The organism is Streptomyces sp. NBC_00209, from assembly GCF_045206345.1.
Taxonomy (GTDB): domain Bacteria; phylum Actinomycetota; class Actinomycetes; order Streptomycetales; family Streptomycetaceae; genus Streptomyces.
Map to the genome: position 1 here is coordinate 2229301 of NZ_CP108121.1, position 115343 is coordinate 2344643.

Here is a 115343-nt window from a genome sequence, read left to right on the forward strand (position 1 = left end):
TACACCGGGACGCTGAACTGGTTCAGCGCGACGTTGCTGACGTTCTCCGAGTAGCCGGCGCTGCCGTTCTGGTACCAGAGCGGGATGACGGGCATCTGCTGGACCATGACCTTCTCGGCGTCCTGGAAGGTGGAGACCGCCTTGGCCTTGTCGGACTCGGCGTTGGCCTTGTCCACGAGGTCGTCGAACTGCTTGTTGCTCCACTTGCCGTCGTTGGACGAGGCGTTGCTGTAGTACACGGGCTGCAGGAAGTTCTGGATGAGCGGGTAGTCCATCTGCCAGCCCGCACGCCAGGCGCCGTGCAGCTTCTGCTGGGAGACCTGGCTGCGGAAGTCGGCGAAGGTGCCGACGGGGGCGCCCACGCACGCCTTGTTGTTGCCCATGACCTTGTTGATGCTGTTGCAGACGGCGTCGACCCATTCCTTGTGCGAGCCGGTGTCACCGTTGTACGAGATCTTGAGCTGACCCCCCGGGATGCCGCCGCCGTCCTCGATCATCTTCTTGGCCTCGGCGGCGTTGTACGTGCACTCCTTGCCGCAGAGGCCCTTCTTGAAGCCGCCGTCGTCACCGAGGACCGGGGAGGTCCAGTCGGACGCGGGGGTACGGGTCTTCTGGAAGATCTGGTCCGTGATCTGCGGGCGGTTGATCGCCATCGACAGGCCCTGGCGGACCTTGACCGCGCCGGCGGTGTTCCAGTTCTTGTCGTAGAACGGGAAGGCGAGGGTCTGGATGATGCCGGCCGGGGTGTTGATGTACCGGTCGCCGAGGTCCGACTTGACGTTCTTGAGCTGCGAGGCGGGCACGTCGTCCACGAGGTCGAGGTTGCCGGCTGTCAGGTCGGTGTAGGCGGTGTTGTTGTCGGTGTAGACCTTGAGGTCGATGCCGCCGTTCTGCGCCTTGTCGTCCCCGGGGTAGTCGTCCCACTTGCGCAGGCTCATCGAGGAGCCCTTGGTGTACTTGTCGATGGTGTACGGGCCGTTGCCGATGGGCTGGTCGAGCCAGGACGCGTGGTCGGTGAAGAAGGTCTTGGGGAGCGGAGCGAAGGCCGGGTAGCCGAGGGTGTCGGGCCACAGCGAGAACTTCTGCGACAGCTTGACCGTGAAGGTCTTGTCGTCCACGACCTTGAGGCCGGACAGCTTGGTGGCACTGGCCTTCCCGGACTCCGGGTGGACCTTGTCGTAGCCGTCGATGTAGCCGAAGAAATAGGCGTTCTTCTGGTTGTTCTTCAGGAGCGCGCCGTAGTTCCAGGCGTTCACGAAGGACGTGGCGGTGATCTTCTCGCCGTTGCTGAAGGTCCAGCCGTCCTTCACCGTGACGGTGAAGTTCTGGTTGTCCTTGGACTCGATCTTCTCGGCCAGCATGTTGGTCGCTTCGCCGGTCTTCGGGTCGTACTTCTTCAGACCCCGGAAGATCATGTCGAGGACCTTGCCGCCCTGCACCTCGTTCGTGTTGGCCGGCTCCAGCGGGTTCTGCGGGTCACCCCAGGACGAGCTGACGATCCCGTCGGCGCCACCGCCACCGCCACCGCTGTCGCCCCCGCCGCAGGCCGTCGCCGCCAGGGCGACGGCCGCCGCGCATGCGGCCCACTTGACGTGTGTGGCTCCGCGCATGGAGTGCCTCCTCATTGTGCTCCGGCATACGTGAGGTCAAATATCACCCCAGAGAGGGGCGTATGCATATCTACTCCCCCCATTCGGGCACGGCGGCACCCGTCCGGACGTCGGCGAACGCGCCCGGACATCAGATTCCGGACGCGTACACGACAGTCCGACGGCCCCTGCCTCAGGTCACCCGACTGCCTGAGCCGACCGCGCGCATGACGAAGGGCGCCCCGGAACCGATCGGTTCCGGGGCGCCCTTCGTTGCGTGCGCGGCGTTACGAGGCCGCGTGCACCACGTCCTTCTCCTCCGCGAAGTGGCAGGCCGACTCGTGGGCGGCCGGCGTCTTCGAGGTCTTGAAGCGCTCGGGGACCGCGAGGAGCGGCACCTCGGTGGCGCACTTGTCCTGGGCCTTCCAGCAGCGGGTGCGGAAGCGGCAGCCCGAGGGCGGGTTGGCCGGGGAGGGGACGTCACCGGTGAGGATGATCCGCTCGCGGCCCTCGCGGGCCTCCGGGTCGGGCACCGGGACGGCCGACAGCAGCGCCTGGGTGTAGGGGTGCGTCGGGTGGTCGTAGATCGCGGTGTCCGTACCGATCTCGGCCATCTTGCCGAGGTACATGACGCCGACCCGGTCCGAGATGTGCCGGACGATCGACAGGTCGTGCGCGATGAAGAGGTAGGACAGGTTGAACTCGTCCTGGAGCTTCTCCATCAGGTTGATGACCTGCGCCTGCACCGACACGTCGAGCGCGGAGACCGGCTCGTCGCAGATGATGATCTCCGGGTTGAGCGCGAGGCCGCGGGCGATGCCGATGCGCTGGCGCTGGCCGCCGGAGAACTGGTGCGGGTACCGGTTGATGTACTCCGGGTTGAGGCCGACGACGTCCAGGAGCTCCTGGACCCTGCGCCGCCGGTCGCCCTTGGGGGCCACCTCGGGGTGGATCTCGTACGTCTCGCCGATGATGTCGCCCACCGTCATACGGGGGTTGAGCGAGGTGTACGGGTCCTGGAACACCATCTGGATGTTGCGGCGGACGGCCTTCAGCGCGCGGCCGGACAGCTTGGTGATGTCCTGGCCCTTGTAGAAGACCTCGCCGGCGGTGGCCCGCTCCAGCGTCATCAGCAGCTTGGCGACGGTGGACTTGCCACAGCCGGACTCGCCGACGATGCCCAGCGTCTCGCCCGCGTACAGGTCGAACGAGATGCCGTCGACGGCCTTGACCGCGCCGACCTGCTTCTTGAAGAGGATGCCCTGCGTCAGCGGGAAGTGCTTGACGAGGTTGCGCACCTGGAGGATCGGCTCCCCCTGCGACACGGGCGCGTCGATGGCGGCTACGGCCTCCGCCTCGGACGCCGCGTCGACGGTCTCCACCTCGGAGACGTTGGGGGTGGCGTCCACGGACTCCTTCGAGATGTCAGCCATGGATCGTCTCCTTCCAGAAGTGACAGGCGCTGCGGCGGCCGGCCAGCTCGGTGCCGTCCTGCTCGGTCACCGGCTGGAGGGCCGGGATGTCCGAACGGCAGATGTCCTGGGCCATGGTGCAGCGCGGGTTGAACGCGCAGCCCGACGGCACGTGCAGCAGGTTGGGCGGCAGGCCCTTGATCGCGAAGAGCTCCTGGCCCTTCTGGTCCAGGCGCGGGATCGAGGCCAGCAGACCCTTGGTGTACGGGTGCGCGGGGCGCTTGTAGATCTCGTGCACCGGGGCGGTCTCGACGATCCGGCCCGCGTACATCACGGCGATCTTGTCGGCGACGTCCGCGACGACACCCAGGTCGTGGGTGATCAGGATCAGGCCCATGTTGTACTCGCGCTGGAGCTCCGCGAGCAGGTCCATCACCTGGGCCTGGACGGTCACGTCGAGCGCGGTGGTCGGCTCGTCCGCGATGATCAGGTCCGGCTCCAGGGCGAGCGCCATCGCGATCATGATGCGCTGGCGCATACCGCCGGAGAACTGGTGCGGGTAGTCCGAGATCCGGGCCGCGGCGGCCGGGATCTTCACCTGGTCCATCAGCTCGATGGCCCTGGCGCGGGCTTCCTTCTTGGACAGGCCCTGGTGGACCCGGAACATCTCGCCGAGCTGGTAGCCGACGGTGAGGACCGGGTTCAGCGAGGACAGCGCGTCCTGGAAGATCATGGCGATCTTCTGGCCGCGGATCCTCCGGCGCTCCTCGTTGGACATCTTGAGCATGTCCTGGCCGCGGAAGAGGATCTCGCCCTGGGGGATCCTGCCGGGCGGCATGTCGAGGATGCCCATGATGGCCTGCGCCGTCACGGACTTGCCGGAACCGGACTCGCCGAGGACGGCGAGGGTCTCGCCTGCGTCCACGCTGTAGTTGACCCCGTTGACCGCCTTGGCCACACCGTCGCGGGTGTGGAACTCCACGTGCAGGTCACGGACTTCGAGCAGGGGACCGACGTGGTCGTCACCCCGGCGTGCGGACGGGACTTCGGCGGTCTTGTTGATGGTGGCCACGTTCGCCCTCCTATCGCGACTTCGGATCGAGGGCGTTGCGGACGGCTTCGCCGAGCATGATGAACGCCAGAACGGTGATGCTGAGCATGATCGACGGGTAGATCAGGATGTGCTGTGCCACCCGGATCTGGTTCGAACCGGTCGAGATGTCGATGCCCCACGAGATGGTCGGGTCGGCGAGACCGAGGCCCAGGTACGACAGCGTCGCCTCGGCCGAGATGTACACACCCAGCGAGATGGTGGCGACGACGATCACCGGCGCCATCACGTTCGGCAGGATGTGCCGGAACATGATCCGGGTGGTGCTCGCGCCGAGCGCCCGGGCCGCCTGGACGTAGTCGGCTTCCTTGACGGTCATCACCGCGCCCCGCATGACTCGGGCGATCTGCGTCCAGCCCAGGAACGCCAGGGCGAGGACGACGACCCACACCTTGCGCTCGCTGAAGGACTGGAGGACGACCATCGCGCCGAGCAGGAACGGCAGGCCCAGGAAGATGTTGGTGAAGCCGGAGAGGATCGCGTCGACCCAGCCGCCGAAGAACCCGGACAGCATCCCGACGAGGCCGCCGAACACGGTCACCAGCACGGTGACGCAGACGCCGACGGTGATCGAGGCGCGGGTGCCGTAGATGACGCGGGCGTAGACGCTGCGGCCCTGCCCGTCGTATCCGAGCCAGCCCTCCGAGCCGATCTTGCTCAGCTCCGGCTTCTTCAGGAAGTGCTTCCCGAGGTCCGCGTGGGTCGCCGAGGCCCCGGTGAACAGGCCGGGGAAGACGGCTATCACCAGGAGGATGACGATGAGGACGGACGACACCAGGAAGTACGGGTTGCGACGCAGGTCGGCCCAGGCGTCGCCCCACAGGCTGCGCGCCTTGGCGGCCTGCACGACGGAGGTCGGGTCCGTGACGGGGCCGTGGACGTCCTCGGGCGCGGGTGCGGTCTTGGTCACGTCAGGCATACCGGATCCTCGGGTCCAGGACCGCGTACAGCAGGTCGACTATCAGGGTCATGAACAGGTAGACGAGCACCAGGATGGTGACGAGGCCCACCAGAGTGGTCCCTTCACGCCGGGTGATCGACTCCACGATGGTGCCGCCGATGCCCTTGACGTTGAAGACGGACTCGGTGACGACCGCACCGCCCATCAGGGCGCCCAGGTCGGTGCCCAGGAAGGTGATGACGGGGATCATCGAGTTGCGCATGAGGTGCACACCGATGATGCGGCGCTTGGGAAGTCCCTTGGCGACGGCCGTACGCATGTAGTCGGACCGCAGGTTCTCGGCCATCGTCGTACGGGTCAGCCGGGCCACGTACGCGAGGGAGAGCGACCCGAGCACGATGGCCGGGGTCAGTAGCTCGCTCCAGGTCGCCTCGTTCGAGACATTGGGCGAGATCAGCCCCAGTTGGTCGGCGAAGACGGACTTCACGATGTGCGCCAGCACGAAGACCGGGATCGAGATGATCAGCAGCGTCAGGATCAGCACCACGTTGTCGGCCAGCCGGCCGGCACGCAGACCCGCGACCATGCCCAGGCCGATGCCGAGGATGATCTCGATGATGAACGCCATGCCCGCCAGTCGCAGGGTGACCGGGAAGGCGTCGCCGAGCACGTCGGTGACGGGGCGTCCGCTGGCTATCTGGTTGCCGAAGTCCCCATGAAAGATCATGCCCTTCATGTAGTCCCAGTACTGCACCAGAATCGGCTGGTCCAGTCCGAGCTTGTGCCGCATCGCTTCCAGAGTGGCCGGGTCGGCACCCTTGTCCCCGAAGAGCCCGCGCACGGGGTCGCCGGGCAGCGTGTAGACCATCAGGAAGATCAGCAGCGTTGTCCCGAGGAAGACCGGGATCATCTGGAGCAGTCGTCGTGCGACATAGCGCCCCATCATGCCTCCATGTAATAGGCGGCGGCAGCCGACGGGCCCTCCCCCGCACCGACTTCCCCTGAGGGTGGGTCGGTTGCGTGGAAGGGCCCCCCGGCCACTGCGTGCGGCAGGCGCGGGACCGTTCTTCAGGCGGTCCCGCGCGTGCGCGCGGACTACGTCGGTGTGATTACTTCTTGACCTCGACCTGCGTCAGGATCGGGTCGCCGTCCTGCGCGTAGTCGACGTTCTGGACCTTCTCCGAGTAGCCGGCGTTGACCTTGTAGTACCAGAGCGGGATGGAGGGCATGTAGTTCACCAGCTCCTTCTCGATCTTCTGGTACGCGGCAACGGAGTCCTCGAGGGAGGCGGCGGAGTCGGCCTTCTTGATCTCCGCGTCCAGGCCCTTGTTCGAGAAGTCGCCCTGGTTGCCCGCGGCGCCCGTACGGAACAGGTCCGAGATGAAGTTGGCGTTCACCGGGTAGTCGAGCACCCAGCCGGAGCGGTACAGGGACTTGACCTGCTTGTCGTCACGCGCGTTGGTGTCGGCCTGGAAGTCGGCCTTCGAGTCACCGGTGCACTTGACGCCGGTCGACTGCGTGATGCTGTTGCAGACCGCCTCGACCCATTCCTTGTGGCCGCCGTCGGCGTTGAACTGGATCGAGATCTTGTTGCCCGGGACGCCGCCGCCGTCCTTGATGAGCTGCTTGGCCTTGGCGGGGTCGTACTTGGTGACGTCGCCGGTGGCGTCCTTCTGGAAGCCGAGGACACCCTGGGCGACCCAGCCGGTGGCGGGCTCACGCGTGCCCTGGAGCACGGTCTTGGTGATCGTGTCGCGGTCGATGCCCATCGACAGGCCCTGGAGGACCTTCGGGTCGATGCCCTTGAACTGCTTGGTGTAGAACGCGACGGCGATCGTCTGGATGGCCGAGTACGGCTTGTCCACGGCGCGGTCACCGAGGTCGGACCGGTAGACCGGGAGGTCCTTCGGGCCGATCTGGCGGAGCACGTCGACGTTGCCGGACTTCAGGTCCTCGTAGGCGGTCTCGAGGGTGGTGTAGTTCTTGAAGACCACACCGCCGTTCTTCGCCTTGTCGAGGCCCTTGTAGTCGTCGTTGCGGACGACCTTGATCTGCTTCTTGTGGTCCCAGCTGACGAACTTGTACGCGCCGTTGCCGACCGGCTTCTCACCGGCGGCCTTCGGGTCCGCGTAGAAGGACTCGGGCAGCGGCGAGAAGACCGTGTAGCCGAGCTTGTACGAGAAGTACGGCAGCGGGGCGTTGAGCTCGATGGTGAACGTGTAGTCGTCCACCTTCTTCAGACCGGACATGGTGTCCGACTTCGGCTTGGCCTTCGCGTCCTCCGGGTGGACGTCCGCGTAGCCCTTGATGTCGCCGAACCAGGACGCGTTGGTCTGGTCGTTCTTGATGTTGGCGGCCCAGTTCCACGCCTTGATGTAGGACTCGGCGGTGACGGGGGTGCCGTCGTGGAACTTCCAGTCCTTCTTGAGCTTGACCGTCCAGAGCTTCGAGTCCTTGGTGTCGACGGACTCGGCGTTGATCATCTCAAGCTTGCCGGACGGGTCGTAGTCCACCAGCTGCGAGAAGATCGCGTCGGTGACGATGCTGCCGTTCGACTCCATCGTGTTGGCCGGCTGCAGCGGGTTCTGCGGCTCACCGACCTCGACGGAGAAGATGCCGTCCGGGTTCACCGCGCCCTTGGCGGTCTTGCCGCCCTTGTCGGCATCGTCGTCGCCGCCACCACAGGCAGTCGCAGCCAGGGCGATGATGGCCGCTCCCGCGACCCACTTGGCGCTCTTGGCACCACGCATGGGTTTCCTCCTCATGAGTCCACTTTTGACTACAAGAAGGGCACTGGGTTGATACACCGACACCCCTGACGGTGATCGTTTCAGTGCCCTTTAGTGTGCTCGTGAGTCGGCGCACTCCCCACAGCGCGTGACCCATTGACCCGAGCTCAATGGAGCCAACTATTAAGTACGACTGGGCCGTAAACCACACTTAAAGGGTCTCGGTTTGACAACATCCGACCCTTGCGCGGACCAAAATCCGGACAAAGCGATCCCAGACAGACACCCCCGAAACGGACTGTTACCGCACGTTTCGGAGAGCAACCTCCGATAGTCGGACGTTTTTGTCTCACATGCTGGTCAGGCAGGCCGAAAACCGGTTGACCACGACCGAGGGCCCCCACAGTGTCTGTGAGGGCCCTGGGCTACGGCAATGCCTTGAGCTGACGGATCGTCGGCCGGAAATCGCCTACCGGCGCCGGCTCAGCCGTGCTTGGCACGCGACGCGGCGCGGCCGCGGTCCTTCTGGTCCAGGACGACCTTGCGGATACGCACGGTCTCCGGGGTCACCTCGATGCACTCGTCGTCGCGGCAGAACTCCAGGGACTGCTCCAGCGACAGCTTGCGGGCCGGGACCACGTTCTCCGTCGTGTCCGCGGAGGCCGCGCGCATGTTGGTGAGCTTCTTCTCCTTGGTGATGTTCACGTCCATGTCGTCGGCGCGCGAGTTCTCGCCGATGATCATGCCCTCGTAGACCTCGGTGCCGGCCTCGGTGAAGATGACACCGCGCTCCTGGAGGTTGACCATCGCGAACGGCGTCACCGTGCCCGAACGGTCCGCGACGAGGGAGCCGTTGTGACGGGTCCGCAGCTCGCCGAACCACGGCTCGTGGCCCTCGAAGATGGAGTGCGCGATGCCCGTACCGCGGGTCTGCGTCAGGAACTCCGTACGGAAGCCGATGAGGCCGCGGGACGGGACGATCCACTCCATGCGGACCCAGCCCGAACCGTGGTTCGTCATCGTCTCCATGCGGCCCTTGCGGGTCGCCATCAGCTGCGTGATGGCGCCGAGGTGCTCCTCCGGCGAGTCGATGGTCATGCGCTCGATCGGCTCGTGCGTCTTGCCGTCGATCTGCTTGGTGACGACCTCGGGCTTGCCGACGGTCAGCTCGAAGCCCTCACGGCGCATCTGCTCGACCAGGATGGCGAGCGCGAGCTCACCACGACCCTGGACCTCCCAGGCGTCGGGACGCTCGGTGTCCAGGACGCGCAGCGAGACGTTACCGACCAGCTCACGGTCCAGGCGGTCCTTGATCTGGCGGGCAGTGACCTTGTGGCCCTTGCCGCCCTTGCCGACGAGCGGCGAGGTGTTCGCACCGATGGTCATCGAGATGGCCGGCTCGTCGACCGTGATCAGCGGCAGCGCGATCGGGTTCTCGGTGTCGGCCAGCGTCTCGCCGATCATGATGTCCGGGATGCCGGCGATGGCGCAGATGTCGCCCGGGCCCGCCTTCTCGGCCGGCTTGCGGGTGAGCGCCTCGGTCATCAGCAGCTCGGTGATCCGGACGTTGGACTGCGTGCCGTCCCGCTTGATCCAGGTGACCGTCTGCCCCTTGCGCAGCTCGCCCTGCTCGACGCGGCAGAGCGCGATCCGGCCGAGGAAGTTGTCGGCGTCGAGGTTGGTGACGTGCGCCTGGAGGGGGGCGCCCTCGTCGTACTCCGGGGCCGGAACCGCGGAGAGGATGGTACTGAAGAACGGCTCCAGGCTGTCGCTGTCCGGCGGGACGGTGCCGTCCTCCGGCTTGGTCAGCGAGGCGACGCCGTCACGGGCACAGGCGTAGACGATCGGGAACTCGATCTGGTCCTCGTCGGCGTCCAGGTCCAGGAAGAGGTCGTACGTCTCGTCGATGACCTCGGCGATCCGGGAGTCCGGCCGGTCCGTCTTGTTGATGCAGAGGATGACCGGCAGCTTGGCCGTCAGCGCCTTGCGGAGCACGAAGCGGGTCTGCGGCAGCGGGCCCTCGGAGGCGTCGACCAGCAGCACGACCGCGTCCACCATCGACAGGCCGCGCTCGACCTCACCGCCGAAGTCGGCGTGGCCGGGGGTGTCGATGATGTTGATGGTGATGACGTCGCCGCCATCCTTCGGGTGGTACTTCACGGCCGTGTTCTTGGCCAGGATCGTGATGCCCTTCTCACGCTCCAGGTCGTTCGAGTCCATCATGCGGTCGTCGAGCGACTCGGCGGCGTGCGCGGCGAAGGAGCCGGCCTGCTTGAGCATGGCGTCGACCAGCGTGGTCTTGCCGTGGTCGACGTGGGCGACGATGGCTACGTTACGGATGTCGTGGCGCGTGGGCATGGTGTGGCTTGCGCTTCTCTCGGATCGGGGATTCAGGCGCCTGGGTCGGTCTTGAGTCCTCGTACGCCCGCCGGGCGGACGCGCCACGGCTAGTCCCATGGTACGGGGCGGCTGCTGCTGCGGCTTCCCGGGCGATTTCCAGTGCCGCGGCAGCCAAGGTTTTGCCCGGGGCAGACCTTGGCTGCCGCGGCACTGGGGCCCGGCAGACGGGAATGGTCAGACAGGCCCTAGCGGGCGCAGGAGAGCTTGACGGCCTCGTGGGCCGCGGCGGACGCGTCCTTGCCCAGGGGCTCGTCGCAATTGACCGCGCCCCCTCCGGAAGGTCCCCAGGTCGACACGTGCCCGATGACCGGCTTCCCGCCCCCGGCGCACGTGTGGCGGAAGTCCGTCTCGATCAGCTTGAAGTAGCTGAAGCTCACCAGCCGCACGGTGCCCTTCACGTCGCTGACCTGGCCCAACGGCTCATCGAGCGGTGCGTACGTGCCCGGCTCGCCGAGGGCGGAACCCCCCTTCGGATCGTCGTCCGCGGATACCAGTCCGAGCTTCGTCCCGAGGGAGTGGAGGACGAGGTCCGGGTCCAGGTCCGCGCCCTCGGTCACCACGGAGGCCGGGTCCGTGCGCAGCCGCCGGACCGGTTTCGTCACGCGGCCGGACCCGGTCACACTCTGTGCCTCGGCGACGCCGTTGATCACCCAGTTCTGGCGCATGTTGAACCAGGTGTACGTGCCTCCCCGGCACGCCTGCGGCTCCCGGGCGATGGTCTTGTCCGCCGCCTTCGCCGGTCCGGACGGCTTAGCGTCGGTGGTCCCGCCGTCCGTCGACGAGCAGCCGCTGACGCATGCGAGGGCCGCCGCGACGATCGCGGCGGCCGCTCCGAGGTGCACTCGTGTCCGCTTCATGGTTCCGCCCCCGTGGTCCGTTCCTCCGGTGGAATTCACCGGTGGCCACGGACCACGGTTGCCGTAACGGATCTCACGGACAAGTGACTTGAGCAGTTCCAGAGGTGCGGATATCCGGCTACTTCTTCCGGTCGGCCGGGGCGCCCGCCGCCTGCGGGGCCTTGTAGCCGATGTCCTGGTAGTGCGGTACCCCGAGGCCGAAGGCGCCGACGTTCACGAGCTGTTTGCCGGTGGCGACGAGCTGGGGGCGCTGGAAGAGGGGAATCGATCCCGCGGCGGCCCAGATGCGGGCGTCCGCCTTGCGCATGAGGTCCTGGGCTGCCTTCTCGTCCAGCTCCGACGCCGCCTGGTCGAAGAGCTGGTCGATGTGGTCCGTGCCGACGCGGGTGTAGTTCTGCTCCACGAGCAGCGAGCCGTCCGATGCGGGCAGCGGCTTGGCGTAGATCGGGCGGTCGTCGGTGGCCGGGTAGGCGGTGGCGGGCCAGGAGTACAGGGCCATGTCGTAGTCGCCGGAGGCCACGTGGTCGCGGAAGTAGCTGTCGTCGGACACCTTGGTGATCTCGGTGCGGATGCCGATCGTGTCGAGCATGGCGGCGATCTTCTCGCCGACGCTGCGCAGACCGGCCGAGCCGGGCCCGGACGGCAGGACGAAGCGCAGGCTCAGCGGCTTGCCGTTCTTGCCGAGCGGACCGCGCGCGGTGTCGGCCGCCTTGGCGGGCGCGGCGGTCCCCGCGGGCGCGTAGGCCCCGGCGGCGCCTCCGGGCTGCCGGTCCTGGGCCCGGATCGCGTCCCGGGCGTCCTCCGAGGTTCCCGTGGAGCCGAGGTACCCGGCCTGGCGCAGCAGGGCGGTGCTCTGCGCGGCGGCGTCGGGGGCCGGGGCGAGGACGTGGGTGCCGGGGCCGCTGGGCTTGTCGTCGCCGACGATGTAGAGGCCGTCGTCGGCGGCGGGCTCGCCCGCGGCACGGTTGCCCTTGCCGTCGTCCGCGTCCTTGCCGGCGCTCCCCTTCTTCTCCTCGTCGGCCTTCGTGCCGGCGTCCTTCTTCTGCTTCTCGCCCTCGCTGCCCGCCTTGGTGCCGTCGGTCCGGCTCAGCGCGCCCTCGCGCGTCCAGCCCGCGTCGGCGAGCAGCGCCTGCGCCTGCTCGGTGTCCTGCTTGCCGAGCGCGTCGCTGCCGTCCCGGTACGCGGGCTGCCCGGCGACGGCGAGGTGGCTGCCGAGCGGCTGCGCGGGCAGCCCGAGTGGCTTCAGCACGGTGTCGGCGAGCTCCTGGCGGTCCAGGGCGCGGGCCACGGCCCGGCGCACCCGGTCGTCGGCGAGCGGTCCGGTCTCACCGTTCAGCGCGAGCTGGGTGTAGGCGGGCTCCAGGGACTTGCGGACCACGAAGGCGCGCAGCCCGCTCTGCTCGGTGGCGTACGCGTCGGCGGCCCTGGCCTTGTCGTCCCGCGCCTCCTGCTCCTCCTCGGCCGCACCCTCGTCGGTGCCGTGCGCCACGGCCCAGGAGCGCAGGGCGTCCGCCGGGCCCTGCGCGGCGCCGGGGCCGTGGGCGGGCGGTGCGCCGGCCGCGCCCTCGCGGACGGCCTGGGCGATGCGGTGGGCGGTGGTGGAGTCGATGTCGGCGATGTCGACGGCGCCCTCGGCCAGCGCGTCGGTGCGGTCCTCGGGCTTGACGGCCTTGAAGACCAGGGAGTCCAGCTTGGCGCGACCGCCCCACCAGCGCGGGTCGCGGGTCAGTGTGACGGAGCCGGTCTTCTTGTCCACCTCGCGCAGCCGGAACGGCCCGGCGGTCGCCTTGAGGGTGGTGCGGGCGCCGTCGTTGAAGGCGTCCGGGGAGCCCGTCATCTGCTTCGGGTAGAGCGGCGAGAACAGCGAGCGCCAGTCCGCGTACGGCTTGGCGAAGGTGACCTTGACCTCCAGGTCGTCGTGGCCGCGCTCGATCTTCTCGATGCGTTCGTAGCCGGCGTTGCGGGCGGTCCAGAACGCGGAGTCCTTGCCGCTGAGCGCCCGCCACTGGGCGACGAAGTCCGGGGCGCCGATGCCGCGGCCGTCGCTCCAGACGGCCTGCTGGTTGAGGCGGTAGACGACGACCTGACGGGGCTCGGTCTCGGTCACCTTCGCGGATTCGAGGTAGTCCGGGTTGAGCTGCGGCCGGCCCTGGGCGTCGAGCGGGAAGAGGGTCGGCAGCAGAGCGCCGGTGATCCGGGTGGTGGCGCTGTCGGCGTCCGCCTGGAAGGCGTTGAAGGTGGCGGGGAGCGCGTCGATCGCCCAGGTGACCTTGCCCCCGTCGGCGACCTGGGCGCGGGCGGCGCGGGCCACGTCCTGCGGTACGGCGGCGACGGCCGCGGTCTCCTCGCCGCCCGAGCTGCATCCGGCCAGCACGGGGAGGGTGAGGACGCCTGCGGTGAGAAGGGCGGGGATGCGCCTCTTTCGGGCCGTCCCGCGCGGGACGCCGACGTGGGACATGGCTGATACCTCCGGGGACGGCCCGGCCCACACCGGGAAAGGGCCTGATTGAGCGTTTTTGGTGGCATTTGCAGTTGATCACACTGGTTCCGCCCCTCCACTGAAAACGCCCTCGCGCGGCAACGCCGTGCCGACACGGCGTGTACGCCCCGAAGCCCACCCGTACGGCGGAGCGCCGCGGCCCGGGGGCGGCGGCGCTCCGTCCTGTGCGGGTCCGGTCAGCCGAGGAGCTTGACGATCTCGTCGGTCGTGCCGGTCTCGCCGAGGCGCGGGAAGATCCGCTGCAGGCTGTTGTCGTGGGCCTCGCCGCTCATGTCGGTCATCGCGTCCGTGGCGAGGGTGACGTGGTAGCCGTGCTCGTGCGCGGAGCGGGCGGTGGACTCGACGCCGATGCTGGTCGCGATGCCGGCCACCACGACCTGGGTGACGCCCCGGCGGCGCAGCTGGAGGTCGAGGTCGGTGCCGTAGAAGGCGCCCCACTGCTGCTTGGTGACGATGATGTCGCCCTCGCGCTGGCCCATCTCGGGCACGATCTCGGCCCAGTCGGCGGCCGGCTTCCCGGACCGGGCCGGGCCCTCGTTGCGGCCCGGCGCGCCGCCGGTGACGCGGACGAGGACCACGGGCAGGCCCTTGGCCCGGAAGGCGTCGGCGAGGGTCGCGGCGTTCGCGATGACGCCGGCGGAGGGGTGGGCCGTGGGCAGGGCGGTGATGCCCTTCTGGAGGTCGACGACGATCAGAGCGGTGTTCGGGTCGAGGACGGTGGCGGTCATGGTGGTGCTCCTTGTGGCGTGGTGCTTGAGGGGGATCAGGTACGCCCGCGCAGGGCGCGGTCGGTGACGGTGAGGACGATGAGCAGGACGCCCAGAACGGCGGCGACGGCGGCCATCAGGTGCAGCCCCCGGTCGCCGGCCGACTGTCCGTAGGCCAGGGCGATGAGGCTGGAGGCGGTGATCGCCCCTATGTACTGGGCGGTGCGCTGGAGGCCGGCGGCCGAGCCGACGGAGGCGGGCGGCGCGTACGCCTGCACGGCCGCCTGGTTGCTGGTGCCGATGAGCCCCTGCGGGATGCCGAAGCAGGCGCCGGCGAGCAGCAGGACGGCGACCGGTGCGTCGCCGGACAGCAGGAAGAGTGTTCCGGCTCCGGCGGTGAGCAGGACGCAGGCCAGGACGAGGGGGCCCCGGATGCCCTTCGTACGGGCGCCGAGCAGCGAGCACACCAGCGCGGCGACGGACATCGGCAGCATGAGGAGTCCGGTGTGCCCGGAGGAGTAGCCCCGGGCCTCCTCCAGCCACTGCGTGTATCCGTACATCACGCAGTAGATCAGCAGGTAGCTGAGGCCGTGCCGGAGGTACGTACGCGAGAGCGCGCCGTTGCCCGCGAGCATCCGCAGATCGATGAAGGGGGCGGGGGCCCGCAGCTGCCACCACACGAGGGCGGCGCCCAGCGCGGCGAACGGCGCGAGCAGCCACCACATCGGGTGCGCGAGGTCGAGCAGGAAGAAGACCAGGACGGTGAGCGCGGTCGCGAAGAGGGCGATGCCGAGCGGATCGAGCCCCAGCCGGGGCGCCTGGCCGCCGGCCGTGCGGGCGCGGGGCGGGTCGGCGGGGATCCAGAGCAGGGCCGCGCCGAGGGCGATCAGCGCCACGGGCACGTTGACGGCGAAGATCCCGCGCCAGCCGGCCGTCATGACGAGCAGCCCGCCGAGCGTGGGCCCGACCGCCGCGCTGCCGAGCGCGGCGAAGGAGAGCCGGGCCAGCACCGGGCGCGGCGTCGCCCGGCCGATCCGGGCCGCCTCGTCGCGCAGCACCGCCATCGCGGCCGGGTAGGCCGCCGACGTACCGATGCCGAGCAGCAGCCGCGACACGATCAGCTGGCCGAAGCCCTGCGCGAAGGTGCCGACCAGACCGGAGGCGACGACCACGACCAGGCCGGCGAGGAAGACCCGGCGCGGCCCGAGGACGTCGGCGAGCCGGCCGAGGACGGGCTGGGCGACGGCGCTGGCGAGGTAGAGGACGGAGATCAGCCAGGCGGTGTCGGCGGCGCCGACGGAGAAGTGGTGCCCGATCGCCACCAGCGCGGTGGAGATCATGGTGGTGTTCAGCGGGTTGAGCAGCGAGCCGAGCAGCAACGGCGCGGTGAGCCGGGCGCTGAAGCCGGGGTCGGACTCCGTCCGGTCCGGGCGGAGATCCGCGCGTACCGCCCCGGGAAGCACCTCGCGAGCCGTCACGAAGCGACCAGGCGTTCGATGAGGGCCACGGCCTCGGCGACCGTCCGCCGCTCGTGCCCGTCCAGCTCGGCGGCGACGGCCTCGGCCAGCCAGTTCCGCTTGGCGGCCCGGACCTGGGCGAGCGTCGTGCGCCCGGCGGCCGTGACCGTCATGACGGACTTCCGCCCGTCGGCCGGGTCCGGCGCCCGCTCGACCAGCCCCTGCGTCTCCAGGGCGCCCAGGGTCAGCCGCATGGACTGCGGGCGTACGAATTCGGCGCGGGCCAGGTCCGCGGTGGTCGCGGCGCCCCCGTCGTCCAGCCGGGCCAGCACCGAGCGCTGGGTCGGCGTCAGCAGCGACTCCGACGAGGAGGAACGCAGCCGCCGCAGGAGCCGGCCGACCACGGAGGCCAGCTGGTTCGCCACCTCTTCGGCCGTGGGGTCGGGGCCCGCCCCGGATGCGTGCGTCATACATTCACCGTACGAGATCAACAGGCCACCTTGCAAGAAAGCCTGTCGATCCTTCCCGCACCCCCGGGCGCCTCCTGTCGCGGCCACCCCGAGGCGGACATAGCCTCACAAACGTGACGCCGCCTGTGAGCCGAACCCGGATCCTCATACCGGGCCGGGCCCTGCTCGCCGTGCTCCTGACGGTGTGCTGGCTGGCCCTGGCCCCCTCGCCGGCCGCCCGCGCCGACGACCCGGTCACGCTGTCCCGCGACGGGCAGATCACCGACAGGACGGGCGCCCTCGGCGAACGCCGCCCCCAGGTGGTCACGGCCCTCGACCGGCTGTACGCCGCGCACCGCCTCCAGCTCTTCGTGGTGTACGTACGCGACTTCTCCGGGCGCTCGGCGCAGGACTGGGCCGACGCCACCGCCGACCGCAACGGCCTCGGCCGCGACGACGTCCTGCTGGCCGTCGCCACCCACGCCCGGCAGTACGCCTACTCCGTCGACCAGGACGCCCCGCTCACCGACGCCCAGCTCCGGGACGTGGCGAGCACCGCGATCGAGCCGGCGCTGAAGGAGAACGACTGGCCGGGCGCAGCGATCGGCGCCGCCGACGGCTACTCCGCCGTCCTGTCCGGCGAGCCCGTGCCCGCCCCGGCGATCACCCCCGGCGCCTCCGACCCGGGCTCCGGCTCGGCCGGCACCAGCACCGGCGACCTCCTGCTCCCGATCGTCCTGCTCTGCGCGGTCGCGGCCGTCGCCGCGTACGCGTTCCTGCGGCGCAAGCGGCGCGCCGCCACCCGTACGACGCCCGGCACGACCGGCTGGGGCGGGGGCGTGCCGGCGCCCGTCCCGCTGCCGGAGCTCGACGCGCGGGCCAAGGAGACGCTCGTCGCGACCGACGACGCGGTCCGCACGAGCGAGGAGGAGCTGGGGTTCGCCACCGCCCAGTTCGGGGAAGAGGCCGCCGCGCCGTTCGCCGAGGCGGTGGCGTACGCCAGGGGCGAGCTGACCACCGCGTTCCGGCTGCGCCAGCAGCTGGACGACGCGTTCCCGGAGGACGACGCGACGCGCCGGCGGATGCTGGACGAGATCATCAGCCGCTGCGCGGACGCCGACGGCCGCCTCGACGCCGTCTCCGAGGACTTCGACCGGTTGCGCGAGCTGGAGCGCGGGGCGCCGCAGGCCGTGGCCGCCGCCGGGACCGCGCTCAACGGACTGACCGGCCGTGTCCCGGCCGCCGAGTCCGCGCTCGCCTCGATGCGCGAGCGGTACGCGGACCAGGCATCGGCCCCCGTCGCGGATGACGCCGACCAGGCCAGGGACCGGCTCGCCTTCGCGACCTCCTCCCTCGACAGCGCCCGGCAGGCGGTGGACGGCGGCGACCACGCGGCGGCGGCCGTCTACGTCCGGGCCGCCGAGGGCGCGCTCGACCAGGCGGGCACCCTGATCGACGGCGTGGAGCGGCGGGGCCGCGAGCTGGACGAGGCGGCGGAGCGGCTGACCGCCGCGCTCACCGAGCTGGACACCGACCTCGCGGACGCGGGCGGGCTGCTCGACGGCACGGCACAGGGGGCGTCCACCGCCGACCTGAGCGGCCGGATCGCCCGTGCCCGGGCGGTGGCCGGCGACGTACGCGAGGAGCAGGCCGGCCGGTACGACCCGATCGACGCGCTGCGCCGGGTGGAGGAGGCGGACCGGGCACTGGACGAGGCGCTGGCCGGGGCCCGCGAGCGGGAACAGGGCGACACCCGGGCGCGCTCGCTGCTCGACGGGGCGCTGCTCACCGCGCGCTCCTCGGTCGCGGCCGCCGCGGACTTCATCACGACGCACCGGGGCGCGGTCGGCAGCACCGCCCGGACCCGGCTCGCGGAGGCGCAGCGCCGGCTGGAGCAGGCCGCAGCGCCGGCGGGCACCGGCGACCCGCAGGCCGCCCTGGCCGAGGCGAACCGCGCGGACGCGCTGGCCGGCGAGGCGCGGAGCCTGGCCGAGCAGGACGTACGCGGGTACGGCTACGGCGGGCGCGGCGGTCCCGGCGGCATGGCGGGCGGAGGCGGTGGGGGCATGGGCGGCGCGATGCTGGGCGGAATCATCCTCGGCGGCCTGATGGGCGGGGGCGGAGGGCGGGGCGGATTCGGAGGCGGATTCGGCGGAGGCGGGGGCTTCGGAGGCGGCGGGCCCGGCAGCTTCGGCGGCGGCGGGACGCGGGGCCGCCGGGGCGGCGGCGGGCGCTTCTGACACGGGGACCTTCCCGTACCCCGTACGCGTAGGCACGGGGACCTTCCCGTACCCCGTACGCGTAACCCCACGAACAGCACAACCCGACAGGAGAGGCCCCCATGAGCAAGCAGACCATCCTCGGCCGTGTCACCCAGCTGGCGAAGGCCAACATCAACGCCCTGCTCGACCAGGCCGAGGACCCGCAGAAGATGCTGGACCAGCTGATCCGCGACTACACCAACAACATCGCGGAGGCCGAGCAGGCGGTGGCCGCGACCATCGGCAATCTGCGCCTGATGGAGCAGGACCACGTGGAGGACGTGGAGGCGGCGCGGGAGTGGGGCGGCAAGGCGCTCGCCGCGAGCCGCAAGGCCGACGAGCTGCGGGCGGGCGGCTCGGGCCCCGAGGCGGACACGTTCGACAACCTGGCCAAGGTCGCGCTGGGCCGGCAGCTGCAGTCGGAGAAGGAGGCCAGGACCGCCGAGCCGACCATCGCGGCGCAGACCGAGGTGGTCGACAAGCTCAGGACGGGCCTGGACCAGATGAAGGCGAAGCTCTCGGAGCTGAAGGCCAAGCGGGACGAGCTGGTGGCGCGCGCCAAGTCGGCGCAGGCGCAGAACCGGATGATGGACGCGGTGAAGAACATCAACGTCCTGGACCCGACCAGCGAGCTGGGCCGGTTCGAGGACAAGGTGCGGCGTGAGGAGGCGCGGGCCCTGGGCAAGCAGGAGCTGGCGGCCTCCTCGCTGGACGCGCAGTTCGAGGACCTGGACGCCCTGGGCGACAGCGCGGAGGTGGAGGCCCGGCTCGCCGCGCTGAAGACCACGAAGTGAGCCGCGCCCCGGCCGCCGCTCAGTACATGCTGAGCAGTTCCTCCACCGAACGCTCGGCGGCCGGCCGGCCGTCGGGCAGCGGCAGTTCGAACCAGACGGTCTTGCCGCGCGGCGTCCGCCGCGCCCCCCAGGCCGCGCTGAGCAGCCCCACCAGCTGGAGGCCCCGGCCGCCCTCGTCCGTGTCCCGGGCGCGCCGGCGCCTCGGCTGGACGAGACCGGCGTCCCACACCTCGCAGACCAGGGTGCGGTCGCGCAGCAGGCGGAGCCGGATCTCGCCCTCGCCGTAGCGCAGGGCGTTGGTGACCAGCTCGCTGACCAGCAGTTCCGTGGTGTCGACCAGGTCCTCAAGGCCCCAGCTGGTCAGCTGGCCCCGGGCCAGCTCGCGGGCGCGGCCGACCGAGCGGGGCTCGCGGGGCAGCCGCCAGTCGCCGACGGCCTCGGTGGGCAGGCCCTGAATACGGGCCATCAGGAGCGCGATGTCGTCCTCGCCGTGCCGGGTGTGCAGCGAGCCGAGGACCCGGTCGCAGACGTCCTCCAGCGGCTGGGCCGGTTCCACCAGGGCCTTGCGGAGGGCGGCCAGGCCCTCGTCCAGCGGGTGGTCGCGCGATTCGACCAGGCCGTCCGTGTAGAGGGCGAGGAGCGCGCCCTCCTTCAGCTCGACCTCGACCTCCTCGAACGGTTCGCCGCCGACACCCAGCGGCATCCCGGGCGGTACGTCGAGGAGCAGCGCGGCCTCGCCCGGCTCGACCACGACGGGCGGCAGATGGCCCGCATTGGCGAAGGTGCAGCGCCGGGTGACCGGGTCGTAGACCGCGTAGACGCAGGTCGCCAGATACACCTCGGAGAGGTCCGCCTCGCGGGACTTGTGCGCGGCGCGGGAGGGCCACTGGGCGCCCCCGCCGCCGGAAGCGGAGGCGGCGCCGGGGGCGCCGAGGCCCCGGGCGACCTCGTCCAGCGCGGACAGCACCTCGGCGGGTTCCAGGTCGAGGAGGGCCAGGGTACGCACGGCGGTGCGCAGTTCGCCCATGGCCACGGCGGCGCGCAGGCCGCGCCCCATCACGTCGCCGATGACGAGCGCGGTGCGGTGTCCGGGCAGCTCGATCACGTCGAACCAGTCGCCGCCGACCTCGTTGGCGGTGTTGCCGGGGAGGTAGCGACACGCGATGTCGAGCCCGGCGGCCTCCGGGTCGCCGGGGGGCAGCAGGCTGCGCTGGAGGATCAGGGCGCGTTCGTGCTCGCGGCGGTAGAGGCGGGCGTTGTCGATACAGACGGCGGCGCGGGCGGCCAGCTCGGTCGCGAGGGCCCGGTCCCGGGCGTCGAACGGCTCGCTGCCCTTCGTACGGGAGAAGCGGACGAGGCCCACCACGGTGTCGTGGGCGACCATCGGCACGGCCAGCGTGGACTGCACGAAGCCCCGCTCGTCGCCCGGCACGTCCTCGACGCGGCCGGTGCGCAGCGCGACGGCGCACGGCGAGCCGAAGGGGTAGCGGTGGACGGAGCCGAGGGCGGGGGGTGCGGAGTCGCCGGGAGCCGGGTGGGGCAGGGCGTCGGACACGGCGCTGGCGAAAGCGACGCGGCGCAGTTCCGCGGAGCCGCCGACCGCCTCCTGGCTGAGCGGGCTCCAGCCGCCGGGCGCCGCCTCGTCCCCGGTGAGCAGGGCCTGGTAGAGGTCGACGGAGGCCAGGTCGCAGAAGACCGGGACGGCGACGTCGAGGAGTTCGCGGGCGGTGGTCTCCAGGTCCAGGGAGTTGCCGATGCGGGCGCCGGCCTCGTTGAGCAGGGCGAGGTTGCGGCGGGCGCTGGCGGCCTCGCGGGCGGCGGTGTGACGCCGGGTCACGTCGGTGGCGAGTCCGGCGATGCCGATGGGGCGGCCCGATCCGCTGTGCACCCGGTAGAGGTTGATCGACCAGTGGCGGCGCTCGGCGCCGCCGGGGGCCGTGCCGACGAGCTGGAGGTCGGTGACGGAGTTGCCCGTCTCCAGGACCCGTACGAGGGTGGCGGTCAGGCGGTCGGCCTCGGCGCCGGCGAGGTAGTCGCCGACGGTGCGGCCCCGGTGGTCGTCGGCGCGGCCGCCGAAGACGGTGGCGAAGCGCTCGTTGGCCCGGACGACGGTGAGGTCGGTGCCGAACAGGACGAAGCCGAAGGGAGATTGGCCGAAAATCGCCTGCGAGGCGGCGAGGTCCGTCTCGATGCGGCGCAGGGCGCGGACGTCCACGACGATGCAGACCGCCGCCCGTTCACCGGTGGCCGTCTCGCTGGGCATCACATAGATCTCGGCCAGCCCGTGCGCCCCGTCCTCGCCGGGCATCCGGAAGGGGACGAGCCCCGTCCACTCCTTGCCGTCGAGCACCTCGCCGACCCGGCGGTGGCCCTCGCGGCGGGCCTCGCCGGGCAGGAACGCCTCGACCGGATCCTTGCCCATCGCCTCGTGGGCGGCCACGCCGAAGAGACCGGCGGCCCGGCGGCTCCACTGCTCGATCAGCCCGTCGGGCCCGATCGAGAAGGAGGCGACTCTGATGTAGTCGTAGATCGAGCCGGGCGGACTGCTCTGCCACACGACGTCGCCCGCTGTCCCAGGTATTTCGCTCACGCGACCGTCCCCTCCAGCTCACACACCGGACCGGTCATGCCCGCAGTATTCAGCACTACGGCCCCGTCCGGCACGGCGTTCACGATCACAGCACGGTCTCAGTCCCTTTCAGCCAGGTTCGGCCCCGACCTCCGGTGATCGCTGTGCGTCCCACCTCACTCCTAACCAGGCAGAGCCAGCTCGAACCACACCGTCTTGCCGCTCTTTCCCCGCCGGGTCCCCCAGCGCCGGGCCGCACAGGCCACGAGCTGCAGTCCCCGGCCGCTCTCGTCGTCGGGTCCCGCCGTACGTTCGGTGGGTGGATCGGGGAGGGGATCGGAGACTTCCACGAGGAGCCCGTCGTGGGCGGCGGAGCGGTCCCCGTCCGGGTGGGGGCGCAGCAGCCGCACCCCGATGGGACCGGGCGTGTAGCGCATGGAGTTGGTGACCAGCTCGCTGACCAGCAGCATCGCCTCGTCACCGACGGCGGCGTCGAGCCCCCAGCCGCGCAGGGTGTCCTGGACGGCGTGCCGGGCGGTGCGCACGGCACCGGGGACAGCCGGAAAGCTCCACTCGGCTCGATCGCCTTCGGTATCGGTCACGCCGATCACTCCCAGAGCCGGCAACGGTGACGCCCTGTCTGCGCGGGGCAAACAGCACATACCCGATAATCATCAGCAAATACCGCCGGTCTCGACACGCGGGGCGTACGGGTGTACGGCGGCGCGCACGTACGAGTGCCCGGGAAGCGGGGGCGCACACACCTCGGCGCCACGCGCCGCACCATGATCCTCGCTCGGGGCCCAGGGATCCTCGCGCGGGGCCCAGGGATCTTCGCGCCGGACTCAGGCCAGGTCGCCCGACGCCCGGAGGTCATCGAAGAGAAGCTGGTCGACGGGCGGCACCCGGTCGCGGTCGGCGTACGAGAACCACGCCACGTCCTCGATCTCGCTGCTGGCCCTCAGCTCACCGCTGAACCCGGCGGTGTAGCAGGCCATCCGGACCACCGCGCCGTCCGGCAGGCCGGGTCCGCCGGCCTCGTACGTCCCCACGTGCGCGACGGACTCCGTGTCGATACGGACCGTCAGCTCCTCCTCGATCTCACGCACCAGCGTGTCGAGATCGCTCTCGGCGCCCTCCCGCTTGCCGCCCGGGATGTAGAAGACGTCCTTGCCGCGCGGGCGGGCGCACAGGATGCGGCCCCCCTCGATCCGCACCCACGCCACCGTGTCGACCAGCACCGGCATCTCCGCGCCCTCCAGTTCGCCGATCGCCTCGGCCGGCCACTTCTCATTCCGGCCTCCTTGGGGCGCCCGAGCCGGGCGTAACCGGCGCACGGCGCACCAGGGCCGTGCGCCGCGCGCGCCTTACGACTGGGCGGCCTGCCCGACGCGCTCCACCCAGTACAGCTGTTTGTGCCCCCGGTCCTGCAACTTGTCGGCCGCTCGCTGGGCCTCGCCCTGCGTGGCGTACCTGCCCACGCGGTAGCGGTTGCCGTTGTCGTCCTGCCGTATCACCAGCCAGGAAAGCACGGCACCGCTGTCACTCATCGTGTTTCTCCCGAGCATCGCGCCCCTCCCCTGAACGATGTGCACGCTTCTAAGGAACTCCAGGAAACCCCGGTACGCATATGCCCGAGCCTACGCCTGACCTTCACTCAACGAATACGTCTTTACACAAAGAGGTACCGATCCGGCCAGGAACGGACCACGCCCTGGGGGCGCACTCTCGCGAGTGCGCCCCCAGGGCGTTGCAGCGGGACCGGGACATGACCATCAAGGGCGGTCCGCCCCGGGATCACCGCACGGGGAGCCGGTACCCCACCCGGTAGCGGTCGGCCGGCACCACCACGTCGGCGGTCTCGACGGGCCGCCCCGAGGCGTAGAAGGTCCGCTCAACCACCATCACCACATGGCCGGGGACCCCGCCCAGCGCCAGGAGCTCCTCCGCAAGCCCCGGGCGCGCGCCCACCTGCTCGGCCACGTTGTCCACGATCACGTCGATGGCGGCCATCCGCTCGACCACCCCGCAGCCGCCCAGCGGGCCCTCCTCCGGCAGCATCACCGGCGTACGCCCCGTGATGGCCAGGGGCTCCCAGGAGGTCGAGAGCATCACCGGCTCACCCGCCTCCCGGAAGACGTAATGCGTGCGCATGACGCGGTCACCCGGTTCGATCCCGAGCCGGGCGGCGATCTCGGGGCTCGCGCCCTCCTGCTCACTGCGCGACTCCCAGGTCCCGCGCGCCCCGTCCGCCGCCTGCTCCTGGCGGAACGGGCCCGCGCCCGCCTCGGGCCGGAAGCCGGAGCGCTCGACCATGCGGGGCACCGGCCGCTCGCGCACATACGTCCCCGAGCCGGAGCGGCCCTCGACCAGGCCCTCCGCCATCAGGACCTTGCGCGCCTCCAGCGCGACGGTGTCCGAGACCCCGTACTCCTCGCGGATACGCGCCTGCGACGGCAGGCGTGTATGCGGCGGCAGCGAACCGTTGACGATCTTCTCTCTCAGATCGCTCGCCACGCGCAGATAGGCGGGCTGCTCACCGAAAGCCACAGGCCACTCCCCAAGAGGTTGACGGACTGCGACAGCGTCGCAACCGTGGGTTCCGGATCGCAAGCGCAGGCCATGGTTTCACTCGAAGTGATGACATTGAGCGGGCCTGCGCATAGTCCGGCACACGTGGACCAGAACCCCTTCAAACCACCTTTGCCAAACCCTTGACCCCGTTTGGTCCAGACCAATAACTTCTGGCCTCATGCGTCGAAGAACCCTGTCTTCACTCGCCATCGCCGCCTGCGCTGTCACGCTCGCGGCCTCCTTCCCCCCCGCCGCCAACGCCTCGTCCGGGCACGGCGGTCACGGCCACCACGGCTCCGCGCCCGACTACAAGCGTGTCGGCTACTTCACCCAATGGGGCGTCTACGGACGCGACTTCCAGGTCAAGGATCTGGAGACGAGCGGCACCGCGGCCAAACTCACCCACGTCAACTACTCGTTCGGCAACGTCAGCGCGGACGGCACGTGCTTCACGGGCGATGTGCCCGGCGAGGCCGACGCCTGGGCGGACTACGTCCGTCCGCTCGACGCGGCCGGCTCGGTGGACGGGGTCGCCGACACCGACGACCAGAAACTGGCGGGCAACTTCAACCAGCTGCGGGAGCTCAAGGCCAAGCACCCCGGCCTCAAGGTGATGATCTCGCTCGGCGGCTGGAGCTGGTCCACGCACTTCTCCGACGCGGCCCGCACCGCCGCGTCGCGCAAGGCGCTCGTCTCCTCCTGCGTCGACCTGTACATCAAGGGCAACCTGCCGGTGGACGGGACGCGCGGCGGCGAGGGCGCGGCGGCCGGGCTCTTCGACGGCATCGACATCGACTGGGAATGGCCGGGATCCGCCGGTGACACCGACACGGTGTACCGCCCGGAGGACAAGCGGAACTTCACCGCCCTGGTCCACGAGTTCCGCACGCAGCTCGACACGTACGCGAAGAAGACCGCCCAGGCGCAGAAGGGCCGGCACCACGGCGCGAAGCCGAAGCACTACGACCTCTCGGCGTTCGTCCCCGCGTCCCCCGAGAAGATCGACGCCGGGTTCGACGTGCCGCGCATCATGCGGGACTTCGACTTCGTGAACCTCCAGGGCTACGACTTCCACGTCTCCGGCGAGGCGAGGACGGCCCAGCAGTCCGCGCTGTACGCGAAGAACGACTACAGCGTCGACCGGACCGTGCGGGACTGGCTGAAGCGGGGCGCCCCGGCGCGCAAGCTGGTGATGGGCATGCCCTTCTACGGCCAGGGCTGGACCGGCGTGACCGGCGGCGGCGACGGCCTCGGTCAACCGGCGGCGGGCCCCGCCCCGGCGACCTGGGCGGCCGGTTACGAGGATTACAAGGCCCTCAGGAAGCTGGCCGAATCCGGTACGTTCACGGTGCACCGCAACACGCGCGACGGCAGCGCCTGGCTGTTCGACGGCACCACGCTGTGGACGTACGACGACCCCCAGGTGCTGCGCACCAAGACCGCGTACATCCGCGACCACCGGCTCGGCGGCGCGATGTTCTGGTCGCTGGACGGGGACACCGAGAACGGCGAGCTGATCACGGCCGTCGACCGCGGGCTCTCCCACCGCTAGGAACACCCCGAGGAGCGGCTGCGCACCGGCGGCCGCCCCTCGGTCGTACGTACGGTCACCAGTCGACGGTCTCCGTCCAGATGGACTGGATGGAGCCGGAGCCCCACGGGTTGGTGGCGACGGACGCCTGGCCGGCCGGGGCCCAGTCGCCGAGGACGATCCGCTGCGGAAGGCGCGGGTCCAGGGCGTTGAGCACCGCGTGGACGCGGTGGTGGCCGGTGCCGCCCGTGCACAGGCTGGAGATCGTGCTGCCGGCACCGCCCCCATAGGAGACCGTGCAGCCGGTCGGCGCCGCCTGGGCGGCGGGGGCCGCCGTCAGCATCGCGCCGACCGCGGTCAGGGCAAGGGCCGCGGTACCTATGACACTGCGCTTCCCGAACATGTGACTCCTTGGGTCCAGTGGGTGGGTCCAGCGCTGAGGAGCTCGCCGACAAGAGCGTTGCCCAGATCTGGTCCAGTCCAATCGCGACGGCCACGGCTCAGGAATCCCGCACAGGCAAACCCTTCGGCGCCGTGGGGTGAAGCGGGTGAGGGGACGACCGGCCCGGGCCATGACGGCTCGTCAAGATCCCTGCGCACAGGCCCTATTGACGAGTACACGCCCCTGAGTATGGTCTAGACCTAAGGTGAGCCGTGGTCGCCCCCGGGCGGCCACCGGCGTGCGCGGGGGCTGCGGGCGGCGCCCCCCTCGCCACCGGCCGTACCCCTGCCCCCACCGCGCCGGCACCCCCCGACAAGGCCGCTGCCCGGTGCGGGCATGTCCGACCGCTGCCGCCACCCCGCGGCAGTCCCCAGCGAAGGAGTTGGCATGAACGCGAAGCGAAAACTGGCCCTCGTGCTCGGTGCGGGAGTCGCCCCCCTGCTCGCGGTGGTCCTGCCCGCCACCACGGCCAGTGCGCACGGTTACGTCTCCTCGCCGCCGAGCCGCCAGGCGCAGTGCGCGTCGGGCGTGGTCGACTGCGGCCAGATCACGTACGAGCCGCAGAGCGTCGAGGGCCCCAAGGGCCTGATGAGCTGTAGCGGAGGCAACGCGCAGTTCGCCGAGCTGAACAACGACAGCAAGGGCTGGAAGGTCACCCCGGTCGGCAGCTCCGCCGACTTCTCCTGGACGCTGACGGCCCGCCACTCCACGAGTACCTGGCAGTACTACATCGGCGGCTCGAAGATCGCGGAGTTCAACGACAACGGCGCCCAGCCCGGCGCCACCAAGACCCACCACGTGAACCTCGCCGGCTACAGCGGCCGCCAGAAGGTGCTGGCCGTCTGGAACATCGCGGACACCGCCAACGCGTTCTACGCCTGCATCGACCTCCAGATCGGCGGGGGCGGCACCCCCGGCGACGGTGACGGCGGCGACCCGGGCGACTGCGCCGCCTCGGCGTGGGAGGCCGGCCGCGTGTACAACGGCGGCGACACGGTCTCGTACAACGGGCACACCTGGCGCGCCAAGTGGTGGGTCCAGGGCGACCAGCCCGGCACGACCGGCGAGTGGGGCGTCTGGGAGGACCTCGGCACCTGCTGACGCGCGTCCCTCCGCGGGGCTCCGGCCCCGCGGAGCGGTACGTGCGGGGCCGGCCTCATGCCGCGTACGAATCGGTCCGCGCGCCGCCCTCGGCGGCGAGGACCTTACGCGTGACGCGCTCGGCGATCGCGGCGACCAGGGCGCGCGGCCGGCGCGGCAGCAGGTGCGCGGACAGGGAGTTGCCGAACCCCGGGGTGACATAGGCGCGGTCGCGGTCGAGGGCGGCCAGCGCGGCGCGCACGACCGGCTCCGGCGTGCTCATCGACCCGTTGACGGCTGCCTCGCGGGTCCCGATGGCCTCGAAGAACGGGGTGTCGACGGGCCCGGGGCACAGGGTGAGCACGCGCACGCCGCGGCCGCGGCACTCCTGGCGCAGCGACAGCCCGAAGTTCAGCACGAACGCCTTGGCCGAGCTGTAGACCGCGAAGTACGGGGCGGGCTGGAAGGCCGCGGTGGAGGCGACGTTGACGACGGCTCCGGCGCCGCGTTCCAGCATGCCGGGGAGCAGGGCGTGGGTGAGGCCGACGAGCGCGACGACATTGACCATGAGCTGGTCGTGGTCGCGCTCCGCGTCGATGTCCTCGAAGCGGCCGCAGGTCCCGAACCCCGCGTTGTTGACCAGCAGCCCGATCCGCAGGCCGAGCGCGTCGAGCCGGGCGGCGACGGCACGGGCGGCGCCGGGCTCGGCGAGGTCCTGGACGAGGACGTGGGCGCGGACGCCGTGCTCGGCCTCCAGCCGCGCGGCGAGGGCGGTGAGCCGGTCCTCCGAACGTGCGACCAGGACGAGGTCGTGGCCACGGGCGGCGAGCTGGGCGGCGAACTCCGCGCCGAGCCCGGAGGAGGCACCGGTGACGAGGGCGGTTGCAGGCATGGGAGGTCTCCTTGGCGAGGCTTCGACGGACTAAGCATCTGCAACATGAGAGTACCCATTACTGACGGATCTGCAACAGTCTTGTCCCACATACTCAAAAGATGGCGCACCGGTGTTACGTTTCAGGGGTTCGGGTGGCGGAGTGACGAGGAGCAGAAGATGTCCGGCGGGACAACGGCACGGCCGCTGCGGGCGGACGCGGAGCGCAGCGTGCGCCTGATCCTGGAGGCGGCGGAACGCCTGCTGTCCAAGGACCCGGGCGCCTCGATGGAGCAGATCGCGGCCGAGGCGGGCGTGTCCCGCACGACGATCCACCGCCGCTTCGCGCACCGCCAGGCGCTGATCGACGCCCTGGCCCTGTCGGCGGCCCGCCAGCTCGCCCAGGCGGTGAACGAGGGCCGCCCCACCACCGCCCCGCCCCTGGTGGCCCTGCACCGCATCACGGCCAACGTCCTGGAGGTCAAGGGCGCGTGGACGTTCGCCCTGAGCCTCCCCGCCACCCCCGGCACGGAGGCGGCCGGCCTCCACGAGGACATGGCCCGCCACTGCGTCACGGTCCTGGAGCGCGCGCGCGAGGACCACCTCATCGACGCCGCGTCCGACCTCCACTGGCTCCAGCGCGTCTACTACGCCCTGCTCGGCGAGACGCTGCACGGCAACCCGGAGGACCCGGTGACGGACCCGGACGCGCTGGCGGCGCGCGTGGTGGAGACGTTCCTGCACGGGGCGCGGGCTCGGGGCTGAAGGGGCCGCCGGCACCCGCCGTGGCCGACGAGACCCGGCAGTCGTGGCCGGGTGGGCGAGGTCAGGCCGCGTAGAGACGAGGGGTGGGCGTCGGGCCGTGACCGAGGGGCGAGTCGAGTGCCGGGTCCGCGCAGAGTACTGACTTGTGCAGACGCTGCATCCGCGCCGACGGCTCCACACCGAGTTCACCGACGAGACGGGCCCGCAGGGCGCGGTAGACCTCGATGGCCTGCGCCTGGCGACCGCACCGGTACAGCGCGACCATCGCCTGCGAGTGCAGCCCTTCGTGCAGCGGATGCCGGGCCGTCAACGCCGTGAGCTCGGTGATCAGTTCGGCTTCCCGGCCCAGCCTCAGGTCGGCGTCGATCCGCAGCTCCAGCGTGCCCAGCCGGCTCTCCGCGAGCCGCATCTCCTCGATTTCGAGCGCCGCCCCACGCGGCACGTCCACCAGGGCGGGGCCGCGCCACATCCCCACCGCACGTCCGAGCAGCTCCGCGGCGCGCGCGTTGTCACCCCGGCCGAAGGCGGCCCTCCCCTGTGCGGCCAGATCCTCGAAGACCTGCACGTCCACGGCGCTGCGCGGCACTTGGAGGAGATAACCGCCCTGCCGGGTCACCAGGACGTCCTTCGGGTCCTGGGCCCCGTCGCCGAGCGCCTCGGCGAGCAGCCTGCGCAGCTGCACGATGTACGTCTGCAGCGTGGTCTGCGAACTCCGGGTGACCCGCGTGCCCCAGAGCTCATCCATCAGTGTGCCCACGGGAACCACCTGGTTCGGGCACATGGCGAGCATGGCCAGGATCTGGCGGGGCTTGCCGGCTGTCGGCGCGAACGATGCCCGTTCGGTCCGGGCACTCAGCTGTCCGAGCATCCTGATCTCCATGGACGACCTCCTACGAGGGGTGAGCTGTCACGCCCGGAAACCGGGCAGTACCGAAGCTCTCACCGGGCGGGCCTTCGGTACCAGTGCAGCCCGCCTCAAGTGCCGCTCAAGTCGCACATGCGTCATGTGAGAAATGCACATCCGCGGCATGCGGCAGACACTGGCCCGGCGGGCCCGTCCGAGGAAGGCTTCCGGACATCGCCGACCGAGGCGGTCCGGCGCCGATGACGGCGTACGCGACGCCACTCCGTATGTGACGACAGACAGGATCCCGCCATGCATCTCCCCGCTGGTTCCACCGCTCTCACCACTCCGGTCGCGGCTGCCGACGATCTGGTCATCGAGAACCTCACCCAGCTGTCCGCGGAGGAGTTCCAGCCCGGTACGTGCATCTGCTGGACGCCGGCGGCGGACGGACAGGCCGCCTGACCTCCGCGTCCCGCCGTTCCCCGGCTCTTCTCGCGCACGACATCGGCTCCGCACCGCACCCGCGTCATCCGCCAGAGATGAACAGAGGAACGAACCCTTGGACAGCTCGCGGAACACTGCTCACGGACTGGCGTTCAAACCGCACCTCAAGCCCGAGGCGGCTCCCGGTCACGGTGCCTACCTGGTGTCCGAGCAGGGAGTGACCGCCTTGCACGGCAGGGGCGTCGCCACGCTCGTACCCCTCCTCGACGGCACACGTGACCTGGAGCAACTGAAGCGGGACGCCTCCCCCGCGGTCCCCGGCGAACAGGCGGGCCGGCTGGTCTCCCTGCTGAGCGACGCGGGCCTGCTGCACACCGGCGGCGCGTCGGCCGGGGAGGAGGCGACCGACCGGGCCTACTGGGAACTCGCGGGCCTGGACGGGGACGTGGCCGCAGGACGGGTCCGTGCGAGCCGGGTCGCCTCCCTGGCGGTCGGCTCGGCCGACGGGCAAGGGCTGCGCGCGGCACTGTCCGAGGCCGGTCTGCGGGTGAGCGACGCGCCCGGCGGCACGGCGGAGGAGACGGCACTCACCGTCGTCCTGTGCGAGGACTACCTCGACCCCGCTCTGCGCGAGGTCGACGCGGAGCACCGGGCCGCGGGACGGCCCTGGCTGCTGGTACGGCTGCACGGCAACCAGCCCTGGATCGGACCGTTCCTGCAGCCGGGCGACGGTCCGTGCTGGCAGTGCCTCGCGGAGCATCTGCGCCGCAACCGCCAGGCCGAGACGTACGTCGGTCACCTGCTCGGCCGTCCGGTGTCCGTCCCGCGCTCCTGCCTCACCGCGGGCCACGGCACGGGACTGCGGCTGGCCGCGCTGGAAGCCGCCAAGTGGCTGGCCGGATACCGGTATCCGGGGCAGAACGCGATCTGGACGCTCGACAGTCTCCAGCTCGCCGGGCAGCACCACGCGGTGCGCCGCCGCCCTCAGTGCCACACCTGCGGCGACCCCGGCCTCGTGGCCAGGCGGGTGAGCGCGCCGCTGGACCTCCGAAGCCGGCCCAAGGCGGCCCAGGGCAGCGACGGCGACCGCTGGCTGACGCCGTCGGAGATGGAGCAGCGGTTGGGGCATCTCGTCGATCCGCTGACGGGAGTGGTCAAGGAGATCCGCCGGGACACCCGGGGGCCGCGCTTCCTCAACTGCTTCCGAGCCGGCCACGATCCGGTGACCAACCCCTCCGGACTGCACTCGGTCCGCCGGGGTCTGCGCAGCCACACCTCCGGCAAGGGCACCACCGAGCAGCACGCCCGGGTCAGTGCCCTGTGCGAGGCGATCGAGCGGCACAGCGGGTACTTCCAGGGCGACGAGCCGACGGTGCGGGCCACCTTCGCGCAGGTCGCCGACACCGCGGTGCACCCTGATCTCGTCCAGTTGTTCCATCCGCGGCAGTACGCGGACAGGGAGCGCTGGAACAGCGAGCACTCCCCCGCGCACCACATCCCCGAGCGCTTCGACGAGAACGCGCCCCTGGACTGGACCCCGGTGTGGTCCCTGAGCGAGCGCAGACAGCGGCTGCTGCCGACCTCCCTGCTCTACTACAACGCGCCCTCGTCGCCCGGCGGTGCCTCCTGTATCGCGCACTCCAACGGTTCGGCCGCGGGCACCTGCGTGGAGGACGCCACGGTGCAGGGCTTCCTCGAACTCGTGGAGCGCGACGCCGTCGGCCTGTGGTGGTACAACCGCACCCGGCAGCCGGCCGTCGATCTCGACGCCTTCGAGGACTCCTGGGTGTCCGGGGTGCAGACGGCGCACCACGGGCTCGGGCGCGAGCTCTGGGTCCTCGACCTCACCAGCGATCTCGGTATCCCGGTGTTCGCCGCGGTGTCCCGGCGCACGGACAAGCCCGCCGAGGACATCACGCTCGGCTTCGGCGCCCATCTCGACCCGCGGACCGCGCTGCGCCGGGCCCTGTCCGAGCTCAACCAGATGCTCCCGCCCGTGGTGAACGCGCGGGCCGACGGCTCGGGCTACGGGTGCGGCGAACCGGCGACGCTGCGCTGGTGGCGGGAGGCCACCACGGAGGAACATCCCTATCTCGTGCCCGCGGGCGGCCGGCGGGCCCGCGTCCCCGCGGACTTCCCGTACGAGCGATGTCCCGATCTGCTCGACGACCTGAAGTACATCGAGGCGCTGGTGCGCCGGCACGGGATGGAGCTCCTGGTGCTCGACCAGACCCGGCCGGACATCGACGTACCGGTCGTGAGGGTGATCGTTCCCGGCCTGCGCACCTTCTGGACGCGCTTCGCACCCGGCCGCCTCTACGACGTGCCCGTACGGCTCGGGCGGCTCGAAAGACCCACACCCTTCGAGGAGTTGAATCCGACTCCGCTGTTCCTGTGACACCGCCCCGATGAAAGGCCCCCCGTGTCCACGCCTCCCCCCGTACCGAATGCACAGCCCGTACCGGACATGGTCGAGCTGTGGTCGTTGCGCGCGGACACGCTCGTGGAGCTCCCCGACACGGACGAAGGCACCCTGGTGCTGGCCACACGATGGGGCGAGGTGCTGTTGCCGGCGGCGACACCGGTGCTGTGCTCCGCCCTGGAGCGCATGTCGTACGGCCCGGTGGCTCTGCGGAACCTGGTGCCCGCCGCCGGCACGGAGGAAGCGCACAGGGAGCACGCCCTGCTCGACAGGACACTGGAGAAGCTGCACAACGTGACGGTGCGCTCGCTCTCCGCCGACGGCAGCGGCCCTCTCCTGTCCGTGGTCCCCCTCGCGTCGGACGCGCACTTCCACCCGACGCGCCCGCAGGCGGACTCGGTGCTGCGGCTGTCCTCCTACGCCGTGGTGCGCAGCGACACCAAGGACCTCTTCGTCGAGTCCCCCCTGTGCAAACAGCGCGTGGTGCTGCACCGTTTCGAGTCCGCCTCGCTGCTGTGCGCGCTGGCCCACCCCGCGACGGCCGCGCAGCTGGCCGCGCGCCTCGGGCTGCCCCGGAACGTGGTGTACGCGGTGCTGGGCCACCTGGAGGGGGCCGGGGTGATCGTGCGGGGTGACGTGTCCCGGGGCGATGTCGCGTTCGCGGAGGATCACGATCCCGCTCTCGCCTCGTGGTCGCCGGTCGATCTGATGATGCACGCGCGCAGCCGGCTCGGCCGCGACGACAGGCTGGTGGGGGCGACGGGCGAGCAGCCGCGGGAGTCCGCCGCGACGGTGCCCGCCGCGTCCGCGCACGAGCCGATCGCCCTTCCGCACCCGGAGCTGGACGAGATCCTCAGGAAGGACCCACCGCTCACCGTGGCCCTGGAGGCCCGCAGGTCGGTGCGCTCGTACGGTGCGCGGCCGGTGACCCTGGCGCAGTTGGCCGAGTTCCTCTACCGGTCGGCCCGGGTGCGCACGATGGCCGCCGTCGGATCGGAGGATCCGCGGAGCAGCCGCCCGTATCCGAGTATCGGCCATTCCTACGCACTTGAGCTCTACCTCCTGGTGAGCAACTGCGAAGATCTCGCGCCGGGCGCCTATCACTACGATCCCGTCGGACACGCGCTCAGGCCCCTCGACACCGAGCCGGCGCTGGCCGGTGAGCTGGTCGGACAGGCCCGGGAAACCGGCGGGCTCTGCGCCGATCCGCCGGTCCTCGTCGTGATGACGGCACGCTTCCATCGGGTCATGGGGCGGTTCGGTGGCCTGGCGTACAGCGGGCTCCTCAAGGATGTCGGAGTCCTGCAGCAGACCCTGTACCTGGTGTGCACGGCGATGGGGCTGGCGCCGTGCGCGCTGGCCATCGGCGACAGTGACCTGGCGGCACGGGCGCTCGGGCTCGACTGGTCCACCGAGTCCAGCATCGGCGAGTTCGTGCTCGGCACGCTGCCGACGGAGGAGAGCGGCATGCCAAGCAACGGGACCGGCTGGCAGGAACGCTGCCGTCGCGTCCTGGAGCTGTGGAGCGCGCATACCCGACAGCATGGCGATCTACGGCCAACTGCCCACTGAACGGCACGTTCTGGCCGTAGAATCCGCACACTTGACCCATTAGCTGGTGAGGTGATGCCCATGTGGCGTATTCGTATGCCCGGCTCCATCCCGCAGCAGTCCCGTCGCGGTCCCGTCCACAAGTCGGATCTCGCACCCCGCGTCGCGGCCGTCATCACCATCGTCGTGATCACCTGCGTCTTCGCGGTCGCCGTCACCTACGTGCTGCGCGCTCCGCACACCACGGGGGAGCTGGTCGGCTCGTTCGTGCTGCTGTTCGCGCTGCTCGGCCTCCAGCTGAACCACTCGTTTCCGGCGCTCGTGTCGTGGGCCACCCCGTATCGGGGCTGGCGGACGCTGGGAGTCCAGGCGGTGCTGACCTACGCGCCGTTCACCGTGTTCGGTGCCGCGTGGATGGGGATACCGGGGTTCCTCGCCGGCTCGGTCCTGCTGCTGTTGCGCGGCCCGGCGAGGGTACTGCTCTGCGGGTCCGTCGTGGCCTCGGTGGTCGCCATCCAGTTCGCCGTCGGCTTCGGGCGGGGCGAGGTGGGCTACAACGCCGTGGCCACCCTGCTCACCGCCCTGGTGGTGTACGGACTCAGCCGGCTCGCGACCCTGATGCACGAGGTGCAGGTCGCACGCGGCGAGCTGATCCGGATGGCGGTCGACCGCGAGCGGATCCGCTTCTCCCGGGATCTGCACGATCTGCTGGGCTACAGCCTCACCACCATCAAGCTGAAGGGTGAACTCGCCTGCCGGCTCGTGGCGTTGCGGCCCGAACAGGCCGAGAGGGAGATGCGGGAGATCCTCGCCCTGAGCAATCAGGCCCTGGTCGACATGCGGTCCGTGGCCAGCAGTTACCGCGAGTTGCGCCTGTCCACCGAGGTCGGCGCGGCCGAGTCGCTGCTCAACGCCATGGGCATCAGCACCATCGAACACACGGACGTGGGACCGCTGTCGGCCGCGGCGGACACCGTGCTCGCCACGGTGCTGCGCGAGGGCATCACCAACCTGCTGCGCCACAGCAAGGCGGAACAGTGCCGGATCGAGGCACGCGACCTCGCGGACGGCACGGCCAGGATCACCGTGGCCAACGACGGGGTGGGCACCGCCTTCTCGCATCTGGGCCCCGAGGGCGGCGACAGCGGCGGCAGCGGCCTGGAGAGCCTCACCGCCCGGGTGGAGGCGCTCGGGGGGCGCCTCAGAGCCGGGGTGCGTACGGACGACGGATGGTTCGAACTGATGGCGGCGCTGCCCCGCGACGCGGCGTGGGGCAGCGAAACGAGGAGCTTTCCGGCGCGTCAGGCCGTCCGCGTTCCACGGCTCCCGAATCGTCGGGACGAGAGCCCCGGACGATCCGCGCCGGTGGCGGCACCGGACGAGTGAGGCCAGGACGTTCCTCGCCGGCAGCGGGCGCCGCGGCTCACATCCAGCCGGACTCCCTGGCGATCCTGACGGCGTCCATGCGGTTGCGCGCACCGAGCTTGGTGACGGCGGTCGCCAGGTAGTTACGTACGGTTCCGGAGGACAGGAACAGCGCTCTGGCGATCTCCGACACCTCCTCGCCGTCGGCGGCCCTGCGCAGCACCTCGGTCTCCCGGGCCGACAGCGGACCCTCGTCGGCCTGCAGCGTGGCCACCGCGAGCTGCGGGTCGATGACGTGGCGTCCCGCCGCCACATCCCGAATGGCGCAGGCGAGCTGGTCGGGGTCGGCGTCCTTCAGGAGGAATCCGGAGGCATGGGCCAGCAGGGCACGGCGCAGATTGCCCGGACGGCCCAGGCTGGTGAGGATCACCGTCCGGCACTGCGGCAACTCCTCGTGCAGCAGTGCCGCCGCACGGATCCCGTCCATTCCCGGCAGGTCGATGTCGAGGACCGCCACATCGGGCCGGACTTCGAGCGCTTTCGGCAGAATCGCGTCGCCCGAGTCGACCTCGGCGACGACCTCGATGTCTTCCTGCAGTTCGAGCAGTGCCACCAACGCCCGGCGCAACATCGGCATGTCCTCAGCCAGCAAAACCCTGACCATTGCTCCCCCGCCATCCCCCACGCCGGCTCGCACCGGCTTGGCGGAACTCTAACCTCCGAGCCCCGTCGTCCCGCTCAAGTGTGAGCGGACAACGACTGGAGCCGTTCGGATGATGAGCGCACATCAGACAGGAGCAGATCAGACGCGCAAGAGAGGAAACACCGGACATGACCAGGTATGGAACAGCGTGGCCGGAACTCCATCCCGTCTTCGTGAAGCAGCTGGACGCCCTGGCGCGGCACGACCTCGACGCGCTGATGGAGGTCTACCACCCCGATGCGGAATGGGTCCGCTTCCAGGGCGTGGCCAAGGGCCACGAGGCGATCCGCGCACTCATCGCCCGTGACTGGGAACGCGGTCTGGATTTCGTGGGCATGCACGAGTACATCCACACCGACGACACGATCATGGCGCGCTGCGTCATGGCCGTGGGCGGCGAGAAGGTCGTCGCGTCCGGCAGTTTCGTCCTGCGGGACGGGATGATCTGGCGGGTGACCGGGGCGGACACGGAGCACGCCGGCGAGGTGCGAGCCGTCGGCCGGGCCGAGCCGGCCGAGTCCCGCCCGTACGAGCGGCGGATGCCCGCACTCGACCACACGGCAGCCGGTCTGCTGGCCACGCTGCCCGGTACCGTGGCGCGGCTGGGACGCCGGCATCAGTACGAGAGGGAACTGGGCTGGCTGTCCGGCTCATGACCGGATACGCCGAAGGGGCCGGGCCTTCACGTCGAAGGCCCGGCCCCTGTGCGCGTCGTCCGACGGCGTCGCGCCCCGCTCAGGCGGGCGACTGCGCGGGCGTCGCGTCCGGAGCCTGGCCCTGGGCCGGACCCCCCGCGGGCTCCTCGGCGGGCACCTTCACGCCGACAGCGGCGATCAGGAGCGCCAGCACCGCGAAGCCCGCCGCGGCCAGGAAGGCCGCCGAGGCACCGTCGGTGAGGACGGCGGCCGGGTCGGTGCCGGTGCTGGAGCGGGTGGTCGAGCCGAACACCGTCATGAGGACGGCGAGACCCAGTGAACCGCCCACCTGCTGGGTGGCGTTGAGCAGACTGGAGGCCGCCCCCGAGTCCTCCATGGGCACGCCCGACACACCGAGCTGCGACAGGGGCACGAACAGCAGCCCCGTGCCGATGCCGAACAACAGCATCGGGCCGAGCAGACCGGACAAGTACCCGGTCGAGGTGCTCACATTCGACAGCCAGAGCAGCGCGGCCGTGTTGAGGCTGACACCGAGGACCAGGGGCAGCTTCATGCCGAGCCTGGGCAGCTGCTTGGACACCACGGTCGCCGTGAACACGATCGACACGCTCACGGGCAGGAAGGCGAGTCCCGCCTCCAGCGGGTCGTAGGAGAAGGCGTTCTGCATCAGCAGGGTCAGGAAGAAGAACAGCCCCATCACCGAGCCGGTCAGGCACAGACCGATGACGTAGATCCCGGCACGGTTGCGGTCGCGGAACATCCGCAACGGGATGATGGGCGTCGCGATGCGGGACTCGATGACCACGAAGGCGGCGAGCAGCACGGCCGCCGCCGCGAAGGTGGCCAGCACCGAGCCGTCGCTCCAGCCCTTGTCCCCGGCGCGGATGAACGCGTACACGAGCGCACCCATGCCGAGCGTGGAGGTGAGGGCGCCGTAGACGTCGAAGCGGCCCGGCTGGCGGTCCGTCTCGCGCAGCACCTTCGGGATGACGACGTACAGGGCGATGCCGATCGGCACGTTGACGAAGAGCACCCAGCGCCAGGACAGCGCCTGGGTGAGGGCACCGCCCGCGAGCAGGCCGACGGCGGCGCCCGAGCCCGAGACCGCCGCGTAGACGCCGAACGCCTTGTTGCGTACGCCCTCGTCCAGGAAGGTCGTGACGATCAGGGCCAGGATGGACGGCGCGATCACGGCGGCGCCCACGCCCTGCAGCGCCCTGGACGCCATCAGCCAGGCCGAGGACTGGGCGAAGCCGCCGGCCAGGGAGGCGAGGGTGAACAGGGCGATGCCGCCGAGGAACACCCGCCGGCGGCCCAGGATGTCTCCGATGCGCCCGCCGAGCAGCAGCAGACCGCCGAAGGCGAGCGTGTAGGCGTTGACCACCCATGACAGGTCGGTGGTGTGCAGGTCGAGATCCTTCTGGACCTCGGGGAGTGCGACGTTCACGATCGTCGCGTCCAGCATCACCATCAGCTGGGCGACGGCGATGACGGTGAGGGCCAGGCCGCCGCCTCCCGATGTGCCGGGCGCTTTGCCCGATCCGGTTTCCGAAGCAGTTGCGGACATCTTTGGTGAACCTTCCGAGTGTGGGGGGTCAGTTCGTCGCCGAGAGGCAGAACGAGTGGCCCGCCGGGTCGAGGAGGACGCGCCAGCGCTCGCCGCCGGGCTGCTCGGCCGGCACGGAGGCGCCGAGCTCGACGGCCTTCTTCTCCGCCGCGGTCACGTCGTCCACGGCGAAGTCCAGGTGGAGCTGTTGCGGCACGCTCTGGCCCGGCCAGTCGGGCCTGCGGTAGTCCGCGACCCGCTGGAAGCCGATACCGGGGCCGTCCGGCACGGTCAGGCCGGCGAACTCCGCCGTGCTGAACGAGATCTCGAAGCCGGCGAAGCGGTGATAGAACTCGGCCAGGGCCACCGGATCGGGGCAGTCGAGGGTGACGCCCTTGAGCTGTGCGAGCGCGGGCATACGCGGTCCTTTCTCGTACGGGGAGGAGCCCCGTACGGGGAGACGGGGAAGCGGGGACACGGTCCTGCCGTCCGGGGGGGAGGCTGAACGGGGTCACCTGGCCGACATCAGGGCCAGGAGTTCGGGGGTGTAGAGGTCGGCGACCGGGCGCAGGCCCGCCACCGTGTCGAAGTAGCGCTGGGTGAGGTCCGGGCTGGTGCGGAGGGCGGAGAGCAGCGCGCGCCGCTTGTCCTTGCCCTCGGCGCTCGCCACCATCAGGGCGCCCTGGTACGCCTCCATGAGCTGCTCGTCACGCCGGGTGCCGTACACGGCCAGGGCGCTCGCGAGCCGCTCCGGGTCGTGGAGCACGCCGGCGGTCAGCTCCACGAGCAGCTCGGACTGGAGGAAGGCGTCCCCGATGCCGCGGGCCGTCAGGGAGTCCTTGTGGTGGCCCGCGTCGCCGACCAGTACCCAGCCCGGTCCGGCGGCGCGGCGGAAGTAGTTGCGCTGCTCGCCGGTTCCGCGCAGCCGCTCCAGTCGTTCGGCGTCCTTCACCTGCTCGTATATCTGAGGCGCGTTGATACGGACGCCATCGGTGTACGAGGCCAGGGCGTCGGCGCGCACCTCCTCGAAGCGGTCCTGCGGGAAGTACGCGGAGACGAGGACGGCTCCGTCGTTGGTGGGGACGGCCGAGACCCAGCCCGACTTGCCCTCGTACAGCTCGAAGTCGGTCTGGAGCCCCGCCCAGAACGTGTAGTACGCGCACGTCAGCCGGGGCGCCTCGTGGTATTCCGCGGCGCGCACGAACCGGGCGACGGTGGAGCGCATGCCGTCGGCGCCGACGACCAGCGGCGCCCGTTCGGTGACCGAGCGGCCAGCCTCCTTGCAGGTGACGCCGACGACCCGGCCGTCCTCCTCGATCAGACCGGTGACCTGGCAGCCGGTGCGCAGTTCCGCGCCGGCCGCGACCGCGTGCTCCGCCAGGATCCGGTCGAGCGTGTGCCGGCGCGGGGCGATGGCCCCGGTGATGCCCTCGACCGGAGCGGCGCAGCCCTCGACCCGTATGTCGTCCAGCTGGTAGACGACACGGTCGAGCGTCGGGCAGCCGGTCGCGGTGAGGTCGTCGAGGACGCCCCAGCGTGCGAGCCGGGCCACGCCCGGCTGCTGGATGTAGAGGGTGGACAGGGTGTCCGAGGGGAAGCGGGCCCGGTCGAGGAGCAGGACTCGCAGGCCCGCGCGGGCATACAGGAGTGCTGTGGTCGATCCGGCGCAGCGCGCCCCCACCACGATCACGTCGTACATGCCGGTATCCCCGATCTCCGCAGGTGGACTTGGCCCTGGGCGCGGCGCCGCCGTGCCCTCGAAGCGCGCTCAGCGTAGGTGTGTGACCGGGCCGCACGATGCTCAGAACTGAGCGTGCGCGGGCGCCGGCAGGAGGCTTATGCGGTGGTGGCGAAACGCCGCCGCAGCAGGGGCTTGAGCACCTTGCCGGTCACGCCGCGGGGCAGCGCGTCCACGAAGTGCCAGGCGGTGGGCACCTGGTGCGGGGCGAGGCGTTCGGCGAGGAAGGACTTGAGGTCCGGCTCCTCGGGGCCGTTGAGGACGACGACGGCGGTGACGGCGTGGTGGTCGGCGCCGCCGGCCTCGGGCAGGCCGATCACGGCGGCCTCCAGGACGGCCGGGTGGTCGTACACGGACTCTTCGATCTCGATACTGGAGACCCGGCCGGCATCGGTGTGGATGACGTCCTCGCGGCGGTCGAAGAGCTGTACCTCGCCGTCCTCGGTGAGGTGGCCGAGGTCGCCGGTGCACACCCAGCCGTCACGCCACTTGCCACGGCTGAGCGACTCGTCCAGGTAGCGGCGCTTGGGTGCCGGGCAGCGCAACCAGATCTCGCCCAGCTCGCCCGCGGGCAGCGGCTGTCCCTGCGCCCCGGCGATGCGCACCTCGGTGCCCCGTGCGGGGCGGCCCATGACCATCGGGCGCTCGGGGTCGACCGTACCCAGGATGACGGCGGGTACCGCCTCGCCCTGCGCATAGGCGCTGTTGAGCTGGGCCCCGGGCATCATCGTGAGGAGTGCGGTGGCGATCCGCGGCGGCAGCGGTGCGGAGGCCGAACCGATCCGGGTGACGCTGGAGAGGTCATGGCGTTCGTGGGCCCGTGAGGTGACCAGCTGGATCGCCGTCCAGGGCTGGAGCATGAGGGATCCGGCGCCGAGCCGGTCCACGAGTTCGGCCATGCGCTCCACGTTCTCGGGTGCGACCACGACCGTCGGGCCGGGGGCCGTGAGCGCGACCACGGCGCAGGTGGTCGCGCTGGAGGTGGTGCCGAGCGGCATGGGCGCCATCAGCGGGGAGCGCTCGTCGAAGTTGCGCAGCCCTTCGGGGCCGCGGCCGAAGGTCAGCACGCCGTGCGGATTGCCGAATGCCTTGGCGGGGCCCGTGGTGCCGGAGGTGTAGAGGATGTCGGCGAGGTCCTCGGGGCTGATGGAGACCTCGACGGGCGACTCGTCCCCGGTCTCCAGCGTCTCGCCCGGGGTGGTCCAGCCGGTGAAGCCGGCCGGCAGTACGGCGCCGGCGGTGTGCAGGATGCCGGCGGCCTCGGTCTGGCCGAGGCGGCGCAGCTGCTCGGCCGCGTCCAGCTGGTCGGTGAGGTGGACCGCGGTCGCGCCGGTCTTGAGCACGCCCAGATAGCCGATCGCGTAGGGGATCCAGTCCGCCCCGGTGAACAGCAGTGCGATCCGGGTGCCGCGGCCGGCTCCCCGGGCGAGCAGGTGGTGGGCGACCGCGTTGGAGCGACGTTCCCAGTCACCGTAGTTCAGGCTCTGCTCACCGTCGACGATGAGCGCCGACTGGTCCGGGGCGCCGGACGAACGGATCCGCAACAGGTCGGGGACGACGAGGTGGTTGGACTCGGTCACAAGGGCTCCTCGGAGGGCTGCGGCGGCGAGACACCACACTCCCGGCCGGCCACAGGGCGGGCTGCTGCCCGCCAAGTCGGCTCGGCAGCACGGCAGAACCTAGGCGCCACGCCCGGCGCCGTCTGCTCAAGGTTGCGCGTGCCCGCCGGAGTGCTCGGGTAGTTTCGACGGCCTGGGCATCTCCGCGCGGCATGGGGTGCCCCTGTCGCGTTGGAATACAAGGGAGTTGAGGAAATGACTCAGACCGCATCGGCCGAATTCGACAGCGTCTCCTGGGAGGAGCACCCCTACCTGGAGCCCGAGGAAGGTCCCCGCATGGTGCGCGGCGAGGTGGGCCGGGTGTGGCGGGGCGACCTGGAGGGCAGGAGCACCGCGGTGCTCCTGATGAGCCAGTCCGCCGACGGCTCCGCGGGCTATGTGGCCAGCGAGCGTTTCGAGGGGGCCCTGGGCGGGCGCAAGGGCAGCTTCGTGATGCACCACTCCAACATCATGGGCGGGGACGCACCGCCGGAGCCCGCGACCGGCTATGTGGTGCCGGGTTCGGGCCGGGGCGCTCTGACCGGGCTCACCGGGAAGTGCACCTGGGTGCACCGGGGCGATGAGCACCTGTTCACGCTCACCTACGAGCTCGCCGACTGAGCCGGCTGAGCCGGACTCCGGCGGGTGTTCAGGCCCGCGCCCGCTCGATCCGGGTCCGGACCAGGTCGAGCAGCGCGGACGGTGCGTCCTTGAGGTAGAAGTGATCGCCGGGCAGCGTGGACACCTCCGAGGCGCCCGAGGTCACCTGCGACCAGGCGGTCAGCTCCCGCGTGTTCGCCTCCGGGTCCTCCCGGCCCGCGAGCGCCGTGACCGGGCAGGCCAGACGCACTCCGGGCAGCGGCCGGTAGGTGTCGTTGAGCTCGAAGTCGGCGCGGAGACACGGCAGGAAGAGCCGGAAGAGCTCGGGCTGGCCGACCACGTCGGCCGGAGTGCCGTTCATCGCGCCGACCTGTTCGAGGAATGCCTCGTCGGGGAGTTCGGCGTACGAGCGGCGCCGGGCGGGCAGGTGAGGGGCCCGGCGGCCGGAGACGAAGAGCTGGACCGGCGGGCGCCCCTCGGCGGTGCAGCGGCGGGCGACCTCGTAGGCGACGGCCGCTCCCATGCTGTGGCCGAAGAAGGCGAAGGGCCGGTCGAGGAACGGCACGAGCGCCTCGTACAGCGGTGCGACCAGCTGTTCCATCGCCACGTACGGCACTTCCTTGAGCCGCCGTTCCCGGCCGGGCAGCACCACGGGGCGTACCTCGGCCAGCGGCGCGAGGGCCTGGTGCCAGCCCCGGAAGGCGCCGCTGCCGCCGCCGGCGTGCGGGAAGCAGAACAGCCGCACGGGGGCGTCGGTGCCGGGCGGTACGCCGCCCAGCCAGCGGCTCTCGGGCGACGTCACCCTGGCTGAGGCGGCCGTCGGCGGGTACGTCGTCATACCGGCCTCACACCCACTCGTAGACGCGGTGGTACTCCTCGACCCCGCGCAGCACCAGGTGCCCGCCGTCCCGGATCACACCGTGCAGCAGCGGCTTGTAGCGGGCCACATCCACCTCGCGGCTGCGCGCGGGGACGAGGCAGCGCATGTTCTCCGTGAGCAGTTCCTCGTAGTCCGCGAAGGACAGTTCGGTCCGGGACGCGAGCCGTTCACCGATCCGCATCCGGGCGAGTGCCGCCCGTGACCGCTGTCCGATGACCCCGCTGAAGAACTCCGAGGCGCAGCCCGAGCCGTAGGAGAAGAGGCCGACGCGCAACTCCCCCGTGTACGGCACGTGGTCGATGATGCTGCTCAGCGCCAGATACACCGAGCCCGAGCAGAGGTTCCCGACGATGCGCGGATACGTGAGCGAGGGGGTGACCCGTGCCGTGAAGTCGGCGTCGATCTCGTCGGGCGCGGCGCGCAGGACCTCCCGCATGAGCTTGCGGTGTCCGGCCTTCACCAGGCCGGCGAAGGGGGTGTGCAGGGCGAGCTGGGCGAAGTCCGTGCCCAGGTCGGCCCCGGGGACCTTCGTACGGTAGTCGGCGAAGGCGTGCGTGAAGCAGTCGAGATAGGCGAAGAGGGAGCGGTCGACGTCGGCGATGTCGAAATCGGGTCCCGGGCGGGCGGAGTCGAGGGTCTCGTAGCTGTACGTGCCGAAGGCACCGATGTCGAGGGCCAGGACGTCGGGCCGGTCGCCGATCAGCATCGCCGCGGCTCCGGCGCCGGTGGCGGGCTCGGCGTAGTGGGCGTTCTCGTCCACCATCGCCACGTCGGTGGCGATGACCAGGGCCTTCGCGCCCGGTGACACTCCGGAGGCGGCATAGGCGACGGCGAGCTGCACGGCCGCGGTCGCCGCGTAGCACGCCTGTTTGACCTCGATCACGCGGCAGTGCCTGCTCAGGCCGAGGTGTTCGTGCACGTAGCTGGCAATGGACTTGCTGTAGTCGACGCCGGACTCGCTGGAGGTGATGAGGAGTTCGATGCGCTCCTTGTCCTGTGCGCTCAGGGCGTCGACGAGAGGCTTGGCCGCGTTGACGGCGTGGGTGACCGGGTCCTCGCAGGGCAGGCTGACGGAGCGGGTCTCCATCATGAGGTGGCCGATACGGGACAGGTCGAGGCCGCGGCCTTCCAGGAGCGTCCGCACCGGCAGATGGGCGGCGCCGCAGTAGACGTTGAGCGCCTCGATCCCGAACCCCCGGGGTGCCTCGATGGGCTGACCGGTCATGACTGCTCCTCCCACAGGAACTGGACGAGGGCGTCGACGGACGGGATCTCGCTGAACCGGGCCATGTCCGCCTCGATACCCACTTCCTCGATCAGGGCCATGATGATCTCCACCCGGTCCACCGAGTCGGCGCCGAGCTCCTTGAGATGCCGCCCGCCGTCGATCGCCCCGGCGGGGAGGCCGGGCAGGATCGAGATGATCGTGCGGTGCACGAGCGCCTCGATGTCGGCACGCGCGGTCTCATGCTGCGTGGGCATGGCGCTCCCCCTCCGTGCGGAACTCGAAGCTGCAGACGGCCAGGGTGCGGTCGGTGGCGAGATCCTCCACCACCAGTTCGACCAGTTCCTCGGTGGGATCGCCGGACCGCTGCCAGGGGCGGGCGCGCAGCCTGAGCGTGGAGTCGACGTCGGCGTTGCCGAGGTAGCAGACCCGGGAGTCGGTCAGGGCCCGGTCCAGGAAGGAGCGGTCGCTGCGGCCGAGGCCGCGCCACAGCCGCAGCAGTGCGCCGTCGGCGATCGAGAAGTACGAGGCGAAGTAGAGCAGCCCCACGCCGTTCACATCGCTGCTGACGTCCACGCGGTGTTCGGTGGTGAACTCCTCGCCGAGCGGCACGTATCCGGCGGTCGGCGGTTCGAGGAAGCGGTGCCGGCTCCGTGCGCCGTTGCACGCGAGGCGGGGTGAGTACGCGTCGGGCAGCCGCGGCAGCTGCGCGTGGCAGAAGTCGGCGGGCGAGGCGCGGACGAGGCCGACGTTGCTGTCCGCGCGGCCGCGGGCCACCCAGCGGTTGAAGTTCTCGACGTAGAGACAGTCGGGGCGCGGCCGGTCGTAGAACTCCTCGGGTTCGAAGGACTCCTCCGCGAACACCTCCGCGTCGTGGCTGCCGGGCCCGGAGCCGATACGGCGGATGCGGTGCAGGGTGAGCACGGACTCGCTGCCGTACCCGAAGACCCGGGAGATCACCTCCAGGCGGTCACCGAAGGAGAGGGCCCGCGGGTGCAGGAGGCGGCCACCGCTGCGTACGCGGTAGTAGTAGAAGGACAGATACGTGGCACGCCCCTGGGGGTCACGGGCGTTGAAGACGTCGGTGCCGCAGATGTCGCTGACGGTCTCCCAGGTCCAGTCGCCGATCCGGCCGATGAGCAGGGCGTTCGGTCCGCACATACCGGGCTGGACGGTCACTTCGCGGCGCACGGTGGCCGGGCCGGTCCGCTCGGTCCGGGCGAAGTGCCGCACCTGGGCCGGCGCGCCGGGCGCGGTGGTGAGTGTCTCGGTCATGATCAGGATCCCTTTCGTTCGGTGCGCGCGGACTCCTGTGCGGCGAGAAACTCGCGAAGAGCGCCGTGCACTTCGTCGGGGTGGGTGAGCGTGGGGAAGTGACCGGCATCCTCGATCTGGGCGTACCGGGCATCCGGGATGGCGCCGTGCAGCAGATGAGCCGTCTTGAGCGGGATCACGGAGTCGTGCGCGCCCTGCACGATCAGGGTCGGTACCGAGATCTCCGGGAGGACGGCGAGCAGGTTGGGCTCCTGGGCGAAGACGTCCAGGTAGCGCAGGCCGGTCTGCGGGTCCATGCTCTCGCAGCGCAGCAGCAGCTGTTCGAAGCGCCTCCGGTCGCCGGCGGCCACCCGGTCGCCCACCGCGTCGAAGTCCTCGCCGACGACGACGGAGAGCCGGTTGACCTCACCGACGCGGTTCCCGCACTTGTACGAGCTGCACAGCAGCGTCAGCGAGGCCGTGTCCTGCGGGTGGTCGAGCGCGAAGCGCTGGGCGGTGAGCCCGCCGAAGCTGGCGCCCGCCACATGCACCGGGCCGTGCACGCCGAGCGCCCGCAGCGCCGCGCGGTGCAGTCCGGCGAGGCCGCTGAGGGTCAGCTCGGGAATCGCGGTGGTGCGGCCGACGCCGGGCGCGTGCATCACGATCACGCGGTGGTCCGCCGCCAGTGCGCGGAACTGGTGCGAGAAGAGGCCCGCTCCGATGTTGAACGGGTGGATCAGGAGCAGCGGGGATCCCTGTCCCGCCTCGAAGACCTCCACCTCGCCCTCGGGCAGGGTGAGCACCCGGTGGGTGGCACCGGCGCCCAGGTCGCGCAGGACGCCGGGGTTGTCGTCGGCCGCGCGGGAGCCGTCGTGCAGAGAGGCGCGGACGTCCTGCGGCAGCGCGTCCGCCGGGTGATAGGCGGCCGCGGCTCCGTCGGTGCCGTCCACGCGTACGAGACGTACGGGCTCCGGGCCGGTGCGGAACAGGGCGGCGAGCCGCTCGCCCGTCTCCTCCGTCCGCGCCTCGCTCATCCCCACGGGCACGGCGAGCCTGATCCACGGGCGGGCCGCGGTCTCGTCCCCGGCGAGGAGCTGCGGCGCACCCCGTACACCGGTGTTCCGGAAGATCCAGGAGAGGCAGGAGGCCACCGGGTCCTCGTGGTCCGCGAAGGCCGGCAGACCGGCGACGTCGAGGACCACGGCATGCCCTGCGGCCGGTGTCAGCACGGGTGCCCCCGCTGCGGACAGGCGCTCCCACAGGGTCGCCACGTTCCTCATCCGCAGGCGGACCTGTTCGGCGGCCCAGTCCTGGTCGGCGAGTGCGGCGGCCAGGGTCCGGCGGGCGGTGCGGCCGATCTGGTGCCCGCGCAGGGCGACTTCCTCGCGCAGCTGCCGGGCGAGGCCGGGGTCGCTGGTGGCGACGAGTCCGCCGAAGTCGAGGCCGAAGTCCTTGGACAGGCTGAGGGTGACGGCGTCGGCGGTGCTCAGGAGGGACCGTGCCACCGACCAGACCTCGCGGCCGTGCTGCTCGGGCTCGTGCGCGATGACCTGGTACGCCGCCTCAAGGACCCGGGAGGCGTCCAGGACGAGGGGCACGCCGTGGGCCTTCGCGGTCCGCTGTACGGCGCGCAGGTCGGCCAGGGCGGCCGCATAGCCGCCGCGTGCGTTGTTGCTGAGCTCGACGCAGACGAAGGCGGTACGCCCTTGACGCTCCGTCAGGATCCGGTCGAGGGCGTCCGGGTCGAGCCCGCCGCGGAGGGCCGGTCCCCCGGCCGCCGCGGGACCGCCGGCGGGGACGGGTTCGAAGCCGTGCTCCAGGAGGGTCAGGGTCCAGGTCGGGAACAGACTGTTGTGCACCACCGCGCCCGGTGCGCCCGGCCGGCTGCGGCACAGAAGCGCCTCGGCGGCGCGGCCCGACTGGGTGGGGATCACGCAGTCGAAGGGCAGCCAGGGCAGGCGGAGGTCGTTCGCGGACGAGGCCGGTACCGCGTGTGCCGCGGCGGCGAGCTCCCGCAGCCGGGCGGGGACCGCCGGCAGGTCGAGTTCCGCCCAGGAGTCCGTGATCAGGTCGTGGTCGACGGCTTCGGTGGGCAGGGCGAGGGGGTTGTGGCCGTGGGCCGCGAGCAGCGTGTCGCGGTCGGCCGTGGAGGCGGGGGTGTCCGGGGTACCGGTGTGTGCGGGGTGGGGCACCGGGGCGGCTGCGGGGGCCGGGATCGGGGCAGGACGGCTGGACGGGGTGGGACGTGCGGGAGCGGCCGCCGCAGGTGAGGGGAGGCGGTCGGGGGTCAGCTCGCCGGGAGCCGTGGCGGCCAGGTCCGGGTTGGCGATCATCAGGATGACGTCGGAGACGTCCGTACGGCTCTCGTCATCGGGCTGGCACAGGTAGATGGGTGTGTTCACGGGGCGGAACTTGTTCTTGAACTGGTAGTTGCCCTCGTTGAAGATCCCGACCGACCGCAGCTCCTCCATGCCCTCGGCCACCGCGGCCGAGGCATTCGGGGAGTCGCCGAGCCGGACCCCGAAGCTGGCGCCGAAGCTGAAGCAGGTGATGCCCTCGGGGCGCAGCGTCTCCGCGATCCGCACGATCGCGTACTCGATGCCCCCCGGCGGCAGCCCTTTCGCGTAGAACTCCAGATCGAGCAGGTACGTCGGCTCCGAGGCCAGCTTGGTGACGATCACCGCGTTGGCGAGGACGTCATCGCGGTAGGTCAGGAACATGCGGTGGCGGGCGTCGAGCCGGCCCGCCCCGAGTTCGCGGCGCACCACGTCCACGTACGGATTGGTCATCTGCTTGACGGACGACCACTGGTCGATCAGATCGACGATGCCCGCGTCGGTCCCCGGGTCCGTGCCGACCTCGTACTCCTCGGTGCGGCAGCTGCTGTTCTTGGTGAACTTGCTGATGAGATAGCGCAGTCGCTGCATCCGGCCGCCGGTCAGCGTGAACGTGTCGAGGTTCTCCAGACGCTGGATCGCGCCGAACGGGGTGGCCGTCAGACGGCGGCCCCCGACCTCGTCCAGGTGCAGGACCGAGAGGAAGTTGGGCTTCAGGCCCTCCCGCTCGGCATACGCCAGGTACTCGGCGGCGAGGGCCGGAAAGTCGGCGGCCGAGCCGACGTAGCTCCAGGCGAAGAGAACGTCGTCGCGCCGCGAGAAGTTGAAGTATCCGCGGCGGTCCTTGCCGAGAAAGGCGAGCGGGGCGATGTCACGGCCGGCGAGACCGCCCTCCTTGGCGTGCTCGCGGTCGAGCCTCGCGAGGAGGGCCTCCAGTTCGGGGAGGTGGGGGAGGTTGCGCTTGCGGACGATGAGGGGGCCGTTCTCCTGGTCCGCGGCGGGTGCCGCCTGCCGGGGCGCCGGAGCGGGTGGCTGCGGGGCATCGGCTTCGTCGAGGGCTTCGGCGGCCTCGGAGAGGAGGGTGAGGGTGCGCGGGCCGTGGTCGGCGAGCAGCTGTTCGGCGAGTGCGGCGGTCGTCGGACGGTCGAACATCAGCGTTTTGCGCAGGGAGCCGAAGCGGCGCTCCAGGGCGCTGATGGTGCGCAGCATGTCGAAGGAGGTGAACCCGTCGTCGGCGAAGCTCACCCCGGCCTCGGGGGCGTGGCCGACGACCCGCGTGATGACCTCGGCGAGGAGCGTGTGGGCGTCGTCGGTGTCCGCCGGCCCGGCGGCCGCGTCGGGCCGCGGCACCGGGACGGCTCGCGGGACCTGGGCGGGCTCCGAGCGGGTGGGCTCCGAGCGGGTGGGCTCCGAGCGGGTGGGCGCCAGGGGCCGGACCGGCTGCGGGGCCGGTGTCGCGGCCGGGCCTGTCGTCCTGGCCATCTCCTCGCAGGTGCGGGCGGCCAGGGAGGCGACGGAATCGCACTCATAGAGCTCGGCCGCCTTGAGGTCGAGGCCGTAGGTCTCGTTGAGCTCCCTGACCAGCTGCATGCGGAAGATCGAGTCCAGACCGAGGTCGGTGAAGGAGTCGCCGTCCGCGATCCGGGCGCTGGGTACGTCGATGATGCCGGCGAGCGACGTACGGATCGTCTCGGCGACGCCGTCCCCGTCGGCCGGAGGTTCACCGGTGTGCGACGCGTCGGGCGCCGACGCGGCGGAGGACGGTGCCGGGTGATCGGCCCTCACCGCTTCGGTCCGTGCCGACGGCTCGTCCCGCACCGGCTCCACCGCTGCGGGGGCTGCCTGCCGCGGGGCGGCGTTCACCGGGCCGAGCCGCAGCGGTGTGCCCCGTCCACGGCTCGGCGCGACGTGCGGGGGTCCGGTGAGCGCGGGCACCTCCACGGCGGCGGGTGCCGGGGCCGGAGCCACCTCCGCGGTCGGCACCGGGGCCGTGGCCGTGGCCAGGGACGCGCCGCGCGTGGTGAACCAGTACGGCGTGCCGGACCGGCGGAAGGACGGCAGGGCGAGCCGGACCGGGTGGCCCGAGTGCCACAGGGTGGACCAGGTGCCGGGCGCGCCCGAGACCCAGGCCCGCGCGTTGGCCTCGGCATCCGCGCCGAAGACGTGGGCGGAGGCGGGGCCCGCCGTGCCGCGGTGGATACCCGGGGCGGTGAACTCCCCGCTCGCCGCGGCCGTCAGAAGCTCCACCAGCTGCTCGCGGTCCCTACCGAGGACGGCGAGCCGTTCCGCGTACTCCTCGCGGCCCGTCTGCAGCGTCCACAGGAGGCCCGCCGGATCCACCTCCTGCGCGTCCTTGAGGTATCCGGCGAGCCGCAGTGCGTACTCGGCGAGCGCCTCGCCGTCCGGTGCCGACAGCACCGCGGCCTCCGCGCCGGAGGGCACCGCGACGGCCGGCCGTACGGCAGGACGGTGGCCTTCGAGGACGACATGCGCGTTCGTACCGCCGAAGCCGAAGGAGCTGACGCCCGCCCGGTGCACCACGACGCCGCCCTCGTCGGGCACGCCCTCCCACGTCCGGCTGCGGTCGTTGACGAAGAACGGGGTCCCGTCGAGCCGCAGATACGGGTTGAGTTCGGTGAGGTGCAGCGTCGGCGGCAGCTCCCCGTGCTGCAGGCTGAGCAGCACCTTCAGGACACCCGCGATGCCCGCCGCGGCCTCCAGATGGCCGATGTTGGTCTTCACCGATCCCAGGGCGACCGATGCCTCGCCGGGCAGCGGACGGTCCTCCTCCGCGTACAGCTGGGTGAATGCCTTCTTCAGACCCTCCAGCTCCACGGGGTCGCCGAGCCGCGTACCGGTGCCGTGCGTCTCGACGTAGCTGACGGTTGCCGGAGCGACGCCTGCCCGGCGGTACGCCTCGGCGACGACGCGTGCCTGGGCCTCCGGGTTGGGCGCGGTCAGGGAGGTGGAGCGGCCACCGTGGTTGACGGCGCTGCCGCGCAGGACGGCCAGGATCCGGTCACCGTCCGCCTCGGCCCGGTCGAGCGGCTTGAGCAGCACGGCGCCGGCGCCTTCGCCACGGACGTACCCGTCGGCGTCCTTGTCGAAGGTCTTGCAGCGGCCGTCCGGGCTGAGCATGCCGGCCTTGGTGAAGGCGCTGAACAGGCCCGCGCTCAGGGTCAGGTTGACGCCGCCGGCGATGGCGAGTTCGCATTCGCCGTCGGCCAGGGCGCGGGCCGCCCGGTGCAGGGCCACGAGGGCGCTGGAGCAGGCCGTGTCGACGGCCTCGCTCGGTCCGCGCAGATCGAGGTGGCGGGAGACGCGGTTGGGGAGGATCGCATGGGCCAGGCCGGTGGCGGCATGCGCCTGGACCTCGCCGCCTTCGGCGCGCATCAGTTCCGCGTAGTCCGAGGTGGACACGCCCACGAAGAGCCCGGTCGCGCTGCCCGCGAGGTCGGCCGGGCGGTGGCCGGCGTGCTCCAGCAGCTGCCAGACCGTCTCCAGGAAGAGCCGCTGCTGCGGGTCCATGAGCGCGGCCTCGGCCGGGGAGATCCGGTAGAAGGAGGCGTCGAACTCGGCGACGCGGTCCAGGAATCCGCCGCGCAGGTCCTCAAGACCGGGTTGTCCGAGGAGGTACGGACGGTCCTCGGGCACGGGCCGTACGAGATGGTCACCGGCGGAGAGGTGCCGCCAGAAGCTCTCCAGGTCGTCACAGCCCGGGAGCAGACCCGCCATGCCGATGACGGCGACGGGGCGGGCGCCGTTGGCCGCGGGAGCCTGCGGCGCGGACGGGACGGATGCCGGTGTGAGCGTGTCCTGCGCGTGGGTGCCGGGTGCCGCCGCCGGGCGGGCGCGGGCGGCCAGGACGCGGGCGATCTCCGGCCCGTTCCCGCGCTCCAGGTGGCGGGCGAAGTCCCGCAGGGTCGGCGCCTCGAAGAGGGCGGTGGGCAGCAGGTCGATGCCGTACTCCTCGTTCACCTCGTTGACGAGCTGGGTGAGGGAGATGGAGTCGAAGCCCACTTCGAGGAGTTCCTCGTCCAGCGGTACGTCGGAGGGGTCGACCAGGAGGAAGCCGGCGGCCGTACGCCGCAGCCCCCGCTCGATCTGCTCCACGAGGCCGTCCGTGGGGCCGTCCGTGGGGCCGTCCACGAGACCGTCCATGGGCGGGGACGCCACCGGCTCGGGGCCGGCCGGTTCCCCGGCGGGCTCCCCCTCCGGGGCAGGGCTCTCCAGAACGGCGAAGCACGCCTCGTCCCCCGCCAGCGCCCGGCAGAACGCCCGCAAGCCCTCCTCCGTGCTCAGCGGCACCATGTTCCACCGGCGGGCGAACCGGGCGCGCGCCGCCTCGTCCACGGTCATACCGCCGTCCTCCCACAGGGGCCAGCAGACGGAGACCGTGGTGCCGGAGCGCCGCCCGTCGCGGACGCGGCTGCGGCGCAGTGCGGCGAACTCGTCCAGGAAGGCGTTGGCGCAGGCGTAGTCGGCCTGGCCGAGATTGCCGGTACGGCCGGCGAGGGACGAGAACAGCAGGAAGAAGTCGAGCGGCCGGTCGCCGACGGCGGCGTCCAGATGCACCGCGGCCGCGGCCTTGGCTCCCCACACCGCGTCGATGTCGGCCCGGGTCTTGCGGACGGCCAGCCCGTCCCGGGTGACGCCCGCGGCGTGCACGATGCCGTGCAGCGCACCGTGGTTGCCGTGGATCTCCTCCACGAGCCGCTGCACGTCGTCGGCGCGCGAGACGTCGGCGCGGGCCCAGCGCACGCTGACCCCGTCCTTGCTCATCGCCTCGATCCGGGTGCGCGCGGAGGCGTCGGGCGCGGTCCGCGAGGCCAGGACGAGGTGCAGGGGGCGGCCGTGCTCCGCCAGGTACTCGGCGATCCGCAGCCCGAGCGCGCCCGTGCCGCCGGTCACCAGATACGTGCCCCCGGGCCGCAACGGCAGATCCTGCGGCAGCCCTTCGGTGCGGGGCGTGAACGCGGCCAGGTTCAACCGCTGCCGCCCGCCCTCCCGCAGCGCGATCTCGGCCGGCTCCTCGCCGGTCGCGGCGAGCTCGACCAGCAGCTGCTCGGCCAGGTCATCGACCGGCCGGCTCTCCTCCACGACCACCCGGCCGCCGCGGAAGCGGGGGTGCTCGACGGCGAGGGTGCGGAGGACGCCGCCGGCCGCCGCGTGTTCCGGCTGGGGTGTGCCGGAGGGTGACAGGTGTGCGTACAGACCCCGTACGGTGCCGTCACCGCGCCGCGACAGCAGCGCGGCGGTGCACCACAGGAAGGGCAGAACTCCCTGCTCCAGCGGGGCGATGCCCTCGTCGGCCGGCTCGGCGGTGCCGGGGATCCGCAGGACCGCGTCCGGCAGCAGCCCCCGCTCGGCCAGGTTCTCGGCCAGGCGGTGGTGCTGCTCGCGGTCGGTGAGGTCGAGCGCCCAGCCCTCGGGAGTCTCGGCGAGCCGGGTGCCCGCGCTGAGCACGACACAACGGCTGCCGCGGCGCTGTGCGGCGGCCACGAGGGCACCGCACAGCCCGGCGTCATCGGATATCAGCGCGATCGTGCGCGGCGCGGGACCGGGGACGGCCTCCGGGGCCGGTTCCCAGGTGGGCCGCAGATAGCGGACCCCCTCGGCCGGCCGCCCGTCATCGGGCAGCGTGGCGGACGCGTACGGGGTCACCGGTAGCACCTCCGGGTCGGCCGGCAGCCAGTGCCGGGTCTTGTCGTAGGGGTACGAGGGCAGGGGGGCGCGGCGCGGCCGCGGGGCGGGCCACAGGCGGGCCCAGTCGACGCGGGTTCCGGTGGTCCACAGGCGGCCGAGGGCCGCCAGGTCGCGTGCGGAGATCAGCCGCTCCACGGCGGCTTCACCGTCGGGCTCGCCCCGGCCGCGCCGGTCTGCTTCGCCCGTGACGAGGCCGGGCGCGCTCTCGCCCAGGGCGTGCGCGCGCAGTCGCTGTTCCAGCTGGGCGAGGTTCCCGGCGCTCACGGCGAGGCGTACGGGGTGTTCATGGCGGCCGACCTGGCTGGTGAAGGCAAGCTCCTCCGGTCCGTACTCCCCCGCCCCGGCGGCCAGCTGCTCGGCGATCCGGCCGGACTGGGCGCGCAGCTGCGGCTCGGTGCGGGCCGAGAGCAGGAAGAGCTGTTCCTCGCCCTCGCGCGCCGGGGTGTGCCGGGGACGGTCCGGGTCGGGCACGTACTCCTGCAGGAGGACATGCGCGTTGGCACCCCCGGCGCCGAAGGAGCTCACTCCGGCCGTGCGCGGCAGACGGCGCCCCTCGTCGTCCACGGGGCTCTCCCAGAAGGTGAGCTCACGCGGCATGGCGAAGGACCAGCCGTCCGTGTCGATCCGTGGGTTGAGCTCGCCCAGGTTCACGCAGGGGGTGAGCTGCTTGTGCCGTAGCTGCAGCAGGGCCTTGATGAGGCCGGCGACGCCGGCCGCGCCCTCCAGGTGCCCGACGGATGCCTTGACGGAGCCGATGGCGCAGTCGCGCGGCGGGCGTTCACCGAAGGCGCGGCGCAGGCCGGCGATCTCGATGGGGTCGCCGAGGGCGGTCCCGGTGCCGTGCGCCTCGATGTAGCCGAGGGTGCGCGGGTCGATCCCGCAGTCCTCGACCGCGTCCGCGATGAGCCGGGCCTGCGCCTGGGGGTTGGGGACGGTGTAACCACCGGTACGGCCTCCGGAGTTGACCGCGCTGCCCTTGATGACGCCCCAGATGTCGTCGCCGTCGGCGACCGCGTCCGCGAGCGGCTTGAGCAGCACCGCGCCGATCCCCTCGCCGGGCACATAGCCGTCGGCCCGCTCGTCGAAGACCTTGCAGGCGCCGTCGGCGGCCAGCATGTTCAGCGAGGAGAGCGCCACCAGATGGGCGGGGTGGAGGATCAGGTTGACGCCTCCCGCGATGGCGGTGCGGCACTCGCCGCGGCGCAGGCTCTCCACCGCGAGGTGGACAGCGGTCAGCGAGGAGGAGCAGGCGGAGTCGACGGCGAAACTGGGCCCTTGGAGATCGAAGGTGTACGAGACCCGGTTGGCCACCGACCAGTACGCCGAGTGCGCTCCGGCGAGCCGTCCCCGCGCCCACTGCGCCGCGGCCAGCCGTCCGTACGAGCCGTACATGACGCCGACGAACACTCCGGTCCTGCGGGGTGTCTCCGTGGGCTCACCCAGCCGGCCCGCCCGTTCCAGGAGGTCCCAGCAGGTCTCCAGGAAGAGCCGCTCCTGCGGGTCGATGTCGGCGGCTTCCTTGGGGAGGATGCCGAAGAACGCCGGATCGAACTGGTCGATCCCGTCGAGGAAGCCGCCCCACCGGCCGTAGGTGTGCTGTGCCTTGCCCCGCTTCGGGTCGAAGTGGGTCCGCCAGTCCCAGCGTTCGGCGGGCACTTCGGTGACGCAGTGGGTGCCGGCGGCGAGGTTGCGCCAGAAGGCGTCGATGTCGGGGGACCGCGGGAATCGGCCGCTGACGCCGACGACGGCTATGTCCATCGGGTCCGTGGGCGAGGTGACCGCGTCCGGGGTGCGGGGCCGCTGCCCGGCGTGCTCCTCGGCGGGGTCCCGTGCCTGGTCCGCGGCGGGTCCGGTGCCCGGGCCGGCCAGTTCGGCGATCCGCTCGGCGTGCTTCTCCTGCAGATGCGCCGCGAGCTGGGCGATCGTCAGGTTCTCGAAGAGCAGCGTGGCCGGGAGGTCGCCGAGGTCCTCCTCGAAGCGCTGGACCACGTGCTGGCCGACGAGGGAGTCGACGCCGTAGTGCTCGAACGTGGTGCGGTCGTCCAGTTCGGCCTCGTCGTACTTGAGGACTTCCGCGAAGACGCCCCGGACGTAGTCCCGTACGGCTGTCGCGGTGAGAGCCGGATCCGTGACGGGGGCGGGCTCGGGAGGCGCGACCGGCTGGGTGGGCTCGGGTGCCGCGGTCGGCATGGCGTGCTCCTTGCGGGGGCTGGTTCCGGCGTCGATGCCGAAGCGGGTGAGTCCCTCCGGGTCCGCCTTGATCGCGAGGGCCTGGGGCAGCCCGTGGGCCAGGACGCGGTCCAGCGCGGCCATGCCTTCGGCGGGCTCGATGGAGCCGACGCCGAAGCCGGCCATCCGCTCCCGGTAACGCGTCCCCGCCACGGCGCCGACGCTGCCCCAGTAGCCCCAGTTGACGACCTGCGCCGGAACGCCGAAGCGGTGTCTCAGCCGCAGGGCGAGGGCGTCCTCGAAGGTGCTCGCCGCCGCGTAGGCGGCCTGTCCGGGTGCGTCGACGAAGGAGATCGCCGAGGAGAACAGGGCGAGGAAGTCGAGCGGCTCGTCCCGCAGGGCCGCGCAGAACGCCTCGGCGCCCGCCGCCTTGGGGTCGAAGACCTCGTGCAGGACCGGCTCGGTCAGCTGGGCCACCGTCTTGTCGTGCAGGACGAACGCGGCGTGCACCGCTCCGTGGACCGGACCGAACCGCTCCCTGGTCCACTCGGCGACCCGGCGCATCGCCTCCGGATCCGCGGCATCGGCCCGCTGGTACTCGGGGGTGGCGCCGAGCCGGGTGAGGTCGGCGAGCAGCGCGTCGATCCGCTCGTCGCGCGGGCGCCGGCCGACCAGGACGAGGCGGGCCCGCGCCTTGCGGGCGAGCGAACGGCAGACCGCGCTGCCCAGGCCACCCGTCCCGCCCAGGACGACGTAGACGCCTCCGGTACGCAACGGAGCCGCCTTCGCCGGTGCGGTCCACGGCGCGAAGGTGCGGACGAGGCGGCGGCCTGCCCGCAGGGCCACCGGGCGGCTGTCCACGGGCTGTTCGGCGTGGATGCTGCGGGCCAGCGCGGCCGGGTCGTCCGTGGTGCGGCCGGTGCCCGGGTCGAGGCAGCCGACCGTCCAGCGCGGGAACTCGGTGCCGAGCGCGGCGCAGTAGCCGAGCAGGGCGGCGGCTCCCGGAACGATGTCGTCGGTGTCCGGCGCTGTGGCGTCCGCGTCCGTGGACGTCTCCTGGCCCGTCCCCGTGCCGCTCCCGGCCGGGACCGCGACGGCGCCGGGCAGAACCGCGCGCAGGTCGAGGGCGTGGTGGGCGCCGTCGCGGTCGAGCACGGCGCGCACCAGGCGGTGCAGGGCGGTGAGGGCTTCGCGTGCGGAGCCCGCGTCCACCCAGGTGGGTTCGGCGAGCAGGTAGACGCGGTCGGGAAGCAGGTCGGCCCGGCCGATCGCCTCGGCCGCGCGGTCCCAGTCGGCCGTCAGCACCTCGGCATCCGGGTGGAGTGCGGCCAGAGCGCCCGACAGGTCCCGGGTGCCGGGCCCGTGGACCAGCATGACCCGGCTCGGCGGAGCGTCCTCCGGCCCGGTCTCCGCCCGGTCCGCCTCCTGCCACACCGGTACGTACACCGGGAGGCCGGCGGCCGGGGCGGAGGGCAGCGGACGCAGCGCCAGCCCGTCCAGGCGCGCGACGATCCGGCCCTCGTCATCGGCGATCCTCAGCGCGAAGGTGTGCGCTCCGGTGCGTACGGCGTGCACGTGCGCCGGGCCGGTCAGGGGCCCGAGGATGGCGGCGCGCTCCAGGGCGAAGGGCACCAACGGGCTCTCCTCCGCGCCGTTCTGCAGCACCGCGGTGACCTGGAGTGCCGCGTCGAGCAGGGCGGCGTCGACGCCGTTCGCGGGCCAGTGGGCCGCACCCTGCTCGGCGGCCGGGGCGCTCAGGACGGCAAGGGCCTCGTCCGCGCCGTGGCGGACCTCCTGGACGAGCCGGAAGGCCGGGCCGTAACCGAGGCCGCCTGCCGCGAAGTCGCGGTAGAGCGCGGCGCCGGTGCGCAACTCGGGGAGGGTGCGGGCGAGAAGGGCGAGGTCGAGGCGGTCGGTCGTCCCCCCGCCGCACGGGGCGACCTGAGCCCGGGCGAAGGGGACCTCCGGCTGGTCGTCGGCGGTGAACTCCAGGGCGTATCGCTCCCCCTCGGCCGTCACCCCGGCCCGCACCTCGCGCCGCGCCTCGGCGTGCAGGGGGCGCAGCCAGCGCACCCCGGAGATCACGGCCGGCCCGCTGATGCCCGCGGAACGGGCGAAGTCGAGGGCGAGGGACAGGGTCGCGGTGCCGGGCAGGAGCGCCCGGTCCGCCACGTGATGGTGGGCGACCACGGGGTGCCGCGGGTCCAGCGGCCAGGTGGTGGGGCCGGCGGCCGGATCCGTCCGTACGGCGGAGTCCTCGCCGTGGCCGGTGTGCGCGGCGGGGGCCCGGGGCGGCTCCTCGGCGTCCCGGGGCGCCTCGGACGTCTCCGGTGTCGTGATCCAGTGCCGGCTCCTCGTGAACGGGTGGGCCCTCAGCGGCTCGGGCTCCGGTTCCCGGTGGGCCGCTTCGCCGGCGGCCGGGTCCTCCGGGGACGGGGCCTCGGCGAGCACCACGTGCGCGTTCGTACCGCTGAAGCCGAAGCTGCTGACCGCGCCCACCCGGACCCCGTCGGGCCCGGGACGCCATGCCTCGGCGGTACGGGAGAGCCGGAGGGGGCTGCCGGTCAGGTCGATCTCCGGGTTGAGCCGCGTGAAGTGGGCCGCGGGTGGGATCCGGCGGGCGCGCAGCGCCATGAGCAGCGCGAGCAGGCCGGAGATGCCGGCCGCGGTGGTCGTGTGACCGATGGCCGCCTTCACGGAGCCGAGCACACAGTCCGTGCCGCCGGAGGCGCGCAGCACCTCGTCGAGCGCCTTGACCTCGATGGGGTCGCCCAGATGGGTGCCCGTGCCGTGGGCCTCCAGGTAGCCGAGGTCGGCGCCGGTGATTCCTGCCTTGCGGTGCACCGAACGAAGCAGATTCGCTTGCGAGTTGGCGCTGGGGGCGGTGATCCCGTTGGTCCGGCCGTCACCGTTGACGCCGGTGCCGCGGATCACTCCGTGGATCCGGTCCCCGTCCTCCAGGGCCTTGCGCAGGCTCTTCAGCACGACCACTCCCACGGCTTCACCGAGGACGATGCCGTCGGCGTCCGCGTCGAACGGGAGCGAGCGGCCCGTCGGCGAGAGCATGCCCGTCTTGCTGGTCCACACGTGCATACGGGGCGTCGTCATCAGGGCCACGCCACCGGCGACCGCGGTCTCGCAGTCACCGCTGCGAATGCTCTCGCAGGCCAGGTGCAGGGCCACGAGCGAGGAGGAGCACGCGGTGTCCACGGCGAGGGTGGGGCCGGTCAGATCGAGCAGATACGCGATCCGTGCGGCGAGGATCGAACTGCTGCTGCCGAGGAAGGCATGGCCGGTCTCCAGGGCTCCGGCCTCGTCCAGCAGGGTCTGGTAGTCGCCCGTACCGCAGCCGACGAAGACTCCGCAGCTCTGCTTGCCCTTGGCGTCGGTGAGCCCGGCGTCCGCGAGGGCCGTCCACGCCTCTTCGAGGAAGAGGCGCTGCTGCGGGTCCATGGCCTCGGCCTCCAGCGGCGAGACCTGGAAGAAGCGTGCGTCGAACCGGCCCACGTCGTCCAGCAGCGCGGCCCATTTGCTGTACGAGCGGCCGGGAACGCGGCGGTCGGGATCGTAGTACCCGTCCTCGGGCCAGCGTTCGGCCGGCACCTCACGGATCTGGGAGCGGCCGGCGAGGAGGTTCGCCCAGAAGGTGTCGAGATCGGGGGCCCCGGGGAAGCGGCCGGCGGCGCCGATGATGGCGATGGGTTCCTGGGTGGCCGGCCGGTCGGGGGCGGTGGTGCTCTCCTGGGTGGTGGTCGGGGTGGCCTGTTCGGTGGTGGGGGTGGTGCCCTCCGGGGCAGCCCCGGGTTGCGCTTCCGGTGTGGGGAGCGCGACGAGGCGCGGCCCGGGCGGGGCGGCGGCGGGCCGCTCGGTACGGGGTGCCGAGGGTGCGGCCGGCGGCGTGAGGCGTACGCGTCCGTCCTCGGAGACCGGCTGGTGCGGCGCCGGAGCGGCGACGGATTCGGCACGTGCCGGTGCGGCGGGCTCCTCGCGCTCCTCCTCCGCAGCCGTCGGCGCTGCCTCTCGGGACGCCGCGCGGTGCAGCGACCGGTTCTGCGCCCGGGTCCGGGTCACATGCTCGGCGAGCGCGGGCAGCGTCGGAAAGTCGTAGACGGCGACGGAGTCGAGTGAGAGGCCGAAGGCGCGGTTGATCTCCTTGGCCAGTTCGACCGCGCCGATGGAGTCGACGCCCATCTCGTTGAAGCTGAGCCTGCGGTCGAGCTCACCGGCGTCCAGGTAGAGGACCTCGGTCAGCGTCGCGGCGATCACCGCCTCCGCCTCCGCCGCGTCCGGTTCGGGCTCCCGAGCCGGTGGGTCGTCCACGACGGCGGCCGGCGGTACCGGCGCCACGGGGGCCGCGGGGGCCGCGGGGGCCGCGGGGGCCGCACCGGAACGCTCCGGTCCTGTCCGCCCGTACTCCGCCACCTTCCCGAAGTGCGCCCGGACCCGCGCGGCCGAGTCCTCGCCGAGGACCTGCTCATGCATCCGCACCTCGCGGTCGATGACCGCGGGCAGCTCACCGAGCATCCGCCCGGCCAGCTCGCTCTTGAGCGCGGCCACCGCCTGCGGCGAGAGCTCCGCCACGGAACGGGCGAGGGCGAGGGCCGCGGGCAGCACCTCGGCCCTGTCCCTGAAGGTGACCGTGGCGCCGCGCTGTTCCAGCTCGGCACCGGCGTACGGCCGCCCGGTCAGCAGCATCTCGGTGGCCAGGGACTTCCCGAGCCGCTGGTCGAGGATGTACGTCGCGCCCATGCCGGGCGTGAATCCGTACTTGAGGAAGTTGCTGCTGTACACGGCGTCCCGGGACATCACCACCATGTCCGCGTACAGACCGAAGGCGAGACCGCCGCCGGACGCGTGCCCCGAGATGGCCGCGATCACGGGCCGGCCGCAGCGCAGCAGTCCTTCGTACACGAACGGCGTGTCCGTGAACCGCGTGCGCCGCGCGGACAGGTCCTCCAGCGCCTCGGGCGTGCCGCCCATGCTGAAGACCTTGCCGGATCCGGTGAGGACGACGGCGGTGACCTCGGGACGCGCGGCGATCCGCGCGAAGGCCCACTCCAGGCCGTGCATCAGCCCGTCGGTGAACATGTTCTGCTGATCGCCCGCGGCCATGGTGACCAGCGCGATGCCGTGCTCCAGGATCTGAAGGTCCACTTCGGAGCCGGTGTACGGCTCGACGGGAGCCGGGGGCTCGCTCACCGGCCGCTCGGAGAGCGCGGGCCGCTCCTCGCGCGGCTGCTGCCCGGTGCCCGCCTGCCAGTTGCCGAGCCAGCACCGCTCCTCGCGGAACGGGTGGCCGGGCAGCGCGATGCGCCGGCCGGCCCCGGCGGGCACGAGCGCCGCCCAGTCCACGTCCTCACCGGCGGCCCAGGCGGCCGCGGCCTCGTGCGGCCTTCCCTCGCGGAAGGCCGTCGCGCATCCGCCGGCGGCCGGGCCGGGCGCGCTCGCGCCCGTACGGAAGAGGTCCGGGTGCGCGGGCTCCCCGGCCAGGAAGCGGTCGAGCGTGGCGCACAGGGCGGAGACCGACGGGGCGACCACGGCCAGGCGCTCCGCCATCGCCGTACGCCCGACCCGCAGGGTGTGCGCCACATCGGCGAGCCTCAACGTACCTGCTTCAGCAGCATCTTGAGAGGCCGTCAGCTTGGCCACGATGCCGTCGACACTGTCCTCGATGCTCAGCGCCGACAGCGCCGGGTGACCGGGGCACACCTCCGCGGCCCGCTCCCGCAGGCTCAGCACATCGGTGCGCGCGAAGCCGAGGTCGGCGAGCGGTTCAGCCGGGTCGACGGCGGCGAGCGGAACCCCGAGGCACGCGGCGGCCTCGCGCAGAAGCGCCGTACGGAGCCGCGGGGCGTCGGCCGGCGCGCGGTCCGATGCCGCGCCGTCGGCCGGAGCGTGCCCCGCCCGCGGGCCCGCCGTGAGGAAGTCCCGCAGCGCACGGGCACTCCCGCGCAGCGCCTCGGGGTCACGCGCGGAGAGCAGCACCAGCTCAGGGCCCGGCGCGGCGACCGCGTCCGCGGGCTCCCCGACCCATTCCTCCACCACGAGATGCGCGTTCGCACCGCCCGCACCGAAGGCGCTCACACCCGCCCGCCGCGGTCCGCCCCCGTCCGGCGCGGGCCATGCCTCCAGCGCGCGCTGCACAGCGAAGGGGGTACGGGAGAAGTCGATCTTGCTGTTGGTCGTGTCGGCGTGCAGGGACGGCACCAGGGTCCGGTGCTGGAGCTGCAGCACCACCTTGGTCAGTCCGGCGATCCCGGCGGCACTCTCCAGGTGGCCGATGCCGGACTTGACCGAGCCGATGCGGCAGCTGCCCGGCTCCCCGGGCCGGTCGGGGGCGAAGACCCGCCGCAGGCCCTCGATCTCGATCGGGTCGCCGAGCGAGGTGCCCGTGCCGTGGGCCTCGATGTATCCGACGGAGTGCGGGGAGACCCCGGCCCGCTCCAGCGCGCCGCGCACCACGGCGGCCTGGGCCGTGGGGCTGGGGACGGTGAACCCGCTGGTCCTTCCGGTGTGGTTGAGGAATCCGGCCCGCAGCACCGCGAGCACCCGGTCGCCATCGGCACGGGCACGCGAGAGAGGCTTCAGAAGGACGGCGCCCACGCCTTCGCCGGGGACGTAGCCGTCGCCGCCCTCACCGAAGCTGCGGCACCGCCCGTCCGTGGACAGGAACCTGCCCTGCGCGAGCTGCAGATACTTCTGCGGGTGGGCCGCGATGTTCACGCCGCCGGCCAGCGCCAGCTCGCACTCACCGCGGCGCAGGCTCTCCATCGCGAGCTGGACGGCGGTCAGTGAGGAGGAGCAGGCCGTGTCGACGGCCATGCTGGGGCCGTGCAGATCGAGGACGTAGGAGACGCGGTTGGCCACGGCCGCGTGCATCGCCGTCGGTGCCACGCCGTCCGAGGCGTCCCGCACCAGCTGGTAGTGGTTCCACATCACGCCGGCGAAGACACCGACCGCCTGCTTCGAGAGCGCCGCGGGGGCGTATCCGGCGTGCTCCAGGGTGCGCCAGCAGGTGCGCAGAAAGAGCCGTTCCTGCGGGTCCATGCGCTCGGCCTCGCGCCGGGAGATCCCGAAGAACGCGTGATCGAAGCGGTCCGCGCCCTCCAGGAAGCCTCCCCAACGCCCGTACGTGGTACCGGGGGTGTCCGGATCGGCGGCGTACACGGCCTCGTGGTCCCAGCGTTCGCCGGGGACTTCGGTGATGCAGTCCCGGCCCTCGGCGAGGTTGCGCCAGTAGGCGTCCAGGTCGACGGCGCCCGGGTACTCCCCGGCGATGCCGATGACCGCGATGCCGTCCTCCTCCGGGGCCGGCGTTCCGGCCGCCGCCCGCTGGACGACGGCCGCGGTCCCGCGTACGGCACCGAGCGGCTCGTGGTGCTCCACCGGACCGTCGGCCCGCGGGAACAACGCGTCGAGCCGGTCGGCGTCCCCGTACGCGATCGCCGTGCGGACCTGCTCGCCGGTGAGGCTCCGTTCGAAGGCGGCGATCCCCTCCGCGGTCGGCAGCGGCACGGTGCCGCTCTCGCGCCGGGACCGCTCCAGCGCGGACTCGGAGACCTGCATCCCGCCCTCCTCCCACAGCGGCCACGCCACCGAGACGGTGCGCCCGGACCGGTCGGTGCGGGCGGCGCGCCGGGCGGCGAAGTGGTCGAGGCAGGCGTTGGCGTAGGCGTAGTCGCTCTGGCCCGGGTTGGCCACGGCGGCCGACAGCGAGGAGAAGAGGGCGAAGAAGTCCAGCTCGTCCTGGGCGGTCGCCTCGTCGAGGTGGCGTGCGCCCCAGAGCTTGGGGGCGAGCACCGCTTCGAAGTCGGCCGGCTTCTTGCGGAAGTAGAGGGCGTCGCGGACGAGTCCGGCACAGTGCAGGATCCCGTCGACGCGGCCGAAGAGATCGCGGGTGAACCGCAGCAGACGTTCGGTGTCGGTGCGCGAGGTCACGTCGGCCGCCAGGTGGTGCACCTCGGCTCCCGCCCGCTGCCAGGCATCCATACGCGCGCGCAGCTCGGCGTTCGCGGGGGTTCGGGAGCACAGGACGATACGGGCGCGGCACTCTGTGGCGAGGCGCTCGGCGAGCAGTGCGGCCAGTCCGCCGGAACCGCCCGTGATCACGTAGACACCGTGCTCACGGTACGGCGATCCGCTGCCGGCCGGGCCCGGCCGCGCTCCGGCCGCCGGTGGTGCCTCGGCCCAGCGGCGTACGAGCCGGCGGCCGGTGCTCCACCTCGCCTCCGCCTCATCACCGGAGGCAGCGGCGCAGGCGAGACCGGCTTCGGTCACGAGGGCCGCGGCGGTCTGCGCGGGCGTGTCCGTGGCGTCGACGCCGATCGCCCGGGCGCGGATCACGGGTGTCTCGGCGGTGACCGTGCGGGCGAGGGCCGCGACGGCCTCCTCCTCCACGTCCGCCGACCCGCCGCTCACGGTGTGCAGGCGCAGCAGGGCCACCGGGTGGGCGGGCGCGGTCCGCACGAGGGCGGTGGCGAGCGCCCATACGTCGAGGACGGGGCTGCTGCCACGGGACCCGCCGTCGAGACCGCGGGCGTCGACCAGGGCATACGGCCGCGCGTCCGGGCCGAGGCCGCTGAGCGTCCGGTGGATCCGCTCGGGGTCCGGGCCGTACGCGTCGTCCGTCCCGGACGCGGGGCCCACCGGCAGGGTGACGACCCGCCGGCCACCGGTCGCGGCGCGGACCGCCTCCGTCAGTCGGGCATCGGCACCCAGCAGTACGAGATCCACCGCCTCGGCCGTGTCCGCGTGTCCGGAGCGGGCCCACACCGGATGGCGGGCCAGCAGCCGCGGTGCGGCCTCGGGTGCCTCGGGTGCGGCGCCGTGCTCCGGCTCCGCGCCGTGCCGCTCGGGGAGGCCGGGGAGTTCGGGGGCTCCGAACGTGCTGGCCAGGTACTGGGCAAGGCTGTCGACGTCCGTGTACTCGAAGAGCAGGGTGGGGTAGAGCGTGCTGCCCACCAGCTCCTCCAGCTCCTGGCCGACCTTCAGCAGGGAGACGGAGTCGAGGCCCAGCTCGTAGAAGCCGGTCGACGTGGCCACGCGTGCGGCGGGGCGGCCCAGCAGGTCACCGAGCCGGGTGCGCAGCCAGCCGGCATAGCGCTCGGCGGCGCTGTCGTCGGGCCGGCCGGTGGAGCGCGCGCCGTGGGCCGCGTCCGGTGCTGTGGCGTGCGCGGGTCCGTGCGGGTCGGCGGCCGCTGTCCCGGTGGCTCCCGGCTCGGTGGCTCCCTCGGTCACGAGTCGCTGGATCAGCTCGGGGTGGCGGATCCGCTTGCAGGTGAGCCGGCGGAACTCCGCCACGAAGCGGCCCTCCTCGTCGTACAGCACGAGGTCGCTGTCGAAGAGTTCACCCGAGCCGGAGAGCTCCTCGGGCCGGGGCACCCGCACCACGAAGCGGCCCTTCAGCGGGCGCGGCGCGCGGAAGCTCTCGATGAACATCGGGATGAACGGCCGGTCGACGGCCACCCGGGACTGGCCGTACGCCACGATCGTGGCCGCGTCCAGCTTGGCCGGGTGCAGGTGGAACGCCTCGTCCGGGACGCCGGCCTCGCGGTCGATGTCCAGCTCGGCGAGCAGCCGCCCGTCTCCGGTGTGCAGGCTGCCGAAGCACTTCATGGCGGTGCCGTGCCGTATCTCGCGGGAGCTGGTGACGGCGTACATCTCCGCCATGTCCCGGTGCTCACGCGCGCCGCGGCGCTCGGCGGCCACATCGAGGCCCGCGGGATCGGGCAGATCCTCGAAGTGCAGCTCGGCGCGCAGGTTCTCCGTCCAGTCCCCGAGGGCCCCGTCCGCGGCGAGCCGCCGGCTGTGTCCGGTCACCGGGCGGTGGATGCCGGTGTCCGCGCCGATCCGTACGCGGATCTCCCGGTCCTGGCCCTCGGCGGTGGCCACGGCCTCGGTGAAGAGGATGTTGCGCAGGACCACCCGCGAGAGGTCCGCTCCCCGGTCGGCGAGGATGCGGTAAAGGATGTCCAGGAAGGTCACCCCCGGCATCACCGAGGTCTCGTGGACGCGGTGGTTCTGCATGACGAAGTCGTCGTGCCGCAGGACGATACGACAGTCGATCTCGGATTCGTTCACGGTGGCTTGCTCCTCCGTACGCGGGCCGGGTGTCGCGGCGTTCAGCGGGCTGGGCGGAAGTCGAGGGTGAGCAGGGAGGTGGACTCGGTTCGGCGACGCTCCGTGGGCCGCGGGACGACCGCGCGCGGCCGCGGGCCGGGTGCGGGCGGTTCCGGGGCCCCGGCGGCGGGAGTGCGCTCCAGCCAGTGGCGACGGCGGTGGAACACCGGGGGCGGCAGCGGGGCGCGGACCGGTGGTGCGGTGCGCGCCCCGGCGTCGGGTTCGCTGAGTACGGCGTGCGCGTTGGTACCGCCGAGGCCGAAGGCGCTCACTCCGGCGACCCGTGGGCGGCCGTCCGTCTCCCAGGCGCGCACCTCGGTGCACGGGAAGAACGGCGAGGAGGCGAAGTCGAAGCGGGGGTTCGGGCGTTCGCAGAACAGGGTCGGCGGAATCGTGCGGTGCTCGATCGCCAGGACGGCCTTGATGAGCCCGGAGATGCCGGCCGCGCTGAGCAGATGCCCGATGTTCGACTTGACGCTGCCGATGGCGCAGTAGCCGGTGCGTTCCGTGGACTCACGGAACACCTCGGTCAGGGCACGCAGTTCCATCGGATCGCCGATCATCGTGCCGGTGCCGTGCGCCTCCACCAGGCCGATCTCCTCGGCGGTGCGTCCGCTCATCCGCAGTGCGCTGCGGACCACGCGGGACTGCGCCTCGGGGTTCGGCGTGGTGAGTCCCATGGTCCGGCCGTCGTTGTTCACGGCCACCGCGTCCACGACCGCGCGGATCCGGTCACCGTCGGCGAGGGCCCGCGCCAGCGGCTTGAGCAGGACCAGGCCGCAGCCCTCACCGGGCACGAAGCCATCGGCCGCGTGGTCGAAGGTGGCGCACCTGCCGGAGGGCGAGAGGGCGCGGGCGGCGCTGAACTCCAGATACGGCTGCTCGTCGAGGAGGATGTCGACCCCGCCGGCCAGCGCGTACTCCGACTCGCCCGCGAGCAGACTGCGGCAGGCGGTCTGCACCGCGACGAGTGCCGAGGAACAGGCACTGTCCAGCACCACGTTGGGGCCGTGGAAGTCGAAGTGGTGGGCGAGACGGGCGGCCACGAAGTTCTGGTCGCCGCCGAGGCCGGCCGGTCCGGAGCGGATCCCGGCGCGCGCGGAGTAGTGCGACATCCTGGCGCCGACGAAGACGCCCACGTCACGGCCGCGCAGCTCGTCGTCCCGGTAGCCGGCATCGCGCAGACAGCGCACCGAGGTCTCCAGGACCAGCCGCACCGCCGGGTCCAGGCAGTCGGCCTCCTCGTCCGTGAGGCCGAAGTACGCGGCGTCGAAGTCCTCGATGCCGTCGAGGAACCCGCCCCACTTGCTGACCGTACGGCCGGGGCGGTGCTCGGGGTCGTACAGCAGGCGGTGGTCCCAGCGCCCGGCGGGCACTTCGGTGACGGCGCATTCGCCGGCGGTGAGGGCGCGCCAGAAGGCGGCGGCGGAGGGGGCTCCCGGGAAGGCGCACTCCAGGCCGATGACAGCGATGCGGGTGTCGGGGGCCGGTGCGGGGACGGGGCCGGGTTCCGGCGCGTGTTCCTCGGCCGTCGTACGGCTGGTGTCCTCGGCCGTCGTACGGCTCGGGTCCTCGGCGGGCGCGGTGTCCCGCGGCGTGGACCGCGGGCCCCAGCCGCCGAGTTCCGCGTCCAGCCGCTCGATCGTCCGGTGCCGCAGCAGCAGCGTGGGATCCAGATCGCGGCCGGTCGTCTCCTCGATGCGCCGCACCAGCTCCCCCAGCATCACCGACTCCACGCCGAGCTCGTCGAAGAGCGCGGTCGGATCCAGATCGGCGAGCGGGATGCCCAGCTCCGCGGAGAACAGCTCCCTCAGCCAGGGCGAAGGGCCGGAAGGCGGTACGGACACGGGCTGCTCCTCCTCGATCGCGGCGGTCGGTGCGTCGGTGGTCCGTCCCGGTACCTGGTCGAGGACCCGGTCGGGATCGAATCCGTCCAGCGGCGATACGGGCACGATCTGGGCCACCTCGTTGCCGGGCCGCTGCGCCAGGACAAGGACCTGCTCCAGTACGTGCAGGGCCTCGGCGTTGTCCAGTGAGCCGAGCCCGGCCGGGGCGCAGGCGTCGGCGTGCCGCACGCCCATGCCGGCCTCACGCCAGCTGGGCCAGTTCACCGAGCAGTACGCGGTGTGCCCGGTGCGCAGCCGATGCCCGGCGAAGAGGTCCAGCCAGGTGTTGGCGGCCGCGTAGTCGCTCACGCCCACGCCGAGCCGGGGCACCAGGCCGGCGGCCGAGGAGGCCAGGACGAAGAACGCGAGCGGGTCCCTCTCACATGCCTCGGCCAGCGCGCGCGCCCCGTCGGACTTCGGTCCGAAGGCCGCTCGCAGTTCCTCGGGGCTCTTGTGGACGAAGGACGGCCGGCCTCCCGAGGGCACGCCCGCGCAGTGGATCACGCCGCGCAGGTCGCCGAGCCCCCTGCGTACGGAGTCCAGGAACGGGTCCAGGGCCGCGCGGTCCGTCAGGGAGCCGCCGTACACCAGGACCTGTGCCCCGGCCTGTTCGAGTGCGCGGACCTGGTCGACCAGGGCGGCCGTTGCCCCGGCCCGGTCCAGGCCCGTCCACAGGTGGCGTTCGGGCAGCTCGCGAGTGCCGAGCAGGGCCAGCTTGCGTGCTCCGCGCTCCACCAGCCGCCGGGCTGTCAGGGCTCCGATGGCGCCGGTGCCGCCGCTGATCACATAGACACCCTGCGGGTCGAGCCGCAGCGGGCCGGTGTCGGGAGCGGAGAGGGGTTCGAGACGGGGGCGCAGGCGCAGGCCCTCGCGCAGGGCGATCTCGGGGTGGCTGTGCGCGTTCGTGTACTCCTCGGCGATCAGGGCCGCGGCGGCGCGTGGGCGTTCGGCGGGGAGGTCCAGGTCGAGGACGGTGGCGCGGACCTTGCGGTGTTCCGCGCCCAGCATCCGTACGAAGGCGGCCTGCTCGGCCCCTGCCAGGGTGCTTTCACCAGCGGCGGGCCCCATGAGGCCACGCGTGGCGAGCACGATCCGCAGCCCGGTGCCCGGGCGGCGGGCGATCAGCCGCTGCAGGGCCACGATCCGCGCCGTCCACGGAACGGGCTCCGGGCCGGGGACGGCCAGGTCGCACAGGTCGACGAGGCCGCGCAGGTCCGTATGCCGGTCGAGGAGCTGGTCGAGCACCTCGGCCGCGCTCCGGTCGTCGTAGAAGCCGGGGGTGCGTCCTTCCGGTGCTCCGCCTTCCAGGACGAGCCGGACGTCGGCGGCCCCGAGCCGCTCGGCGAGCGCGTGCGCGAGGTCCTCGGTCCCCGCCCGGTACAGGCAGACGACGACTCCTTCGGCGTGGGCCGCCGCCGGGGCAGGGGCGGTCACCCAGGTCTTGTGGTGGAGCTCCGTCCGGGCAGCGGCTGCTTCCTCGGGTACGGAGGCGGGCTCGGCGGTCGTGGTGGGCTCGGCGGTCGTGGTGGGCTCTGCGGTCGTGGTGGGCCGAGGGGGCGCGGCCGGCGGGGCCGGCAGCCAGTAGCGGCCTTCCGCGAACGGGTAGGACGGCAGCGAGGTGAGCCGGCCCGGGCAGCTGCGGGCGAGCTCGTCCCAGTCGACCCGGCCCCCCGAGACCCAGTGCCTCCCGAGCTCGTCCAGCGAGGCCCGGTCCGCGGCGGGGAGTTCGGGGCCCGCCGCACCGGCCGAGGCGCGGCCACGCAGCACTCCTCCTCGCGCTCCATCGGCGAACTCACGCAGGACGGTGCGCAGTTCGGCGGTGCTGGATACCACGACGGCAAGCCTCTCGCGCTGCTCCTCGCGGCCCGTCCGCAGTGTGTACGCGATGTCGGCGAGCGCGGTGTCCTGGGCGAGGCGGTCGGCGAGCCGGCCGGCCAACGCGGTCAGCCGCTGCTCGTCGTGGGCCGAGAGCACCGCGAGGCGCGGACCTGGAGCATCGCTGGCGGGCTCGGCCGCGACGTACTCCTCAAGGACCACATGGGCACCCGCGCCTCCCGCCCCGAAGGAGCTGACGCCGGCGCGACGCGGACCACCGCCCGGCGGGGCGGGCCAGGGAGCCGACTCACGCTGCACACGGAACGGGCCGCGCGCCCAGTCGATGTTCGGGTTGAGCCGCTCCGCGTGCAGCGAGGCCGCGAAGCGGCGGTGCCTCAGCTGCAGCAGCACCTTGGTCAGACCGGCGATCCCGGCCGCGCCCTCCAGATGCCCGATCTGGGACTTCACGCTCCCGATGGCGCAGGAGCCGTGGGGCGCGTCGCCGAACGCCCGGACCAGACCGTCGATCTCGACCGGATCACCCAGCTCCGTCCCCGTACCGTGTGCTTCGAGGTAGCCCAGGGACTCCGGTGCCGCGCCCGCGCGGCGCAGTGCGGTGGCGACCAGGTCGCCCTGGGAGACGGGGCTCGGCACCATGTAGCCGTTGCTCCGGCCGCCGTGGTTGACGGCCGTGCCGCGGATCACCGCATGGACGCGGTCCCCGTCGGCGAGCGCCCGGTCCAGCGGCTTGAGCAGCACCGCGCCCACACCTTCACCGGGCACGAAGCCCTCGCCGTCCGCACCGAAGCTGCGGCAGCGGTGGTCGCCGGACGCCATGCGCAGGCGGGCCTGCTGACGGTACTTGTGCGGGTGCAGGGAGAGGTTCACCCCGCCCGCCAGGGCCACCTCGCACTCCCCGCGGCGCAGACTCTCCACCGCCAGATGGACGGCGGTCAGGGACGAGGAGCACATGGTGTCCACGGCCATGCTGGGGCCGGTGAGACCGAAGACGTACGAGGCCCGGTTGGCGATGCCCGCGGGGCAGGCGCCCGCATCGTCCGCGCCGCCGGTGAGGGCGGCGCGCTCGACGGCCAGATAGGGGTACTCGTTGTACATGGTGCCGACGAACACGCCCACCTGGGCCTGGTGCCGGCGCCGCAGCCTGTCGCGGGAGTAGCCCGCGTCCTCCAGGGTCTCCCAGGCGACTTCGAGGAACTGGCGCTCCTGGGGATCCATCAGGGCCGCTTCGCGCGGGGTGATACGGAACAGGAGCGGGTCGAAGCGGTCCACGTCGTCGAGGAAGCCGCCCCACATCAGGTCCTCGGGCCAGCCGGGCCAGCGCCGCGCCTCCGGGAAGGGCCGCACGCAGTCGCGGCCCTGGTCGAGGTTCTGCCAGAAGGTGTCCAGGTCGGGGGCCTGGGGATAGCGGCCGGCCACGCCGATGACGGCGATGGGGGCGGCGCCCCGGTGGGCATCGGCGGCGTCCGGCCCGCCCTCGCCGTCCGGGGCGGGCCGCTCGGCTCCCCGTGTGGCGGTGGCCGTGGCTGACGGGCCGGGCGTTGCCGGTGTGTCATCCGTCCACGGGGCGTCGGCCCGGTGCTCCAGCTCGGCCGCGATCGAGGCGAGATCGCCGTGGGCGTAGCACAGCGTTCTCGGGACGCGTTCGGTGAAGTCCTGCTCCAGGCGGCTGTTCAGCCGGGCCACCACGTACGAGCTGAGGCCGTACCGCTCCAGCGGCGTGTGCGCGTCCAGATCCTCCCGGGCGATCCCGGACGCCTCCGCATAGGCGCCGAGGATGTACTCCACGGCGGCCTGCCCGGCCCGGTGGTCCGGGGCGGGCTCGCCGCCCTCCCGGTCCGCCCGGGCAGGACTGCTGGAGGTCCTTGCCGCGACCGCGGGCCGTGCCACCGGTCGGCCCGCCCGCGGGGGCAGCGGCAGTCCGATCCTGCGGGCCTGCGGGCCCCAGGCCGCAGGCCAGTCCACGGTGTGCCCCGCCGCCCACAGCGTGACCGCCGCGTCGAGCGGCTGCGGGGCGCATGCGGCCCCTTCGCGCTCCGCACCCGTGCCCACGGTGAGCGCCGGGTGCGGCTCTCCCGCGAGGAAGGCGTCGAGTGCGTCGGTGAGTTCGGCGAAGTCGCGGCAGAGCACGGCGAGCCGGTACGGCAGGGCCCGACGCCCGGTCTGCAGGGTGAACGCCACATGCGCCAGGCGCGGCGGCTCCTGGGCCGCGGCCCACTCGGCCGCGCGTCCACGCAGCGCGCGGGCGGCGTCGGCCAGCTCCTGCCCGCCCGTACCGGAGAGGATCACCGCCTGCCGCAGGGGCTTGGGGTGCGGGCGGCAGCAGGGCGTGGCCGGATCGGCGGCACGCACCACCGCATGGGCGTAGGAACCACCGGCCCCGACGGCGTTGACCAGCGCCCGGCGCGGGGCCTCGCCCTCGGGGGCGGGCCAGTGCTGCGCGCGGTCCACGATGCCGACCGGCAGCTCCTCCCAGTCGATCAGGGGGGTGCGCTCGGAGGCGAGCAGCGTGGGGGCGAACTCCTCGTGTTCGAGCTGAAGCAGCACCTTGATGAGCTGGGAGAGCCCCGAGGCCGCCTCCAGGTGTCCGAGGTTGGGCTTCACCGTGCCGGCCCGCAGCCCGCTCTGCGCGAACACCGCGGCGAGCGCTTCGAGTTCGGCCGCGTCGGACAGGGCGGCACCGGCGGCGGCGCACTCCGCGTAGCCGACGTCCCGGGGTTCGAGGCCCGCGGTGTGCAGCATCCGCCGCAGCGAGTCGGCTAGCCGGCCCGCGTCGGGGGTGCCGAACCGTGCGGTGCGGCCCGGATGTCCGGCCGCGGTGGCCTCCACCACCCCGCGTACCCGGTCGCGCCGGACGGCGTCGGCGCGCCGCAGCAGGATCGCGGCCGCGCCCTCGCCCGGCGCCCAGCCCGCGGCCTCCTCGCCGAGGACCCGCGGATCGCCGTCCGTCGCGAGGAGGCCGGACTCGGCGAGCAGGCGCAGGTGGTACGGGTGGGAGACCACGTTCGCGGCGGCGACGACCGCCGCGTCGCACTCCCCGCGGCGCAGGCTCTCGGCGGCCAGGTGCAGAACCGTGAGCGAGGAGGAGCAGGAGGTGTTGACGGCCAGGCTGGGGCCGTCGAAGTCGAAGACGTGGGAGATGCGGTTGGGGATGTCCGCCGCGAGCCCCGCGATACGGGCCCGGCCGCCGCCGGACCACTCCTCGCTGCCGGCGATCTGGTGGTCCTGCCACATGACGCCGACGAACACACCGACCCGGCCGGCCTCACGGCGCAGGGACGGCGCGGTGTGCCCGGCGTCGTCGAGGCTGTCCGCCACGGCGTGCAGCAGAAGCCGCAGTTGCGGGTCGAGCAGCTCGGCCTCGGCGGGCGAGACGCCGAAGCGCAGCCCGTCGAAGGTGGCCGTGTCGTCCAGATAGCCACCGGGTGGGGCCTCGCCCAGCTCGGCCGCCCGGTGCGCGGGCACCGCGCCGATGGCGCTCCGGCCCGCCCGCAGGTTGCGCCACAGCTGCTCGGGGGTGTCGGCGCCCGGCAGTCGGCAGCCGATTCCGAGGACGGCGGCGGCTGTGGTGGCCGGAGGACGGGGGCCGGCCTGCGCGACCGGGGCGGAGGGGGACCCCGCCAGGGGCGCGCGGGACACGTACGGCAGCGCGGGTGCGTCCGGCCCCTCGGGCCGCGGCTCGACGGAGCCGGCGAGGAAGGAATGCAGGAAGACATGCCCGTCATCGAGGCCGAACTGCTCGCGGACGGCCTCGAAGGTGAGGGTGCCGATGGGGCAGAGCCCGATCCCGGCCGTGGCCTGGCCCGACATCAGCAGCTGGCCCAGGTAGCCCGCCTCCAGGCTCATGAAGTGTTCGGCGACCTCCTCGTACAGCGGGGCGATCCCGTGGCGCTGGCCGACGAGGTAGATGCCGAGCCCGGCCCGGTCGAACACCGGCCTGTTGTAGTAGAAGTGGATCGACCGGTCGATCCGCGGCGCGGCGTTGACCAGGTGCAGGGCGTGTTCGCGCGGCTGGTAGTAGTAGATGCCCTCGGCCAGGTCCTCGACCGCACCGGGCTTGACGTGGAGGTAGACCTGGACCGCGTACGTCTCCCCCGCCGAGGGGTACAGGAACGCCTCCCGGTCTCCCGTACGCGCCTCTGCGAGGAGTTCGAGGAGCCGGGCCAGCGAGGCGCGGTCCAGCGGACGGTCGAGGAAGTCACGCCTGCTGGAACGCCGTGTGTAGTACTCGGGCGCGAAGCCGGTGCGCGGCAGGGGCAGGACCTGCTCCCCGGGGCCGCTTCGACGCAGGTTCCAGGCGGCGCGCTTGAAGGCATCGCGCTCCTCGGGCGAGAAGAGGTCCACGGGGCCGGGCGTGTGCGCGCCCCGCCCGGTCGCATCGGCCCCGTCCGCGGCCGGCTCCAGGCCGTGTGCCGCGACCGCGGGAGTGCCGTCCGCCCGTACGCCGGCATCGGCTGCCGCGCGTACGTCCGTGGCCGGTCGCGTACCCGGGGCCGGCCCGCTGCCGCCGCCCGTCGCGGGCGTCCGGTCCGCGCCTTCCGACAGGAATCGTGCGATTCCGGCCGGAGTGGGTGCCGAGACCAGCGCGGCGACGGGGACCCGCCGGCCGAACCGCCGCTTGAGCGCGGCGGACAGCCGCACCATGGTGAAGGAGGTCGCTCCGGCGTCCCACAGGTCTGCCTGGGCGTCGACCCGGTCCACGCCCAGGACCTGGGCGACGATGCCCGCGACGTCCTCGGCGTCCACGGCGGGGGCCTCGGCGCTCGCTTCCTCGCCCGCCGCCGCCCTCGTCACCGGTGGTGTGGGCTCCGGATCCGGCGGCCCCATGACGTCTGCCGGAGCGGGCCACGGGAGGCCCGCGCGGTCGAGCTTGCCATTCGATGTGGCCGGGAACGACGGCAGGAACACGAGGGTGTTCGGAACCATGTACGGCACCAGCGTCTCGGCGGCATGACGGCGCAGGGCGGCTGCGGTGGGCGGGTGCTCCCGGTCCGCCACCACGTACGCGACGAGGATGCGGTCGCCCCCGTCCGGCTGGGCGAGCACCACCACGTCCCGTACGCCGGCGTGGCCGCGCAGCCGGTGCTCGATCTCGCCGAGCTCGACCCGGAAGCCACGCACCTTGACCTGGTGGTCCGTGCGCCCGAGGATCCGCAGCGTCCCGTCCGGCTGCCAGGCCGCCCGGTCGCCCGTGCGGTACATCCGCTCACCCGGCTCCGCGGCGAACGGATCGGGCAGGAAGCGCTCCTCGGTCAGCCAGGGACTGCCCACGAAGCCTTCGGCCAGGCAGCTGCCCGCCGTGTACAGCTCGCCCTCGGTCCCGACCGGACAGGGCTGGAGCCAGTCGTCCAGAACGTAGTGCCGCGTGTTGTCGATGGGTTTGCCGTACGGGATGCTGCGCCAGTGCGGGTCCACCGCGCCGACCGGGTGCCAGACCGACCAGACCGTGGTCTCGGTGGGACCCCCGAGGCTGATGACCTCCGCGGCCGGGAAGGCCGCACGCACCCGGTCGGGCAGCGCGAGCGGGATGAAGTCCCCGCTGAGGAACACCCGGCGCAGTCGCCCCGCACCCGGGTGGCCGGAGCCCTTGTCGAAGTGCTCGGCGACCTGGGCGAGCGTGGTGGGCGCCGAGTTCCAGAAGGTGACCGGCTCGCCGAGCAGGACATCGAGCAGCAGCTCGGGATCGCGCTGCTCCTCCTCGTCGGCGACATAGAGCCCGCCGCCGCGGCCGAGCACCCCGAAGAGATCGAAGACGGAGAGGTCGAAGCCGAGCGAGGTGACGGCCAGGCCGACGTCGTCCGGACCGAAGTCGAAGGTGCGGTGCGCCCAGGCGAGCAGATTGCGCACGGCCCGGTGCGGCACCGCCACGCCCTTGGGGGTGCCGGTGCTGCCGGAGGTGAACAGGATGTACGCGATGTCCGACCCGCCCACGGCGGGCGCGGGCACCGCCGCGTCCGCGTCCGTGCCCTCGTCGAGCCCGTCGACGTCCAGGAAGGTCACGCCACCCGGCGCTTCCCACCCCTCGGAGTCCGAGCTGCTCAGGACCAGGGAGGTGTCCGCGAGCCGCAGGATCTCGGCGGCGCGGCCGGCGGGCAGCCAGGGCTCCACGGGCACATAGGCGGCGCCGGCCCTGAGCACGCCGTACACCGCGGCGACCATGGCGGGGCCGCGGCGGATCCGCACGCCCACGGTGCTCCCGGGCCCCGCGTGTCCGCGTGCGCGCACCTGGTGCGCGATCCGGTTCGCGTACCGGTCGAGCTCCGCGAAGGTCATCGCACCGCCGTCCCGCCAGCGCAGCGCCACGGCCTCCGGGTGGGACCGCGCCCGCTCGGCGAGCAGCAGGTGCAGCGAGCCGGCCTCCGCGAGCGGAACGTCGGTGTCATTCCACGTACGCAGCACCAACTCGCGTGCAGAAGCGTCGAGTTCATCCGTACGGGAGGTGCCGAGCTCGTCGGTGATGGCGGTGACGGCCTGCTCGAAGCGGGCGAAGAGGCGGTCGAGCAGCTCCTCGGAGAGGTCGGCCGTGACGACGTCCCAGGAGTAGCGCAGCTCGTCTCCCTCGATCACCGTGACGCAGTCGAGCGAACACCCCGGAGTGCTGGTCAGCCACGGGCCCCGGCGCACGCCTTCGGGCAACGGGTACGCCGTCATGTCGACGGCGCCCGTGTAGACGACCGGGTACGGCAGTTCACTCCCGTTCGCCCCGGCGCCGGGCCCGCGCCGGCGCAGCTCGGCGAGCGCCCCGCCCGCGCCCGCGGCCAGGTCCCGGCGGGCCAGATCCCGGTAGTGGGCGGCTCGCCGCAGACGCGGCAGGCCGGAGTCGGCGGCCGCCATCCAGGTGAGCAGCGAGTGCTCACCCGGCCGTGCGGGCTCCGGCTCCTTCGGCCAGAGCACGACGGCCAGGGCGTACGGGTCCGGGCAGACCTCGGCCAGGGCCTCGTCCAGGCAGGCGAGCAGCAGATGGTCGGCGTGCAGGCCCTCACGGGCGGCGAGCGCGGAGACACGGCGCCATCCGACGAGGGTCTCGGAGCGGCGCACCACGCGCCGAGCGCCGCCGGGGCCCGGCGGCAGCCCGGGGCCCGCGGGCAGGGAAGCGAGGCGCTCCTTCCAGTACGCGCCACCGCCCTCCGTACCGCTCGGGGTGTGGACGGCCACCGGCCGGGCCGTCGCGGCGGGATCGGCGTACAGGCGCAGGAGTTCGCGGAAGAGGCGATGGATGCTGGGGGCGTCGGCGAGGACGAGATCGAAGGCGCAGTGGACGGTGGACACCCGGTCCGTGTCGCGCGTGACCCGCAGATCGAAGTGGGGCGGGCGGCCGATGGCGAAGGGGCGGCCGGTCATCTCCTCCTGGATCGCCTCCCGTACCGCCTCCGGGTCGCTGTGGCCGCGCAGATCGATGACGGGGACGTACCGGCGCGCGGGCAGCGTGTCGCGTATCTCCAGGAGGCCGTCGGCTCCGATGCCGGTGCGCAGCACCTCGTAGCCCTCGGCGAGGCGCGTCATGGCCCGCGCGAGCCGGTCGGTGTCGAGGTCGTCCACCTGGAAGCTCTGGTAGCACTGACAGCCCTGCGCCGTCTCCGGATCGGCCTGGCCGGCGAAGCGGGCCACGATGTACGCCTGCTGCACCTCGCCCGGGGCCCGCCGCTCGGCCGGCTCGGTCGCGCAGACGGCGAGCCGGTTGGCGAAGTCCGCGAAGGCGGTCTCCACCGCGCCGGTCGCGAACCGGTCCTCCACGACGTCCCAGCGGAAGCGCAGACCGCCGTCCTGCTCCCACATCTGGTGGTCGAGGGCGACCCCGGAGGTCCGGCTCACTCCGTAGGTGATGTCCGCGCCGAATCCGCCGGCCACCCCCTCGCCCGGGCCGACGCCGAGCAGGCTGGTGAAGACCACCTCGGGCGCGGGCGGCCGGGCGCCCGTGCGGGCCCGCAGCTCACGCAGCACCTCGATGCCGGAGACCCCGCCGTGTCGCAGCGCCTCCCACAGCTGTTCGTGCAGGTCCTGTGCCGTCTCGTCCAGCGGCCGGCCCTCGGTGGGATCGGCCACCAGCAGGGCCGTGGACGTGAACGGGCCGACGAGGAGGTCGGCTTCGGCGCCGAGCCGGGGGCGGTCGCTGGTCGTGACGGCGAGCGAGAAGGGGCGGCGCGCGCCGTGGTGGGCCAGCGTCTCCGTGAACACGGCGAGCACGAGCGAGGTCGGTGAGACCTCCAGCTGTGCGGCCAGGGAGGTGAGTTCCGCCCACTGCGCGGCGTCGAGTCCGGCGTCCAGGGGGCGGCGGTGCGGGGCGCGCGGGCCCGGGCCCTGCGCGCGGACGAGGGAGGGGCCCGGCGGAAGCTCCGCCAGTGCGGCCGCCCAGTGGTCGAGGTCCGCGCGGTGGCCGGAGCCGTCGCGCCGGGTGGCGAGCTCCAGGACGCAGTCACGGACCGTGACGGCCGCCTCCGGCAGGGTCCGGTCCGGGTGCTCGTACAGCTGATGCCACTGCTGCAGGAGCAGGGCGTAGCCGTGGGCATCGGTCAGCAGGGTGTCGAGGCCGAGGTGCACGACGCCGGCGGGGCCCGGGCCGCGGGTGATCTCCACGGCGCCCATCGGCCAGGTGCCGGGCAGGTGGTTGCGGTGGGACATCCGGGCGCGGACCGCTGCGACGTGCTCCTCGTAGGTCCCCGCGTCGGCCTCGGTGAGGTCGTGGACGGGCAGGTCCCAGCGGGAGGCTTCCCGGCGTACCTGCTGGGTGCCTTCCTCGTCGATGACGGTACGGAGCATGGCGTGGTGGTCCACGAGCCGTTGCCAGGCGGCGGTGAGCCGGGGGACGTCGAGGCCGGGGACGGTCAGCTCGCGGTACAGGTGGCAGCCGCCGGGGTCGGCGGAGGTCTCCTCGTCCTTGGCCACGAGGTACGCCTGTTGCAGGGGCGTCAGCGGGAAGGGCTCGTGGTGGTGCGGGTCCACGACGGCGGTGTCCCGCTCAGCGTCCGCGCCGGCGGCCGTGTCGGGGGCCGCTTCCGCCGTCCCCGCCGTCGGCCGCTCCGCGGCGACCCGCGCCGCGAGCGCGTCGAGCGTGGCACCGCCCAGCCACTGCGGAGGCAGATCGACGCCGAAGACGCGCTTGAGCTCGACCCAGAGCCGCGTCGTCTGCAGGGAGCCGAAGCCGATGTCCCGCAGCGGGGCGGCCGGTCCGTCCAGGGGCAGCTCCGGAACGATGTCCGTCAGCAGACCCCTCAGCACCGGCCTGAGCTCTTCGCTGTTCCGCCCGGGCGTCTCCATGGGCCGCTCCAAGGTCTCGCTCATCGCCTTTCACCTGTTCTGTGTAGGGAAGTGAGGGAACGGCCGCACGGGGCGGCGGATCCTGCCGGGGTGTGTGCTCAGCCCGCTGCCGGGAGCGGGCTCCCCATCCGGGCCAGGAAGTCGACGGCGAGCGCGCCGACCGCGCCGTTCATCGTGAACAGCGAGATGTGGTCGCCGTGCGGCTCCACCCTGAGCTCGGCCGCGGGCAGCCGCGCCGCGACCCAGCGAGAGCCCGCCGGATCGGCGGTGCTGTCGTCCTCGCTGGTGACCACGAGCGCGGGCTGCGTGACGCCGGCGAGCATGCCGCGTACATCGATATCGGTGATCGGGCCGTTGACCCGGCAGTAGCGGTAGAACAGTTCGGGTGTCGCGTAGGGGTGGAGCACCAGGTGCGCCATCCCGGCCGACAGGCTGGAGAGCATCGTCTGCACGAAGACGGACTGCACTCCGGCGGCCGTGTCCCGGTCACTCGCCGCCATCGCCATCAGTGCCTGCATGTTGCGGTGGTGATCGGCCTTGGGACAGTCCTCGCCCAGTTCGTAGGCGCCGTGCCAGAGGCTGAGCGAGCTGACCCGCTCCGGCCGGGCGGCGGCCGCGGCGAGGGCGATGACACTGCCCCCGCAGAAGCCCATGACATGGGCGCTGTCGATGCCGCAGTGGTCCATCACCGCGAAGACGTCCGCGGCCTGCGCGTCCGTGTCGTGGCCCAGGGCGTCGAACTCCGGCACGGCGCCGAAGAGTCCGCGGCTCTCCCAGGTGACCACGTGGTGGTCACGGGAAAGGAGCTCGATCCAGGGCTCGCACAGTTCGGCGGGCATCCCGCAGGCCGAGGCCAGCACCACCGCGGGCCGGCCGGGCTCGCCCGCCTCGTACACCGGCAGTGCGGCCCCGTCGGCGGAGAGGGCGTCGGTGGGGCGGCGGTGGCGGCCGAAGCTCTCGGCCGCCACCTTCGCCGCCGCCTTGCGGGCCTCGGTGACCACCGCGGCCCTGTCCCCGGCCGCGACCGGACCGAGGGCCGCGAGCCGGCCCGTGAGGTCGAGGTGCCCGGCCATCACCCGTTCGAAGACGCCCTCCACGTCGGAGCCCGGCCCGAAGTCCAGCCCGGGCACGTCCAGTTCGTCCGCCACCGCGGCGAGCACGGCCGCTGCCGATTCGGCGGCCTCACCGGCAGGCAGGCCGGTGGGGAGCCGGCTCGCGGCTCCCCGTGCCCGCGCCAGGGGACGGAGGGAGAGCATCGCGCGGGCGATGTCCGTCATCGCCATTCCCGCCTCGTCACTCAGCATGTCCGCAGTCCTCACTCTCTATCGCCGGGCAGGGAGCAGAGCCGGTCAGGGGGTACGGAAGGGGTGTCCCGTGGTGGTCTCGGTGACCAGCCGGTTGTGCGGCTGCGCGGCGCCGGACACCAGCACGGAGCCGTACCGCTCAAGCGATACGGAGCCGCCGTACTCGTCGATCACGTCGGTGCCGGGATAGACCTGGACGGCGGTCGGGACATAGCGTCCGGCGAAGCCGAGCCGCATCTCCTGGGTGCGTCCGGCGTGCGGCAGCGAGGCGTGCATCAGCGTGGACCAGAACATGATCGCCTCGCCGGGGCGCATCACCATGGAGGCCGCGTCCGACTCCTGCGGCTTCCAGCCCGGGTCGATCTGCAGCTCGCGGTAGTCGTATCCGAAGAAGCCGCGGCGGACGCCTTCCTTGTCCTCCTGGTTGATGCTCTCGGGGCGGTACTCCATGCGCTTGGTCTCGTCGTAGCGCATCCGCTCGTGGGTGCCGGGGATGAACTGCAGGCAGCCGGTCTCCTCGTTGGCCTCGGTGAAGGCCGTCCAGACCGTGATGGTGCCGCCGAACTCCTTGACCTCGTCGGGCCAGACGATCTGCGGCTTGCCCGAGGCGTTGGCGAAGGTGTCCGCCTGGTGCCAGTCGGTGCCCTCGTCGCCGGGGTACTTGGGGAAGAACTCGCTGCGCCAGCAGAGCACATCCGGGCCCAGGACGCTGTTGACGCGCTGCGTGATCTCGGGCCGGCCGATGTGGTCGGCGAGGAAGGCGTTGTCCAGATGGCGGTCGTAGTTGGAGATGTTGGTGTTGCCGGAGGCGGCCGCCCCGTCCTGGTAGACGGCCTGGGAGCGGTCCATCAGGCGCAGGCGCTCGCGGCGCCACATCGCCTGCATCTCCTCGATCTCGTACACCTTGAACGGGCCGTGGAAGCCGTTCTCGTGGAATGCCTCCAGCTCCTGCGGTGTGAGGGAGAAGCCGTGTGCGGTGCTGACGTCGTCCTGGATGGTCATGGTCCTCCTCCTACTTCCGGCCGGCGATCCGCGCGTCCGCGCAGTCGGCCAGTTCGTTGACGGTCGCCTCGTCCAGCTCGGCCCCGGTCAGGCTCAGCCCGTAACGCTGGTTGACCAGCGCGATGACGCGGGTGAAGGCCAGCGAGGTGACGCCGGCCGAGAACAGTTCGTCGTCGCCGCCGAGGCCGCTGTCCCCGCCGAGCACATCGGTGACCAGGCGCATGATCTCGGTGCCGGTGGCGGTGAGTTCGCCGCCGCGGCCGCCGGACGGGAACGCCTCGTCGAACGGGAGCAGATCGAGCGCGCGGCGGTCGGCCTTGCCCTGCGGGGTCAACGGCACCTCGCGCACCAGGCGGTACGCGGAGGGGCGCATGTACTCGGGCAGCGCACGGGCGGCCAGCTCGGACAGTTCGACGGCCAGCGTCCTCGCGGTCACCGCCTCGGCGCCGGGCGCCGGGACCAGATAGGCGAGGATGCGGACGTCTCCCTCTCCGTGGTCCTCGGGGGTGACGATGGCCGTGGCCACGGCCGCGTGGGTGGTCAGCAGCCGCTCGATCTCGCCGGGCTCGATCCGGTAGCCGCGGATCTTCACCTGGTCGTCGGTGCGCCCGAGGTAGCTGTAGCCGCCGTCGGCGGTCCGCTTGGCGAGGTCACCGGAGCGGTACCACCGCTGGGTGCCGTCCAGGGTCCGGAAGCGCTCCCGGGTCAGCTCGGAGCGGTGCAGATAGCCGCGGGCGACGCCGGTGCCGCCCACCCACATCTCTCCCGGTGTGCCGTCCTCGACCGGGGCGCCGTCCTCGTCGAGGAGCTTGATCCGGACGCCGGGGAGCGGGACGCCGATGGGTGAGGCATCCGGTTCGTCCAGGTCGGCGGTGCGGATCCGGCGGTGGGTGACGTGCACGGTCGTCTCGGTGATGCCGTACATGTTGACCAGCCGCGGCCGGTCGTCCCCGTACGCGGCGAGCCAGGTTCCGAGCTGCTTCACATCGAGCCGCTCACCACCGAACATGACGAGGCGCAGCGGGAGTTCCGCGCCGGGGTGCTGTGTCTCGACGGCGGCGAGGCCGCGAAAGGCCGAAGGGGTCTGGTTGAGGACGGTGACGCCCTCGGCGGCCAGGAGTTCCCGCAGCAGCTGGGGCGAGCGGGCGGTCTCGGTGGGGACGACGACGAGACGGCCGCCGTGCAGCAGGGCCCCCCAGATCTCCCAGACGGAGAAGTCGAAGCTGACGGAGTGGAAGAGCGTCCAGACGTCGTTCTCGTCGAAGCCGAAGAGTTCGCGGCCCTGTTCCATCAGAGCGACGACGTTGCCGTGCTCGATGAGCGTGCCCTTGGGGCGGCCCGTGGAACCGGAGGTGTGGATGACGTAGGCGAGGCTGTCCGCCCCGGTGCGGGGCAGAGCCGTGTCCGGCTCGCTGTCGCCGTCGGTGCCGTCGATGAGCAGCACCGGGGCATCGGCCGAGGCGACCGCCCGGGCCGTGTGGCCGAGTGCGAGCACCAGATCGACCTGGGTGTCGGCGAGCAGGTGGTCGAGCCGCTCGGCCGGGTAGCCGGGGTCGAGCGGCACATAGCCCGCGCCGGCCTTGAGGATGGCGAGCAGACCGACGATCAGCTCGATGCCGCGGTCGGCGCACAGCCCGACCAGACCGCCCGGGCCCTTGCGGGTGGCGGCGATCCGGCGGGCGAGCCGGTCGGCGCGGGCGTTGAGTGCGGCGTAGTCCAGGTGCTCGGTGCCGCAGCTGACAGCGGTGCGGCCGGGGAACTGCGCAGCCCGTTCCTCGAATATCTCGTGCAGGGTCCTGCCGGAGTGCATGAGGGCTCCTTCGGATGCCGGTGGGTCGCGGACGGGGTCAGTCGGATTCCTGCGCGCGGGCCTTGGTCGCGTACATCCCCCAGTGCTGGGGGGTGAGGGCTAGGTCCTGCAGGGTGCTCTGGACGAACATGCGCTCCCAGCCGCCGCCGCCCTTCTCCTCGGGGATCCACTGCTTGGTGAAGACCTCTCGGGCCGCCTCGTCCGTCCGGGCGCGCAGGCCCATGAGGTTGTAGTACGAGGCCGGCGACTTGAGGTGGATGAACCAGTGGATGCGGTCGGACAGGCCGAATGCCTCCTCGTAGAGGAAGATCGAACCGTGGTCGCCCAGGGTGCGGTTCCAGTTCTCCGTGAGCGCGCGGGCGAACTGGCGCCCCTCGGCGCGGAACTCGTAGTTGAGCTCACCGGTGCGGTGCATGAGCAGGCCGCAGGTGGTCGAGTTCAGGGTCTGCTCGGGCGACTGGGGCGCCTGGTGCTGTGCGGTGGGCACGGCGAGCTTCGCGAGCTCGCCCTCCTTGCCCCCGACCAGCGTCTCGGGCTCCTGGTCCGAGGTGCCGTACATGCCGAAGCTCTGCGGGATGAGCACGGTCTCCCGCAGCTCTCCGTCGAGGAACATGCGGTCCCAGGAGCCGCCGCCCTTCTCCTCGGCGATGCGGTTGCGGAACATGACCTCGCGCCAGCCCTCGTCCTGGGTGCCCATCTGGACGAGGGTTTCGTAGGCGTCGAGGGAGGCCATGTGGAGGAGCCAGTGCAGGCGGTCCTTGGTGCCGAAGGTCTCCTCGTAGACGAAGACCGAGGCGATGCCGACGTACTTCGTGTTGATGTACTCGGAGAGATCGCGGGCGAACTGACGTCCCTCATTGCGGAATTCCGCCCGCAGCTGACCGGTGCGCTCGACGATGATTCCGGAGTTTCCTGAATGCAGGATCTCCGTGGCCGGCAGCGAGGTCTGCTGCTGTGCCACCGGCAGCATGAACGGGTCGGGGGAATCAGGCATCACGGCACTCCGATCAAAGGGATGCAGGCAGGGGATGGCGCAGAGGTGCGCTGATGCGCCGATATTCTGCGTATGAATCTTCTTCCGGCGCACCCATGTTCTAGCGACGAACAGAACGTAACTCGGCCATGCGCGCGAAAGCAGCTCACTATTGAGCGAGTACGGAAAGGCGTTCGCCCAGGATGTCGGCGGCGCCCTCCATGAGATACGCGGCGACGGCGTCGACGTCGCGGTGGCGCCAGTCCTCCAGGGCGGTGCCCCGGACACAGCGGTTGAAGGCCCCGATCGCGGGTCCGGTGTGGATCTGGAAGTTGACGCGTTCGGCGGCCTCGCCGGCCAGCGCGGCGCGGGTGGAATGAGCGAAGTACCAGCGGAACACGAGGGCCATGCGCTGTCGGGGGCTGCGTTCGGCCTGCTCGACCAGGTGAGGGCGGCCGGTGTCCAGGTAGTGGCGGCGGGTCAGCTCCCAGACCTCGTCCAGGCCGCGCCGGAAGCAGGACTCCTCGATGCTGCGGCGGACCCCGGGGTCGAGGGCCTCCATGCTCTCCGCCTGCTGGTACAGCTTGCGGAGCTTGTTGCCCCGCGCGGCGAACAGCGTGCCCTTGCGCAGGACCTGGACCTGAGCACCCAGCTCGAACATGTCACCCGCGGGGGCGTAGGCCACGTCCTGCACGTCCGCGGCCGCGAGCATGTCCTTCACCAGGCCGGAGGTGCCGGCCTGGACCGAGCACTGGTTGACCGAGCCGGTGAGGACGAAGTCCGCGCCGAGGACGAAGGCGGCGGCGAGGCTCTCCGGGCTGCCGAGCCCGCCCGCGGCGCCCACGCGTACGTCCCGGGCGGCCGGGTGCTGGGCGGCGACGGTGCGGCGCAGGCGGAGCATGGCGGGGAGCAGGACCTGGGCGACGCCGCCGTCGGTGTGGCCGCCCGAATCCGCCTCGACGCACAGGTCACTGGCCACGGGCAGCTCCCCGGCGGCCTCGGCCTCCTGCGGGGTGAGCGCGCCCTCGCCGACCAGCCTGCGCAGTACGGATTCGGGGGCGGGCCGCAGAAACGCCTCGGCCACCTCGGGCCGGGACACCTTGGCGATCACCCGCCGCGGGGTGACGGCGCGCCCCTGCCGGTCCCGGTGCGCCCCGCTCAGCCGATAGCGCACCAGCGCGGGGGTGACCTGCGTGAAGCCGGCCGCCTCGACCAGCCGCACATCGTGCTGCAGATACAGCCGTACGGTGGCCTCCTCAAGCCCCGGGTCATCCAGCGCGTGCAGCAGATTCATCCCGAACGGTCCATCGGGTCCGAGCTCGCGGGTCAGCAGCCGCAACGCCTCGGCCACTCGTTCGAGCCGCAGCCCGCCGGCCCCGAAGCACCCGAGCATCCCGGCGCTCGCCATCCGCAGGACGAGGTCGGTGGAGGCCACGCCCTTGTACATGGCCCCGGCGACGTAGGCGAACCGCACCCCGTACTCCTCCCTGAACGCCGCGGATCCGAGCCGCTCGGGGCGGATGCGCGGGGTGGAGGCGGCGGGGACGGCGGTGCGCGTCGGAGGTGCGCTCCCGACCGGCTCCCGGTCCTCGCGTGACGAGGCCCACAGGCCCGTGAGGACCTTTCCCGGGCCGATCTCGGTCAGCTCGTGGACTCCGTGGGCACGGAGGTAGCCCATCACCTCGCGCCAGCGGACCGAACGGTGGATCTGGGCGGAGAGCAGCTCACGTACGGACGGGCCGTCGGCGGGGTAGGGACGGACCGTCACGTTGGAGATGACGGGGATGCGCGGGGCCGCGAACGGCACCTCGCGCAGGAACGCGGCGAACTCCTCGGCCGCCGGGGCCATGTAGCGGGAGTGGAAGGCGGCGCTGACGCCCAGCGGGACGCAGCGGGCCACCTTGCGCTCCTTGAGCACCTTCGCGAAGGCCGTCAGGGAATCGACCGGCCCCGAGAGCACCAGCTGCTCGGGACCGTTGTAGTTGGCGACGTCGATGTCCGTGGCCCCCGCCTCGGCGAGCAGCTCCGGCACCTCGACCGCCCGCGGTCCGACCACGGCCGTCATACCGCCGCCCCGGGCCCGCCCCATCAGCTCACCTCGCCGGGCGACCAGCCGGAGCCCGGTGGCGAAGTCGTAGCACCCGGCGGCGAGCAACGCGTTGTACTCGCCGAGGCTGTGCCCGGCCAGGTAGGCGGGGGCCGCCCCCTGCGACCGCGCCTCAAGCCACGAGAGCGCGTTCACCACGTACAACGCGGGCTGCAGGTACTGCGTGAGCCCCAGCCTGCGCTCCGGGTCGGTCAGGCACAGCTCACGTACGGAGAAGCCGAGGATGTCCTCGGCCTCGTCCACCAGCCCCGCGTGCCGCTCGAACAGCGAGGCGCCCATCCCCTTGTGCTGAGCGCCCTGGCCCGGGAAGACCCAGGCCCCACCCGTCACGGCGGCCGCGCCGAGCGGCGCCTCCCGCACCGCGGTCATCGCCGGGCCTCCCAGGGGAGTCGCTGATGCTGCGCGAAGTCCTGCAGCCGCCCGCGCACACCGTCCGAGGTGATCAGCCGGGCGAACTCCTCGACCGCGGCCTCCTCGTGCGCGTCGGAGAGAAACCACTGCCGCCGGTAGTACCGCTTGAGATCGCCCAGGGTGACCCCGTCCAGCTTCGAACTGCGGAAGGCCAGCCTCCGTACCAACGGCTCGGGATCCTCGGCCACCTCATCGACCAGCTGGAACGAGGCCGCGCGCAGGGCGTCCACCGGTTGGGTGCTCAGCGTCATGGCGTACGCCTTCTGGAATCCGGTCCTGCGGATGAGAAAGGGCGCCACGCAGCACGGCAGCAGCCCCCACAGCGCTTCCGGCAGGCTGAACCGGCTGCGTTCGGTCGCGTAGACGAAGTCGGCGGCCGCGACGAGACCCACGCCACCGCCCGCGGCCTGCCCGTCGACCTTGGCGACCACGATCCGCGGGATGGTCGTGAAGCGTCGGAGCAGTCCGAGGAACCGCTCGGCGCCCTCGCGCGCCGACGCGTCGTCGGGGAGCTCGGAGCCTCCGGCCTCGACCAGGTCCATCCCGGTGGAGAACACCCCGTCGCCGCCCTCGATGACGACGAGCCGGCAGTCGTCGTTCGCCTCGGCGAGGTCGAGCGCCTGGTGCAGCTCGGCGATCATCACCGGGTCGATGCTGTTGCTGCGCCCGGGCCGGTGCAGCGCGACCCGCAGGATTCCCGGTTCGGACGTGACGCGCAGCGCCCGGAAGTCGACGGCCCGGGGGCCCTGACCGCTCGGTGACATGGTCAACTCCATCGGTAGCTGCGGTGGAAGCCTTCGATCCGGTCGAGTACGAGGAGCCCCCGGCCGGCGAGTGCCCCGTCGTAGACGTCCCGGTACGGGGCGTGGTCGAAGACCTGGTCGCGCACCCCTGCCATGGCGAGCCGGGTGTGGCCGGCGAGGGTCTCGTACTGCCCGAAGGTGAGCGGCAGCCGTGCGTCGAGGGCGGCGCCGGTCTTCGCCTCGGCGAGCCGCTCCTGCGCCCGGTGCGTGACGATCCCGCTGAAGAACTCGGAGGTGCACCCGGAGCCGTACGAGAAGAGGCCGACCCTGCGGGGCTCGGTGAAGTCGCCGTGCTCGATGAGCGAGCACAGTGCGACGTAGAGACCGGCGGAATAGGTGTTGCCCATGCGGGCGCACCACTCCAGCGAGGGCGCGAGACGTCGTGTGAAGTCCTCTTCGATCCGGTCCGGGGCGGACTTGGCCACCTTGCGCAGGAGCTGGCGGTGGGCTCCCTTGACCATGCCCGCGAAGGGGGTGTGAAAGGCCAGGAAGTCGAAGGTGGTCAGCAGGTCCACTCCCTCGACCCGCTCCCGGTAGTCGGCGAACGTGGACTCCAGGCACTCCAGATAGGCGAGCAGCGACACGTCGGAGTCGCCCGCCGCGAGGTCGGCGCGCGGCCGGCAGGTGTCCATCACCTCGAAGCTGTGCAGACCCACCGCCCCGTGGTCGAGCGCGAGCACCGCGGGATCGCCGCCGAGCAGCATGGCCACGGCCCCGGCTCCGTGCGAGGGCTCCCAGTACGGCATGTCCGTGACCTCGCCACCGGCATCGGCGGCGATCACCAGCGCCTTGGCCTCGGGGACGGCCGAGGACGCGAGCAGGCCGAGCCCGGTGCGCAGGGCCGCGGTGCCCCCGTAGCAGGCGTGCTTGACCTCGAAGGACCGGCAGCGTTTGGACAGGCCGAGCTGGTCGTGCACGTACGCGCTCAGCGGTTTGCCGAAGTCGAGGCCGGACTCCGTGCCCACGACGACCGCCTCGATGCTGTCGCGCTCCTGCGGCGTGAGGGCGTCCACCAGCGGCTTGGCCGCGTTGACGGCGTTGGTGACGGGGTCCTCGCAGGGCAGGTTCACCGACTTCTGGCGCATCATCAGGTTGGCGAACCTGGAAGTGTCGAGGCCGCGCGCCTCGAACAGCGTCCGCGCTTCGATCACCGCCCGCCCGGTGTAGAGGTTGATGGCCTCGATCCCGGCGCTCACGGCGCGGTCCCCTCGGCCTTCGCGCTCCGGTGCACGGGGACCCACAGGGTGTCCCGCTGGCTGCCCTCGATGAGGGTGCTGTGCCAGACGGCTCCCCCCGCGGCCTCCGGCAGTCGCTGCGAGTCGCGCAGGGCACGCAGCCCCCGGTCGTTGCGCTCCATGTCGAGCAGCCGGTGGTACGAGTCGAGCGAGGTGGCGTGCAGAAGGAGGTGCAGGGTGTCCTGCCGGCCCCACATCTCCTCGTACAGGAAGGCCGTCATCCGGCCCTCCAGTGCCTGGTTGACGTAGCCGCACCACTCGAAGGCGAAGACCCGGGCCTCCTCGCGCAGCGCGTACGGCACACGGAAGGTGCGGTGCACGGTCAGTGCGGAGTTGACCGAGTTGAGGAGCCGCTCGGGAGGGAGTGTCGTCTGGTGCAGGGCGGCGGGCTGGAAGGTGTCGCCCGCGTGCTCGTGGTCCTCGTCGTGGTCGGTGTCGTCGTGGGCGCTCAGACCGTGCTGAGGACAGATGATCGTCTCGGACATGCTGCCCTCGACGAACATCCGCTCCCAGTTTCCGCCTCCCTTGCGCGGCAGGCGGTTGCGCTGCGAGACATCGCGCCAGGTGTCGTTGTGGTCGACCATGTCGAGCATGCGGGCGTAGTCGTCCGGGCGCTTGAGGTGCAGCAGCCAGTGCAGGCGGTTGTGGGTACCGAAGAGCTCCTCGAAGTGGAAGATGGAGATGTATCCGGCCTGCTTGGAGTTGATCAGCTCCACGAGTTCCGAGGAGAACTCGAGTCCCTCGTCACGGAATTCATTTTTCAGCTGCCCGACCCGGTGGATGAGGAACCCCGCGTTCGCCGAGTTCAGAAGGTGCTCCTCCGGAACGGAGGTCTGGTCCCTGGGCGGCCTGAGGGCGGTGGGAATGCTTCCCGTTCCAGGTATTTCGGTTTCCAGAGATACGGACATACTCACTCCCAGTTCTCGGAGTTCACGGTGCGGTGCGGTCACGCTAAAGGCGCGCGGCTGCCGCTTCTGCTCATTTCTGCGCGGTCCCGGCCCGCCGCTCCCTGCCCGGACCGCCGTTCGCGGCGGGTGTCTCCTCCGCCGGAGCGGCCCCCAGGGACCAGGTCGTCAGCCGTTCCTCACGCAGCCGCTCCTCGGCCCCGTGCTCCACCCTCCGCATGGACCAGCGCAGCAGCGGAGGTGCCATGACCGAGGTGCAGACCGCGATGAGAACGATCACCGTGTACATGGCAGTGCTCAGGATGCCGAGCCGGACACCCGCTGTGGCGAGGACCACCTCCACCACCCCGCGGGAGTTCATGCCGGCCCCGATGGCAAGCCCCTCCCAGTGCGACATGCGGCTGAGCCGCGCGCCCAGGTAGGCGCCCGCGAACTTGCCCACCACCGCGACCAGCAGGGTCGCCCCACCGAAGAGGAGTACCTGCCGGTCGACCAGCGCGGTCAGGTCGATCCGCAGCCCGGCGAGGGCGAGGAAGAGCGGGGCGAGCACCCCGAGCACGACGGTGCGCAGCGGCGCGAGGCGGGCCGGGTCCACCACACCGGGCCTTCCGATCAGCACGCCCACGAGGAACGCCCCGAGCAGCGGCTCCAGTTCCAGGGCCTGACTGGCCGCGGCGCACACCAGGACCAGCGCGACCACCACGGCCGTGGTCGGCATGGCCTCCGGGGAGCGTGCGGTACGGCGCAGCAGCGCCGAGATCACCGGCCGGCCGAGGATCAGCACCACCAGCGTGAAGCCGACGAGGGAGACCAGGGCGAGGGCGACGGAACCGGCCCGCAGGCCGCCGACCGACATGGCGGAGACCACCGACAGCATGAACCAGGCGGCGCAGTCGTCCAAGGCGGCCGAGGCCAGGGTCAGCTGCCCGACGTCCCGGTGGAGCAGCTTCATGTCGGAGAGGGTCTTGGCGATGACGGGTATCGCGCTCACGGAGAGGGCGACACCCAGGAAGAGCGCGAAGGTCGTGCGGTCGACCCGATCGACCAGAAGCTCCTCAGGCATCAGGAATCCGGCGGCCACCCCGAGTCCGAGCGGCACCAGCAGACCGGTCAGCCCGATGCTCGCGACACGGGCCCGGCGCCGCCGCAGCAGCCCCGTGTCCAGGTGCGCGCCGGCGACCGCGACCAGCAGCAGGACCCCCAACTGGCCGACCGCGTCGAGGAGATGCATCTGCTCCGCGTCGACGGGCAGCAGCGCCCCGGCGACGGAGGGTGCGAGCGCGCCGAGGACCGTGGGACCGAGCAGGACACCGGTGAGCAGCTCACCGACCACGGCCGGCAGACCGCAGCGCAGCGCGAGCCGCCCGAGCGTCAGCGCGAGCACCAGAAGCAGCGCCAGCTGCACGAGGAACAACAGGAGTTGATGAGAGCTCAGAGGAGGTGGGGCGACGAGCGCAAGACTCATGATTGTCTCTTCTCCCGTTCGGCACCCGCGGTCCTCCCCTGGGGGAGAGCGAGCGGTGGGCAAGGGCCAGCGGAGCATGACCCGCCCGGCGGCTCACCACCAGCCAAAAGTGAGCAGCCTCTACGCCTCCGCCCGCCCTGCCCCGTCCACCTCTGCCTGCCCTGCCCCCTCCGCAGTGCGGGCCCGTGCGGGTCGGTGCTCAATTTGGAGCAGACGCCCGGGTGGCGAGCACCGGACCATCGAGCACCCGAACAGCGCTCGAACGTTTATCGCGCCCGCATCCGGTTGCGCGCCTCATGCCGGCGCCGCCTCCCGGCCCGCCACCGAGCACGGCCCGTGTGTTCCGGCCCGACGGGTCTGCCACCGATTGGAGACACAGATGACGCAGTCCCCGCAGAGCGCCGACGAACCGCCCGTCCTGCCCACGGGCCCCCGTGTCGATCCGTATGCGCTGTACGCCGAGATGCGTGAGCGGACCGTGGTGCAGCAGATCAAGGAGCCCAACGGCCTGGAGCGCTGGCTGATCCTCACCTATGAGCAGGCGCGCGACGCGTTCACCGACGAGCGGCTCTCCAAGGACCCCAAGCGGGCCTACGAGAAGCTCCGCAGCGCCGGATACGTCACCAGTGACAAGGACGACAAGGCCGACTACCTCTACCACCTGCTCAACACCGATCCGCCGGACCACACCCGGCTGCGCCGCCTGGTCGGCAAGGCGTTCACCATGCGCCGGGTGGAGGAACTTCGGCCGCGGGTGGAGGAGATCGCCGACGAGCTCATCGACAGGATCGCGGAACGCGGCGAGGCGGACCTCGTGGAGGACTTCTCCCATCCGCTGTCCGTCGCGGTCATCTGCGAGATGCTCGGGGTCCCGCCGGAGCGCCGCAAGGACTTCCGGGTGTGGGCCACCGCGATGCTGACCGCGCCCGACCAGGTGGACGGGAACACCATGGGCCCGCAGGAGGGCTACGCCCTGATGCGGCGGTTCTTCACCGAGCTGCTCGCCGAGAAGCGCGCCGCACTCGGTGAACCGGACGACGCCGCGGTCCAGCCGGACGTGCTCAGCGGACTGATCGCGGCCCACGACGCGCAGGACCGGCTGTCCGAGACCGAGCTGATCTCCACCGCGATGCTGCTGCTCAGCGCCGGCCAGGAGCCCACCGTCAACCTGATCAACAACGGGATGCTCGCGCTGTTCACGCATCCGGACCAGCTGGAGCTGCTCAGGAACAAGCCGGAGCTGCTGCCGACGGCCGTGGACGAGTTCCTGCGCTACGACCCTCCGGTGGAACTGTCCACGATGCGTGTCGCGGTCGAGGACATCGAGATCGCCGGAACGATCGTGCCCGCGGGCTCGGTGGTCACCGCGGCCATCGCCTCGGCGCACCGTGACGGTACGGAGTTCGAACGGCCCGACGAGCTCGATGTGGCACGCACCCACAACCCCCACCTGGCCTTCGGCCACGGCATCCACCACTGCGTCGGGGCGCCGCTCGCCCGCCTCGAAGGCCAGGTCGCCGTGGGCGCGCTCCTGCGCCGGCTGCCCGACATCGCACTCGGCTGCCCCGCCGAGGAGCTGAGCTGGCGCCCCACCCGGATCATGCGCGGTCTCACCGCCCTGCCGGTTTCGTTCACTCCTCAGCCCTGAGCCCCCGCACCCCCTGCCGTACCCCCACGGCTTCCCAGACATACGGCGGCGCGTACCGACGGTCCCCCACGCCCCGACGCACCGCCGATCCACTACGGAGGAACTCGACTCATGACCAGGAACCCGGAATACAACCGCCGCCGCGTTCTGCAGTTCGGCGCCGCCGTCGGTGCCGCCATGGGCACCGGCGCGCTGGTGAGCTGCGGCCGGTCCGACGACGCGAAGAGCAGCAGCGCGAAGACCACCTCGCTGCTGCGCGTCGCCGCGGCGGACGCCACCAACAGCAGCGGGCTCGACCCGCGCTCCAGCAGCATCGGCGCCAGCCTCATCGCCCTGCGCCACGTCTACGACTCGCTCATGGTCCTCAAGGACGGCAGCTACGCCTACAGCCTCGCCGAGTCCGTCGAGCCGAACGGCGACGCCACCCGCTGGACCGTACGGCTGCGCAAGAACGCCACCTTCCACGACGGCCGCCCGGTCCGGGCCGCCGACGTCGCGTACAGCATCAAGACCCTCGCCACCCCGCCGAGCAACCGCGCATCGGTCTACGCGGACGTCGACACCGCCGCCATCAAGGTGGTGGACGAGCACGCGGTGGAGATCCCGCTCAAGCGTCCCCGGGGCGACTTCAAGGAGAGCTCGCTCGTGGTGTTCTCCGTGGTCTTCCCCGACGGGACCAAGGACTTCGCCAAGGCGATCGGCTCGGGCCCGTACAAGCTGAGCACCAGCGACGAGCGCACCGTGCGGCTGGTCGCCAACCCGGACTACTGGGGCACCAAGCCCACCATCCAGACCCTGGAGATCAGCCGGATCGCCGACCCCACGGCCCGGCTCAACGCCGTCAAGAGCGGCCAGGTCGACTACGCCGTGGGCATCGGTGCGGCCTCGGCGCGCGCCGAGCGCGCCAACCGGGCGCTGAGCATCGTGCGCACGGGCGTGGCCAACGCCAACGGCCTGTCCTTCGCCATGAACCAGCGGCTCGCCCCCTTCGACGACCCGCGGGTGCGGCGTGCGGTGCGGCTCTCCGCGGACCGTGAGGCGCTGGTCGCCAAGTCGCTGCTCGGGCTCGGAACCACCGCGGACGACGTCATCGGCAAGGACCTGCCGGGATACGCCCCCGGCATCGCGCCGCGCAAGCGCGATGTGGCCGAGGCGCGCCGCCTGTTCAAGGAGGCGGGGGTGAGCGAACTGACGTTGCGCACCTCCGAGATCGTGCCCGGCATGCTCAGCGCGAGCCGGCTGTTCGCCCAGCAGCTCGCCGAGGCCGGCGTGAAGCTGACTCTCGACGAGGTGCCCGCCGATTCGTACTACGCGGACCTCACGTCCCTGGCCACCCACCCCTTCCAGGCTTTCTACTACATCAACCGTCCGGCCTCGGTGCACCTGGCGACGGTCACCCACCAGAAGGCCCCGTTCAATGTCACCGGCACCGGCAAGGGCTGGTGGCGCCGGCTCGCGATCGCCCAGACCACCACCGATGACGACGCCCGCGCGAAGGCGTTCGACGCCCTGCAGATGGAGTTCTACGACAACGGCGGCGACGTCCTCTGGGGGTTCCAGGAGCAGCCGGACGCCGCGCGCAAGGGCATCGAGGGTGTGTACGTCAACCAGTCGGCGGCCATGTTCGACCGCGCCACGACCTCATGACCATCGCCCGGTTCGCGGTACGGCGGCTGCTCGCGGCCTGCGCGTTGTTCCTCGCCGTCTCCTTCCTGCTGTTCGCCGGTTCGGAGGTGCTGCCGGGCGATGCGGCCGCCGCGGCGCTCGGCCCGAACACCACCCCCGAACAGATCGCGGCCCTGCACTCCGAGTGGGGCCTCGACCAGCCCTGGGCGATGCGGTGGGCCAAGTGGCTCCTCGCGGCTGTCCAGGGGGACCTGGGCACGAGCATGTTCAGCCGGCAGCCGGTCACCGAGCTGGTGTCCCAGCCGTTCATGGAGACGTCCCTGCTCGTCCTCCTCGCGGCGGCGATCGCGGTGCCTCTGGCGCTCGTCCTCGGCACGCTCTCCGGACTGCGGCCCGGCTCGCGGACCGACCGGGTGCTCTCGGGCACCTCGGTGACGCTGGTGTCCATCCCGCAGTTCGTCACCGCGAGCCTGCTGGCCCTGGTGTTCAGCTCCCTGCTCGGCCTGCTGCCGTCGGTGGTGATGCCGCCGATCGGCGGCCGGGTCTGGGACCGGCCGGAGGACCTGGTCCTGCCCGTCGCGGCACTCTCGGTCTTCGCCATCGCCTGGGCCGCCCGCCTGGTGCGCTCCACCGTGATGGACGCCGACTCCCTGCCCTCGGTGGAAGCGGCGCGCCTGGCCGGGCTGCCGGAGGGCGTCGTCCTGCGCAGGCATCTGCTGCCGGCCGTGGTGCCGCCGTGCGCCCACGCGTTCGCCTGGCTCGTCAGCGGCCTGTTCGGGGGCACGGCCGTGGTGGAGCAGGTGTTCTCGTATCCCGGACTCTCCGGGGTGCTCGTCGGCGCGGTGCGCCACCACGACACACCGGTGCTCGAAGGGGTCGGCCTGCTGCTCGGCGGCGTCATCATCCTGGCTCTGGCCACGGCCGACGTCATCGCTCTGCTCGCCACGCCCAGACTGAGGACGGCCGCGGTATGAAGTCTTCCACGCAGGACACCCCGGGGACGCGCCCCCGTACCCCCGCCGAGCGCCCCGGGGCGGGATCCCGTACGTCCCACGAGGGCCCGGCTCCGCGGCCCCGAGGGCCGCTGCGCCGCGTCCTGGCCGCCTTCGGCATGCTGCCCGGCCTCCTCGTCGGCCTGGTGGCGGTGGTCGGTCCGTGGGTGGTCGGACCCGACCCCGAGCGGATCACCGCCGAACCGTACGCGGCCGCGCGGGCCGGTCTGCTGCTCGGCGCCGACGAGTCCGGCCGTGATGTGGCCGCCCGGCTGCTCGCGGGCGGCCGCGAGCTGGTCCTCGTACCGGTGATCGCGACCGTGCTCACCGCTGTGCTCGGTACGTTGCTGGGCATGCTCGCGGGGTATCTCGGGGGCCGCCTGGAGACGGCGGTCGCTCAGCTCAACACCCTGTTCCTGGCGCTGCCTCCGGTCCTCGTCCTCCTGGTGCTCCTCAACGGCTGGGGCAACTCGCCCCTCACCCTGACCACGGTCGTGGCCGTGGTCGGCGTCCCGTTCGTGGCCCGGGTGGCGGCTGCCTCGACCGCCCAGCTCAGACAGAACGCGTACGTCGAACAGGCCGTCGGGCTCGGCGAGAGCACCGCGTCCGTACTGCTGCGGGACGTGCTGCCCAACATCGTGCGGCCCGTACTCGCGGACGCCGGCACCCGTCTCGCGATCGCCATCACCCTGACCGCGTCGGCGGGCTTCCTCGGGTTCGGCAGTGCGGCTCCCCACTGGGGGGCGATGATCAGCCAGAACATGCAGGGGATCTCGCTGAACCCCTGGGGAGTACTGGCTCCCGCTGTCCTCCTGAGTGCGCTGACCGTCTCGGCCAACCGTCTCCTGGACCGCCTCTCAGCAAGGATCGGACATTGAAGACCACACGCTCCCGCCCCGCGCCGCCCGCCGAACAGGCCGTCGCGATGTCCGCCGGGTCGCCTGACGAACCGCCGGCGGACCGCTCAGCGCTGATCGAGGTGTCCGGGCTCACCATCGCCGCCCCCGGCGGGCCGCCCGTCCTCGACGCCGTCTCCCTCGCCGTGCGCCGAGGGGAAAGGGTGTGCATCGTCGGCGAGTCCGGATCCGGCAAGACCACGCTCGCGCTCGCCCTCCTCGGCGCCCTGCGACCGGGTCTGCGGGCCACCGCCGGGCACGTCCTGGTCGACGGCCAGGACGCGCTGGCCCTGCGCGGCACCGCCCTGCGCCGGCACCGTCGCCGGGTCGTCTCCTACCTCCCGCAGGACCCCGCCACCGCGCTCACCGCCACTCTGCGCGTACGCGGACAGCTCACCGAGCTGTCCGCCACGTCCTCGACGGCCGAGGTGTCACGCCGCCTCGCCGAGGTCGCCCTGCCCGGCGACGCGCCCTTCCAGCGCCGCTTTCCGCACCAGCTGTCGGGCGGACAGCAGCAGCGGCTCGCCCTGGCACGCAGCACCTCCTCGATGCCCGACGTCCTCGTCCTGGACGAACCGACCACGGGGCTCGACGTCCATGCCCGACAGGCGGTCATGGAACAGATCGACCGCCTGGCCCGCGCGCGCGACCTGGCCCTCGTCCTCATCACCCATGACCTGTCGGTGGCGGGGACCGCCGACCGGCTCGTCGTGATGCGCCAGGGCCGGATCGTGGAACAGGGTCCCCTGCCCGGCACACTGGACCACCCGGCGGCCGCCTACACCCGCGAGCTCATCCGGGCGACGCCGTCCCTGGAAGGCGTCACCCGCGAAGGTGCGGCGCCCCGCTCCCCCGTCCCGGCCTCCACCACGCCCCTGTTGCGGGTCACCGGCCTGGGCGCGGGGCACGGGCGCGGCAAGCAGCGCCGCCAGGTGGTGTCCGGCGTCTCCTTCGAGGTCCACCGCGGCGAATCCGTGGCGCTGCTCGGGGTCTCCGGCAGCGGCAAGAGCACCATCGCACGGTGTCTCACCGGCGTCCACGTCCCCGATGCGGGCACGGTGTCACTGGAGGGCGACGTGCTTCCGACGGCGCTGCGGAACCGCTCACCGGAGCTGCGCCGGCGCATCCAGCTGGTGCCCCAGGACTCCAGCGGCTCACTCAACCCCCGCCGTACGGTGGGCAGTACGCTGCTGAACCCGTTGGTCCGCCTGCTCGGCATGGAGCCCCCGGCGGCGGCCGAGCGGATGAGGGAACTGCTCACCCAGGTGGAACTCGACCCGGCGCTCGCCGGGCGCCATCCGCACGAGCTGTCCGGCGGTCAGCGGCAGCGGGTCTCGATCGCCCGCGCGCTCACGGTGAACCCCGAGGTGCTGATCTGCGACGAGATGACGTCGAGTCTGGATGTACGGGTCCAGGCGGCCATTCTCGAACTGCTGACGGAACTGCGCAGGGGACTGGGCCTCGGTATCGTGCTGATCACCCACGACCTGGGGGTTCTCGCCTCCGCCGCGGACCGGGCGCTCGTCCTCCATGAGGGGCGCACCTGCGAGCAGGGGCTGGTGAGCGACATCCTGACGTCACCGCAACACCCCTGGACGCAGTCCTTGCTGACGGCTGCCGAGCGGGAGCGCGGCGACCGGACGGAGCCCGACGCCTCTACCCTGGCCGTGAGTTGACGGCGGGTGGTGCGGGGAGAGGACTCTCCCCGCACCACCCGCCGTCCGGGCTCGTCAGCCCGCCATCTCCACGGTGTGCGTCGCGGCATCCGGGTACGTGAAGCGGGCAAGCGCCTCGCACTCCTCGGCCAGCCCGGCACGGTGCTTCGCCGTCGGCTCCGCGAACAGCCGGACCGTGAGAACCGCCTCCTTGCGTGTGGCCCGTGCCTCCCAGGTGCCCGCGACCAGCCCATCGATCAGGATCGTGGGCTTCACCTGCAGATTCGCCTTGACGTAGACGAGGTCCCGGTACGCGGCCGGCAGGATGCGCTCCCGCCGGGTCGGCGCGTACGCGAGCAGCGTGCTGTCGAACGCAGGAAGCAGCCGTACCGGTGCGGCCGTCCTGCCGGGCGTGGTGTCGAGCTCCGCCAGGTCGTACAGCGTGCGGCCCGACTCGTCCTCGTAGAGGCGCAGTTCGTCGCCGAGCTGCTTGAGGACGGGCCGCAGCTGCGTGACCTTCGCTCCCAGCCAGTAGGCCAGGTCATCGATGCCCGCGGGACCGAAGGCCGCCAGGTGCCGGCGCACCAGCGTCTGCTGGGCGGAGTCGGTGTCGGGCGCGTCCGGCTCGAAGGACGGGCAGGGCGCGGCCCGCTGGTACTGGGGCGTCGTACTCCACGTACGGCCGTCCGCGGGCACCCGCACCAGGTCGCAGGTGGTACGGACCGGCCGCCACTCCTTGGCGCGCTGCGCCGCCACCTCCTGCTCGTCCAGCACGCCGGGGTTCCCGGCGACCCACTTGTCGAGGAACTCCGCGAGCTCGGCCCCGCTACGGGCGCCGGCGGCGAACTCCGCCAGCGCGGACCGCAGCCGCACGGCCGCCTCCGGCGCCAACGGCGCCTTGGTCCGGCGCCAGTCGAGCGCGCCGAAAGCCTCCGCGGCGGCGGCGTACTCGGGATGCTGCCGCGCCGTGACCGTGTGCAGGGTGCGGCGCAGAAGCGTTCCGGTGACCAGCCGGCCGTCCCGCAGGGCCCCGTAGAGGTCCTCCGCGTCGAACTCCGCGAGCCGTGACCACAGGGCGACCGGCACGGCCGCCCAGTTCTGTGACTGGATGGCACCCATCGCCTCGACGGCGTCGGTGACGGACCGCCGCTCCCATCGGGCGAGGAGCCCCTGTCGGGCGAGCAAGGTGCGATTGAGCTCGCGGTTCGTCACTTTACTTTCGGACACGCCATCTCCCCGGTCAGACTTCCTGAGCCAGATACGCAAGCATCCTGCGCTCATGAATCACCATCGTGCCATCCCCGTTGAGGTCGACAAGGCCCGTGTCCCGGAACGTCTTCAGGAAAAACCCGATACGGGACCGGGTGGTGCCGATCATCAGGCCGAGGTCCTCGTGCGTGATGCATTCCATGACCAGGCCGCGCTCCTGCCTGGTGCCCATCTTCCGGGCGAGTTCGAGAAGCGTGACGGCGAGGCGGTTCTCGCACTTCATGGTGGCCATGTTGATGATGACCCGCTGCCGCTCCGCGATCCGCCCGATCAGCCGGAGGCTGAAGTCGTCGAAGACGTCACCGCCCCGCAGCGAGGCGATCAGCCGTGCCTTGGGAACCCTGCGCACCACGCTGGGCTTCATCGCGATCGCCGTGTCCGGACGCGGAGTGCCCAGCAGGCCGACTTCGCCGAAGAATTCACCGCGGGAGTGGATCGCGAGCATGCATCGCTTACCGCCGCGCGACCACGCCATCGATTTGACCATGCCCCGTACCAGGAAGTAGATGGACTCGTCGTGGTCACCGCAGTTGTAGATGTTGTCGCGCACCGGGACCTGTACATCCGGTGACGCCAGGGCCATATCGAGGAGCACTGATTCCAGCGACCTTTGCGTTGCGGACCCCACCACGTGTGCGACCCGATCCGAACGGGTTCTCGCTGCGGACACGGTGCCCCCCATTGTCGGCCGATGACTTCTGGCATAAGACATTGAGCCAGCTCGACCTTTAGTTCTGGCGAGGTCTTCCTGTACTCCGCTCCGCGGGCGCGGTCAGCCGAAGTGCCAGCGCGGCCCGTCCGGGCTGTCCTCGATCACGAGCCCGGACCGGCTGAGCTGGTCGCGGACGGCGTCGGCGGCGGCCCAGTCCTTGCGGGCCCGGGCCGCCTCGCGCTGCTGAAGGACCAGCCGTACGAGCGTGTCGGCCACTCCGTGCTCGCTCTTTCCGGCCACCGTCTCGCCGCGGTCGCCCCGGCCCGCCCAGTGCGCGTCGAGCGGGTCGAGGCCGAGGACACCGAGCATGGCGCGCACCTCGGCGAGGCGGGCCACCGCGGCTTCCTTGTCGTCGGCCGCGAGCGCGCTGTTGCCCTGCCGGACGGTGGTGTGCACGACGGCGAGCGCCTGGGGCACCCCGAGGTCGTCGTCCATGGCCGCGGCGAACGCGGCCGGCACCTCGGCGGGCGTGACCGGCCGTCCGGCGTAATCGGTGGCCCGCTGGACGAAGCCCTCGATCCGCGCGAACGCGGAATCGGCCTCACGCAGGGCCTCCTCGCTGTACTCGATCATGGACCGGTAGTGCGGGGTGCCCAGGTAGTAGCGCAGCACGACGGGCCGCCGGCGCCGCGTCATCTCGCTGACGAGCACCGAGTTGCCGAGGGACTTGGACATCTTCTCGTTCGCCATGGTCACCCAGGCGTTGTGCAGCCAGTAGCCCGCGAAGTCGTCGCCGAACGCCTTGGCCTGGGCGATCTCGTTCTCGTGATGCGGGAAGATCAGGTCGAGCCCGCCGCCGTGGATGTCGAAGGCGGAGCCCAGGTACTTGTGGGCCATCGCCGAGCACTCCAGGTGCCAGCCGGGACGGCCACGGCCCCACGGCGTCTCCCAGTCGGGGCCGCCCGACCTGGTCGCCTTCCACAACGCGAAGTCACGCGGGTCCCGCTTCCCCGTCTCACCGTCGCCGGACGGCTGCCTCAGCTGGTCCAGCTCCTGGCGGGACAGCTGCAGATAGCCGTCGTACGAGCGCACGTCGAAGTAGACGTTGCCGTGCGCCTCGTAGGCGTGCCCGCGCTCGATGAGGCCGCGCATCATCTCGACCATCTCGGTGACATGCCCGGTCGCGCGCGGTTCGTACGTGGGCGGCAGGCAGCCGAGGGCGTGGTACCCGTCGTTGAAGGCCCGCTCGTTCTCGTACCCGATCGACCACCACGGCCGGCCCTGCTCGGCCGCCTTCGCGATGATCTTGTCGTCGATGTCCGTGACATTGCGGACGAAGGTCACGTCATAGCCGCGGTACGTGAACCAGCGGCGCAGGATGTCGAAGTTCAGCCCCGACCTGATGTGCCCGATGTGCGGGGCGGCCTGCACCGTCGCGCCACACAGGTAGATCGAGACGCGGCCCGGCGTGAGCGGGACGAAGTCGCGGATCTGCCGGGCGCCGGTGTCGTACAGACGAATGGTCACGCCTTCTCCCATGTCGGCAAGGACTGTGCGACTGCGGTCAGTAGTGCTCTTCGGCGACGACCAAGGACTGCGGCATCGTCACAACCACGGGGTCCGGTGATTTCCAGGGGAACCCGTGCCGTATCTCGATCTTTCGGGCCGGAACACCTCCGCTCACATCGATCGCCAGGGCCACGAGCGCCCTCGGGGAGGGTTGCAGCTCCACGAACTGCCACAGCCCCGACTCGTCACAGGGCGGCGGCCTGAATTCGAGGACGCCGCGCTCCGCGGACAAATTGAAATCGAAGGAGTCGAAGGGAAGACTCATGCCGAGCCCGCGTGCCTTGGTGTATGCCTCTTTCAACGTCCACAGCCGGAGCAGGGCGTGCGGCCGGCGTTCCTCCGGCAGTGCGCCGAGCCAGCGCTGCTCACGATCGGAGAACACTCCCGAGAACAGGTCGAGCCGGCTTCTCGACGTGCGGTCGACCCGTTCGACATCGATGCCGACACGTCTCCCGTAGCCGACGGCGACCGCGTTCACGCCCCGGGTGTGCGAGAGGTTGAAGTCGGGACGCATACGGGAACGGCGGGCGACCGCGTCCTCCCCGTCGAGGAACGGGCGGCCTTTCGCCGTACGCCTGATACGCAACTCGGATTCCGGAAATCCGAGTTCAAGACTGAGGACGCGGCGCACAAACGCATGCGCCACCAGATACTGGTCACGGTCCCGGTCGAAGATGAACCGGCTCGCCGTATGCCGTTCCTCCTCATCCAGCCAATGACAGGCAAGCGTCTCCGCAAAGGCCATCGGAAGGTCTTCGTTGTTGCAGACCCAGACCTGCACCGCACTCAACTCCGAGCCGATGGAGCCATATCGAGCTTCGGTCACGAGGATGCCTCCACACCATGGCTATGCGCGAAACGCAAGGGACGCGTTGATCCCGCCGAAAGCGAAACTGTTGCTGAGCGCCGTACGCAGCGGCCGCCGTTCACGCGTCCGGCCGACCAGTGGCAGCCGGGGTTCGAACGGCTTGTCCAGATTGGGGTTCGGATGGCAGACGCCCGCCCTCATCTGCAGCACGGTGGCCACCGCCTCAAGGAGCCCTGCCGCGGACAGGCAGTGCCCGATCAGGGGTTTGCTGGAATTGATGGCCGGCCTGCTCACACCCGTCGCCTCACCGAAGACTTCGAGCAGCGAGGCGGCCTCCGTCTCGTCCCCGAGCACCGAGCCCGTCCCATGCGCGTTCACATAGTCCACCTCGTCGGGCCGCAGCCCCGCGGATGCCAACGCGGTCTGCATGGCTTTGACTTGACCCGCCGAGCTGGGCGCGGTGCCCCGGCGTGCGTCCAGCCGCTGTCCGTGACCGATGATCTCGGCCTTCACCTCTCCGCCCCTGGCCCGCACGGCCCGCGCCGGTTCGAGGACCACCGCGGCGGCCCCCTCTCCGCGGACGAAGCCTCTGCGCTCCTCGTCGAACGGCCTGCACATGCGCTCGGGAGCGTCCGGGAACCCCTCATGCGCCAGGGCTCCACTGCGGCGGAACGCCTCCACCTCGACAGCGGAGAGCTCGGCCACGGGCGCCACGACGACCACATGGTCCGCCCAGCCGGCGGACACCATCCGCGCCCCGTGGATCAGGGCCAGTGATCCGCTGGCAGAGGCTCCACCGACGACACAGCCCTCGCCGCGCACACCGAGGAGTTCGCTGACCGCGCCGATGACATCGACGTCCATGTGCGTCAGCGCGTACGAGGCGCGGAGTCCGGCAGGCGCCCGGTGATGAGCGAGCGCCGTCTTCGCCTGGTGCGCCAGGGCGAGCTGGCTGCCCGCGACGAGCACGGCGGCACGGCGGCCCCAGAAACGCCGGTCGTCTCCGCGGTCCTCGGCCATCGGCAGTCCGGCGTCGAGTACGGCCTTCAGCGCCACGCAGGCCGCGGTCTGTGCCGGCGCCGCCGCCCGCCCCACGACGTGGCGCAGAGACGCCACGGTCCGCGGCAGACCGTCGAGATGCCGCAGCGCCCACTCGGCCGCCCTGAACTCACCGAGCCGCGCCATGGGCAACGACCGCTCGGTCTCCCCGGCCCCGTCGGCACCGCCCACGGACACCGCACTGCGGCCTTCGAGCAGCGCGGCCAGGAAGGTGTCGAGCTCCTCGGCGAGCGGGGTGAGCACGGCGGCCCCGCTGATGGCCACGTTCATGCCGGTCGGCCTGCGCCTGCCGATGGATCCGCCGACACCTGCATGTACTCGGCGAAGACCGCCACCAGCGCCCCCAGTTCCTGGGCGGCTCCGAACCCGCTCACCGGAACCTGCACGCCGAGCGTTTCCTGAGTACCGATCAACACGTCCATGCGGTCGATGGAGTTGGCCCCGAGCTCCCTCATCGTGAGGTCGGGTGTGATGTGCACGCCCAGCAGATCGGGCAGTACATCGACCAGGTTCCGGGTCAGAGCGGCGAAAATCTCGGATTCAGTCACGCGAAACTCCTAGCTCGCGAGGCAGACCGGAGGTCAGTCCGCGAGGGTGTAGTCGAACGCATACGAGTGCTTCCCATCGGCATTCACGATCACCATCTCGCCGGCCAGTCCCTTGAGTTCCCCCGTTCCGGAGTCCGGGACCATGACCACACTCAGGGCGAACTTCCCGCCCGACATCGTCCCGTTGTGCTGCAGAACGAAGGTCCCGCTCCGGCCGTGGAGCGTGGCATTGACCCGCTCCATCGCCACGTACCCGGCCGACGTCCGCACCTGGCCCACCGTGCGCAGCACCTGGAGGGAAGCGGTGCCGTCGAGGTCACCGCGGAAGACCTTGCTCACGGTGGCACTGAACCGCGACACCCCTTCCTCCTCGTCGTGCACACGCTCGTCCCATTCCGTCTCAAAGGTGCCGACTGCCTGAGGCATGAAACTCTCCAGAGTGTGAAGCAACGCAAAACCCGCACCGGGAACCCCCGGCCGCGTCGAGTATCCCGGTCGACACCGAACCGCCACAGTCAAAAGTGAGCACGCCCGCGCACCTCCCCACACGGAAAAACGCCAAGGGCCCGACTCCGAGGAGCCGGGCCCTTACCGACCTGCGTATGCGCCGGATCAGCGACGTGACGCCGGGGCAGCCGCTACACGTTGAAGCGGAATCCGTAGCACAGAGCTCCCACCTGCGGATACTCAGTTCCTGAGAGGGGCATCCCAGCACGGGCGTTCTATCCCAGCACCATGCAGGCCGGGCGCCCCTCGATGGACCCGCAAGAAGGGGTCCGCCTGGCCCTTGACGCTCAGGATCCACCGTTCACGAATGTCCAGCGATTCAGCATCTCCCTATTTCTTCGCGGCACTCGCCGGCACGGCAATGCGGCGTTCCCGGTCAGTCGGCGGTGCCGGGCTCCACGACCCACTCGGCTTGCACCCCGCTCACCGAGGCGATCATGTCGAAGTCGCCGTCGTAGTGCAGGACCGTGACCCCATGCCGTTCTGCGGTTGCCGCGATGAGGACGTCGGCCAGCGACAACGCCCGGTGAAAGCCGGCGTTCAGCGCCAGCGCCTGGATCGCGAGCGCCTGCTCGAACTCCTCGTCGTTGCAGGGCAAGTAGTCGAAACCACGGAGCAGGGTACGCAGGCGCAGCGCCTCGGGCTTTCCACGCGCCGAGTACAGAACCTCATACTCGGTCGGCGCGCACACTGCCAGGAGTCCATCGCGGTCCAGTACATCCAGCCGCGCCCGCACTGCCGGACTGCCCCGGCGGGCCAGCGCGGACTTGTCGATGAGGTAGCGCCCTTTCACGCCGCAGAAGCCCCGTCTTCGCGCTTGAGCGAGCCGTCCGGGTTCCGCGGCCCCGTCTGCGACCGGATCTCCGCAAACACGTCATCAAACTCACCATCGTCAATGGCATCGAACAGCTCCCGGCGCAGCCGCAGCCTCACCCCCTCCTCCATGGCCGCCCGCACCGCGGCGGCCTTCGTCCTCGCCCCATACACCCGCATCGCCTGCTCGACGATCTCCTCGTCCAGATCGATCACAGTCCTGGCCATCAGTTGTCCCCTTCACAGCTCGACGCTCCAACAACGATATCAATTGGGAGTAAGAAATGGCATCAAAATGCTGGAGCGCGTCGAGGGTGCCTCGATCGGAGCCGGGCGCACGACCTGGACTGGTTGATCAGCTTTCCGATCGGCGAGCAACTCGGGACGACCCTGTACGAACACCCTGACCTGGGACTCGGCGAACGAATCGACGACATGTTGCCGGAGCGGCACTCCGCAAGACACTGGAAGCCGGCAGGAACGAACCCGGATACGGCAGGCCGCGCTCCCCGCGACGATCGGCTCGTGGTCTCGGGAGGGCTCATCAGTGTGGAACCTGGCACCGGCGGCGCATCCGCGTCTCAGCGCAAACCCAGCACGGTACGAATGACCAGGGATGACGACAGGTGTCGAGGAGTCAGGTAACCCAGCACCGGAAAAGCGCCAAGGGCCCGACTCCGAAGAGTCGAACCCTTCCTGAACTGCATGTTTGCCAGATCAGCGACGTGGTGGTGTGTCGCCCGCTACACGTTGAAGCGAAACTCCACCACAAGGCTGTGACCTGCGGAAATGCTGGCGCATCCCAGCACCATCCCAGCACGGGATACGCGACAAGGCACAAGAACACCGAAGATCGCCAACGCTACCCGGCACGCACACGCCTGAAGTCGGGAGAACAGGCAGACACCTGGTACCAGGCCAGCCGCCTGACTGGATACGTCGCAGCAGTAGGCGTCCGTGCCGCATCACTTCCGCCCGGGCAGGAGCGGACCGAGGTCGAGGCGTGGCTCGCGTTCGCGGATGCGCACCTCCAAAACCTCACCGAATCGGCCTCAGCGCCGAAACTGCCCACGCCGCCGAAACCCAGCGGCGACGACCTCAAGCCCTTCCTCGGTCACTGGAGCCCCTACGGACCCCGCTCCTGCTGAGCCGGACCAAGGGAAGTCACACCGCCACGAGCCGGACCCGCTCGCCGCACAGCTTGGCCATGTCGTCAATATCGGAAGTCAGCATGACCACGGGGCGGTGCTGTCGCAGCGCGGCCTCGGCGACCGCCGCATCGATCGCGTACTTGTGCCCATGCAAACCGGCGTTCATCAGCAACTTCGAGGCCGCCCTCGCCTCCTCGTCACCGACCGGGACGACCCGCAGCCCGGAAAGCACCCAGTTCAGGCGTGACTTGTTCGTACGGGCGTGGACGGCCTCGATGATGGTGAGCGCACTGATCACGACCTCCATGCCCCGCGAGCGCGCCTCAGCGATCAGGGCCACCACCTGCTCGTCGTCGGCGAGCAGCTTCGAGAATCCCTGGCTGTCGAGGACCAGCGTCCCCTCGTGACTCAGCCTGCGGCGGGCCACTCGGCCTCCTCGGCGAACACCTCGTCGAAGACCTGGCGCGCCCGCTGCCGGGCCGGCTCGGAGACCGGCCCCTTGCGGCTCTCGTAGTCCGCCAGGTACTCGTCCAGGGCCTGGCCGCGCAGCTCACGCTCGACCGCCTCGGCGATGAACGCGGAGAACTCCCGCTTGCCCACCCGCGCCCGGATCGCCTCCGCGGTCCCCTCCGGCAGCGACAGGCTCACCCGCGTCGCCGGGCCTTCCCCAATGCTGTACGTCGACTCAGCCATGCCCCCGATTGTGTCAAACGAGTAGGAAAAGTGCCACGTCCGTACTACCTTCACAGCTCGGTCAACGCCCTGCTCGCACAAATCCCAGCACGGGCGCCCTCATCCCATCCCAGCACCATCCCAGCACGGGAAAAACCAAGGGCCCGACCCCGAAGAGCCGGACCCTATTTGACCTGCATGTTTGCCGGATAAACGACGTGGTGATATGTCAGCCGCTACACGTTGAAGCGGAATGTCTGCGGACTGATCCTGACCTGCGGCGGAGCCCCCTCCAGGGCTCTGACCTGGAATTTCCTGGTTGGCATACGTTGGCTCCCGACGGCCGTTTACGGGTGTCCTGCGGACTGGCTGCGGACTGGCCGGGCGGGTGAAGGCCGAGAAATCCATGGCGCACCGGCGGGACCGGCAAGGAGACTGCCCAGGTGAGCGACCGCTACCCCTGTCCCTGCTGCGGGCACCGCGTGCTGGACGCGATGCCCGGCTCGTACGAGATCTGCCCCGTCTGCTTCTGGGAGGACGACGCCATCCAGTTCCGCTGGCCGGCCATGGCAGGCGGGGCGAACAAGGTCTCCCTGATCGAGGCCCAGCGCAACTACCAGGACTTCGGCGCCTGCGACGAGCACGGCCGGCGGTTCGTCCGCCCACCGGCCGAGGACGAGCCGCTCGACCCCGCCTGGCGCCCCATCGACCTGAAGTGCGACTCCTTCGAGGACTGGGAAGCCGAGGACCGCGCCCCGTGGCCCGACGACCACTCGGTGCTCTGCTGGTGGCTGCCCACTTTCTGGCGCCGGGACCACCCATGACCACCCGCATCGAGAGACTCATCCAGCAGCTCGATGACTCGACCGGCCCGTCGTACGACTCCCGCGCAGAACTGATCGGCATCGGCTCCGACGCCATCCCCGCCATCATCGACGGACTGCCCTCCCTCGACCGCTTCGGTCAGCTGACCGCCATCGAGGTCTTCGAAGAGGTAGCGGACCCACGTTGCGGCCCCGCTCTGATCGCCCTCCTGCGCAGCGACGACTCCACCGTCCGGGAATGGGCGGCGATGGCCTTGGCGAGCCTGAAGATCGACGGCGCGGTCGAGGCTGTGCGCCGCGCCTATCGCGCCTGCCTGGAACGGGCGACGCCACCGGACTGGAGCGAGCCGGAAGGCATCCGCTGGGCCCTGACCGAACTCGGCGCACGCACCCCCGTCGTCCCGCCGCTCACCGCGCGCCTACGAGCCACCGCTGCGGACGACGCCCCCGGCTGGCCCTCGGCCCACTTCACCGAGATCATCAACGACCTGGCCGACCACGCCCAGGTGATCCTCTACTCCCAGTTCTGGCGAGTGGACGCTGGCCGCACGTACGGCGTCTCCGGCACTGGCCTGGACTGGGAACTCGACTGGACCGCGCCCTGGGAGCACCGGGTTGAAGAGTCCCGCACGTGGTCCCTGCTGGAAGCCTCCGAAGCCCCCGTCGGCGACAACATCTTCGTCGCCCCCACTTGGATCGACCGGACCGACCTGCACCCGGAGAGGTGACCGATGCTGTCCCAGCACCCCGAGGAAGTCGGCTACGGCCATGTGGTCGAGAGCTACGTGACGAGGATGTACGGCGGCCTCCCGCGCTATCTCGTACTGAATGGCGGGCGGTTCCTGGGCCCCCGGTGGTGGCACACCACCCGCTTCACCCGACATCTGCTGAATGACGCCGCCGCGATCACCGACGAGGAACTGGAAGCTCTCCTCGGGTACGAATGGCGCTCGCGCCTCACCGCCGCCTGGCTGATCGGCGTCGACCGCCGCGAACGGTTCCGGGCACGCATCGGCGACCTGCTCCTGGCCAGCGAGGTCTGCTACTCCGGCAGCGCCTACTGCTTCGCCCTGGCCCGCTTCGGCACCCACGCCGACGCCGCAATCCTCACCGCCTACCTCGACCACTACCTCCCCCGCACCGACCTCCACTACGACCAGCCCGCCGCCCTCGGTGCCCTCCTCCGCCTCGACGCCCTCCTCGGCACCCACCACGCCGACCGCTTCACAGAGCCCGACGGCCTCTGGGACGAGTGGGTCAAGGGCGTGGGACGCCTCGGCTACCCCAACCACACCCCCGCCGAACAGCGTCGCTGGATAGACCTCCACTGCGAGTTCGCCAACGGGTGGACCCGGCCGTAGCAGCCGCCTGACTGCGGCTACGTGAAGTCCGCGTACGCCATGTATCGGCCGCACGTGCGGCACATGAAGAGGTAGCCCGTGGGCTGACTGTCCTTGTCCAGAGCGCCCAGATAGCTCTCCATCGCCTCGGCAGACCACCCCCACGCGCCAACCTCGCTGCGAAGCGCCTGCAGGGCATCCGGGAACATGGCCAGCTCGGCCATCCCGACCGCCCCCAGGAACGCCGCACCATCACCGCAGTGGAAGAACCACTGCGGGTCCTGCCAGGAGGAGAAGCCCGGCGTACACGCATCGACGGACATCACGACCTCAAGCGGGACATCGTCCCCGATCGGGTCACCAATGAAGTGCGCGTCGTACTTCGCAGCCGCGCTGCCATCCGCGATGCACCACGGGCACAGCAAGCTGGAAAGTTCCTCGACCGCGTACCCCGGGCCCGTGTAAATGAACCCCCGCGCCCTCCCGCAGCAAAGGCACGTCGTGCTGGACTCAACGACCGCCCCGGTCGCCAAGGGGTCGGGGTGGTAGGGAAAACCGGGCAACTCCTCGGACATGCCGGTCACGCTACCTGCGCACAAGAAGGCCGTGCCGGACTGCACCCGCCCTCGGTCCGAAGGCGGTCACGGCCGCAGCAGCCGAGCCTGCGGGTCATAGCAGACGAGCCCCATCGATGCCGCGAGATCGGCGGCGTAGGCCGAAGCCTCCTCGGCCATGCTGTACCGCATCGGGAAGTAGATGAACGGCCCGGACGCCTCGCCGATCAACGGCCCCGTCGACCAAGGGGAGGTGTCCTCCTCGTCCTCCGTGAGATCCACCCACCGCGCCAAGAGCCCAGCAACGTACTCCGCGATACGCGGGGAGGGTGGGAACTCTTCCTCCGTGTCGATGTAGCGGTCGTACATCTGCGTGAGGACCTCGCCCGCGATCACATCGTCAGCGGGCTTGCTGCCTTCCCACACCGCCAGGTCGTAACTCATGGCCGAACTGTGCCACGCCCTACTGACAGCACCGGCTGGCGTCGACCAGCAGGCCAGCCGCACCAGACGTCCGACCGCGCTGTTACGTTCCGTCCCATGACCGCATCAGACGACCTGCTCCGCCGGATCGAGCAGGAGCCTTCCCTTGCCACCGCGCTTGCCTGGCCTGGCGATTTCGACGTCGAGCGTCGGGATCCCATCGAGGAACTTACCCTTCCTACCAGGAGCCCCCTACACCCGATAGCCGGTTGCGGCGCTGGCGGCACGTACTACTTGTGTGGGGAGGCCGGCGCCGAGGAGAGGCCCGTCCTGTACGCCGACTCGGAGGGCCAAGCCACATTGATCGGCGCCGACTGACGGCGGCCAGTAGGAATTCCCCACGTACGGCCAGCTCGATTCCCCAGTCGGCTGTCACAGTCAGTAGCCTTGGTGCCGGCTCGCGGATCTGGCATGAGGGGGTTTTGACATGGCTCGTACGTGGCTGTCGATCCGGGTGGAGTTGGTCTCTGGTCACGGTGCGGACCTGTGGCCGCGTCCCGGCCGGGTATTCGCCGCTGCTCGGTCGCATTCCTTCGCGCAGCTCGCCTCGGCCATCGATCTCGCCTTCGCGCGCTGGGACTTGGCTCACCTGCACCTGTTCACGTTGTCCGACGCCGCCCACGTCAGCCCGCTGGACTGGTGGGACGGCGAGGCCCCGGACGGCACCGTGGACGGCCATGTGACCAAGCTGAGCAGGCTGGAGGCCGGCGAACAGTTCGCCTATGTCTTCGACATGGGCGATGACTGGGCGCACCTGTGCACGGTGGCGGAGAAACGCATTGATCCCCTCGATGAACTCGGTGAGGTGCCCGACCGCCCGGTTCCCTACTGGGGCTGGGGCAACCTCCCGGACCAGTACGCGCGCCGTTGGGACGGAGACGACGGGGAGTCGCCGATGCCGAAGCGGCCAGCCCGCGGCCTCAGCGACCTGCCTCCGATCCTGCCGTGGTGGGGCGAACGCCGCCGGGTATGACCTCACGCTGCGTACACGGAGTGGCCGCCAGTGGGGAATTGAAGTGGCCGTGGTGGGGAGACGAAGTGGCCGCGAGCGGGGAAAATTAACTGGCCGCTGACAGCCGACCTCGTCGACGCCATCACACTCATCGTGGTGCTGCCCTTCTGGCGCGACCTGGCGAAGGGCTTCGCGATCAGCGAGCTCGGCTCGGACCTTCGGGCCGACCACCCGGACTTCGACGCCGAGCGCGACCGCCTTCTGCACGCCCTCGGGCTTGCCTCCATCTCCGAGGAGGAGGCTGCCGCTCGCCTGCTGGCTGTGGCTGCACGCACGGCCCCGGACTACGTGCCGCGCGTACCGGACGACGATCACCTGCCGTACGAGCTTCTGTTGCCGAGCAGCCCCGCATAGCGAAGCCAGTGCTTGACGTCAGTACCGGGCGATGACCTGTCGCAGGTCCGTGCCCAGGAGGTCCTCCAGCGCCTGGATGCTGGCTGGTGGTAGTGGCAGCTCGCATTCTGGGTCTGTGGTGACGAGGCTGTACCTGGCGAATCCCGCAGCCTCGACGTAGTCGAGGGCGTTCAAGTCCGTCTGGGCAGAGCAGCAGGGCATCGTCACGGCAAGCGCGTCGAAATAGCCGTCCGGAAGGGCTGCCGTGTCCATCGCGTCGCCCCACCAGTCTTCGATGTCGGAGCCACACACGGGGCACCGGACACCACACCAGTTCTCCCCGGGATCAATGAAGGCTGTGCCGGGGATGTCCCAGACGTCGTAACCGCCCAACGCCTCAGGAACCAGTTGTCGTAGCCGGGCTTGCGCAGCCTCGCTCGCAGCGGGCGCAGGCGAAAAGTGCGGGTCCTTGGGTATGAGGTGGAGCAGCGTGATGCTCACGCTGCCGACCAGCCGTCCAGCGAGACCTCCGAGCCGTCATTCAGGTAATGGCGGAGGGCGCTGGCGGTGGTGTCGACGAAGGCTTCGGGGATGGCGTCGGCGTCGACCCAGCAGACCTGCGAGTGCTTGCGGGGTTCGCGGTTTTCGGGTTCGCCGGTCCATTCGTGGGCGGCGAAGACAACGGTGAGGAAGCCGTTGGGGGCTTCGACACCCCAGGCGCCGTGGATGATGTGGGCGACCTTGAGGGACTCGGGCTTCACCGTGAGGCCGGTCTCCTCGTAGAGCTCGCGGACGGCGGTCTCGGTGATGGGCTCGCCCGGTTCGCTCTTGCCGACAGGGAGGTCCCACATCCCCTGGGCGAACTTCGCGTTCTCGCTGCGCTGGAGGAGGACGACGCGGTTGGCGGCCTTGTCGTGGACGATGACGGCCGCGACCAGCAGGGTCATCGATTCGAGCGCCGGCTTGAGGGCCTTGGGCTGGTCGTCGGTCTGCTGGGTCACGGTGTTCCCTTCGTCGGGCGGGTTGTTGGGCATGTTAGGCGAGGGCCTCGCGGGCGCGGCGGGCGAGATCGGCGGCACCGGGAACGCGGCGGCGCTGGTAGACCGCGAGCGTGGAGCGGATTGAGGTGATCGCCTTGCGGGTGCGGTCGGAGGTCATGCCTTCCATGAGGACCAGGGCTTGGGTCCAGGCTGCGACCGCTTCGTCGGCGCGGGCCTGGGCGGCGAGGCTGTCGCCGAGGTCGGCGTGGGTGAGGGCGTGGACGCGCTTGTACTTCGCAGGGTCCCAGCGGGTGAGGGCGTCTCGGTGCTGCTGTTCGGTGCCGATGTGGTCGGCGAGGTCTGTCAGGGTGCGGGCGGTATGGCTGGCCACGGTGCCGGCGGCCGGGCCGCTTACGCAGGAGTAGCTGGGCTGGGGACCGTCGTCCCGTAGGAGGGCGTCCTCGGCTGCAAGCAGGGCGCGTGCGGCCGACGAGTTCTCGTCGGTGGCGGCGTAGGCGCGGGCGTGGGTGATGTGAAGGAGGGCCTCGGTCTGGCCGTCGACGTGGCCGAGGCCGCGTCGCAGGGCGCCTTCGACCAGGTCGATGCAGTGGTGGGGCTGTTTGAGGCTCAGGGCCTGGTGGGCGAGGGCGCGCATCATCCAGGCGGCGTGGCCGTGGGGGTCGGCTTCGCAGGCGAGCTTGTAGCCGACCTGGTAATAGCGCTGGGCGGCGCCTTCCTGGCCGAGGTCGTGATGCTTCCACCCTGCGAGGTAGGCGAGTTCGGCGACAGCGCCGAAGGCTGTTCGGCGTAAGGCTTCGTTGGGGAAGCGTCCGCGCAGCATGGGGGCGGCTGTGTCGGCGAGGTATGCGGTGACGGTGGTAAGGCCGTGCCCGCCGCCGAGGCGCTCGTCGGCGGCGCTGAAGGCCGCGGTGATCTGGCGTACGACGTCCACGTCCTCTGCGCCGGCCATGGACGTGCCGGTGCGGGCGCGGAGCATGCGGGCGGTGGCTTCGTGGTCGTAGCCGAGCGGCATGGCGACGCCGGCGGTGGTGAAGGCCGCGATGGCGAGGAAGCGTCGGCGCTCGACGTCGGCGCGGCCTAGGTGTACTGACCCGTGAGGTTAGGGACGCGGCTGGCGGGTGGTTGGCCCTTGAGCGCGGTGTGTCCGCGGTGGTGATTGTAGGTGTGGAGCCATCGCGAGTAGGCGTCACGCCGTTCGGTCTCGGTCCGATATGCCTTGGCGTAGGCCCACTCGTCCAGCAGGGTCCGGTTGAACCGCTCGACCTTCCCGTTTGTCTGGGGCCGGTAGGGGCGGGTGCGCTTGTGTGAAATGCCCTGTGAAACAAGTGAGTTGCGCCAGAGGTACGACGTGTAGCAGGAACCGTTGTCGGTCAGGACGCGCTGGACGGTGATCCCGGCGGCGGCGAAGTAGGCGTGGGCGCGCTGCCAGAATCCGACGGCGGTTTCCTTCTTCTCATCGGTGAGGATCTCGCTGTAGGCGAGACGGGAATGATCATCGACTGCGTTGTGCAGGAAACTCATGCCGGCGCCCGCCCGGTTCTTGCGGCCTGCTTGGCGGCCGAGGGCCTTGTGGCCGCCGCCGTCGGGAATGTTGCCGAGCTTTTTGATGTCGACGTGCACGAGGTCACCGGGGGCGGCATGCTCGTAGCGGCGGATCACCCGGCCGGTCGCTCGGTCCAGATGGGCCAGGCGGGCGAGTTTGTAGCGAGTCAGGACGCGGTGCACGGTCGCCGGGTTCAGCCCGAGCAGATAGGCGATGCGGGCTGGTCCCCAGCGCCGCAGGACACGGACCTTGATGATCCGCCGCTCGGTACGGGTCGGTGTCCGGCGCGGGCTGTAGTGGGGCCGGGAGGAGCGGTCGGTCATCCCGGCCTCGCCCCGCTCGCGGTAGCGCCCCGCCCACCGCTGAGCCGTGGTGGGCGAGACCTGGAAGCGCTCGGCGGCCCGGCGCAGAGGCCAGCCGTCCTCGACGACGCAGCGGGCCAGACGCAGACGCCCGGTCTCGGTCAGGGGTGCATTACGGTGGGGCATGAGGGCCTTCTGATCGTTCCGTGTAGATGTCGCAATCCACACCGAACCCGGAAGGCCCTCACTCGTTCAAGATCCCCAAGCCGTGGGATCCGTCACCAACCTCCATGGACAGAACACCTAGGTCGGTGACAGCGAGGACGGGGTCGGATTCCGCCGGCTCTTCGTCATCACCGGCCTGGAGGCCAATCTCGGTCTGGGTGATCGGGCGCCCCGCTCGGCGGGACAGCGCCTCGGCCAGGTACTGACCTACCCGGCCCGAAGGGGCACGGGTGCCGTTCACCCAGTGCGAGATGGCCGACTTGTTGGTCTGGAGGATCTCGCCGTTCCCGGCGGCGATGCGCCGCACGTCTCGGGCGAGGGCCTCGTAGGTGCAGCCGACCGCGTCGATGACGTCGCGCAGACGGGAGTTGGGTTCTCTCTGCGCCGCCACGATCGCCTCCGCCCTGGAGCTGTAAACCGCGTATACCGCTTCAACTGCCTTCCACCGTACCCACTGAGCGTGACCACCGGTTCACTTATCAGCAGCCGCCCGGAACGGCGCGACCGCGATCCAGGCTCCCCCTTGGTCCGGGCGGCTCCCCGAAGTTCCGTACGCCCACACCGGGCTCGGGCATTCCTGTGCCCGAACCCGGCCGATCAGAGACGGAGACACGGTGACCACCATCGACACCACGGCCATCACGGTCGAGCTGCCCGAGGCGTTCGACCCGCGCTGGAGCCGCCTGCCCGGCATCCAGGTCGACGGCCGGCGCA

The 115343-nt window shown here is 71.5% G+C and carries 79 protein-coding genes and 2 pseudogenes (2 of these 81 only partly in view); 23 read left to right on the forward strand and 58 right to left on the reverse strand.

Features of this window, described 5'->3' with window-relative positions; genetic code table 11:
• The 12 genes from OG867_RS09760 to OG867_RS09815 form a co-directional block, all read right to left on the reverse strand.
• A protein-coding gene (locus OG867_RS09760) for an ABC transporter substrate-binding protein (protein ID WP_406284309.1) crosses the window boundary here: on the reverse strand, positions 1 to 1610 show its 5' portion. Its footprint begins 22 nt before the window's first position; only the first 1610 of its 1632 coding nucleotides appear in the window; the start codon lies at positions 1608 to 1610; its stop codon lies beyond the left edge, outside the window.
• 266 nt (positions 1611 to 1876) lie between these two features.
• Entirely contained in the window at positions 1877 to 3022 is a 1146-nt protein-coding gene (locus OG867_RS09765) for a dipeptide ABC transporter ATP-binding protein (protein ID WP_328902137.1), read from the reverse strand.
• Positions 3015 to 4073: an ABC transporter ATP-binding protein gene (locus OG867_RS09770; RefSeq protein WP_406284311.1), complete on the reverse strand. Its 1059-nt coding sequence runs from the start codon at positions 4071 to 4073 to the stop codon at positions 3015 to 3017. Before OG867_RS09770 ends, OG867_RS09765 begins: the two co-directional genes overlap by 8 nt.
• Positions 4074 to 4083: 10 nt before the next feature.
• Positions 4084 to 5031: an ABC transporter permease gene (locus tag OG867_RS09775; RefSeq protein WP_328902135.1), complete on the reverse strand. Its 948-nt coding sequence runs from the start codon at positions 5029 to 5031 to the stop codon at positions 4084 to 4086.
• Positions 5024 to 5956, reverse strand: coding sequence for an ABC transporter permease (locus OG867_RS09780; RefSeq protein ID WP_328904451.1), 933 nt, complete (start codon positions 5954 to 5956; stop codon positions 5024 to 5026). Before OG867_RS09780 ends, OG867_RS09775 begins: the two co-directional genes overlap by 8 nt.
• A 166-nt stretch (positions 5957 to 6122) precedes the next feature.
• The gene (locus tag OG867_RS09785) at positions 6123 to 7763 is read right to left on the reverse strand and encodes an ABC transporter substrate-binding protein (protein ID WP_328902134.1); all 1641 of its coding nucleotides are present in this window, start codon (positions 7761 to 7763) and stop codon (positions 6123 to 6125) included.
• 462 nt (positions 7764 to 8225) lie between these two features.
• On the reverse strand, positions 8226 to 10100 hold the full coding sequence (gene typA, locus OG867_RS09790) for a translational GTPase TypA (RefSeq protein ID WP_406284313.1): 1875 nt from the start codon (positions 10098 to 10100) through the stop codon (positions 8226 to 8228).
• Positions 10101 to 10327: 227 nt separating this feature from the next.
• The gene (locus tag OG867_RS09795) at positions 10328 to 10999 is read right to left on the reverse strand and encodes a hypothetical protein (protein WP_406284315.1); all 672 of its coding nucleotides are present in this window, start codon (positions 10997 to 10999) and stop codon (positions 10328 to 10330) included.
• 118 nt (positions 11000 to 11117) lie between these two features.
• Complete coding sequence (locus tag OG867_RS09800; RefSeq protein ID WP_406284317.1) at positions 11118 to 13457, reverse strand: ABC transporter family substrate-binding protein; 2340 nt, start codon at positions 13455 to 13457, stop codon at positions 11118 to 11120.
• Between the two features lie 218 nt (positions 13458 to 13675).
• On the reverse strand, positions 13676 to 14227 hold the full coding sequence (locus OG867_RS09805; protein ID WP_406284319.1) for an isochorismatase family protein: 552 nt from the start codon (positions 14225 to 14227) through the stop codon (positions 13676 to 13678).
• 35 nt (positions 14228 to 14262) lie between these two features.
• Positions 14263 to 15669, reverse strand: coding sequence for an MFS transporter (locus OG867_RS09810; protein WP_406290872.1), 1407 nt, complete (start codon positions 15667 to 15669; stop codon positions 14263 to 14265).
• Positions 15670 to 15680: 11 nt separating this feature from the next.
• Positions 15681 to 16133 carry a MarR family winged helix-turn-helix transcriptional regulator gene (locus OG867_RS09815; RefSeq protein WP_406284321.1) on the reverse strand — a complete coding sequence of 151 codons (453 nt, stop codon included), beginning with the start codon at positions 16131 to 16133 and terminating at the stop codon, positions 15681 to 15683.
• 125 nt (positions 16134 to 16258) lie between these two features.
• Between OG867_RS09815 and OG867_RS09820 the strand changes: the two genes are divergently transcribed.
• Positions 16259 to 18352 (forward strand): TPM domain-containing protein, encoded by a 2094-nt coding sequence (locus tag OG867_RS09820; RefSeq protein ID WP_406290874.1) that lies wholly within the window; start codon positions 16259 to 16261, stop codon positions 18350 to 18352.
• Between the two features lie 101 nt (positions 18353 to 18453).
• Positions 18454 to 19167 (forward strand): PspA/IM30 family protein, encoded by a 714-nt coding sequence (locus OG867_RS09825; RefSeq protein ID WP_406284323.1) that lies wholly within the window; start codon positions 18454 to 18456, stop codon positions 19165 to 19167.
• Positions 19168 to 19186: 19 nt separating this feature from the next.
• Here the strand turns inward: OG867_RS09825 and OG867_RS09830 are convergent, their stop codons facing one another.
• From OG867_RS09830 to OG867_RS09850, 5 genes are all read right to left on the reverse strand, one after another.
• Positions 19187 to 21724 carry a SpoIIE family protein phosphatase gene (locus OG867_RS09830; protein WP_328904448.1) on the reverse strand — a complete coding sequence of 846 codons (2538 nt, stop codon included), beginning with the start codon at positions 21722 to 21724 and terminating at the stop codon, positions 19187 to 19189.
• A gap of 194 nt (positions 21725 to 21918) precedes the next feature.
• Positions 21919 to 22347, reverse strand: coding sequence for an ATP-binding protein (locus OG867_RS09835; protein ID WP_328904447.1), 429 nt, complete (start codon positions 22345 to 22347; stop codon positions 21919 to 21921).
• Positions 22348 to 22581: 234 nt separating this feature from the next.
• Positions 22582 to 22983 carry an NUDIX domain-containing protein gene (locus tag OG867_RS09840; protein WP_328902127.1) on the reverse strand — a complete coding sequence of 134 codons (402 nt, stop codon included), beginning with the start codon at positions 22981 to 22983 and terminating at the stop codon, positions 22582 to 22584.
• Positions 22984 to 23103: 120 nt separating this feature from the next.
• Positions 23104 to 23304, reverse strand: coding sequence for an SPOR domain-containing protein (locus tag OG867_RS09845; protein WP_073964871.1), 201 nt, complete (start codon positions 23302 to 23304; stop codon positions 23104 to 23106).
• Between the two features lie 229 nt (positions 23305 to 23533).
• On the reverse strand, positions 23534 to 24286 hold the full coding sequence (locus OG867_RS09850) for a GntR family transcriptional regulator (protein WP_328902126.1): 753 nt from the start codon (positions 24284 to 24286) through the stop codon (positions 23534 to 23536).
• A gap of 202 nt (positions 24287 to 24488) precedes the next feature.
• Here OG867_RS09850 and OG867_RS09855 point away from each other — a divergent pair, with 202 nt between their 5' ends.
• Positions 24489 to 25862 (forward strand): glycoside hydrolase family 18 protein, encoded by a 1374-nt coding sequence (locus OG867_RS09855; protein WP_406284326.1) that lies wholly within the window; start codon positions 24489 to 24491, stop codon positions 25860 to 25862.
• 55 nt (positions 25863 to 25917) lie between these two features.
• Here the strand turns inward: OG867_RS09855 and OG867_RS09860 are convergent, their stop codons facing one another.
• Positions 25918 to 26244: a hypothetical protein gene (locus OG867_RS09860; protein ID WP_328902124.1), complete on the reverse strand. Its 327-nt coding sequence runs from the start codon at positions 26242 to 26244 to the stop codon at positions 25918 to 25920.
• Positions 26245 to 26670: 426 nt separating this feature from the next.
• Between OG867_RS09860 and OG867_RS09865 the strand changes: the two genes are divergently transcribed.
• Positions 26671 to 27384: a lytic polysaccharide monooxygenase gene (locus tag OG867_RS09865; RefSeq protein WP_406284328.1), complete on the forward strand. Its 714-nt coding sequence runs from the start codon at positions 26671 to 26673 to the stop codon at positions 27382 to 27384.
• Positions 27385 to 27439: 55 nt separating this feature from the next.
• Here the strand turns inward: OG867_RS09865 and OG867_RS09870 are convergent, their stop codons facing one another.
• Positions 27440 to 28255 (reverse strand): SDR family oxidoreductase, encoded by an 816-nt coding sequence (locus OG867_RS09870; protein ID WP_328902122.1) that lies wholly within the window; start codon positions 28253 to 28255, stop codon positions 27440 to 27442.
• Between the two features lie 159 nt (positions 28256 to 28414).
• Between OG867_RS09870 and OG867_RS09875 the strand changes: the two genes are divergently transcribed.
• Entirely contained in the window at positions 28415 to 28999 is a 585-nt protein-coding gene (locus OG867_RS09875) for a TetR/AcrR family transcriptional regulator (protein ID WP_406284330.1), read from the forward strand.
• A 61-nt stretch (positions 29000 to 29060) separates the two neighbouring features.
• Here OG867_RS09875 and OG867_RS09880 read toward each other — a convergent pair whose 3' ends face one another.
• Positions 29061 to 29879, reverse strand: a complete 819-nt coding sequence (locus OG867_RS09880) for a BTAD domain-containing putative transcriptional regulator (protein ID WP_406284332.1) — start codon at positions 29877 to 29879, stop codon at positions 29061 to 29063.
• Positions 29880 to 30155: 276 nt separating this feature from the next.
• Between OG867_RS09880 and OG867_RS09885 the strand changes: the two genes are divergently transcribed.
• The 4 genes from OG867_RS09885 (at position 30156) to OG867_RS09900 (ending at position 35649) form a co-directional block, all read left to right on the forward strand.
• Complete coding sequence (locus OG867_RS09885; protein WP_328902119.1) at positions 30156 to 30308, forward strand: hypothetical protein; 153 nt, start codon at positions 30156 to 30158, stop codon at positions 30306 to 30308.
• Between the two features lie 97 nt (positions 30309 to 30405).
• A complete protein-coding gene (locus OG867_RS09890) occupies positions 30406 to 32688 on the forward strand; it encodes a TOMM precursor leader peptide-binding protein (RefSeq protein WP_406284334.1) in 2283 nt (760 codons plus the stop codon).
• Positions 32689 to 32712: 24 nt separating this feature from the next.
• Positions 32713 to 34284, forward strand: a complete 1572-nt coding sequence (locus OG867_RS09895) for a SagB family peptide dehydrogenase (protein ID WP_406284336.1) — start codon at positions 32713 to 32715, stop codon at positions 34282 to 34284.
• Between the two features lie 60 nt (positions 34285 to 34344).
• Complete coding sequence (locus tag OG867_RS09900; protein ID WP_406284338.1) at positions 34345 to 35649, forward strand: sensor histidine kinase; 1305 nt, start codon at positions 34345 to 34347, stop codon at positions 35647 to 35649.
• Between the two features lie 37 nt (positions 35650 to 35686).
• Here OG867_RS09900 and OG867_RS09905 read toward each other — a convergent pair whose 3' ends face one another.
• On the reverse strand, positions 35687 to 36292 hold the full coding sequence (locus tag OG867_RS09905; protein WP_328902116.1) for a response regulator transcription factor: 606 nt from the start codon (positions 36290 to 36292) through the stop codon (positions 35687 to 35689).
• Positions 36293 to 36459: 167 nt separating this feature from the next.
• Between OG867_RS09905 and OG867_RS09910 the strand changes: the two genes are divergently transcribed.
• On the forward strand, positions 36460 to 36987 hold the full coding sequence (locus OG867_RS09910) for a nuclear transport factor 2 family protein (RefSeq protein WP_328902115.1): 528 nt from the start codon (positions 36460 to 36462) through the stop codon (positions 36985 to 36987).
• Positions 36988 to 37066: 79 nt separating this feature from the next.
• Here OG867_RS09910 and OG867_RS09915 read toward each other — a convergent pair whose 3' ends face one another.
• From OG867_RS09915 to OG867_RS09930, 4 genes are all read right to left on the reverse strand, one after another.
• Positions 37067 to 38554 carry an MFS transporter gene (locus OG867_RS09915; protein ID WP_406284340.1) on the reverse strand — a complete coding sequence of 496 codons (1488 nt, stop codon included), beginning with the start codon at positions 38552 to 38554 and terminating at the stop codon, positions 37067 to 37069.
• 28 nt (positions 38555 to 38582) lie between these two features.
• On the reverse strand, positions 38583 to 38951 hold the full coding sequence (locus OG867_RS09920) for a VOC family protein (RefSeq protein ID WP_328902113.1): 369 nt from the start codon (positions 38949 to 38951) through the stop codon (positions 38583 to 38585).
• Between the two features lie 93 nt (positions 38952 to 39044).
• On the reverse strand, positions 39045 to 40232 hold the full coding sequence (locus tag OG867_RS09925; RefSeq protein ID WP_406284342.1) for an NAD(P)/FAD-dependent oxidoreductase: 1188 nt from the start codon (positions 40230 to 40232) through the stop codon (positions 39045 to 39047).
• Between the two features lie 137 nt (positions 40233 to 40369).
• A complete protein-coding gene (locus OG867_RS09930; RefSeq protein WP_406284344.1) occupies positions 40370 to 41851 on the reverse strand; it encodes an AMP-binding protein in 1482 nt (493 codons plus the stop codon).
• A gap of 234 nt (positions 41852 to 42085) precedes the next feature.
• On the opposite strand from OG867_RS09930, the gene OG867_RS09935 reads away from it, so the two are divergent.
• Positions 42086 to 42490, forward strand: coding sequence for a DUF3224 domain-containing protein (locus OG867_RS09935; RefSeq protein ID WP_328902110.1), 405 nt, complete (start codon positions 42086 to 42088; stop codon positions 42488 to 42490).
• Between the two features lie 28 nt (positions 42491 to 42518).
• On the opposite strand, the gene OG867_RS09940 is transcribed toward OG867_RS09935, so the two are convergent.
• The 15 genes from OG867_RS09940 to OG867_RS10010 all read right to left on the reverse strand — a co-directional run bounded on the left by OG867_RS09940 (position 42519) and on the right by OG867_RS10010 (position 91147).
• Entirely contained in the window at positions 42519 to 43307 is a 789-nt protein-coding gene (locus OG867_RS09940; protein WP_406284347.1) for a thioesterase II family protein, read from the reverse strand.
• Positions 43308 to 43314: 7 nt separating this feature from the next.
• On the reverse strand, positions 43315 to 44574 hold the full coding sequence (locus tag OG867_RS09945; RefSeq protein WP_328902108.1) for a hydroxymethylglutaryl-CoA synthase: 1260 nt from the start codon (positions 44572 to 44574) through the stop codon (positions 43315 to 43317).
• Positions 44571 to 44831, reverse strand: coding sequence for an acyl carrier protein (locus OG867_RS09950; RefSeq protein WP_328902107.1), 261 nt, complete (start codon positions 44829 to 44831; stop codon positions 44571 to 44573). The genes OG867_RS09945 and OG867_RS09950 overlap by 4 nt, the downstream gene beginning before the upstream one ends.
• Entirely contained in the window at positions 44815 to 45849 is a 1035-nt protein-coding gene (locus tag OG867_RS09955; RefSeq protein WP_328902106.1) for an LnmK family bifunctional acyltransferase/decarboxylase, read from the reverse strand. Before OG867_RS09955 ends, OG867_RS09950 begins: the two co-directional genes overlap by 17 nt.
• A gap of 2 nt (positions 45850 to 45851) precedes the next feature.
• Positions 45852 to 66119: an SDR family NAD(P)-dependent oxidoreductase gene (locus OG867_RS09960; protein ID WP_406284350.1), complete on the reverse strand. Its 20268-nt coding sequence runs from the start codon at positions 66117 to 66119 to the stop codon at positions 45852 to 45854.
• A 41-nt stretch (positions 66120 to 66160) separates the two neighbouring features.
• Positions 66161 to 79156 (reverse strand): amino acid adenylation domain-containing protein, encoded by a 12996-nt coding sequence (locus OG867_RS09965; RefSeq protein ID WP_406284352.1) that lies wholly within the window; start codon positions 79154 to 79156, stop codon positions 66161 to 66163.
• A 74-nt stretch (positions 79157 to 79230) separates the two neighbouring features.
• A complete protein-coding gene (locus OG867_RS09970; protein WP_406284354.1) occupies positions 79231 to 80436 on the reverse strand; it encodes an alpha/beta fold hydrolase in 1206 nt (401 codons plus the stop codon).
• Between the two features lie 45 nt (positions 80437 to 80481).
• The gene (locus OG867_RS09975) at positions 80482 to 81438 is read right to left on the reverse strand and encodes a chlorinating enzyme (protein ID WP_328902102.1); all 957 of its coding nucleotides are present in this window, start codon (positions 81436 to 81438) and stop codon (positions 80482 to 80484) included.
• 10 nt (positions 81439 to 81448) lie between these two features.
• Complete coding sequence (locus tag OG867_RS09980) at positions 81449 to 83248, reverse strand: amino acid adenylation domain-containing protein (protein WP_406284356.1); 1800 nt, start codon at positions 83246 to 83248, stop codon at positions 81449 to 81451.
• Between the two features lie 37 nt (positions 83249 to 83285).
• A complete protein-coding gene (locus tag OG867_RS09985; protein WP_406284358.1) occupies positions 83286 to 84242 on the reverse strand; it encodes a DUF6039 family protein in 957 nt (318 codons plus the stop codon).
• Positions 84243 to 84390: 148 nt separating this feature from the next.
• Positions 84391 to 86697 (reverse strand): ACP S-malonyltransferase, encoded by a 2307-nt coding sequence (gene fabD, locus OG867_RS09990; protein WP_406284360.1) that lies wholly within the window; start codon positions 86695 to 86697, stop codon positions 84391 to 84393.
• Positions 86694 to 87503 (reverse strand): enoyl-CoA hydratase-related protein, encoded by an 810-nt coding sequence (locus OG867_RS09995; RefSeq protein ID WP_406284362.1) that lies wholly within the window; start codon positions 87501 to 87503, stop codon positions 86694 to 86696. Before OG867_RS09995 ends, fabD begins: the two co-directional genes overlap by 4 nt.
• 2 nt (positions 87504 to 87505) lie before the next feature.
• Positions 87506 to 88738 carry a hydroxymethylglutaryl-CoA synthase gene (locus OG867_RS10000; protein ID WP_328902097.1) on the reverse strand — a complete coding sequence of 411 codons (1233 nt, stop codon included), beginning with the start codon at positions 88736 to 88738 and terminating at the stop codon, positions 87506 to 87508.
• A complete protein-coding gene (locus OG867_RS10005; RefSeq protein ID WP_328902096.1) occupies positions 88735 to 89685 on the reverse strand; it encodes a DUF6039 family protein in 951 nt (316 codons plus the stop codon). The genes OG867_RS10000 and OG867_RS10005 overlap by 4 nt, the downstream gene beginning before the upstream one ends.
• Positions 89686 to 89755: 70 nt before the next feature.
• Positions 89756 to 91147, reverse strand: coding sequence for a cation:proton antiporter (locus OG867_RS10010; protein ID WP_406284365.1), 1392 nt, complete (start codon positions 91145 to 91147; stop codon positions 89756 to 89758).
• Positions 91148 to 91526: 379 nt separating this feature from the next.
• Here OG867_RS10010 and OG867_RS10015 point away from each other — a divergent pair, with 379 nt between their 5' ends.
• The 5 genes from OG867_RS10015 to OG867_RS10035 all read left to right on the forward strand — a co-directional run bounded on the left by OG867_RS10015 (position 91527) and on the right by OG867_RS10035 (position 97985).
• Positions 91527 to 92795 (forward strand): cytochrome P450, encoded by a 1269-nt coding sequence (locus OG867_RS10015; protein ID WP_406284367.1) that lies wholly within the window; start codon positions 91527 to 91529, stop codon positions 92793 to 92795.
• Between the two features lie 111 nt (positions 92796 to 92906).
• Positions 92907 to 94442 (forward strand): ABC transporter substrate-binding protein, encoded by a 1536-nt coding sequence (locus OG867_RS10020; RefSeq protein ID WP_406284369.1) that lies wholly within the window; start codon positions 92907 to 92909, stop codon positions 94440 to 94442.
• Positions 94439 to 95395: an ABC transporter permease gene (locus tag OG867_RS10025; protein WP_328902092.1), complete on the forward strand. Its 957-nt coding sequence runs from the start codon at positions 94439 to 94441 to the stop codon at positions 95393 to 95395. Before OG867_RS10020 ends, OG867_RS10025 begins: the two co-directional genes overlap by 4 nt.
• Positions 95392 to 96291: an ABC transporter permease gene (locus OG867_RS10030; RefSeq protein WP_406284371.1), complete on the forward strand. Its 900-nt coding sequence runs from the start codon at positions 95392 to 95394 to the stop codon at positions 96289 to 96291. The genes OG867_RS10025 and OG867_RS10030 overlap by 4 nt, the downstream gene beginning before the upstream one ends.
• On the forward strand, positions 96288 to 97985 hold the full coding sequence (locus tag OG867_RS10035; protein WP_406284373.1) for an ABC transporter ATP-binding protein: 1698 nt from the start codon (positions 96288 to 96290) through the stop codon (positions 97983 to 97985). The genes OG867_RS10030 and OG867_RS10035 overlap by 4 nt, the downstream gene beginning before the upstream one ends.
• 54 nt (positions 97986 to 98039) lie before the next feature.
• On the opposite strand, the gene OG867_RS10040 is transcribed toward OG867_RS10035, so the two are convergent.
• From OG867_RS10040 to OG867_RS10090, 11 genes are all read right to left on the reverse strand, one after another.
• Entirely contained in the window at positions 98040 to 99191 is a 1152-nt protein-coding gene (locus OG867_RS10040) for a winged helix DNA-binding domain-containing protein (RefSeq protein ID WP_406284375.1), read from the reverse strand.
• A gap of 13 nt (positions 99192 to 99204) precedes the next feature.
• Entirely contained in the window at positions 99205 to 99903 is a 699-nt protein-coding gene (locus OG867_RS10045; RefSeq protein ID WP_406284377.1) for a Crp/Fnr family transcriptional regulator, read from the reverse strand.
• Between the two features lie 102 nt (positions 99904 to 100005).
• Positions 100006 to 101412: a cysteine--tRNA ligase gene (gene cysS, locus OG867_RS10050; RefSeq protein ID WP_406284379.1), complete on the reverse strand. Its 1407-nt coding sequence runs from the start codon at positions 101410 to 101412 to the stop codon at positions 100006 to 100008.
• A 37-nt stretch (positions 101413 to 101449) separates the two neighbouring features.
• Positions 101450 to 102280 carry a 4'-phosphopantetheinyl transferase family protein gene (locus tag OG867_RS10055; protein ID WP_406284381.1) on the reverse strand — a complete coding sequence of 277 codons (831 nt, stop codon included), beginning with the start codon at positions 102278 to 102280 and terminating at the stop codon, positions 101450 to 101452.
• A gap of 21 nt (positions 102281 to 102301) precedes the next feature.
• Positions 102302 to 103591 carry a beta-ketoacyl synthase N-terminal-like domain-containing protein gene (locus OG867_RS10060; RefSeq protein ID WP_406284383.1) on the reverse strand — a complete coding sequence of 430 codons (1290 nt, stop codon included), beginning with the start codon at positions 103589 to 103591 and terminating at the stop codon, positions 102302 to 102304.
• Entirely contained in the window at positions 103588 to 103869 is a 282-nt protein-coding gene (locus tag OG867_RS10065; protein ID WP_406284385.1) for a phosphopantetheine-binding protein, read from the reverse strand. Before OG867_RS10065 ends, OG867_RS10060 begins: the two co-directional genes overlap by 4 nt.
• Before the next feature lie 33 nt (positions 103870 to 103902).
• Positions 103903 to 104295, reverse strand: coding sequence for a DUF3224 domain-containing protein (locus OG867_RS10070; protein ID WP_328902083.1), 393 nt, complete (start codon positions 104293 to 104295; stop codon positions 103903 to 103905).
• Between the two features lie 457 nt (positions 104296 to 104752).
• Positions 104753 to 105169: a PIN domain nuclease gene (locus tag OG867_RS10075; RefSeq protein WP_406284387.1), complete on the reverse strand. Its 417-nt coding sequence runs from the start codon at positions 105167 to 105169 to the stop codon at positions 104753 to 104755.
• Positions 105166 to 105417 (reverse strand): type II toxin-antitoxin system VapB family antitoxin, encoded by a 252-nt coding sequence (locus OG867_RS10080; protein WP_148020499.1) that lies wholly within the window; start codon positions 105415 to 105417, stop codon positions 105166 to 105168. The genes OG867_RS10075 and OG867_RS10080 overlap by 4 nt, the downstream gene beginning before the upstream one ends.
• Positions 105418 to 106353: 936 nt before the next feature.
• Positions 106354 to 106767, reverse strand: coding sequence for a PIN domain-containing protein (locus OG867_RS10085; RefSeq protein ID WP_406284390.1), 414 nt, complete (start codon positions 106765 to 106767; stop codon positions 106354 to 106356).
• Positions 106749 to 107033 (reverse strand): hypothetical protein, encoded by a 285-nt coding sequence (locus tag OG867_RS10090; RefSeq protein WP_406284392.1) that lies wholly within the window; start codon positions 107031 to 107033, stop codon positions 106749 to 106751. The genes OG867_RS10085 and OG867_RS10090 overlap by 19 nt, the downstream gene beginning before the upstream one ends.
• 422 nt (positions 107034 to 107455) lie before the next feature.
• Between OG867_RS10090 and OG867_RS10095 the strand changes: the two genes are divergently transcribed.
• From OG867_RS10095 to OG867_RS10105, 3 genes are read left to right on the forward strand one after another with little or no spacing between them, the layout of a single operon-like run.
• Complete coding sequence (locus OG867_RS10095) at positions 107456 to 107836, forward strand: CPCC family cysteine-rich protein (RefSeq protein WP_406284394.1); 381 nt, start codon at positions 107456 to 107458, stop codon at positions 107834 to 107836.
• Entirely contained in the window at positions 107833 to 108564 is a 732-nt protein-coding gene (locus OG867_RS10100) for a HEAT repeat domain-containing protein (RefSeq protein WP_406284396.1), read from the forward strand. The genes OG867_RS10095 and OG867_RS10100 overlap by 4 nt, the downstream gene beginning before the upstream one ends.
• A gap of 3 nt (positions 108565 to 108567) precedes the next feature.
• Positions 108568 to 109197 (forward strand): DUF6000 family protein, encoded by a 630-nt coding sequence (locus OG867_RS10105; RefSeq protein ID WP_406284398.1) that lies wholly within the window; start codon positions 108568 to 108570, stop codon positions 109195 to 109197.
• Between the two features lie 17 nt (positions 109198 to 109214).
• Here the strand turns inward: OG867_RS10105 and OG867_RS10110 are convergent, their stop codons facing one another.
• Both OG867_RS10110 and OG867_RS10115 read right to left on the reverse strand, forming a co-directional pair.
• Positions 109215 to 109751, reverse strand: a complete 537-nt coding sequence (locus tag OG867_RS10110) for a CbrC family protein (protein WP_406284400.1) — start codon at positions 109749 to 109751, stop codon at positions 109215 to 109217.
• Between the two features lie 66 nt (positions 109752 to 109817).
• Positions 109818 to 110174 (reverse strand): hypothetical protein, encoded by a 357-nt coding sequence (locus OG867_RS10115; protein WP_128839843.1) that lies wholly within the window; start codon positions 110172 to 110174, stop codon positions 109818 to 109820.
• Positions 110175 to 110270: 96 nt separating this feature from the next.
• On the opposite strand from OG867_RS10115, the gene OG867_RS10120 reads away from it, so the two are divergent.
• From OG867_RS10120 to OG867_RS10130, 3 genes are all read left to right on the forward strand, one after another.
• The gene (locus OG867_RS10120) at positions 110271 to 110531 is read left to right on the forward strand and encodes a hypothetical protein (RefSeq protein WP_406284402.1); all 261 of its coding nucleotides are present in this window, start codon (positions 110271 to 110273) and stop codon (positions 110529 to 110531) included.
• Between the two features lie 109 nt (positions 110532 to 110640).
• A complete protein-coding gene (locus OG867_RS10125) occupies positions 110641 to 111186 on the forward strand; it encodes an IS1096 element passenger TnpR family protein (RefSeq protein WP_406284404.1) in 546 nt (181 codons plus the stop codon).
• A 132-nt stretch (positions 111187 to 111318) separates the two neighbouring features.
• Positions 111319 to 111579: a hypothetical protein gene (locus tag OG867_RS10130; protein WP_406284406.1), complete on the forward strand. Its 261-nt coding sequence runs from the start codon at positions 111319 to 111321 to the stop codon at positions 111577 to 111579.
• 18 nt (positions 111580 to 111597) lie between these two features.
• Here OG867_RS10130 and OG867_RS10135 read toward each other — a convergent pair whose 3' ends face one another.
• From OG867_RS10135 to OG867_RS10155, 5 genes and pseudogenes are all read right to left on the reverse strand, one after another.
• Complete coding sequence (locus OG867_RS10135) at positions 111598 to 112059, reverse strand: hypothetical protein (RefSeq protein WP_406284408.1); 462 nt, start codon at positions 112057 to 112059, stop codon at positions 111598 to 111600.
• Entirely contained in the window at positions 112056 to 112592 is a 537-nt protein-coding gene (locus OG867_RS10140) for an NUDIX domain-containing protein (RefSeq protein ID WP_406284410.1), read from the reverse strand. Before OG867_RS10140 ends, OG867_RS10135 begins: the two co-directional genes overlap by 4 nt.
• A gap of 1 nt (position 112593) precedes the next feature.
• A pseudogene (locus OG867_RS10145) lies at positions 112594 to 113640 on the reverse strand (tetratricopeptide repeat protein); the annotation flags it as partial.
• Positions 113637 to 114590 carry an IS481 family transposase gene (locus OG867_RS10150; protein WP_331720360.1) on the reverse strand — a complete coding sequence of 318 codons (954 nt, stop codon included), beginning with the start codon at positions 114588 to 114590 and terminating at the stop codon, positions 113637 to 113639. The gene OG867_RS10150 and the pseudogene OG867_RS10145, both read right to left, overlap by 4 nt.
• Before the next feature lie 100 nt (positions 114591 to 114690).
• Positions 114691 to 115020 (reverse strand): annotated as a pseudogene (locus tag OG867_RS10155) (tetratricopeptide repeat protein); the annotation flags it as partial.
• A 223-nt stretch (positions 115021 to 115243) separates the two neighbouring features.
• On the opposite strand from OG867_RS10155, the gene OG867_RS10160 reads away from it, so the two are divergent.
• A protein-coding gene (locus tag OG867_RS10160) for a hypothetical protein (protein WP_406284412.1) crosses the window boundary here: on the forward strand, positions 115244 to 115343 show its 5' end (the start). It continues 650 nt past the right edge of the window; the window shows 100 of its 750 coding nt (coding positions 1-100); the start codon lies at positions 115244 to 115246; its stop codon lies beyond the right edge, outside the window.

Coding starts and splice junctions, on each gene's coding strand:
- OG867_RS10025 (WP_328902092.1), top strand. CDS start 94,439: ATGACCATCGCCCGGTTCGCGGTACGGCGGCTGCTCGCGGCCTGCGCG.
- OG867_RS09845 (WP_073964871.1), bottom strand. CDS start 23,304: ATGCTCGGGAGAAACACGATGAGTGACAGCGGTGCCGTGCTTTCCTGG.
- OG867_RS09805 (WP_406284319.1), bottom strand. CDS start 14,227: ATGACCGCCACCGTCCTCGACCCGAACACCGCTCTGATCGTCGTCGAC.
- OG867_RS10120 (WP_406284402.1), top strand. CDS start 110,271: ATGACCGCATCAGACGACCTGCTCCGCCGGATCGAGCAGGAGCCTTCC.
- OG867_RS10115 (WP_128839843.1), bottom strand. CDS start 110,174: ATGAGTTACGACCTGGCGGTGTGGGAAGGCAGCAAGCCCGCTGACGAT.
- OG867_RS09900 (WP_406284338.1), top strand. CDS start 34,345: ATGTGGCGTATTCGTATGCCCGGCTCCATCCCGCAGCAGTCCCGTCGC.
- OG867_RS09815 (WP_406284321.1), bottom strand. CDS start 16,133: ATGACGCACGCATCCGGGGCGGGCCCCGACCCCACGGCCGAAGAGGTG.
- OG867_RS09920 (WP_328902113.1), bottom strand. CDS start 38,951: ATGCCCGCGCTCGCACAGCTCAAGGGCGTCACCCTCGACTGCCCCGAT.
- OG867_RS09800 (WP_406284317.1), bottom strand. CDS start 13,457: ATGTCCCACGTCGGCGTCCCGCGCGGGACGGCCCGAAAGAGGCGCATC.
- OG867_RS09925 (WP_406284342.1), bottom strand. CDS start 40,232: ATGTACGACGTGATCGTGGTGGGGGCGCGCTGCGCCGGATCGACCACA.
- OG867_RS09915 (WP_406284340.1), bottom strand. CDS start 38,554: ATGTCCGCAACTGCTTCGGAAACCGGATCGGGCAAAGCGCCCGGCACA.
- OG867_RS10110 (WP_406284400.1), bottom strand. CDS start 109,751: ATGTCCGAGGAGTTGCCCGGTTTTCCCTACCACCCCGACCCCTTGGCG.
- OG867_RS09905 (WP_328902116.1), bottom strand. CDS start 36,292: ATGGTCAGGGTTTTGCTGGCTGAGGACATGCCGATGTTGCGCCGGGCG.
- OG867_RS09865 (WP_406284328.1), top strand. CDS start 26,671: ATGAACGCGAAGCGAAAACTGGCCCTCGTGCTCGGTGCGGGAGTCGCC.
- OG867_RS10015 (WP_406284367.1), top strand. CDS start 91,527: ATGACGCAGTCCCCGCAGAGCGCCGACGAACCGCCCGTCCTGCCCACG.
- OG867_RS10100 (WP_406284396.1), top strand. CDS start 107,833: ATGACCACCCGCATCGAGAGACTCATCCAGCAGCTCGATGACTCGACC.
- OG867_RS10125 (WP_406284404.1), top strand. CDS start 110,641: ATGGCTCGTACGTGGCTGTCGATCCGGGTGGAGTTGGTCTCTGGTCAC.
- OG867_RS09855 (WP_406284326.1), top strand. CDS start 24,489: ATGCGTCGAAGAACCCTGTCTTCACTCGCCATCGCCGCCTGCGCTGTC.
- fabD (WP_406284360.1), bottom strand. CDS start 86,697: ATGACCGCGGTGCGGGAGGCGCCGCTCGGCGCGGCCGCCGTGACGGGT.
- OG867_RS10005 (WP_328902096.1), bottom strand. CDS start 89,685: ATGTCCGTATCTCTGGAAACCGAAATACCTGGAACGGGAAGCATTCCC.
- OG867_RS09980 (WP_406284356.1), bottom strand. CDS start 83,248: ATGCACTCCGGCAGGACCCTGCACGAGATATTCGAGGAACGGGCTGCG.
- OG867_RS09950 (WP_328902107.1), bottom strand. CDS start 44,831: ATGCCCACGCAGCATGAGACCGCGCGTGCCGACATCGAGGCGCTCGTG.
- OG867_RS09775 (WP_328902135.1), bottom strand. CDS start 5,031: ATGCCTGACGTGACCAAGACCGCACCCGCGCCCGAGGACGTCCACGGC.
- OG867_RS09875 (WP_406284330.1), top strand. CDS start 28,415: ATGTCCGGCGGGACAACGGCACGGCCGCTGCGGGCGGACGCGGAGCGC.
- OG867_RS09870 (WP_328902122.1), bottom strand. CDS start 28,255: ATGCCTGCAACCGCCCTCGTCACCGGTGCCTCCTCCGGGCTCGGCGCG.
- typA (WP_406284313.1), bottom strand. CDS start 10,100: ATGCCCACGCGCCACGACATCCGTAACGTAGCCATCGTCGCCCACGTC.
- OG867_RS09940 (WP_406284347.1), bottom strand. CDS start 43,307: ATGACGACGTACCCGCCGACGGCCGCCTCAGCCAGGGTGACGTCGCCC.
- OG867_RS09880 (WP_406284332.1), bottom strand. CDS start 29,879: ATGGAGATCAGGATGCTCGGACAGCTGAGTGCCCGGACCGAACGGGCA.
- OG867_RS09825 (WP_406284323.1), top strand. CDS start 18,454: ATGAGCAAGCAGACCATCCTCGGCCGTGTCACCCAGCTGGCGAAGGCC.
- OG867_RS10080 (WP_148020499.1), bottom strand. CDS start 105,417: ATGGCCAGGACTGTGATCGATCTGGACGAGGAGATCGTCGAGCAGGCG.
- OG867_RS10010 (WP_406284365.1), bottom strand. CDS start 91,147: ATGAGTCTTGCGCTCGTCGCCCCACCTCCTCTGAGCTCTCATCAACTC.
- OG867_RS10140 (WP_406284410.1), bottom strand. CDS start 112,592: ATGCCCAACAACCCGCCCGACGAAGGGAACACCGTGACCCAGCAGACC.
- OG867_RS09910 (WP_328902115.1), top strand. CDS start 36,460: ATGACCAGGTATGGAACAGCGTGGCCGGAACTCCATCCCGTCTTCGTG.
- OG867_RS09840 (WP_328902127.1), bottom strand. CDS start 22,983: ATGCCGGTGCTGGTCGACACGGTGGCGTGGGTGCGGATCGAGGGGGGC.
- OG867_RS09945 (WP_328902108.1), bottom strand. CDS start 44,574: ATGACCGGTCAGCCCATCGAGGCACCCCGGGGGTTCGGGATCGAGGCG.
- OG867_RS09785 (WP_328902134.1), bottom strand. CDS start 7,763: ATGCGTGGTGCCAAGAGCGCCAAGTGGGTCGCGGGAGCGGCCATCATC.
- OG867_RS09995 (WP_406284362.1), bottom strand. CDS start 87,503: ATGTCACCGAGCGGTCAGGGCCCCCGGGCCGTCGACTTCCGGGCGCTG.
- OG867_RS10060 (WP_406284383.1), bottom strand. CDS start 103,591: ATGAACGTGGCCATCAGCGGGGCCGCCGTGCTCACCCCGCTCGCCGAG.
- OG867_RS09795 (WP_406284315.1), bottom strand. CDS start 10,999: ATGAAGCGGACACGAGTGCACCTCGGAGCGGCCGCCGCGATCGTCGCG.
- OG867_RS10030 (WP_406284371.1), top strand. CDS start 95,392: ATGAAGTCTTCCACGCAGGACACCCCGGGGACGCGCCCCCGTACCCCC.
- OG867_RS10105 (WP_406284398.1), top strand. CDS start 108,568: ATGCTGTCCCAGCACCCCGAGGAAGTCGGCTACGGCCATGTGGTCGAG.
- OG867_RS09965 (WP_406284352.1), bottom strand. CDS start 79,156: ATGAGCGAGACCTTGGAGCGGCCCATGGAGACGCCCGGGCGGAACAGC.
- OG867_RS09780 (WP_328904451.1), bottom strand. CDS start 5,956: ATGGGGCGCTATGTCGCACGACGACTGCTCCAGATGATCCCGGTCTTC.
- OG867_RS09970 (WP_406284354.1), bottom strand. CDS start 80,436: ATGCTGAGTGACGAGGCGGGAATGGCGATGACGGACATCGCCCGCGCG.
- OG867_RS09935 (WP_328902110.1), top strand. CDS start 42,086: ATGACTCAGACCGCATCGGCCGAATTCGACAGCGTCTCCTGGGAGGAG.
- OG867_RS09985 (WP_406284358.1), bottom strand. CDS start 84,242: ATGCCTGATTCCCCCGACCCGTTCATGCTGCCGGTGGCACAGCAGCAG.
- OG867_RS09860 (WP_328902124.1), bottom strand. CDS start 26,244: ATGTTCGGGAAGCGCAGTGTCATAGGTACCGCGGCCCTTGCCCTGACC.
- OG867_RS10020 (WP_406284369.1), top strand. CDS start 92,907: ATGACCAGGAACCCGGAATACAACCGCCGCCGCGTTCTGCAGTTCGGC.
- OG867_RS10150 (WP_331720360.1), bottom strand. CDS start 114,590: ATGCCCCACCGTAATGCACCCCTGACCGAGACCGGGCGTCTGCGTCTG.
- OG867_RS09885 (WP_328902119.1), top strand. CDS start 30,156: ATGCATCTCCCCGCTGGTTCCACCGCTCTCACCACTCCGGTCGCGGCT.
- OG867_RS10070 (WP_328902083.1), bottom strand. CDS start 104,295: ATGCCTCAGGCAGTCGGCACCTTTGAGACGGAATGGGACGAGCGTGTG.
- OG867_RS09955 (WP_328902106.1), bottom strand. CDS start 45,849: ATGACCGAGACACTCACCACCGCGCCCGGCGCGCCGGCCCAGGTGCGG.
- OG867_RS09765 (WP_328902137.1), bottom strand. CDS start 3,022: ATGGCTGACATCTCGAAGGAGTCCGTGGACGCCACCCCCAACGTCTCC.
- OG867_RS09975 (WP_328902102.1), bottom strand. CDS start 81,438: ATGACCATCCAGGACGACGTCAGCACCGCACACGGCTTCTCCCTCACA.
- OG867_RS10090 (WP_406284392.1), bottom strand. CDS start 107,033: ATGGCTGAGTCGACGTACAGCATTGGGGAAGGCCCGGCGACGCGGGTG.